The organism is Methylovulum sp., from assembly GCF_028687615.1.
Classification (GTDB): domain Bacteria; phylum Pseudomonadota; class Gammaproteobacteria; order Methylococcales; family Methylomonadaceae; genus Methylovulum.
In genome coordinates this window covers 1-115343 of sequence record NZ_JAQTZU010000002.1, presented here as the reverse complement: position 1 = coordinate 115343, position 115343 = coordinate 1, and the positions used below count along the sequence as shown (strand labels likewise).

Below are 115343 nucleotides of genomic sequence, written 5' to 3'. Positions count from 1 at the left end.
TGCCGGCCTTGTCCGATATATTTATCCCTTTGAACATCAGCATTATTACAGGCCGACAGGCCAGAAATTAAACAGATAATGGGTAAAAATCTTAAACTGCACGCTATGGGTATCATGGTTAAATCCAGTTGCTATAAGTCATTGGCAACATCATGAAGATTGGGTAAAAATAGAAACAAACGAGAATTGGCTGATATTTAAAAATTATGCCGTCTATCCATCCGCAGACAAAACTTTTGTGCAAAGCTTTTCGAAGGATTCAATCAGAAATCCCTTAACAGAAAGTTTCTAAAACGAATGATTGATTATGAAGTATGACCTTACTGTCCTGTAGAAACAGAAGCAATTCTACAGGACGAGTACATACAATCAATTGGCCAAATGGATGATTGCTCCGCTCAAATGGCTATTTTTTGACAGGATTTGCTGGTGCAGATGAAGTTGGTGCCGCCGGTTTAGCCGTTTGAGATGGAACAGGCTTGGGGGATTGGGTCACGGGACTCGCTACGGGAATTGCAGCGGCTTTAGTCTGATACTTTTGTTTTCTCAGTTTATCCTCGTAGCCTTGCATAATGGTTTCAAACTCAACATCCTTGATCTGAGAGAACGGTTCAGTTCCAATTATTGTGTCCATAATGCCGCGTTTTTGGCAATTTTGGTAACCTTCAATAACTTCTTTTGCACCTTCGTACATTTTTATGTTTTTGCTTTCACAAGCTTTTAATTCAGCCGAAGTTGCTTGTTGAGTATTTTGCAAATTGGCATAAGTGATAGCCAATTCGTTCTTGGCTTTATTTAGCGCATTGTATTTTTCAATAACTTCGCGTAATTTCGCTGTCGTGTTATCAAGGCGTTTTTGTACTTCGTCACTTGCCGCTTTCTGTGTACCCAGATCTGCCGTCAGTTTCTCTTGGGTAGCAGTAGCCGCTTCTTTATCCTGTTTCAGTTGGGTTTTTAACGCCTCTAATTCAGTGGTGACTTTAGCATTTTCAGTTTTAAGCAAATCACGTTCGCCAGTGATTTCTTTCACCATGGTCTGCAATTTATTGACAATCTTAGCACTTCCACTACCAGCTTCCCTTGGGGCGGCAGAAACAACGCCTCCAGAAATTCCAGCCAACAATATTATCCACAGCAATGATTTCATGATGTTGTTATCCGCAGTCATTAGAAGCTTGTGTTCAAATCTAATTGCAAAACGTCATTGCTATATTTTGGACCACTGATTACATCTGTGCTCAACCATCTGCCAGTAGCCCAGACATTTTTCATCAGACCATAATTGGCGCCCAAAACCCAGCCCTTGGCATTAGTCCCACCCAAATGGAAATCAGAGTCTGTATTGGCATCTAGCACTGCATCCCTTTCAACATATTTATAAAAGGTAAACACGCTCCATTCGCCCGCATGGGATACTTTGGGCCAGCCAAAATCCACCCTGACTTGCCAAGCTTGAGTTTCGTCGCTAATAGGTCTGGTACCAGGCGTTAAAAACCGTGTTTTTTCAGCATCATTAACGCTAAAACCTACGTTTTTGGCGTAATCAGCACCCAAAATTAAATGATGGGGGGCAAATATTGATAAGTCATAAGACCCAGAGACATTGACAATTTTATAATCCCCCGCTAGGCCATACTGACCTGGAGTAGTGGCATCCTCGTTACAAATTAACGCCAAGGTGTTGCCAAGCTGCATAAATTGGGGTACTGATAAACTGTTTTCCGCATTATTTGTACTACAAACAAACTGGCTAGCCGAACTGGTGTTAGGTTTAGCCTTAATATTTTCATAATCATAATAAGCTACGCCCATTTTTAACGCGTCGTGATTATCAAAGCCCCAATCCAAACCGATTTGCGAACCGAACAACCATTTGTCTTTAGAACTAAGAGCAGATTCCTGCAAAGGAAACGCACCCGCCGTAATAAAAACTGAATGAGGGGCAGATTTAGAAATATCACGGGTATTTTTATTGTAACTATCTAGTGAATGTCGGGCAGTTACAGCAAAACCTTCAAAGGATAAATCTGTATCCCAGACCAGCTCACTGCCACCTGTAAACTCACCACCACCGACATACCAAGGGTTGGCTATCCTACCACCACTAACAGTCAACCACTTGAATCCCTTATTATTTACTGCATCGTATTTAAGAAATGCCCTATCAATATTGAATTGATACTGACCACTTGAATTACCTAGGGTTTGATTGGTAGAAACCGGATCAATCAAGTTACTGGTGATAAGACGTACTCCTGCATTCAGGCCATCGGCAACCTTTGCATCTAACGAAATACGCAAACGCTCACGAAAACGATGCCTGTCATTTTCAGTATTGACACCACGATGTAATTCCCCCACTTTATTCAAGCCACCGGCTTGATTGATAGCCTGGATATTGGGATATTCAGAATACACGTTTGGCCCGCTAATATTATCATCAGCCATAAAATCATTTTGCGAACGCAAACGCAAATCTCCAGATAATTTAAAACGGCTAATCCATTCAGGCAAGGCATCTGGAACACCCCATTTTTGAGTTTTAGCCTCTTGCATAACATCTTTAACCACATCAGCACGTAATTCAGTACGCACTTGTTGCCGAATTTCATCTTTCACAAATTCAGGGACATAAGGGACGCGCACTTCACCGGGTTCAGGTGCTATTTCATTCTGACCGGCTTCGTTGGCTTGTTGGGCAACTTGTGCTTCAGCATCGGCTTCCGCTCTTTTGATCATGTCTTCGGCGGCTTTTTCGCTCAAAACACCTTGTTTTACCAATTCTTTGATTAAATTAGTTGTGGTATTGCGTAGCTTGAGCAATTCTTCCTTTTCACCTGCCTGAGCTATGCTTGCCATGCCACAAAGCACCATGACCATTAGCTGCTTTTTATTATCCATTCTATTACCTGTAAATTAATTTAGATTCTTGAAGTAATTCTTAGCTTAATCGGCTGTTCCATTCCAGGTGGAAGCGGTTCATTGACTTTTTTGTACCTATTCAGCAACTGGTTAATCAACTCATCTATGTCACTGTCATTACTGCCTTTCGCCAATTCGAAGCGTTTTACTGAACCGTCTATATCAACCCACAATTTGATGATTGCAGTATAGCCTTTACGTCGCAATTCTTCGTGCTCAGAAAGAATATCCAAAATATCGTTTTTAATAATTCCGCCATACCAAGCATATGGATCGTTACCGCCACCGCCTAGCAAGCCTTTCCCACCTTTACGTGCCGCCAACCCAAACCCATCTGAACCTGCTGAACCTTCAGCATCCAGACCTAAATCCCCTGGTGGCGGTTCATCAGCAACATCTGGCATTTCTTCGGGTTCAGGCTCGGGAGCTTGGTCTATTTTATTTTCAACCTCGGGTTCTGGCGGTTTCTCCACTTTGGGTGGTGGTGGAGGTGGGGGCGGGGGTTTTGTTAAGGTAATTTTTTGTACCTTACGCTCTTTTTTATCGGGTTTTTCTTCAATATTACTAATTGCATCGATAATTAATACCGTGACAGCCAGCAAAAAAATCCCACCTAAAATGGTAGGCAGATAAACCCGAAGGTGCTTTTTCTTAGTCATCGTTTCAGGTGTTATTTAACCAGGTTTTGAGTAACTAACCCGATTTGGGTAATGTCCAGTTTGCCCAGCAATGCCAGCACATCAACGATTTTGACATATTGCACGCTGGAATCTCCTTTTATTACAACCGGCAAGGCAGGGTTTACTGCTTTATATTGCTGTAACATTGATTCCAGTTGCTCCATTGTCACAGGATAAGTATCCAGAAAAATACTGCCATCTTCGGTTATAGTAATGGCCTTGGTTTGCGGCTTAGCCAAACTAGGAGTGTCACTCGCTTTAGGTAAATTGACAGTAATACCTTGCACGGATGCGGTAGTCATCAAAATAAACACCACTAATAATACATAGGCCAAATCTAACATCGGAGTGACGTTAATTTCGTCATAGGCAGCATTTTCTTCTTGTACTTTCATAACTTATTGCTCAGATAATCGATTAGGTATGTTCTTCAGCCAATTTAGCGATAAACTCGTCAACAAATACATGCATATCTGCAGTAATTGATTTGATTTGCCCGCCCAAGTAGTTGTAACCAAACAGACAAGGAATCGCAACCATTAAACCAGCAACAGTTGCAGTTAAAGCTGCGGCGATACCAGGCGCAATCGAATTGACATTGACTTCACCACTAACAGCAATCGCGGCGAAAGTGATCATCACCCCAACTACTGTACCCAGCAAGCCTAAAAAAGGGCCGCCACTAATTGCAATGGTCAGCAACACCATTTGCGAATTCAATTTTTGCAACTCTCTAACTAACACGGCATCCATTGAAGCTTTTACTGCATTCATGGCTTGAGGGCTTAAAGTCTCGTCAGTTCCTTTATTCTTAGCCAAACGATGGTTCATTTCTTCTACGCCAACATGATAAATACGATAGGTTGAAGAACCCTTAAAATTACCTTCATCTGATGTCAATGACAACAACATGGGCGATTCTTCGTAATCTTCATCATCCTCGTCATCTTCCCTATTCAATGATGTAATCTCTTTCATGCTAAGTTTGCCGAAGGCTTGTTCAAATTTTTTGTTTTGGCTGCCGGTACGGTTAAGGATAATTGCTTTGGATATCATCACCATCCAACTAATCACGAACATAATCCCCAAGATGCCGATAATGACCCAACCGTCTATGGTCACGCTATTTAGCGTACCCATAATGTAAGATTCGCCTTCTTCACTATCCGGTGTGGAATCTTCGCCATAGGCCAATACTGCCGAGCTTGCACCCTGCATTTGCATATCGAACTTTACCGCATTAGCGTTGCGGGCGATTTTGTAAATTGAAAATTGATCCACCGATCCTGAAAAGCCCTTTGCTCCATTGGCATCTGCACCGAGGGTCATTTCGCCGGACAATTCCGCCAAACTTACCTGAAATTCACCTGCCGCCGCTCCGTTCACATACAGCGTAATATTGCTTGATGTGGCGACAACCGCCAAATGTTGCCAAGTAGCAAGAGTCAACGGCGTCGTGGCGGCAAGCTCTTGTTTTTTTCCAGAAGCATCGGTGACTTGTAGATAAGGTGTTTGCTCTTTTAAAAGCAATGTAAAACCAGCCCTTTGCAAAACCACGGTGCTTTGTTGAGCCTGGTCAATCTTTACCCACGTTTCAACCGTCCAACCAGTAGCCGGCGACATGGCTAAGGAAGGTGCATCGGATATCCGAATAATTTGCTTGCCATCGAACACTGCCGCGCCACCGATCAAACCACCTTCACTATTAGTTGCCGTCGCTTCCGAAGTTTGTTGCGCGTATGCAGTCAAATCCTTAATTGCTGTTTGATCAAATTGAAAAGCAAGCACTTCACTGACATCAAATGAACCGGCTACGTCTTGACCATCAACGGCTTGCGCATTGCCATAATATAGCCAGAAGCTAGGTTCAGGGTTGGTGGCAATGTCCTTAGGCAATTTGACCCAAATAAACGCCATTTCATTGACGGGATCTAGCTTTTCAATATAAAACTTTAATGGTGTTGCCTCATCAGCGGCCAACACACGGATATCTTTTCCCTTCTCGGCAAGATCCATAAAGTAGGTAAAATTACCTGTATGCAACCTAATCAGGGCAAAAGCATCTTCAGGTATCGTTACGCCATCTTGTTGAAGTTTTTTTGTATCAAAACTTATTTTTTTCTTAAAACCCCATTCATCGCTCCACCATGCGGATGCCAATGACGGTAAAAGTGTAAAAAGAATCAGTAAAAGACCAAACCGTTTCATTGCTATTCTCAAATTCATAATTAATGCCAAAATTATTACAAAACATCGTTACAGTATTATTACTTTAACAAACTAATACCAAGCTACTAAAAAAGGGGGCTATTAAATCGCGAGGTGGCCTAAGCCAAGTAACAAACTTATGATAATGGTTTGCTCTGTTGTCACATAAGATAAACAAGGGAATAGCAACTTATGTTGTATTCCCTTGATATTAAATAACCATAAAGAGCTTGATGCTGTTTAAGATGCGGGACGGGATTTGTTTTTATTTTTGGTGTCGGTTGTTTCATCACCATAACCAATAAAATCAACGCTTAAAATACCCAATTTCGCGCTTTTATCTGATTTATCGGATTTGTCTTTTTCAGAGGTATCAGTTGCAGCCTGGGCAATTTGGCTGACACTGGCACTTAAGTTGCTTACACCAGATAAGCCAGCCGCAAGACTACCGACCGATGCCGTAGGCACCCCGGTGCTTACGCCACCTACCTGGATGTTATTGGCCCCCAATACGGCAGTTGCGGAAATGGTCACGTTACTGCCGCCGATACCGGCCTCACCGGCATTAACGATACCGCCAGGCGCAAATAGGAAGACATCCCCTTGCCCGGTAAGGCTATCCTGAGGGGCTGCGGCACGGACGCCACTACCGGAAACAGCCGGTCTGACAACCGATTTTTTCCCATAATTTGACGGAATCACCACCGTTTCAGGAACTGACAAGGCTGTTTTTGCACCACGCCCAGCATCAATATTCCCTTCAGTTGACCAAATAGTGATATTCCCACCCACTTGGGTGAACACACGCGACAAGTTGACTGTAAAATCATCCCGGACGACCGCATTAATATCCCCTTCTTTTTGGGCAATAATGCCTAGATCAGAAGGCTTCTTACCGTCTTCATTCGTTTTTTCATCAAACTCCAAGCCCGGGAAAGCAAATGATAATCCGGCACTGACTTTTCCACCGGGCACCAACAGGTTTATATCGCCGCCCTCAACTGTTTGTATCGTACTAAAAGTAAGGTTGACATTGCCTGCCCATGGAAACTTTTGATCGTCAGTTTTTAACTCGCTGCCAGGGAATAAGGTATTGATGGCAGCATACGCCCTATCATTTCCAGAAGCTTTGTCATTCGCCGAAGCGGCCCCTGATTCTTTTATCTCGTTGAAATATACAGGTAACACCGCGTTATTGAGTTGTTGCTGGATACTTAAATAGTCATCACTTTCAAGAACTTTGAACAAAGCCAGAGCCTGGGCATCGGTAAGATCCTTGCTACCCAATCGATCACGCATAAAACCAGTGATAACACCATAGGCACTATTAAACTGCTCCGCCACGGCAAAATGTTGCAAATATTTATCGATCAAGGTGTCATAGCTGACCTTACCATTGCCTTTAAGGGAGTCAATGATCTCTTGGTTGCTAATACCTTGATAGGAGAGCTGGCCGTTGTTTTGGTAAACAGGCAGGATAAGTGCGTTGAGTTTACCCTGTATACCGGCATACTCGGTTAGATCCAAGTTTTTGAATAATTTCAACGCTTCTGGCGTGGTAATGTTGTCATCACCCAAACGCTCGTGAATAAATGTCGTTATCAGCCCGCTTACCGCATCAAAATTGTTATCTAAAGGGTAGTCTTCTAAATACTTGCTGATAAATCCCGTGTAATTTAGGCCATATCCGTTTAAACCCGCCAAAACGCTGACATTTGCGCCTTTACTGTCTAAATTTGAGTTTAATTCCCCACCCACCGTGAGCAAACCTTTTGACACGCCTAAATCTAAGTTACGTCCGGTCTTGACCAAAACATCCCCAGGACCTGAAATTTGCAAGAATGGAGCGGTCGCGTTGTTCACAATCAAAAAACCGAAATCGTCATCTAGCGGGACATCATAGTTAATATCACGGCCTGCTGATAGGATGGTCACATCATCGCCTTGAATATTTTGAATGTCCAAGCTCAAGTTGCTTAAATCGCGTCCTGCTTGCACAACAGCGTGTTTTGCAAAAATTGCCTGAATATCTTGAATATCACCGTCTTGGGTAATCAACCGCACCGGCTCTTTATCATCACGATGCAATAAAGGTAATGATGAAGTAAAGAAGCGTCTAGTTTCCGTTAACGGGCCGACAAAGTGGTCAAAGCCCGAATCTACCGGGGACAAATAGTTAGGCAGCAAGCTTATATCTACATCACGCAGGAAAAAGCCCTTGGCAAGCGTACTCTCAGAAGCCGTGTTGGCTTTAATGCTCTCCTTAGCCAAAATGTTCAGTTTTGATGATATCGATGGAAACAAATTGATCTGATCAACATAGACACTACCACCGAAGGCGGTAGTTTCGACTGAACTCGGATAAATAATCGTTTCGGCTTCATCTTCACTTCCTAACAAGCCCAATTTATTTCTGACTACAGAGGTGTCCGCGCCGAGAATTACGTCTCCAGACAAAGACTTGACCGTTATGCCACTGGTCTGGGTATAGGAATAAAATTGATTTAAATTGGATAGCATCATCGCATCAGAAACCGCCGTCAGACTGACGCCCTGTTTTGCGCTTAGGGCAAGAGTAGCATCCCCCATAACTAATTGCGGCCCATTAATAAATTCTTTCCCGCCAGTCACTTGGCCATCTGCGGAAATATTGCCATCTCCTTTACCCAAGAAATAAGCACCCCCAGCAATATCCCCACCAGCTTTTACCAAGAGTTGTCCACCACCTTTCACGTCAACAACGTTATGTGAAAATTTTGGCGCACCAGATGAGTTATTACCGCCCGCCAATGTGCCTATCTGTTTGCCGGTAGTCGGCATCATCACAGATAAGTTATTGATGTTCCCACCCGCGTTGATATCAACCTTGCCGCCACCAAACAAACCTACATTTTGCCGGAAGGTATTTACATTGACTCCCCAGGCCGTTGCAATCCGGCTGTCGGTGGCATCGTTTAATGGACGGCTACTACCCCAATCGCCCACCCTCACTAGCCATTCACTAATAAATTGATCACTGACCGCACCTTGGATATTGTTGTCTGCCTTGAAGACCAGATCACCGCCGTCAACGGCATATTCAGCATCGACAAGTGAAGCATAATCCGTAGTGGTCAAATAATCACCCAAAACACCGTAACGTTGTGTTTCTGTTGGCTTACCTGCGCTGTACACGGTGGCATACTGATTTTTAAAAATAATATCGCCGCCAGCCGCCAATTTAATGTCGCCTACGCCGGTTCGTACCGTCACCGGAGCATTTTTTGCACCCTGAATTTCCAAATTATGCCCGGAATTATTGATCGTTGCGAAATTGTCCGCACTATGTAGATCTGCACCTGCGGTTAATTGGTAAGACCAGGAATTACCACCCTGTAATATATCAACCTGATTAAAAAAAGCATCAAAGCCACGTTTATAGGCATCAGAGATGGAATTGGCGATGGTCAGCTTACCAGTGGCGCTCATGACCAAGTTGCCGGCTATATCATCGCCATATCGCCATTCTTGAAAATCCCATTTGTCTTTGACGGTTAAATTACCTGTGTAGTCAATTTCCACACCCGCACGCAATTGGATTTTGCTATCAATTTGATCATTGACCTGCTGCATATTGGCAGCAGTCATATACGCATCAGTATCTGATTTAATCGTGGCAATGACTGTGCTATTTATTTCACCATTGGCTATATCAGCGTTACCATATTTTTGCACACCTTCAGCATAGTAATTGGCCGCCCCCTTAACAACATTTTCGGCAATCGGGCTTATGTTAATGACTTTGCCAGTACTGTCACGCAGAGCCCGCAAGACAACCTCCCCTCCCCGGACCGCACTGCCAGTAACATCAATTGATGCACCCGATTGGAGGGCAATACCACTGATTCCGTCTTTATCGGCATCAACAGATGACAGCAAAACCTTACCGCCTTTAACTCCTTTAGAGGTCAAAACACTACCGTTTTGCAAAGTAATTTTATCGCCTGCATATAACTCGATGGCACCGCCCTCTGCCCCGCCATCGGTATTAATCGTTCCTGATAAATTTATCGCACCTTGATCCGCCACCAAACTGACAGCTTTGGCTTTAATGGTATTATCGCCACCTTGGACAATATCACTTTCACGGGTACGGAAATAAAGGGATTCAGAAATTCCGGCCTTAGCCAAAATGCCCATCCAATCAACGAAACCCATTGATGGACTGAAATTCTTAATATCCACCACGGCACTGCCGGATGTTGCGGTGACCATCCCTGACCAATCTATCGTTTGTTTAGGTGCTTTTAAAATCAGACGTCCACCTTCAGCACCACCGCCACCGCTATTCAAGTTCACATTGGAATTGGCGGACAGCGTTATTTTGCCCTGATCCGCCTCGGCACTGAACACGCCTCCTGGGGTGTACTGTTTAACATCGGCAAACTTCACTTCTTTACCGGACAGATCAATTTTAGCTTGTTCCCCGACCACCACACCGCCCTGAGTGGCGTGTAATGCCAATTTGCCGGAATACAATAAAGCCGTGGTATTAAAATCAATATCATCAGCCAAGATACTGACTCCTGCACCAAATCCACTGGCCACCGTGTTATCAACATGCCCTGCATTGGTAAAATTAACCTTATGGCCCGCCGCATTGATGACCAAATCAGCACCACCTGTTCCGGCGAGATAATCAGTTTTGATATTCAAATCACCAGCAACAGTTACTACGCTTTCACCATCAATATGAAAGTGGCTTGCTTGTTCGCTTGATGATAATGGCTTGACATTGACAGTGTTAAAGCCATTGAAAGCAAACCGTCCTGCACCTTGGGTATAGTTATTGGTTAAAAAATCAAGCCGGCCGTTTCCTGTACCGGCAACGCTGGCCGCTCCGGTTGAATTTTGAAGAATCAGGCTATCGGCTTGCAATCTTACTGATTTTCCTTGGTTGTCAAAACCCGAAAAACCCGCCGCGTCGATTAACAAGCTACCAAAATGCAATGGCACGACTTCGCCACCTTCAGTCAGAAATTGCCCATCACCGCCAACTTGACCGACACTGCCATATAAATTAATGGCTTGGCGGCTATTGAGTTGTAATTCATCGACAGATAAATGCGATAATTTTTGATTTGATAAATTTAATGCCCCTGGCATGTCATTGCTCAATTCACCGAGATTGATGGCATTGGCGTACAGGCTAAGAGAACCTCCCGTCATCAAAATATCACCCGCAAGCCGGGTGTTTTTGCTGCCGTCCAATAAGACCGACTTTAATGTTGAAACATTTCCTTTGGTTATGCCATTTATCACCGCGCCTGCACCAATGGTCAATTCACCTTGAGAGCTATTGCGTGTAGATTCGTCACTCAAACTGATTTGTTTGTCGCCCGAAACCCTCAACAATGCACCGTAATTAGTGACTTTAAGTACGGTATCGCCAGTGTTGACTTCACCGCTAGCCGTCAACACTGCGTCACTATCGATAGACACTTTATTTTTGGCGGCGACAATCAAATCTTTAACTTTAATATTGACGCCGTTATCGACCTCTACATTTGCCGTTTTTACTAATAAATTCGTTTGCCCGGTCGCATTATCCCGACTACGGACACCGCCTAAGAACAAACTGTCGAGATTCAAGTTATTTAAACCATTCGCCAGAATTTCCAAGGTTCCTGGTTTATCTGTAACGCTTAAAGCATCAACAATTTTGATGTTGTTATTGGTAGTGATATCCAGTTTACCGCCACGCCCGACACCATTAACATCCGTCATAGGAGTGGAGTTAATCGAACCTTCGACAATCAATTTATTTGCCACATCTATAGCAATTTGACCGCTGTCTTTGGGGATCAACGGCACAGTAGTTTCTTTGAGAATAGCTTGTTTTACAAAAAATGAGTTGGCGGTTTCTTCTATATATTGAGAATGTTTACGGACTTCATCACCTGATTCAAGTAAAAAACCACTGGACCGCGCATCATGTGTTTTTGCGCCCGCATTAGCAAAATGACCGCTGACTATCGTCTGATCAGCGGCATTATAAGTTGTCAGCACTTGATCCTGTGTATTCGCTTGCGGGGTGACTAAAAAGGCGCCCGGTAACAAAGCATAACGCGCCGGCAATATTGTATAGTTCCCTGCCGGTAATTGACCTGAGCCACTCAAATAGACTTTATTACCCTCACCGTAAATGGCCTGTTGTTCAGCAGTCAATTTGGCAAAGTCCTGTTGTTGTAACGGATCATAAGGAGCCAGCGATGAACCAAACGAAGGAACTATAGCAAAACCACCTTGATAGGAAGGGCTAATGGAATCCAAATAATCATTAGTTCCGCCTCCTGAATTAGGAATAAACTCATAAGAAAGCAAATCACCGCCGCCAGAAACATCTATTTTGCTGCCTTTCGCCAACTCTATATCAGGTGCGGTCAAATTCACTTGCTTGGACTGAATCGGTCGATAATCCTGCGATTTAGCGTTAAAAACCAACCTTCTTTCATCAAATTTAGGATAAATCCAAAAAAGTCCGCCTAGCGTATTACCAAAAGGGATCAGTTTGCCGTCAGCAGAAACGGATGTCAGGCTCTTGCCACCTAAGGTTAAACGGGTACCCGCATTTAAATTGATCGCACCAAATGGTGCTTTTAACACGCCATTTTGATTAATGTTTGGGGCAACAAAATTTAAAACACCGTCAGCGGACAACGGGGTCTCATCGGTGTTTCTTCCAGTTATATTAATTCTGCCATTAGGACTGGCTTTTTGGTCAACGGTAAAAGTAAATTCAGTTAGTGTGCTGGGATAAATTTGGCTGGCGTTTAAGTTCAGATTTGCAGCCGTTTTTAAAGAACCGAGATATTTTTGTTGCGTGGTGTCATAAACCCCCCTAACCCGCAGCTCATGAGTGCTTTTAAAGTTAATCTGCTTGAAGCTGTCCCAACGGGTAGGGCCGACCAATTCAGTCCAAAGAGAATTTGTTGTTAATTTTCCCTCGCCTTTCTTTAGTGCGGCATTAAAACTTGTATTGGTAACGTTTACATCCAAACCCGCCTTAAAATAAGCAGTGTCCAACTTGACGGTATTCTCTTTGGAACCACTGGCTGCTTCCCAACCAATTTTTTGAGTATTCAATTCTATGCGGGCTTTAGTATTCAGATCGACACTGCCAACAAACCGAATCTCATCGGGATCCGTCAAACGCACATCACCGAAATTGCCATTCTCAATAAAATCGCTACTGACTGTTGCCACACCATTTAAACCCAGGTCATCCAATGAATCACCATAAGAAGCCTTGCCACTAAGAACATTTTCCTTATGCTGGGTAACCTTAATTACAGTTGGTCCGTTCGGAAAAGAGGTATTGTCATCGGTTACGCCGCGAATATCAGGATTTAATGTTAAATCAAAGCGACCATTATTGGTGGTTTTTGAACCCGCCTGTCCTTTAATGCTCCCTTCAAGGACAACACCTTCCCCAGATGCAATGGCAATTGAACCGGCATTGGAACCTATATTCTTAGGCTGATAACTGTTGACCGTGCTATTGCCATCAATAACCGGTAAATCCAACACGGCCTGCGTACCCGACACATCAATCAAAGAGCCTTCTTCTTGTACGACATATCCGCGGTTTGCCGTTAAACTGACTTTGCCACCATCCAACACGTCACCTAAACGCCTGTTCGAGGCATCAAGCGGCTGTCTAATGGTTGCCCCCGCAGCCAACAACTGTGAATGGCTGCCTAACCATATTGCTTGTGCCGGATTATATAAAGGTGAAGAGGCGTCATTGACATCAATACTTAAATTAATGGAACCCGCAGGAGCGGAAATTTTGCCATCGACAAAAATACCCGCATTGTGGGAGACCAAATCGATGGACGCACCTGTATCAGCAATAATCTCGCTACCCGTTGCCAATACCACATCATCCTGCGCGGTCAGGTTCAAATCCACAGGATTGCGCAAATGTTCAGGCAATGTTTCAACATGCGAAAATTTGAGCAACTGCTTACCACTGGCATGCTGGCTAAAATCACCATCCAACACACGGTTTTTTGCCAACAAGGTCAAATGGGTGTCGCCACTCACTTTTAGGTTGTCAAATTTGCTTTCAAGATTGATTTTGCTAAAACCGGAATTTGCCAATTTGTCAAAATTGCCGTTAGTAACACTCAAAACCAAGGGGGCAATACCATTGCTGTCAGGTGTTGTTGCAAATGAGCCGACTGCAATTTTGGCACTGGTTAGATTTAAACTGCCACCCTCCGACAATCCCCAAGCCGACAATTTTCCATTAAGATGGAGGACACTCGGGGCACCCAAATAACCAACCGCCGCTAGGCTAATATCTCCTCCCTTTCCTTCTGTCAATGTATTATTAATAGATAAATGCGCACCGCCATCGGCCTTAATGGAAGCGCCGGCATTTATTTTTAAATCACGGACAGCCGTCAAGTTGACAGAACCGCCATCAATCAACAATGGATCAACTGGAATGGCGGCAAACCCCAATTGGTAATCATTTATCCAACGGCCCGACACATCCAACATGGCCGCCCTCCCAAGGGTAATTTCACCGCTTTGACCGCGGTCAACACCATAGGTATTGGTGTTCAAGTTGATTTCACCACCTGCCGAGTAAATTTTACCGTACACATCGACACTGCCTCCATCCAATGAGATGTCCGCACCTAATTTATCAAGCGTAACCGTTTTGTTGATTTTGATATTGCCGCCCGTCCTGACGAGCACGTTTTGAATACCTGAGCCGTTAAACAGGGAGCTTGACAAAATCAAAGGAGTCGGAGTCGTCTCGTCTGGTTTGGTAGGAAATGGGGCGCTTATATTTTTTAATGCAAAATTATTTTCTTCGGACTGGATAATGACATCTTGCAAAGAAATAAGATCTTTTTCCAGGGTTCTATCTTGGTTTACGATAAACGAACCACCAAATGGCTGATTGGCCAAGTCGCGCTGATAAGCACCCGCGCTAGAACCTGCTATCAAATTCGCATTCCAGGATAATAGAGGGGCTTGGATATTGATCTTGCCGGCATCCTGGCCCTGTGTGTAACCTTTCTCAAATTGCCGCATTCCAAACAACGCAGAGTTATCCCATATCTTGGTGATACCCCATTTTTCATGCACCTCTTTGTAAACACCCAAAATTGATACATATTTCTCATTGGGATCAGCCTCGCTGATGTCAACAATCTTGCCGTAATCCGTCAACAATTTGGTTGTATTGATGTACCCATCCTGATAATCAATTGAACCTCCCGAAATATTGACCACCGCACCGCTATTAATGACCACGTCACCATTGGCAGAAAGATTGATATTGCCGCCTTTGGTCAGGCGCTCATCAATAGTCCTCTGAATACTGTTTACGGCACCAGTGGCATCAACAATTTTTGTATCTTTACGGGTGTCAATGCGGACTGTCTGCCCTTGTAAGACCCCACCTTTCTGAAATGGCGAGTCGCGTAAATCAAAGGTTTGTACTGATACTTCACCAACATTACGCTCCATTGCAACTTTGACGTTTTTATTGCCGGACACATCGATAACAGCACCTTCTTCGATAAAAATACGGCCTTGAGTTTGGCGGGTCGCATCTTTGTTTTTTAAAACGACATTAAATAAACGTTTGCCATTTTCTATTCTGGTGCGGTCAATAACAGTCAAATCATCGGTGGCCACCATATTTATATCAGCATTAGGGGCCGTTATCTGCGCCCCGCTTTTCATATGAATTTTATTGGCAACCACTTCTATATAGGATTGGGTCTGGGACTTGCTATCAATCGCCGTGTCTTTGGTTTCCGTGTCGCCGACAATTTCGGTCACGCTCTTGGCACCAAAAGTCACTGAGGAACTTCGATCCGAACCGGTATCACGGATAGTCTTGGTCGCCAGAAAATTACCACTTTCAATGCTGTGCTTTTCTTGTGCCAATAAGCGTATCGAACCGTTGACATTGACTGAAGTTGTTGCTGTCAAACGCCCTTCCTGATTAACGGCGAAGCCTTCCAAAGTAATATTACCCTGCCTAACCAATATGTCGCCGACATTGGATACATTGCCCCCCGTTTCAACTTCCACCAACAAACCGGAAAAAGGGCTTTGATTATCAGCAGCTTGTAAATAAACTTTATCTTTGCTACCTACGAGAATAACTTGGCCAAATTCATTCGTGGAAATAGAGCCTTTATTTTCGACCGTGGGAGCCGCCAGAATAACCAAGCCGTCATTGTTGGCATCGCCATTCGCTTGAATCTTGGCCCCTTGTTCAACCCTAACAAACGATTTTGCCATTGTTGGTCGATCACCATCGTTGTTTGCACCTAACGAGGCCCTATCTATGGCTTTACCGGCTTGCTGAACCAAGCCGTTATTTAATACCTCATCTGAAATATCCAGCGTTGAAGCCACTAAGGTATTGACATTCACCACTGAATCTTTACCAAACACAAAACCGTTTTGGTTATAAAGATATATCTGTCCATTGGCGGTAATTTTGCCAAGTATCTCACTTGGAGCACCTTGAAAAATACGGTTTAAAGCAATTGAACTGCTATTGGGTTGGTTGAACTCGACTTTGTTCTTGGCACCGACATTAAATTTATCCCAGTTTAAGACAGCATTTTGTACATGCTGGTCAATATGCAAAGTGCTGCCATTATCAATAATCTGTTGCGTGGCGATATCTTTTGCCGCCCAACTTGAAGCAGGTATCGGTAATTCGGCCTGGACCGGCGTCACTGAACCCATCAATACCCCGCCAGCAACCGCCAAGCGGATACATGCCGGCAACGGTCTTAACCTAAAGGTATCTAGGGATTTTTGTTGTGTTTCTTTCAGTCTTTTAGCCATGGTTTAGCCTACTTACCATAAAAATTGAATCTATTTATTCCAAAGAAAAACTCGAGCATGTCAAAGCCTAACGACAATAAACAAAAAATTAGAGTGCACTAGTTTTACGTCACAAAGTTGTATTTAAGATTGTCCTGATAAATCTGAGTAGGTTGCTACTACCCTCCCAATAAGCATCCTTAGATACCCACCACGCTAACCCCAAAAAAGAAGTTTCTGTCGGCGTAAACTGGCCAGGATCAGGAAAGCAAAAGTAACAATTCTCAGCTAATCAATTACAATTGCTCCAAGTCTTTAAAATTCTGTTGCAATATTGAAATGTACTTTCGGGTCGCCCTGTTTAACAGATTGCAGGTCAATCAATGGGAATCCTATATCCAATGCACCAACAAAATATTTCCATAATTGGAAGCGAGTCCCTATTCCTGTACTGGCCAGCTCGTTGGTCGGTGCTGTTCCTGACGGCGCGGCCTGGGTCCAGCCCTTACCTGCATCCAAGAACACAAGAGCCTGTAATTTATTGATATATTGAATCTTATTTGGCACCAAACGGGGAGAACGCCATTCAAACGAAGCAATGATACCGTCATCGGTTAAAGCCTGGGTTTCAAAATAACCACGTATGCTTTGCATACCGCCTAATGAAAATTGCTCATTACTGATTAATGGGGAGTTGGCGAGTTGTCCTGAAAAGCGGCTGAAAAATTCCATCCCGTAAGGTAACTCATGGGTGAAATTCAGGCCTCCCAGCAAAACGGCATAATTAGGTTTAGAATCAATACGTTTGTTTTCAAACTCTGCCTGGGTGTTGCCTAGGCCACGGACGGAAAAATTAAGACCCAAATTAAATGACGTGAAGGATTTTTCACCCCTAATTGAAGAATTGTACTGTAAAGAAAAAGGTAAATAGCTGATAGGGGTTCTTATCGTGTCTGAACTTAGCAACTTAACATCTTCCTTAAAATTTTTATAGTCTATGCCCGCAACTAATGAATGCGAATAATTTTTCAACGTCCGCAAAGGCTTGATCAATCTCGCCCCGTAAATTTCACCGATACCGACCACCGCCAAGGCCCCACCGCTAGCTATCTGGGCGTTTGAAGATGAACTAACCCCATAAAGGGCGAGTTTCGCAGCGTTGTCAAAGATTGGTAGGCTGTAGGTTCCCACGATCACATCCACTTCATCACTTTCCTCAGGGGACACTTGATAAGTGAAGGAGGCGCTGTGGAATTTTTGCCACAAGTTATCATAGTGCAACGTCGATACTAAGCGTAACAGGCTCGTCGATGAAGTGTTGCGTCCATTTAAGGCCACACTGCCATGTAAAGGCAAATCATCTTTGACTTTCAAATCCACATCCACGGTACCGGGGGCGTCACCAGGACGAAGCACCGGTGTAATTTTGCGGTCATTGCTTTGGCTGTCGAGCGCACCAAGCTGCTCCTGCATTTTGGGCATATTGGGCACATGGCCTTCTGCAAGCTCAGGAACACCTGCTTTAATGCTACCCAAAGAAAAATAACGTGAATCTTTCACACGAAGGCGGGATACTTTGCCTTCGACTACCTGCAAATAAACCACGCCGTTTTGCACGTTTTGCTCAGGAATATCGACTCCAACTGTTTGATAACCTTGGGCATGATAAAGTTTTTCCAAAGCTCCACGGGCTTTTTCCACCGTTTCTATGGATTTTTTAGGGCCTAAAAATGGATAAACAGCCCGCTCTAGCTGTGTGCGTGCCAACAAGGTGTTCCCTTTAACACGCAATTCAAATAAATCGAAACGGGCATCCTGCTCCTCCGCCGCCTTTTCAGTAGCAAAAGCATCAACAGGCATAAGGATTCCAAAAAAAACACTCAAAACTACTGATTTAACCAGTAGACCTTGCTTAAAGTCATATAAAGGCATGTGTATTTGTGATCTGATAAGGTTCAGTATGTGACGTGTTTTTGTCGATCAATAAAATCAACAACTTATTTACTAACAAGTGGATTAGATGGCGTAGTTAGTGACAGGCTTATGCTTCATTTTATGAAGCTTATATGAATTTTTGATGACAAACCAGCATTCTAACCCTTCTGGATAAACCTCGGCTTTGGCTAGTTGGTGTGAAATATTAATAATCTTATTGCAGGTATTAATTTCCTCATTAAGTTCTTGGCTAAGTTTTATAGGAGGCCGCACAAGAATTTATGGGGAAATTAATAACTACACTTGAAAACAAAAAAGCCAACCGCCAGAAGACGGTTGGCTTTCTATCATGCCATAGCTGGCATTAAACGATAAGCTTAATATCTATCGACATTAAAGTCTTATTTTATTTGCAAGCCCTGCAAGTTGTTGTTTGGGCTAGTAGAATAGATCAAAGGATTGCGGCAGTCGTTGGTGGCTTGGGCACCAGTGCCTGGGAAAATCGCATGGCTTAATGGGTTGACAGGGGCTGCCAAGTTCACAAGGCCATTGAGTGGTGCGGCATGGGCTGCATTAGGCACAGCCAAGAAGCCTGAAGTACCCCAAGTATGGGTTCCAGAACTTTTGTTTACAAAGCTAACCACTGAAGGAGTACCAAATGAACGGATCATTTCCAGCACCAAATCTTTCACACCGCTACTTGGTAAAGTTTTGACGTTATATTGGAAAGTACCTTCAACCCAATCAGGATAACGTCCGGCTGCCACTTTATCCAAAGAAGGGGACACGCCATCAATTTTGATGAAACGGAAGTTGCTGCTCAAACTGGCGTTTTTATCCAGTGAGTGGAAACCAATCGCCCAACGCACCGCTGTTGCGCCCGGAGCGCCATAAGCTTCGCCTGGAGCAAAAGAACCGGCAGTGTTGGCAGAACCATTATCCAATTCATTCAAACACTCCTCCAAACCACCACCTGAAGCCATGGCATGGACCATCGGTCTCAACAGGCTTTCTGGGTTGGCGATAGGGCCTGCTTTAAAGAATGACTGGCCTGGTTCCCCAATAGCAGTGTGGTCTGCATGGCTGACCACTTTTGAGCTATATAAGCTACAAGTATTATTCAGGAATTTGATACCAAATTGTGCTCTAGTGCCTGAACCAATGGTACGGCTACAGATATGGACTTTTGCATTGGCTGGTTTGTTGGCGGAAATGGTTTGGTCAAACAAGTTTGTTGCGGCACCTGTTTTGATTTGAGTCCATTGGTGGATTTTACCGGCTCCTAGAGCAGGCGCACTGACATTTGCCACTAATGGAGAGAAGGGAGCAGTATAAGCTGCAAAGATCGCCGCAATGGTGTCAGAATTCAGGTTAGGCATACAGAGTTCTGAATCGGCGGTGTCTTTCGCATTACCAGCCAAATCTTTGTAACCGGCGTTAGTTGGGTTACAAGTGCTGTTGGCGGCAAATTGCGCTTGTTGCAGAGCTTTACGCAATTTAGTGGTGACAGCCAAACCAAACACTGTGGCCGGACCAGAAACCACTTGATAAGTGCTAGGAGTTGGCCCTGGAGGAGCAGCTGGGACTGTGCCCGCTGGAGCGTTTTCGCCAGCCACTGTAAATGATTGCGGGTTTACGTCAGAAACACCAAAAGTAGGTGTCGCCAAAGTACGGTTGGTGTCTTTGCTGTATGCACAAGTTCTAGTAGAAGCGAACAAGCCAGGTGCTATAACTGTGCAGGGGCTAGTGTTGGTGGTGACGTTCAGGAAAGCAATTGCTGCAGGCGTAATGATTGGAGAAATACCAAAAACTGAACCACCTTCGTTGCGTTTAAATAACAATATGTTCGATTTGGTGATCGTGCTAGGGATTCTAGTGTTTGGCGTTGCACTGCCGTTAGCCGCAGTATTCAATGCACACAAATAAACAAGTTGGTTGCTGCCTGATGGAGGATCCATAAATTTATGGACAGTGCCTAATTTACAAATACTCTCGCTAGTACCCACTAACAATGATCTGTCAAATAATTCAGCCTGGGCAGATGAACCAGACAAGTATACAACTTGTGTATCAGCCAAAGTAGCCGCAGTAGGCATATTGGTTTTTGGGTCAAAAGTGATTGCCGCATTGGCAACACCACCAAATAAAGCAGCAGAAATTGCCGCCCCTAATAATATTTTTTTCATGTTATCCTCGTAGACTAAAAAATAAAAAAACCGCGTTACTGAAGCGGGCACACCAGGTATCTTGAACACTCAGGCTCACATCCTTCTGCTAAGAACTCAACAAATTTAAGCCCTTAATAAACGGCAAACTAGCCTTCCATGTTTAAGCAATACACACTAAGAACTCCACATTGTGGGCTTGCATTGGACAGAACCCGCAAAGCTCATAGCTTTACTTCAACTGGATGGTATTTTTTCATAGTTAATATGCCCAGATGGTTACAACTTTATTAAAATTACAAGTAATGTATTACATTTGTAGTTCAAATAACGCATTCTTAACCTTCGTAGTATTTCTGTAACATTAATCTTTTATCTTATCCTTGGTTGATGAACCACCCACACTCTCAGATCACCAACAGCTCCCAGGGAGTTGCATCTTGAACGAATTAAAACAAATCATTTCGCTACGGCTGGTCGATAGTGATAGGGCCGCAGTGCAAGCCATTGCTTCGCGCCTATTTGTCAGGGAATCCGATATTTATCGTTTTGCGATAAACTATCTACTCAATAGGTTCAGTTGCCTTTTTGATGACTCTTATACCGGCAGTGATTTATTGCCCGCCATGCTGGAAATCCGTGCGGAAATTAACCACACCTTAGGCCTTAAGCGGCACCAGCTTGAAAAAATCATTAACGGCAATAATCTCAATCCCGACAAGTACGTAGCGATGTGCGACATCGAGTTACTATTGATGCCCCAACATCTGCTAAGACAGCGGCTGATGAAACTGGATGATTCCTCAAAAAACCAATCTGACGTCGAAACTTGGCTCAAAGATTATTTGACGGAAAAATATCAATTGTTATCAGTTGAAAAAAAGACAGTGTTTGATGATTTTATCCTACCGAACAAAAAATCTGCCAAACTAGACAATTGAAATAAGCATGTAGCCAAAGCGCATCATTATCTTAGCAACAACTGACCGGGATTATTCACATCATTTCAATTATAACCGTATTTAACCGTCAATATTTTTTGCCATTGTTAGCGGCAACCTTCACCCTATTCATCTTGTCGGCAATGGTAATTAACGCGCTATTCTATTCAAGCACTGCAACCATTCCCTCCACGCTTAATTCAGAAAGTCCTGTCGCAAATCCAACTGGCCCGGTCGATTTCACACAACTTGGCAGTTGGCACTTACTCGGACTATCGCCGACAATAGTCGATACAAATGACGGAACCAGCACTTCCCCACCTACAGATATAAAGCTACGCGGCGTGTTTTTTCTGGGCTCCCAGCATCAGGCCCATGCTATTATTGAAACTTCGGACCAAACACAAAAGGCTTATCGGATTAACGATCAACTGCCCAATGGGGGTATTTTACAAGCCATTGATAATGAAAAGATCACCTTGCTTATCAACAATCAGCAAACCACCTTGCCGTTAAGCAAATACGAATTTTCACAAGAAGCTGCCGGACCCGCCCCCGCCCCGACTGAATGACCAAGCTGAATGGACTCTTTTCACAGCACCCATAATCCCTAATCCTCTTCCACTTATGCCGTTCCGTTTATTGATTGCCCTATTGTTCATACTGACTTGCAGTTTTGCCAAGGCGGAAAAAGATGAATTCACGTTGAACCTGAATGAAGTGGACATGCGCGTCATGATTGATACGGTGGCGGACATTACCGGCAAAAATTTTATCGTTGACCCGCATGTCGCCGGCAAAGTCACCGTCGTTACGGCTAAACCGATGCGGGCTTCGCAAATCTACGAAATTTTCCTGTCGATTTTAAAAGTGCATGGTTTTGCCGCCGTGGCGGACGGCAATATTGTCAAAATCGTCCAGAATGTCAATGCCAAACAGGAACTTAACCAGCCAAGCAAAATCGCAGGAGCTGATGATTTGCTGACCAAAGTCATCCAAGTCCATCATGTCGATGCCGTGCAATTGGAACAAATCCTGTTGCCGCTGATGCCGCAACATGCGTTCATGTCGGCGTTCCCTGACAGCAATGTCATTATCCTTTCAGACACCGCCGGGAATGTGAACCGCCTTGCACAGATGATCGAACAGATAGACCGGCAGGGCAATCTGAAAATTGATGTCATAAAACTCGACCAAGCCGATGCCGCCGATGCCGTAAAAACCCTGACGACACTGATCTCCAGCAAAAATGCGGGTAAAACTAGCGCATTCCTGCCCGCGCTAGTGGCAGATGAGCGCACCAACAGCGTGTTAATCAGCGGTGATCCGGCATCACGGGCGCAAGTGCGGGCTTTGTTGGATGACCTTGACCATCCGGTCGCCGACACCGGCGACACCGAAGTGATTTATCTACATTACGCGCTCGCGAAAGACTTGGTGGAAACCTTGACGGGAGCCAAACAAAAATCGACAGGCGACATCAATGCCGCAAAAACGGAAAGCTCCACCCAAAAAGATTTCGATGTCCGTGCCGACGAAGCAACGAATGCCTTGGTCATCACGGCGGATACGGAAAAAATGCGCTCATTGAAAGCCGTCATCCAACAACTGGATATACGCCGTGCCCAAGTCCATATCGAAGCGATCATCGCCGAAATTAATTACAACAAAGACCAAAGAATCGGGGTTGACTGGAATACAGGCAAACAGAACGGTGTCGTAGGCAATGTCAACACCTCCGGCAATACCACAACCACCCTCAGTGATTTTATTACCAACGCTGGCAAGGGCCTGAGTGTCGGTTATTTTGTTGGCGGCGAATTAAACGCCTTACTCTCGGCTTTTGCCGAAGACAACAATGTCAACATCCTGTCCACACCGTCTTTGGTCACGCTGGACAATGAAGAAGCCAATATCTTGGTCGGGCAAAACATCGGCATCAAAACCGGCAGTTTCACCACCAACACCAGCGGCTCCAGCAACCCGTTCACGACCCTGCAACGCCAAGATGTCGGTATCAAGCTCATTGTCACGCCGCAGATCAACGAAGGCAATGCGATTAAATTAAAAGTAAAACAGGAAGTGTCCAGCGTCGACACCACCACAGCCAATTCAGACAACGGGGTCACGATCAACAAACGTGAAATTGACACTTCCGTGTTGGTCGATGACAGCAAAATCCTCATCCTCGGCGGCTTGATGCAAGACGATGTCGAAGACACCATCACCAAAGTGCCGTTGTTGGGCGACATCCCTTATCTGGGACGTTTGTTCCAATACAACAACACTGCCGTCAAAAAGAAAAACCTGATGGTGTTCATCCGCACAAAAATATTGCGTGATCAAGATACCGCCCTACAATTATCGAGTGGCAAATACAACGATATTCGTATCCGTGAACAACAAGTCGGTAAAAACGGCGTATTCCTGATGCCCCAAGAACATGGCCCGGTTCTGCCCAAGCTCGCGCCAAACCAGGTAAGACCTTATATTGCACCGTCATTTAGAAAATGATTTCCGATACGCCAAGACAAGAATCTTTATCAGACAGCGGCATTTCCTCTTTTGAAGAAGGCTTGAAGCTCCCTGCGTACAGTTTCGCCAAACGGCACGGCATCCTCGTGCAACAAAACGCCGCTAATTTGAGTGTGCTGTATCTGGAAAAAACCCCCAGCCTCGCCTTGTTTGAAATCCGCCGATTCTTAAACCAGCCCGCAAGCTTTGCCAAAATCAGCGAAGCCGAGTTCGAGCAAAAACTGCAAACCGCTTACGAACAAAAAGCCGGGCACGCCCAGCAAATGGTCGAAAACTTAAGCGACAACCTCGACCTTGCCGACATGGCGCAACATTTGCCCACGCCCGAAGATTTGATGGAAAGCGAGGACGAAGCGCCGATCATCCGCCTGATCAACGCCCTGCTCACCGAAGCCATCAAAGAAAACGCCTCCGACATCCATATCGAGTCCTACGAAAAACGCATGGTCGTGCGTTTCCGTGTCGATGGTATCTTGCGCGAGATTATCGAGCCGCAACGGGAATTCGCGTCTATGGTGATTTCGCGTTTGAAAGTCATGGCAAAGCTGGACATCGCCGAAAAACGCTTGCCTCAGGATGGACGGATTTCCTTGATTGTCGGCGGACGCACGGTTGACGTGCGTGTCTCCACCCTGCCCTCCGGCTATGGCGAACGCGTGGTGTTACGTTTGCTGGACAAACAGGCCAACCAACTCAGCCTGAAACAATTGGGCATGAACCCGGACGAACTCGCCAGCATCCAGCAAATGATCAGCCGCCCGCACGGCATTATTTTAGTGACCGGCCCCACAGGTTCCGGTAAAACCACCAGCCTGTACGCGGTGCTCAACCAGCTCAACGAGCGCACCCGTAATATTCTAACCGTCGAAGACCCGATTGAATTTTATCTGGACGGCATCGGGCAAACCCAAGTCAACAACAAAGTCGAAATGACCTTCGCCAAAGGCTTACGCGCCATCTTGCGCCAAGACCCCGACATTGTGATGGTCGGCGAAATCCGCGACAAAGAAACCGCCGAAATTTCCGTGCAAGCCAGTTTGACCGGACATTTGGTGTTATCGACCTTGCACACCAACACCGCCGTCGGCGCAATCACCCGTTTGCGCGACATGGGCGTGGAACCGTTTTTATTGGCTTCCAGCTTGGTCGGCGTGATCGCCCAACGGCTATTACGCAAGCTTTGCCCGGCCTGCAAAAAAATCGAGCGTGTACCCGCACAAGATTTGTCCGGTTTGGGTTATCCGGCACAATCGGATAACCTCAGGGGTACAAGTGAATGGATTGAAATTTATCAACCCGTCGGTTGTGACAAATGCAAACACAGCGGCTTCAAAGGCCGAGCCGGGATATTTGAATTGATCGCCATTGATTCAACCATGCGGAATATGATTAACGAACATGTCGGCGAACAGGAATTGGAACAACACGCCAGATTGTCATCTCGAAGCATCCAGCAAAGCGCGTTTGCGAAAGTGTTGGCGGGTGAGACGAGCTTGGATGAGGCGATACGGATTACGCAGAAGGAATGATTTTAAAAATTGTCCACGAAAAACACGAAAAACGCGGTAAGGCGCAATCTGTAGGGTGCAATAGGCGATAGCCGTATTGCACCGCATGTTGGATTTCAATCATCCGGCGCATTACGCTATCGCTAATGCGCCCTACGCGCTGGAACAACACGCCAGATTAGCATCACGCAGCATCCAACAAAGCGCGTTGGCGAAAGTGTTGGCGGGTGAGACCAGCTTGGATGAGGCGATACGGATTACGCAGAAGGAATGATCTTTTATTGTCCACGAAAAACGCGGTAAGGCGCAATCCGTAGGGTGCAATAGGCGATAGCCGTATTGCACCGCATGTTGGATTTCAATCATCCGGCGCATTACGCTATCGCTAATGCGCCCTACGCGCTCTTTCGTGGACAAATCCCAACACCATTAAATAACATCTAACCATGCCAGCCTTCGAATACCAAGCCGTCAACGCCAAAGGCCAAACCCAGAAAGGCGTGTTCGAGAGCGACACGGTCAAACTAGCGCGGCAACAACTGCGTAGCCAAGGTTTGACCTTGCTGGAACTGCACGAGGTCCAGAAAAAAGAACATAAAACCCAGAGCAGTTTCTTCGCCCCACGCATCAGCTTGCGGCAAATGGCGCACATCACGCGGCAATTGTCGGCCTTGTTGCGCTCCGGTTTGGCGATAGACGAAGCTTTGGGCATTATCGCCAAACAATTGGAATCGGCAGGGACGCGGCGGATTTTGTTAGGGATTAGGACGCGAATCCTCGAAGGCCAAAGTTTCGCGCAAGCTTGCAACGCTTTCCCCAGCACCTTCTCGCCGCTGTACCGCGCCACCGTCGCGGCGGGCGAATCGTCCGGCAAACTCGACCAAGTGCTGGAACGGCTTGCCGATTACCTCAGCGACAAAGGCCAAATCCACAGCAAATTGCAAATGGCGATGATTTATCCGGTCATGCTCACGGGCGTGTCGATTTTGGTGGTGATCGGTTTGCTGACCTATGTCGTGCCGGAAATTACTAGCGTTTTCGACAAAATGGATCAAAAACTGCCCGCGCTGACCATGGGCTTGATTGCTTGCAGCGATTTTTTTAAGGCTTACGGTTTATATCTTTTAATTGGCATCGCCACAGCATCGGCCATCAGCAAAGCCATCCTGCGCAATCCCAAACCGCGCTTGGCTTTCCACCGCTTTCTGCTCACCGCGCCGGTGATTTCGCGCTTCACCAAAGGCATCAACACCGCCCGCTTCACCCGCACTTTGGCGATTTTGACCAATAGCGGCGTGGAATTGCTGGAAGCCTTGAAAATCTCCAGCCAAGTGCTGGCGAACAACGCAATGGAAAAAGCCGTTGAAAACACCGCCCTGCGTGTACGCGAAGGTCAAAGCCTGAATAAAGCCCTGGAAAAATGCGGCTTCTTCCCGCCCGTGACCATCCACTTGATCGCCAGCGGCGAAGCCAGTGGGCAATTGCCGCGCATGTTGGCGAACGCCGCCGACGACCAGGAACGGGAAATGGAAGCCCTGACCGAACTGACGATGGGCTTGTTTGAACCGGCGTTGATTTTGTTTATGGGCCTGGTGGTGCTGACGATAGTGCTGGCGATCTTGTTGCCGATTTTTGAGATGAATCAGTTGATTCGGTGACCAAATTATCATGTTTACGCTTGTGCCCAAGCTCTAGTTGGGCGTTAGTTGTTCCAAATGAACCTTTCGGAGTAAAGTTTGAATTTTAATGAATTGTCTTTTGATGAGCTTGATCAACATGCGATGGAACGTTTGGTTTTTGATCAAGATGAAATGTCACCTATTCTAAAAGGGCACATTTTTATTGAAAAAGTTCTAGAAACTTTGATCTCTAATAATTTAAAGAAACCTAATGCTTTTTTTCGTTCGAGAAGAACTTTTGAACTTAAGCTCGATTTAGCTTATGCAATGGCACTATTTGATGAAAAACATTATTCTGCATTCAAAGCCATCAATAAAATAAGGAACAACTATGCTCATATACATGACTACGAAGTATCAATCAAAGAGCTTAGTAGCTTGAAATTCGATCGGGAAGACATACAAAAAAAGGCTTTCGAAGCTTCTTGTACCAAAGGTGCTGGAGAAGCAGCTAGAATTTCAATCATTTTTCTAAGTTGGAAAGCCATTGCGCTACTCAAAAAAGCTGAGAAGGGATAATCCCGCATAATTTAGAATGGCATAGTTGAGTCGAATCTTTATGCAACCCAATTTGCGCTAGTTCCCAAGCTCCGGCTTTGGAATGCAGTTTAGGAAGCTCTAGCTTCCTATTATTCACGCAGCTAGAGCTTCTGACTTGGGTTACCAAGCCAGAGATTGGTAACCAGCAGAATAACTTATTGAAAATAAAAATAAATCCCTAACTTACTGGCAGTGACGCTCATAGTTGGAACGATGAATTCATTCACTAGGAAACCACCATGAACAGAAAAAACCTCTCCGGCTTCACCTTAATAGAAGTCATGATCGTCGTCGTCATCTTAGGCATTTTGGCCTCCATCATCGTGCCGAAAATTATGGGCCGACCTGATGAAGCCCGTGCCACCAAAGCCAAGCAGGACATCCGCGCCGTCACTGCCGCCTTGGATTTGTACCGCCTCGACAATTACAGCTACCCGACCACTGAACAAGGTCTGGAAGCGTTAGTGACCAAACCCAACGGCTTGGCGGCGGGCGCGAATTGGAAAAAAGGCGGTTATCTACAAAGCTTGCCGGTTGATCCGTGGAACAAGCCGTATCTGTATCTGCAACCCGGCGCGCACGGCGAGTTTGATCTGTACTCGCTGGGTGCGGACGGTGTTGAAGGCGGCACGGATGCGGGTGCGGACATCACCAATTGGGAACAAAAATAAACTTGCCAGCGCATCGGCAATTGGGCAGGACGGGGTTTGTAACCCATACGCATCATGCTAAGGAGAAAGCCATGATAGTTGTCCACGAAAATCACGAAAAAACACGAAAAAGACCAGATACATTTTCGTGTCTTTCGTGTCTTTCGTGTCTTTCGTGGAAAAATTCCTTAGCTTGATGCGTATGGATAACAAATCTGCTAAAGGCTTCACATTGCTGGAATTGCTGATCGTCATCGTCATCATCGGCATTATGGGCAGTTTGGTGACACTGTCTATGCGCTCCGGCACGCAGCGCGACCAGCAACGCCAAGAGGCCGAACGCATCGTAGCCTTATTTAATCTGGCAACCCAAGAAGCGATGGTACGCGGAATGCCTATGGCCTTGGAATGTAACCGTCATGGCTACCGTTTTTTAAACTTGGCCGATGGCGAATGGCGCACGGAAACTGAGGATGCGATTTTTCGGGAACGGACGTTGCCCGCGCAACTGGCCTTATCATTGATGCTCGACAAACAACCCTTGGCCTTGATTGAAACCACGGCAGGCACGAGCAAACCTGATCCGCAAATCGTTTTCACACCCGATGGCGACATGGGTTTGTTCCAAATCACGCTAAACCTACAAGACAGCGAAGAAACCTTTACCGTGAGCAACACCGCCAAAGACGGCCTGATCATGACCGCCCACAGCACGGCACAACCTTGATGGCAGCGTCTAAAGCCCAGGGCTTCACCCTGCTGGAAATCCTGATTGCCTTGGCGGTGCTGGCTATCATCATGATTAGCCTGATTAAAATCACCTCCGATAACAGCCGTAACCTGTGGCATGTGGAAAACAAGACCTTGGCGGGAATTATCGCCAGCAACCACATCACCCAACTGCGCTTGTCGGAAGAACTGCCGGAACAACAAGACGGCTGGGAGACGATGGCGGGACGTAAATGGTATTGGCAAGTGCAACGCCCAGTCACTAGCAACGCCTTGGGGCTGTGGCAATACACCGTCAACGTGTTTTTGGAAGGCGATAAAGAACCTTACATCACGATGACCAGCTTAATTGCCATTCCCGTCAAACCGAAAGTGGAGTAAAAAAACATGTTTTTTTACTCCAAACACAAAGGCTTCACCCTACTGGAATTGCTGATTGCAATGGCGGTGTTCGCGATCATGTCGGTGATGGCCTATTCAGGGCTGAAAATCCTGCTCGATGCCCGCGCCCAAACCAGCATTAAATCGGCGCAATTATCTGAATTGCAAATGGCCTTGTATTTGCTCAACGAAGATTTGGCCCGCAGCGTCGCCCGCCCGGTGCGCGACGATTACGGCACAGCAGAAATGGCGATGCACGGCGGCATGGATGGCGAAATAATGACACTGACCCGTAGCATCCCAGCCTGGTCTGAATATCAATCCGGCAGCCAATTGCAACGCATCAGCTACCGATTGGAACAAGGTGTGTTATACCGTTACGCATGGACAACACTTGACCGCACCCAGCAAAGCGAAGCTCGGCGGCGCAAATTGCTGGCGTTGGAAAATTTACAAATGCGATTTTTTAAAGATGACTGGACAACATTTTGGTCGGCGGATGAAACGCCTAAAGCAGTGGAAATGACATTTAGCGTGCAGGGATTGGGCGAAATTAAGCGTTTGTTTTTTATCCATAGCTAACAGCCGTGCCTATTTCATTTTATTCATCTATAAATGTAGGTCGGGTTAGCGATAGCGTAACCCGACAGCGTAGCGGTGTGCCGCTCAGATGCCGTCGGGTTACGCTATCGCCAACCCGACCTACAAAAAATACAAAAACCGCCAAACCCCAACGCGGCATGGCCTTACTAACAGTCCTGTTCATCCTCGCCATCGCCAGCATCGCGTTGGTGGCGATGTCGAGCAGCCGCCAATTGGATATACGCCGCACCGAAAACTTATTACGCTCGGCGCAAGGCATGGACACGGTTTATGGTTTGGAAAGCTGGGCGGGCAGCATCTTGAGCAAAGACAGGCGTGACAACAAAAGCGACAGCTACGAAGAAAGCTGGGCGCGGGTTTTGCCAGAAACCGCCATGCCAGGCGGCGGCATGACGGCGGCACTTGAGGATTTGCAAGGACGGTTCAACCTAAATAATTTGCTGGTCGATGGCGAACCCAGCGGCTTGGACGTTGACCGCCTGCGACGTTTGTACAGCTCGCTGAAAATCAATCCCGCCAGCATTGATGCGATCCTGGATTGGTTGGATACCGATAGCGAAATCCGTTACCCTAACGGTGCGGAAGATGAAACTTATCTGCGTACAGCCACGCCTTACCGCAGTGGCAACCGGCTGTTCGCCGATGCCAGCGAATTGTTATTGATAAAAGGCATCAGCCGCACCGATTATCAACGCCTAAAACCTTACATTTTTGTCGCCGACCAGTATACGCCAATCAACATCAACACCGCCGATCCGCTGGTTTTACGCAGTCTTGCGGAGGGCTTCCCTGACAAAGACGCCAGCAGTTTGGCACAGGCGATCAAACAAAGACCTTTTGCCAGCATCGAAGAATTTATCAATCACGAAACCGTCGCCCCGTTGGGCATAGGCACACAGGGACTCAACGTCGGCAGCCATTATTTTGCCTTGTCCAGCCGTGTCCAAATCGGCAAAATCCTGTTAATTTTTGACAGCCAACTTAAACGCACAGACAACGGTGAAGTCACCGTGATCAAGCGACAACGCAGGAGCCCCGAACATGGCTGAGACCTTACTCGCCAGATTGACCAACCACGAAACACAATATGAATGGACAAACTTGTCCACAATCGACATAGTGCAGCGCGGCAATTTGCACGATTTGGCAACCGCCGCAAGCAACACCAGCGTCATTTTGCTATTGCCCGCCACCGATGTGTTGCTGTTCACCGTGGAATTGCCCGTCGCCCACCGCCAAATCGCCAAAGCCCTGCCCTACGCGATTGAAGACTGGCTTGCCAATGAAGTGGAAACTTACCATCTGGTCTGGAACAAATTGCCGGATGGCCTAGTCGCCGTTGCCGCCATCGCCCACGAACGCCTGCAAAACCTGCTCCAACCCTGTTACGACGCAGACATCAAACTGGAAGCTGTTTATGCCGAAACACTGTTACTGCCTTATCAAGACGGCGAAATATCGGTATTGTTGACGGGCGAGCTAGCCACCGTGCGTTTTGGACAATGGCAAGGCGGAGGTAGCGACCGTGATTTTTTGCCGTTGTTTATAGAAAAAAGCATCGACAAAGATTTCATTAACAAGCAGTTACCACCGAAGTTAAAAATCTGGAGCGGCCAGCCTTTCACCTCACCCTGGCCTGACGGTGTGCAAACCACTATCGAACGGATTGACGAACCCTTGCTGATGTTGGCGGAAAACCTGCCAAACAAACCCGTGTTAAACCTGCTCACCGAGCACTACCGCGCCAGCAACGCCCACAATTTCCACTGGCAACACTGGCTGCCCGCCGCCGCGTTATTGTTGATCGCCATCGGTTTGCAATACGGCATCGTGCTGAATAAGTATTGGCAAAGTGAAGCAGAATTACAAACTCTGGAAACTGCGGACAAGGACTTGTTCAAACAAACCTTCCCCAACCTCAAACGCATCGTCAACATCAAAACCCAAGCCGAACAGGAACTGATTGCCTTGCGCAAACAAAACCACAACGGCGGCAGTGTGTTTTTGCGTTTGTTTTATCAGGCTGGCGAACTGCTCACGCAAAATCCTAGCCTGCAACTGCAAGCGGTGGAGTTTGCCAACAACACCCTCAACCTACAACTCACCGCCAGCGATGTCGCACAACTGGATCAATTCAAACAAAGCCTGCAAAACACATACGGGCTAGGCGTAAAAATGCTCTCGGCAGAACCCAATGAAACTGGCGTTAGCGCGCGTATCGAAATCAGCGGGGGCAAACCATGAACCATTGGCTAGAAAAACTCAATGTCCGTGAGCGTGTGCTATTGTTCGGCGGCAGCGCGGTGTTGTTAGTGAGCGGCCTTTATGCCTACACTTACCAGCCCCTACTCGAAGCCCAACAACAACTGGACACCGCCATCGACAACCAGCAACGCCTGCACAGCTTTTTGCAAAGCATCAGCGGTGAAGTGGTGCAACTTCGTGAAACCGCCACCAACGCGCCAGCCAGTCCTGACCAATCTTTGTTAGGCATCATCGACAGCGGCAGCGAACAAGCCGGCATCAAACCCGCGATCAAACGCTTGCAACCCGAAGGCCAGGACAGCGTGGCTTTATCGCTGGAACAATGTCCGTTTGACCCGTTAATAGATTGGCTGGTCGCGCTCAATAGCAGCCAAGGCATCAGCGTCAAGCAGATTAATCTTAGCCGTGAAGCGGGAAATGAGGGGAAGGTTAAAGGGAAGCTTTTGTTAGGCTTGTGATGTGGGGGAAAAACATTTTATCAAGCTATCGGGGTGTCCGTTTTTAGTAAACCATTACAGTTTTGACAAGGCTTTAAAAACCGATAACTTGATCAATGGATAACCCAAAATAATAACAACACGAGAGGCATGGATATGAAACAAAATTCTAAGGCGTGGTTTTTGATATTCATGTTACTGAGCAGCACCTGCTGGGCTTACGGTGGCGGCGGCGGTGGCGGCAAAGCCTGCGCAAAACCCAAATTTACTGATTTTATTCCGGCTGAACATACTGAAATCGCCGCCAATGCCGGTTTTTCTTTCACCGCATCGCCAAACACTTACCCGACCACCATCAAAGTCACCATCAAAGATTTGCCCGTGACCATCCAGGTAAATGCTGAAAACGAAGGTAGCTTTAAAGTCACCGGCACCTTACCGCCATCATTAAAAAACACATACGCCAGAATAGCCATCTCCGCCGATGGGCAAAGCAATTGCACAGGTACGGGCGGTTGGTTGGTGAAAATAGTTGGAGCCGGACAATAAGTAACGGATGTATGCCGCAAACCGCCGGCTCATTTGAAACAACTTCTGAAACAACTTCAATGTAGCGGAAAACCGGATGCATACTTTAAACGGTCGAGTTTTCGGCTTTTATCAAGGAAGAGGGAGAGCAAAAACCATCAAGTTTTCGACCAATCGGAGCGCGTACCCCCTAGGGCATAAAGGCATCCCGCCCGCTGTGCGGGGTCAATAGACCCAAGCTCCAAAAACCGAAAACCTGACCGTTCAGAGTATAGGCAATGTCATTGGCGATATTCCATATTGTTGCCATGCGGTTTATTTTGATTTGCCAGGAGGGATAGTCTCAACCGTTATACCAGTGCGCCGGACACATTTTGCATAAGCCGCATCAGGGGTTTCAGAAGCTGCCGCTTCCTTCATACAAGCACGCGAGACATTCAGATATTCATCTGCATTGACTTTAACGGCAGGATGTCCTGCATACTCCATACATTGGCTAAATAAATCCGCATCATTGCCAATTGGAATTTCGATAATCGTATTGGTCTTGGCAGTAGGGACTTTTATCTGCTCTTTACGTACCGAAGATCGAAAACAGTCCGACGAATCAGAAAAATATCCAATATCATCAGAATCTTGCTTTGTAACATTCCCTGAACAGCCAAGCAACAGCAGCGGGAATAAAATAACGGCCAGTTTAAACATTTTCGGACTCCTAAATACCTGATTGCTGAGGAACTGCTTAAGGGTGGACTTGACAATAAAACTGATATTAGAGACTAGCAACAAGGCGTGTTATAGTAAACAAGCCGCAATTGAGCGGGTATTATGCGCTTAAATCCCAATTGCGACTTATTGATATTTAATTAGTTTCCATCCACTTTCCTTGCAGATACCCATTATCGGCCGGGTAAAACACTTTTATGGAAGGCAAAAATGAAAATCGAACAAAATTCTGCAAATTTCACCCGGTTTTTTTGGGGCTTAGGCATATTCGCAATTTCGGCGAGCACTGTGGCACTGGTCACCGACCCCTATCTCATGGCGGATGCTGGACTGGTTATTTTAGGTATTTATTTGATGATTACCGGCCTAAAAGCCCGTAAGCATGAATAATCTTCTTTGGCGGCAGTGACAAGGCATGATGCTGAGCATGATGCTGATCAATCGCCGGCTATAAATGACCAAAGCGGGACGAGGGTGGCCCTGTCCGTAACGTTTCAAGCTATCCTGTAGATAGTTAAAACGTTACGGAACGGGTAAAAAACCGTTCCAACACGGGGATACCATATTATTCATGGCGTCCCCGCCCAAAATACCTTTATTTCACTGTCAGAGGATAGGTGGCGCAAAGCCGGAAGCCCGCGCAGCCGCGAAGTGGATCGTATGCAGGCCAGTAGGCGGCGGGTCAAGCATGACCCAATATCCGTCTGCAATCGATATTTTCCGTATTCCAGGTTCTAAACCAAAATCGGTGTCACCGACTGATCCCAGCGGAATATTGATCGGTAAAGCATCGGATTGCGCACGGTCGATCTGGGCGAACCAGACGCATGGAACATCATCGACGGTACAAGTCCAGCCGTAATGTCATTAAGGAATGTGCATGGAATAAATTCGCGGATAAAGACCTGTCAGGTTTTCAAAACCTGACAGGTCTGACGAGCCGGTGCGGAAATTATTTCATGCTCGTTCCTAACGTCTGCTTCCGCAGCGATGCGGCAATTTGCCTCATCCGTACAATCATCAGGTACTGAGGGATCAAGCGGTGTCCGCTTAATATCATTAAGCAAGGGGGAAAACAGCGCCCTGTTATGTCTGATGGTACAACTGTGGTTCGCAGCGCCGCCAAATGTTAGTGTCAATTACGATTTTGTAAATTGCCCAAGATAAGCGTCCAATTCCCGCAAGCGTTCCGGTGTGCCTATATCCATCCAGAATCCGCCATAGTGTTGCCCGCTGACATGCCGTCCTGCCATCGCCTGGCGTAACAATGGCGCAAGTTTGCTTTTGCCTGGAGGCTGCTTGCTGAACAGCTCGGGCCGGTACAAACCTATGCCGCTAAAAGTGAACTTTTCACCGCCGTTTTCTGATACATAAGCTTGTGCGTCCAAAACAAAATCACCTGTTGGATGTTGCGAAGGATTATTGATCAGCACCAAATGGGCGAGATCAACAGGCTGGTTTTTGAGTATGGTAAATGGAAAATCGGTGGCGATGTCGCCGTTGACGACCAAAAACACCTCATCGCCCAGCAAAGGCAAGGCGTTGACTATACCACCCGCGGTTTCCAAGGCTTCACCTTCCGGGGAGTACGCAATATTTGCCCCCCACGCTTGACCATTGCCAAAATAATCTTCAATTTGCTGGCCTAAATGGGCGTGGTTGATGACGATGTCAGTAAACCCGGCACTCACTAATTGCTTTAGCGTGCGCTCCAGCAAAGGCTTGCCGGCGGCTGTCAATAAAGGTTTGGGGGTGTGGTCGGTCAACGGGCGCATCCGTTCGCCGCGTCCGGCGGCGAGTATCATGGCTTTCATGGCTGTACCGCTACGGTTTGCAGGAAACGGTGGTAGGCAGGCTGTGCTTGTTGACGGATAAAACGGTCAAATTCCGCCAGTTCGGGATAGGTCGCGGTGATGGCTTGTACATAATCCAAGGTGCGCGGAATATCTTGAAGATAGCCGGATTTGCCGTCGCGCAAATGCAACCTGGAGAAAATGCCTATGGCTTTTAGATGGCGTTGCAAGCCCATCAAATCAAACCAGCGGCTAAATTGCCGCAAATCGCCGCTTACCAGTCCGGCGGCTTGCAAACGCTGGAAATACTGCGCCAGCCAGTGTTCGATTTGTGGCTGGGGCCAAGCGATGTAGCAATCGCGCAACAAGGACACCAGATCATAAGTGATGGGGCCGACCACTGCATCCTGAAAATCCAAAACCCCCAAGGTGTTATCGTCTACCAGCATGAGGTTTCGTGAGTGGTAATCCCTATGCACAAAAGTCACGGGTTGTGCCAAAGCGGAATTTATCAGCAAGGTTTCCACGCTATCAACTAACGCTTCGGAAAGCTCAAGGTCAAGCAGTTCACTAACAAACCAGTCGGAAAAAATCCCCAGCTCACGTTTCAGCAAGGCTTCATCGTAACGTGGCAATGCGCAGGTTTGGGTATCTGCACGGGATTGCAAGTTGAACAGGCTGTCCATAGCCAGTTGATACAAATAGTCGGCATTGCTATGGGCAACGGCGTCCAAAAACGGCTGGCTACCGAAATCTTCCAACAGCAGAAAGCCATCATCGAGATTTTGCTGAAAAATGCCGGGGGATTTCACGCCTGCACCCGCCAGTATGTTGGCGGCTTTGATAAACGCCGGAAGGTTTTCTTTGTCAGGCGGCGCGTCCATGACGATCATCGTAGCGTCAGGGGTCGCCACCCGGAAGTAACGGCGGAAACTGGCATCGCTGGATGCGGGTTGGAAACTTTCCACTGTCAGCAAGAGGTCATTTTCCAGCCAGTCCAGTAAAGCAAGGGTTCTAAAGTCTTCAGACATGGTGTTGTAGACGGGCAGATTAGTTATCTAGCGGTTATAAATTGAGGTAGAATGCGCGGTCAGCATTCTATTCGATTTACCAACTATCACGCTAATAAACTTGATACCGCCTATGCTTCGCCGCTTATTTCTGGTTTTTTTACCGTCCTTGACCGCCTCCAACAGTTTTGCAGACGCATCCGCGTGGTCATGCCAGCAGGACAAAAACAGCAATGAATGGGTTTGCTCAGGGGATCAAAATTCGCCAGACCAGACGGATTCCGTTGCCGTTCCGGTGCCGGACACAAGCAACGCACCCGCCCCGTTGATCGAGCCAGAAAAACCCGCGCCCGTTGTGGTTGAACGCCTTGTATCCGTACTGCCGCCGCCAGAGCCAGCGGCAATTGCAAGCCCCAAACCTGAACCCGCCATCCTAAAACCGCTGGCTGCCACATCTGAAAAAACACCAGAAGCATCCTCCAAACCCGCTATCACACCTTGTGCCAGCGATCCGAATTGTAGCGCGGGCGAAGAGGATTCAGAAAATAGCGGCATCAACCTGTTGGCCCCCGTTTTTGGCCACCAGGAGGAATTGATTTTCCGCTCCTTAGCCGGACAATTTGCCAAAGACCCTTGGGCCAACTGCATGGCAACCGTGGGGACGCAAAAAAACTACACGCCGGTCAACCGGCTAAGGGATCGTTTTCCCCTGGATGTCAAATCCAATTATTCAGAAATATTCGACAATGAAATCGGCAATTATTCAGGCAATGTGGAGCTGAACCGTGCCGACCAACATGCCCAATCCCATGCCGCGAATTATGACAGTGTTTCTGAGACCCTGGATTTGCAAGGCGATGTGTATTACAGCGACGATGAACTGGCTTTGCACAGCGAATCGGCAACCTTGAAACTGGCCTCAGACCAAGCCAAATTGCGTGACACCTTGTTTATTTTTCCGGCGACACCGCTACGTGGACGCGCCAAAGCGGTTTATCGTGACAACAAGGATTTGTCCCACTACCAGGACGTCACCTACACCAGTTGCCGTCCGGGCAATCAGGATTGGGCCTTGCATGCCTCCGAGTTGAAACTGAACAAACTCACCGGCAAAGGCTCGGCAAAAAACGCCTGGGTCGAATTCAAAGGCACACCGGTCTTTTATTCGCCTTATTTGGGCTTCCCTATTGATAACCGGCGCATGTCCGGTTTTCTTCCCCCGTCATTTGGCAACACCCAAACCGGCGGGTTTCTTTTGGCGACACCGTATTATTGGAATCTGGCCCCCAATTATGACGCCATCCTAAGACCCAAATATTTTTCCAAACGGGGCATATTATTAGGTAGTGATTTTCGCTATCTCAGTGAACAATCCAAAGGGAAAATCAGCCTGGAATACATGCCTGATGATGAAATCCTTAAAACATCACGCTACCAAGGTTCTTTGAAACATTCGACACAGTTCACGCCCAATATCAGTGCCAACCTGGACTTAAACTATGTGTCCGATAAAAACTATTTTGCTGAATTGGGCAATGCCCTGAGTTTTCCCAACTTCAGTTTCTTGAGAAGTTCGGCGGATGTGAATTATTTTGGCGAAGGCGTGGCGTTCACCACGCGGGTGGAAAACTACCAAACCATCGACCGTACTTTATCCGGCCTGCAAATCCCTTACCGACGCTTGCCGCAAATCAACTTGAATTTAAGCCATTCATTTGACCGCCTGCCTTTGGATGTACAACTGGAAAATGAATCGGTATTTTTTCAGCATAATGACCTGGTCAACGGTCAACGGCTTAATTTTAGGCCGTCGGTCAGTTTGCCATTACAAACTGATAGTGCCTATCTCACACCCAAGATAAGCCTGCAACACACGGAATATTTTTTGACCAACCAGATCGCGGGCTTGCCCGAGAACATCTCCAGAACCTTGCCGATATTTTCGACCGACACCGGCCTGTTTTTGGAACGCGATGTCAATATCGCCGATACCAACCTCGTGCATACCCTGGAACCGCGCTTATTTTACCTGTACATCCCGAAAACCGACCAAAGCAAAATCCCGCTGTTTGACAGTTCGATTTACGACTTCTGGTACAGCAGCATGTTCCGCGAAAACCGTTTCAGCGGCTCGGACAGGGTGCAAGATGCCAACCAAGTCACCACGGCCTTGACCTCGCGCCTGATTGATCCGGTCACCGGCTATGAACGGCTTAGGTTAAGCCTGGGTGAGATTTTCTATTTCCGTAACCGCGAAGTCACCTTGTGCGGCGATTATCCGTCCAACCTGTGCGCCATCAGCCCTGTTGAAAAATCCCCGACATCGCCGTTGGTGGCCGAACTGGGCAGCCAGTTTAACCGCCATGTGTCCATTGACTCGGGCATACAGTGGGATCCTGACACCAATAAAATCGTCCGGGGCAAGGCAACCTTACATCTGGTCAGGGAACCCGGCCAAGTGATCAACCTGGGTTACCTCTATCGGGTAAACCCGCTAGTCCCTAAGCACACCAATGATATTACCCAAAGCGACATGTCTTTCCACTGGCCGGTTTACAATAACTGGTCCGTGGTCGGACGCTGGCAGTATTCCTGGTTGTATAATACCACCCAGGATGGCTTCGTCGGACTCGAAAAAGAAAATTGTTGCTGGCGTTTCCGCATTATCGGACGGCAATTCCTCAACAGCATCAACAACATCAACAACAGTGACGTGCTCAGCAACAACACCGTCGAAGGCACGGCCTCGACCGGCATCTTCTTTCAAATAGAATTAAAAGGCTTGACCGGCGTCGGCGAGCAATTGGATGACTTCTTCGTAAAAAGTATTTATGGTTACCGGAAACCTGGCAAATGATTAAACACACACATAACATCGCGGCGTTACTGTCGATTTTGCTCATTAGCATCGTGTCCGGCAGTTTTGCCGCCCATGCAGAACCGCTGGACCGCATCATCGCCATCGTCGAAGAGGATGTGATCCTGGAGCGGGAGCTGCAAAAAGAAATGGCCGGCATCGTGCAACGCATGGTCGCCAACAAAGCGCAGATGCCGCCGGAACAAATCCTGCGCAGGCAAGTGTTGGAAAAAATGATCATGGACAAACTGCAACGGCAAATGGCGGAAAGGGCCGGGGTTAGCGTCAGTGAAGACATGCTCAATAGTTCGGCGGCCGATATTGCCCAACGCAACAACATGAATTTGGAACAATTCCGCGCCGAACTGGAAAAACAGGGCATACCCTATAAAACTTTCCTGGACAATATGCGTGATGAAATCGCCATCAACCAGTTGCGCGGACGGGAAATTGGCAGCCGCATAAAAGTCACCGACCAGGAAGTCGAACATTATATGGAGACCCAGGGCAAAGTCGGTGACGAAACAATCCAGTATCATTTGGGGCATATTTTGATCGCCGTCAAAGAAGGCGCGTCCTCGGATGAAATCCAAAAAGCCCAACGTGAAGCCGATGAGTTGGTAGCCAAATTACGCCAAGGCGCTGATTTTGCCCAAACCGCAATCAGCCACTCCGATGACGACAACGCGCTCAAAGGTGGCGATTTAGGTTGGCGCACCCAGAGCACCCTACCGACCATTTTTACCGAAAGCGTCAGCAAAATGAAAACTGGCGACATCGCCGACCCGATCCGTAGCGCCAGCGGCTTCCATATCATCAAAATGTTGGAGATTAAAGGGCTGGACAACCACATCATCACCAAGACCAAGGTCCGGCATATCCTGATAAAAACCAATGAGTTGGTAGATGACGCCGAAGCGAAAAAACGCTTGTTCGCCTTGAAGGCACGGATTCTTGACGGCGATGATTTTGCCGCCTTGGCCCGTTCGCATTCCGATGATAAAGGCTCGGCACTGAAAGGCGGCTCGCTCGATTGGGTATCCCCCGGCGACTTGGTGAAACCGTTTGAAGAAGCCATGTCCCACTTGAATATCAAAGAAATCAGCGATCCGGTACAAACCCAGTTTGGTTGGCATTTAATCCAGGTCATGGATAGGGAAAATAAGGACAATAGCGTCGAATACCGGAAAAACCTAGTCCGCGACGCCATCAGAAAACGTAAAATTGAAGAAGAAACCGAGTTGTGGATGCGCCGCCTACGCGATGAAGCTTATGTGGAAATCAGTCCGGGCAATCTGTAAGCCCCCATCCATCCCTATAACATCTGGCATACCAGTAAAAACTTGGCGGGCTTCGTCTGTTTTATGCTGGACGGCTACTGGGACAGAGAAATAATCCGTTTTTAAATCATATAGATAACACCACAAAAAACACGGGAAGCATCAAGTTTTAAGCACCTAGAAAATAAAAGGATTATTTTCGTCGTATTCTTCATGTCTTCTGTGGTGAAACAGTTTATCCTGAATTGGATAAACTGTTTCACAGCCTCCAGTACAACAACTTAATAAAAATAACAATTGTAAATCAGGATGAACAACAGCCATAAAGCCATCGAGCCTAGCCCCAAAACAGAGCTGTTGAAGGATCGCTTACAACCATTGCTTGCAAACTGCTTGGACAGCCAACGCACCCAAATCCAAACATTGGCCGCCGAATTAGGCACGGACGTGCTGTCTTGTGCCGCCGCGTTGTTGTATTTGGCCCAACCGCCAACCCCCGCAATTTCGCTAATGGAGCCAACCAGCACCATAAAAATGGTGCGTTACCGTCTGGATGTGGGCAGCCAGCACCAAATAACCGAGGAATCCCTAAAAAAAGTGTTGGTGGAAGAGTCAGGCGTTGATAAAAACAATATCAACAATATCAACATCCGGGGCTTATATACGCTAATCGATTTGCCCGATTCCATGCCGGCGGATATTTTCCAGCATCTAAAAACGGTGGAAATCAACCAACGTCCACTAGCGATAAAACGCGTAAAATCACGTTTTAAAAAACGTAGCAGCCTGCATCGCCGCCGCAGCAAACCGCGCAATACAAATTCCGGCATTAACGCGGGTGATCAGCACGCAGACTGATTATCAGAGCAAGCTGAATTTATCACTGAATTTATCCAAGCTACGGTTTCCTCAAAAGAATTTAATCACTATGAACACCATCAATTACATAAACACCCCCGAAAAACTCACCGCCCTCTGTGCGCTGATACGCGAAACAACCTGGCTGGCCCTGGACACCGAGTTTTTGCGCGAAAAAACGTATTACCCCCAATTTTGCCTGCTCCAAATCGCCACGCCAGACTGGGTCGCCTGTGTCGACCCGATTGCCCTACCGGATTTGACCGGGCTGTTCGAGGCTATCTATCATCCGGCTATCGTCAAAGTTTTCCACTCCTGCCGCCAAGATTTGGAAATTTTTTACCAAGTCACCGGCAAATTGCCCTCGCCTATTTTCGACACCCAAATTGCCGCGCCCCTGTTGGGTTTCCAGGACAATCCCGGTTATGCGATGCTGGTGTCAAGCTTCCTCAATATCAATCTAAGCAAAGCCCACACCCGCGCCGACTGGAGCAAACGCCCGTTGACCGACGCGCAAATTGAATACGCCGCCGATGATGTCATTTATTTATGCCAGATTTATCAGGTCATGCTCAAAAAACTTACCGAATTGGGACGTGCCGAGTGGTTGAAACAAGACTTTGCCGAACTGTCAAATCCTGATATTTATCACATTGACCCTGCCAAAGCCTGGCTGAGAATCAAGGGCAAAAACAAATTGACGGGGAAGCAGCTTTCCATCATCCAGTCTGTCACCGAATGGCGGGAAAAAAATGCCCAGCGCGAAGACCGTCCGAAAAGCTGGTTGTTGCGAGACGAGTTAGTGTTTGACATTGCCAAGCTCCAACCGGAAACGGTTGCCGATCTTGCCGCCGTGCGCGGCATCAACGAGCGCGTTGTCAACCGTTATGGCAAGGAATTGTGCGAAATTGTCAAAGTGGCTAAAAACCAGCCGCCGATTCCGCTGCACGAACTAGGACGGCCTGCCAAGAAAACCCAGCAACAAGAAGCCATACTCGACATACTCACGGCCTTGGTCAGGATACGGGCCGAAGAAAATTCGCTAAACCCCAGCATCCTGGCGACCCGCAAGGATTTGGAAGAGCTGATGTTTGATGGTGACGACGAATGCCCATTGCTGCATGGCTGGCGCTACACGATGGCGGGCAAAGAATTGGTCGGTTTGTTGAAAGGCGAACTATTGCTGGGTATCCAGGCGGACAAGCTGGCGATTATCAATGCCGCGAAGTAAATCTCCTGCCACCCTTTTTAAAGACTACATTGAAGCTTAACGTATAAAAATGAACTCAAACTGGAAAAATTTCCTGCTGTCAGCACAAGCCCACTTCCTGACACCGACAGATGTCGCCTTTCCGCTGGCCGGCACTTCCGCCCGGCAACGCATTTGCCCGCTCGTGTTTTTAGGCGTATTGAGCATCGGTGGCAAAGATGCGGCGGGCTTGTTGCAAGGCCAGACTACTTGCAATATCAATGACCTGAGCGAAACCCAAAGTAGCCTAGGGGCGTTATGCAATCCTAAAGGCCGCGCTATCGCTACTTTCTTACTGATCAAACAAGCCGATGTTTTTCATCTGATTGTTCCGGCTGAATTGCTGGACACGGTAAGAAAACGCTTGGGCTTGTTTATTTTGCGCTCAGACGCCACCATCACCGACACGACCAATGATTATTGCCTGTTAGGAGTATCACCTTCAACAGCCCCTACCGCTGCATGGTTAGCCACCACACCAATCCCCGTTGCCAGTGTAAATTTTGGTGACCGTTCGCTGGTTCTCGCCACGCCGGATGCAGCCGCCTCATTCTGGTCGGCAAAAATCCAGCAAGGTTTTCTGCCTGAAAATACTGACCAGTGGCGTTTGCGCGATATTGTTTCCGGTATTCCGTGGTTGACTGGCGCAACATCGGAAGCATTTGTCCCGCTCATGTTGAATCTGGACAAATTGGGCGGCATCAGCTTTAGCAAAGGCTGTTACACCGGCCAGGAAGTGATCGCCCGCACCTATTATCTGGGCAAAAGCAAACGCGGCCTGTTTCTGGCGGAATCGAGCGCAGATGCCCCCGAACACTACACGAATGTACTGGACGGGCGTGATAAACCGATGGGGCACGTGCTGGTTGCACAGGCGGATGGACAACGCTGCAAAATGCTGGTCGTCATCCAGATTGCCGAAGATAACAATGACCAACTTAAACTGGCTGATGGCAGGCCATTGGTTTTGCTAGAATTTTCTACCCCAACGATTGCCTAAATACTCTGGCCCACTTGGTTTGAATGATCAGGTGGGTCCCTTTTTAACAAACAACTTGCCGATTGTTATGTCATCATCCATAGATAATCAAGTAGATAACCAAGCAGATAATCAAGCCATCATCCGTTTCCGCCGCTTAGGCACCATCACCATTTTCGCGGTCTATCTCGTCATCCTCGCTGGCGGCATCGTCAGGGCGTCCGGTGCGGGTATGGGTTGTCCCGATTGGCCCACTTGCTTTGGGCAATGGATACCGCCGACTGATGAAACACAACTGCCCGCGAATTACCACGAAATCTACGCCCAACGCGGCTACGAAAACACCCAATTCAATCCGGTGAAAACCTGGACGGAATACACCAACCGTTTGGTCGGTGCAAGCATCGGGATATTGATTTTCCTGACGGCATGGTCATCGCGGATTTTTCTGAAAACAGACAAAACCATTTTTTATCTGGCAGTCAGCAGCTTTTTTCTGGTGGGGTTTCAAGGTTGGTTGGGTTCCAGCGTCGTCGCCAGCAACCTCAAACCGATTATGATCACCCTGCACATGCTCTTGGCCCTGGGCATCGTCGCCTTGCTCATCTACACCATCACCCGCTCGCAACGGGACTTTATCGGTCAATTTGATACCGGGCAATTGCCGCCAATCGTCCCGACCCTACTGAAAATCGCTATGGCGATGACTTTATTGCAAGTGGCGATGGGCACCCAAGTCAGGGAAGCGGTGGATTTCATCACCCACGAACACAGCTATATCGACCGTAAATTCTGGCGCGATGATTTTCCGATCATTTTCTATATACACCGCTCATTCTCATCCATCATCTTGTTCACCAATTTATGGATAGTTTGGAAACTACGCCAACACGTCGCCAAAGACAGCCTGTTGCTACGCACGGGCTATGCGTTGGCAGCTTTAGTCATCACGGCGATCCTGGCGGGCGTATCGCTGGACCGCCTGGGAATGCCGCCCGTCGCCCAACCCATCCATTTGTTAATGGCGAATATGATTTTTGGTGTGCAGTTTTTTCTGGCGATGTCTTTGAATTATTCGGGAAAGCATCGGGCTGCCATTTGACATGGAGCGATAACTTATACACTGATGTTACGCAGACATTTTCTACGATTTGAAAATAAATAATGAAGAGTCGCTATCGCGACGGTTTATTTAATCGGGTTCTCGCACCCGAAGGCGAGATACTTTCTTTTGCTCCGCCTCGGCAACTGCTCCTGCGTTGCTCTACCTCCTGCATCCATGCAGTCGAAAAGAAAGTATCCAAAGAAAAGGCGGCCCGTTGCCGCTAATGTCTTGCGCTCCTCGCATTTGTCGGGGGACGGCAAAAGGGGCTTCCTGCCCCTTTGCCGCCGTGCGGCATCCTTGCCGCACCCCTTCGGGCTATTCCCGACAAATGCTGCGGTGCTCGACGCGGCAAATGGGATATAAACTACGTCACTGCGTAACATCAGTTATACAGTGTAAAACATTATAAATGTTACGCAAACATCCACGCCCCCAGCGGGCAGAAACAACGCTTCAAGAATAAATATAATTGTCGGCTTTAAACCCTTGGCATTGATCCATTTTCCTGCTTCTTGGATCTCATCGACATTGACATAAGGTTTGATTTTGGCGTCCGGCATCTACAGGCAAACCAAGCAACGCATGGCTTTCCTCGAAACTGTCAGAACATGTTTTAGTTTTCATCGTCATTCTGGCAAGGGAAACCAAAAGATTTTTTAAACGGCAGATAGCTCGCCACTTCGTTTTTATAAAGTGCTACCGCGCTTTTTTCACGGTCTAAAAATTGCCCAATCGCTTCGGCAAATTGCGGGTCTTTTATCCAGTGCGCCGAATAAGTCGTCACCGGCTCAAAGCCACGGGCGATTTTATGCTCGCCTTGTGCCCCTGAATCAAATTTAGCCAGGCCTTTTTCAATGCAATAATCAATACCCTGGTAGTAACAGGCTTCAAAATGTAGGGAGTTGTATTCTTCATAACAGCCCCAATAGCGTCCGAAAAACGTGTCTTTGCCAATAAAGCTTAAGGCCGCACCGACTGGGGAGCCGTCTTTCATCGCCAACACCAGCAATAATTGTTCGGGCATGGTTTGGGCGATTTGCTGAAAAAACGCTAAGTTTAGATAGGGTTGCGAGGCTTTTTTCAGGTAGGTCAACACATAAAACTGGAAAAACACCCGCCAATCATCGTCGCTGATGTCCGCACCTTGAATTCTGTGCAAACACACACCTTGTTCGCCGATACGGCGGCGTTCGCGTTTGATCATTTTGCGTTTGCTGGCGCTTAAGGTTTGCAAAAAATCATCGAAATGGCGGTAATTTTTGTTGAACCATTGGAACTGCACACCTTCGCGGACGAGCAGTTGGGCGGATTTCAGGGCATCCAGTTGCGCAAGATTGGGAAACAGGCAATGCCAAGAGGAAATGTCGTATTGGACGGCAAGTTGTTGGATGGTTTTGAGAAACAGCCGCAGGATGTTTTCCGCATCCAAGCCCTCTTTGCTGGCAAAACGTAAGCCTTGGCAGGGCGTGAAGGGAATCGCGGTCAGTAGTTTAGGATAATACGCCAAACCCTGCTGATGATAGGCATTCGCCCATTGTTGGTCGAACACATATTCGCCGCGTGAATGGGTTTTGAGATATAGCGGCATCAAAGCGCAGAGTTCGCCGTCATTCAGAACCAACAAATGCCTGGGTATCCAGCCTGTTTTTTCAGAGACTGCGCTGGATTGCTCCAAGGCGAGCAAAAACTCATGGCGCAAAAACGGGTAAACATCCCCTGCTAGATTGTTCCAGGCGACGGCGTCAATTTGCGCCAAATTTTCAAGCAGTTGAACTTTCATTTCCAACCAGACGGTAGAAAACAGCCTGAAAGCCTAAACCCTGTCACTGATTATGAAGTTCCGCGTATAAGGCCCGAAATTCATCACTGAGTTTATGGCCGGGCGCGTAATGCACCAGAGGTTGTGAGACCGAATGGGATTCCCTGACTTTAACCGATGGCGAAATCATCGAGGCCAACACCGGCAAACCTTCGGCGAGCAATTCTTCAACCAATTGCCGTGGCAGATTGGCTTGTTTTTGGTATTGGTTGACAATGATGCCTTCAATTTCCAGATTTTGGTTATGGTCGGCCTTGACCTCGGCGACGGTGTGCATCAGCGTGTACAAGGCTTCCCTGGCAAACGTGTCACAATCAAAAGGAATCAGGCATTTTTCTGCGGCAATCAACGCGGATTGGCTGTAGAAGTTTAAAATCGGCGGGGTGTCGATGAAGATATTGTCAAAACCTTCGAGTTTTTCCAAGGCTTCTTTGAGCTTAAAAATTTTAAAACGGGCTTCCAAACGGCCTTGCAAGGGATCGAGTTCAGGGTGCGATGGAATGACAAACAGGTTTGGGAACGGTGTTTCATGGATAATGCCTTCCAATCCCGAAGCATTGCTATTGCCGCCAAACAACGACAGGCTCAGGCTGTTTTTGAAAAACAGCGCGACAGTTTTGTCGCTTTCACCAACTTTAGCACCTAGCAAGTATTGCGTAGAGTTACCTTGTACGTCCAAGTCAATCACTAAAGTCCGTTTGCCTTCAATGGCGCTGATCGCCGCCAGATTACAGGTGATGGTTGATTTGCCGACACCACCTTTTTGGTTAAAAATCACTCTACGCATGGTTGTTCCTGTTGGTTTTCTTGAAAGCTGATAAGTGGTTTAGATTGTCCACGAAAGGCACGAATACCCTCTGGGGTACAGAAACACAAAAACGAAGAAAATTCGATGGTGAAACACAACTGTGTCATTAGTGGCGTTGCTTTCAAGCTTCCAACAATAAGCGATATTGGATGGCTTTGAAAAATAACCAATAAGCTTTTTTTTCGTGTTTTTCGTGGACAATGGCTTTTATAAATTACATCCTGACAAAGACATTATGGTGGCAAGCCGGGCATTCAGGAATTTCACTCGGTGTTTTAAAAGCGATTTCTTTGCCGCAATCATCGCAAATAAATGTTCCCGGACTGGTGATGTCGCCACTATGGTAAACATGTTTGGTCGCCAATTGCTCCAGTTTTGCCAATTCGATACGGGTTTTGTCGGCCAGGCTTGCAAACGCATCCAAGGTGAAATTTTCCACCAAGTCGACATCGAATTTGAACCAATCTGACAATGAGTGGAAATCCGTATGGTCTGATAACCAATGTGCGGCATGTTCGACATCACGCTTAAGATAGCCCGCCACCTTATCCATTTCCTCGCTGGTCAAATCACTGACTTTGCTTAATTTTCCCTTGGCAACGTCCATTGCCTCGGCGGAAGAATGCAAAGTGTCATCCATCGCTTCATAAAGATGCCCCATTAATTCGAGATAGGCATTGATTAGTTTATTTTTATTCATAGTCCGACTCCTGGAAATTGACGCTTTAGATTTAAGCAAGTGTACGGTATTCTAACGCTTTTGATCGGTAAAAGACGAGAAGGATGCAAGAAAATTATCAACCGCTCATGATTGAGCAAGAAGCACAAAATGCCTGGGAACAATCCGGCGTATTTAAAGCTTCAGAATCTTCCGAAAAGACCAAATACTACTGCCTGTCCATGTTCCCGTATCCCAGCGGCAAGTTGCACATGGGCCATGTCCGCAATTACACGATAGGCGATGTGATCAGCCGCTACCAACGGATGCTCGGCAAAAACGTCCTGCAACCGATGGGCTGGGATGCGTTTGGCCTACCCGCCGAAAATGCCGCGATGCAAAACAATGTCCATCCTGCCGATTGGACCTACAGCAATATCGACTATATGCGCGACCAGCTCAAACGGCTGGGATTTGGTTATGATTGGGACAGGGAAATCGCCACTTGCGACCCTAGCTACTACCAATGGGAACAATGGTTTTTCCTGAAATTATTGGAAAAAGGCTTGGTTTACAAAAAAACCGCGCCCGTCAATTGGTGTCCGAACGATATGACCGTGTTGGCGAACGAACAAGTCATCGACGGCTGTTGCTGGCGTTGTGACACTAAAGTTGAGCGCAAGGAAATTGCACAATGGTTTTTGAAAATCACCGCTTACGGACAAGAATTGCTGGACGCGCTGGAGACTTTAGATGGCTGGCCTGAGCAGGTCAAAACCATGCAGACCAATTGGATAGGCCGCTCCGAAGGTGTGGAAATGGATTTTGCCGTGCCGGAGTTGGGCGAACCTGTGCGTATCTACACGACCCGTCCTGATACCTTGATGGGCGTAACCTATCTTGCGGTTGCCGCCGAACATCCGCTGGCCTTAAAAGCCGCTGAAACCAACCCGGACATTGCCGATTTCATCAACGAATGCAAAATGATGGAAACCTCCGAAGCGGCGATGGAAACGATGGAAAAACGCGGTATTGCGTCCGGCATTTCTGCCCTGCATCCGATCACCGGCGAGGCCGTGCCAGTGTGGATCGCCAATTTCGTCTTGATGGGTTACGGCACGGGCGCGGTGATGGCGGTTCCGGCGCATGACCAGCGTGATTATGAGTTTGCGAAAAAATACGGCATCGCCATCAAGCAAGTCATTTTTGGTAAAAACGGTGAAGCAGCCGATATTACCGAACAGGCGTACACCATCAAAGGCGTATTGCAAAATTCCGCCCAATTCGATGACCTGACTTCCGAGCAAGCTTTCGGCAAAATCGCCGGAACGCTTGAGCAACAAGGCAAAGGCGAGCGTAAAGTCAACTTCCGTCTGCGTGATTGGGGCGTATCCCGCCAACGTTATTGGGGCGCACCCATCCCGGTCATTTATTGCGATGACTGCGGCACTGTGCCTGTCCCTGAGCAAGATTTGCCCGTCACCTTGCCGCGTGATGTGGTGCTGGACGGTTCACAATCGCCCTTAGTCGCGCATCCGACTTTCTCCAAAACCACTTGCCCGACTTGCGGCAAACCCGCGCGGCGCGAAACCGACACCTTCGACACTTTCATGGAATCGTCCTGGTATTTCGCGCGGTTTGCCAGCCAACCCGATACGGCGATGCTGGATGCCAATGCCAACCATTGGTTGCCCGTCGATTATTACATCGGTGGTATCGAACATGCGATCTTGCACCTTTTATATTCACGCTTTTACACTAAGCTATTGCGTGACGAAGGCTTGATTACTTGCGGTGAGCCGTTCAAAAAATTGCTGACCCAAGGCATGGTCGTTGCCGAGACTTTTTATCAGCTTAACGACCACGGTCACAAACAATATTACAACCTGACCCAAGTTGATGTCGAATGCGATAAAAAAGGCAAAATCATCAGTGCCAAGTTGAAGACGGACGGCTCGGAAGTCACCGTGGGGCATATCGAAAAAATGTCCAAATCCAAAAACAACGGTGTCGACCCGCAAGTGCTGATCGACCAATACGGCGCGGACACGGTGCGCTTGTTCATCATGTTCGCCGCACCGCCTGAGCAATCCTTGGCATGGTCTGATAGCGGCGTGGAAGGCGCGTTCCGCTTCCTGAAACGGCTGTGGCGGCAAGTGCATTTGCATGTCAGTGCCGGATTGGCGACTACGCCAATCGACAAGGCGGCCTTGACGGCCGAACAACGCACTGTCCGCCGCCAATTGCACCAGACCATCCAAAAGGTCAGCCACGATGTCGGGGTGCGGACGATTTTCAATACCGCCATCGCCGCGAATATGGAATTGATCAATACCTTGTCCAAATTCAGCGACGAATCAGCGAATGGCAAGGCGATTAGCCAAGAAGTCCTGGAAGCGATAGTGCTGATGTTATCGCCGATAGTGCCGCATATCTGCCATAGTTTGTGGCAGGAATTGGGTCATGGCAAAGCCGTGATGAGCGAAGCGTGGCCTGAGGTTGACGGATCGGCTTTGATACAAGATGAACTGGAAATGATGGTGCAGGTCAATGGCAAACTACGCGGAAAAATTGCCGTGCCGGTTGGCGCATCCAACGATGACGTGCAAGCCGTCGTGCTCGCCGACGGGCATATCCAACACTTTATCGACGGTGCGGCTATCAAAAAAGTCATTGTTGTTCCTAATAAACTGGTTAATATCGTTATTTAACAGAGAACTGAGCCGAGATGCCACCCAAAATTTTTATCCTTGTTTTTGCTTTGCTGGTCAACGCCTGCGGTTACCATTTGCGTGGCGCGGTAGACTTACCTGAAGGCTTGAAAAAAGTCTATTTGGAAGGAGCGTCCATACCGTTACGGGAACAGTTCAGGAAAGTTTTGCGGACGGCATCCGGTGAACTCACAGCCACCCCGGAAGCTGCCGGCACCATCATCAAAATCGCCAATGAAAATAGCGACCAACGGGTCTTGTCGCTGAGTGCCAGAGGCCGTTCCAATGAACTGGAATTGTATTACCGGCTACAATATGGCTTGGTAAAATCCGACAACACCGTATTGATGGAAAACCAGCCAATTGAAATAAAAAGGGAATATTTTAATGACCAGCAGGACATGGTGGCTAAGGACAACGAACAACAGGTCATCCGCAATGAAATGGTGCATCAGGCCGTGCGGATGATGCTTGACCGTATCCGGGTCGTATTGGTAGCCAATAGCAAATAAATAATGCAGCTTAAACCAGGGCAACTGAACACCGCTTTGCAAAAAGGTCTGGCGGCGGTTTATTTTATCAGCGGCGATGAACCCTTGCAGATCGGCGAAGCGGCGGATGCCATCCGCGTGGCGGCACGGCAAGCCGGTTTCACCTCGCGGGAACTGTTTACCGTGGATACGGGTTTTGCCTGGAATCAATTAAGCCTGGCGGCGGACTCCATGTCCATTTTTGCCGATAAACAAATCATTGAATTACGGCTGTCTTCCAGCACCCCAGGAATGGAAGGCGCGAAAGCCTTGACGGCGTATTGCGCACACCTGCCCGAATCGACGCTATTACTGATGACTTCGGGGAAACTGGGCAAAGAATCGTTAAAAACAAAATGGTTTCAGGCGTTAGATAACGCCGGTGCCGTCATACAAGTTTGGCCCCTGGAAGGCCAGGACTTGTTGCGCTGGTTACAACAACGCCTATCCCAACGCGGCTTGCAAACCGGACAACCAGGTTTGCGCTTGTTGGCATCGCGGGTTGAAGGCAATTTGTTGGCGGCGGCCCAGGAAATCGAAAAATTGTATGTGCTATACGGCGACGGCACATTGACTGTACAGCAAATCGAAACCGCCGTTGCCGACAGTTCCCGTTATGATGTTTTTAAATTGATGGACAGCATCTTGGCTGGCAAAACCAACCGAATCTTAAAAATACTATCAGGACTACACGCCGAAGGAATTGCGCCGCCCGTGGTGTTGTGGGCGATCATGCGTGAAGCCAGGACGCTAATAAAAATCAGATGGGCGATGACGCAAGGGCATAGCCAGGACACTGCTTACCGGAACAATCAGATCTGGGACAAACGCAGGCAACTGGTGGGTGAAGCCTTGCAAAGACTAAGCGATAAAGATTTGAACCAGCTACTGGTGTTAAGTGCTAAAGCCGACCGGCAAAGCAAAGGCCAACAAGCCGGTGATGTTTGGGAAACACTGAGGACGCTGTGCTTAATGTTCGCTTCCGTACCCGTTATGGCAACTATAGGCTGACTATAACCCTATGAAATTACTAAGAACGTGTTTTAAAAGCTGCTACGCGGTTCGATTGCGGCGTTGGGTGCTCAAAATCCTCATGTACTCCAGTACACTCCGGTTTTTCCACTCCGTGCGCCTTGCAATCGAACCGCTCGCGACGCTTTTAAAACACGTTCTAAGCGACCTGTTGCAAAGCCAGTATCGCCTGTGCTATTGGGATATGGCTTTAGCTGTTGACGGAAATGCCGCGTGAAGCAGAATAGCGGATCATTGATTAAGCGGATTTTGACAATTTATATTGCGGTTGTCTTGAGCGCCGTAACGGGAATCATCGCCTGGCTGATCCACCTTGAAGTAAAAACGTCCAAATACCAGGCCCAATATCTTTCGCAAATCAGCAAACAACTCAGTTTCAAACTGGTTCCGGGAGCGAGTTCTTCCGTCCGTTATCCGCAATTTGGCCCCTATGACCAACGTTTGGGCTACATTTTATTGCCCGACGCCATTGAACGCCTGAAAAAAGCAGGCTATGGCATTTCCGCACAGGCGGATTTCTCACCGATGATGGCGGAATTGGTCGATTATGGCCTGTTTACTGTTTATCACGAAAAAACCCAGGCCGGTTTACGTATTCTTGACCGCAGGAACCAACTGGTTTTTAAGGCGGTTTATCCCGCGTATGGCTACCCCAATTTTGAAGCCGTCCCGCCAGTCATTCTCAACACACTGCTCTTTATCGAAAACCGTGAATTGCTGAACGAGCAAAATAACCAAGTCAATCCGGCTATCGAATGGGATCGTTTAGGTTTTGCGAGTTTGCAATTGATGGCGCATAAACTGGGCGCAACCAGTTCTGTCCCGGGTGGCAGCACCTTGGCGACGCAAATCGAAAAATACCGCCATTCCCCGAATGGCTACACCAACTCGATCAGCGACAAATTCCGGCAAATGGGTACCGCCTCGGTGCGGGCCTACTTGATGGGCCCGGACACCCGTGCCATGCGCCAAGAAATTGCCCTGTCTTATCTGAATTCCATGCCGCTTTCGGCGACACCCAAATCCGGTGAAATCCACGGCCTAGGTGATGGTTTAGCCGCGTGGTTTGGTGCTGATTTCAATGAAATCAACAAATTGTTAGATCCAAAAGCCCTGGCGACGACACGCGTCAGTAAGCAACAGGCACAAGCCTACCGGCAAGTTTTGGGGATTTTATTATCGCAAAGGCGGCCGACCTATTTGCTGGGGCGCGGATTTGACACGCTACAAAATCTGACCGATAGCCATTTACGGCTGCTGGCGGAAAAAGGCCTGATCTCCAACGCCCTTCGTGATGCCGCCTTGCGGGAGGCGACCCTGCGTCCATCCAAATCCGGCACCATTCCGGCCAAGTTTGCCGTTGAGAAAAAAACCCAGGCCGTGCTACGTAGCCGCCTTGGCAGGATACTCAATGTCAAATCCAATTATGACCTGGACAGGCTGGATTTGACGGTCAAAACCACGTTGGATTTCAATACCCAACAAGCCATCAACCAGGAATTGCGCCGCTTAGGGGAGCCTGAAAATGCCAAGGCGGCGGGCTTGCTGGGTAAACGGATGCTCAGTGAAAACAGCAAGCTGGCACCGATAATCTACAGTTTGATGCTGTTCGAACGCGGCAAAACCGGCAATTTGTTGCGGGTGCAAACCGACAATTACGACCAGGCATTGGACATCAACGAAGGCATACGCATAGATTTAGGCTCGACCGCCAAATTGCGGACAATGGTGCATTATCTGGAATTGATCACCGACATTTATGAACGTTATAAAAACAAACCAGCGGATGTTTTGAAACCCATACTACTGCATCCGCGTGATTATTTTTCGCAATGGGTCATTGAGCAATTGACGGCAAATCCGCAAATCAATCTCGAAACCCTGCTTAACAAAGCCTTAGACCGCCGCTATTCGGCCAGTCCAGGCGAAAGTTTCTTTACCGGCGGCGGCCTGCACACGTTCAGCAACTTCACCAAAGACGAAAACTACAGGATCATGTCTGTCCGTGAAGCCTTGCGTGATTCGGTCAATCTGGTTTTCGTCCGGCTGATGCGTGATATTGTCTACCACCACCTTTATAAACCTGACGGTTTGGCACGCTGGCTGGAAAGCCCCGATGACCCGCGCCGCAAAAAATATCTGCAACGCTTTGCCGACCGCGAGGGCAGCGTCTATTTGCAGCGGTTTTATGCCAAATACAAGGACAAAACCCCCGATGAGGCTTTTGCCATGTTGAGCGGGCGCGTGTTTGCCAAGCCGTCACGTTTGACTATGTTGTTCCGCGCGGTTTATCCCGATGCCGATGAACAGGCATTGAAAAAATTCTTGCAGGCGCGGCTACATGATAGCCAATTATCCGATGACGACATTTATGATTTTTACGACAAATACACGGTAGGGCATTTTGATTTGCAAGACCAAGGCTATATCACCAAAATCCATCCCCTGGAATTGTGGTTGGTCAATTATTTGGTGCAACATCCCAAAGCCGGGCGCGATGAAGTGATGGAAGCCAGTGCCAAACAGCGTCAGGATGTCTATCGTTGGTTATTCAAAAGCGGACGGAAAAATGCCCAGCAGCGGCGCATCATGACCTTGCTGGAAATTGAAGCCTTCCGTGCCATCCACAAGGCTTGGCAACAAGTCGGCTACCCTTTTGAAGAATTGACACCCTCTTACGCAACCTCTATTGGCGCATCAGGCGACCGCCCTGCCGCACTGGCGGAATTGATGGGCATTTTGCGCAATGACGGCAAGAAATTGCCGATGGTGAGGTTCGAAAGCCTGCACTTTGCCCAAGGCACGCCGTATGAAACTGTGTTGAACAAATCCCAAAATGAAGGCCAACAGCTTTTCGCATCAGAAATTGCCAAAGTGGCACGAGGGGCTTTAAGCGGGGTCGTCGAAGGCGGCACCGCTTCGCGTTTGAAAGGCGTCTACACCAACGCCGCCGGCAGCCCCCTGAGTGTTGGCGGAAAAACAGGAACAGGCGATCATCGCAAGGAAATCTGGGGACCGGGCGGGCGCTTGATCGAATCGAAATTCATCAGCCGCGCCGCCGTGTTCACATTTTTTATCGGGGAACGGTTTTTTGGCGTGATCACAGCCTATGTCACCGGAGAAGATGCCGGCAGTTACCATTTCACCAGCTCCTTGCCGGTACAAATCCTGCGCCATTTGAAACCGACTTTATCACCGTTGATCAACACCGCACCGGAAAATGAAGGGCTCAAACCTGCAAGTGAAGCGGTCGCCCCAACAATGGCCAAGCATGTAAAAACAAAAATGGCGGTTCCGGCTTCGCTATCAACAGAATCTGTCAAACCGATACGGAAAACCCCCAAACCCAAGTTGGTGAAAATTCCTGTGATTGTAGCCAACCCGAAACCTGTTACCGGAGCCTTTAAGCCCGCACCAAAGCCGCTTGCCAGCAAACCCAGGACTATCAAAACACCAACCCATACGCCCGTGTTGCCAGCAACCGGTTTAAGCACCAAACCGGCGATAGCGAACCCCAAAGCCATCAAAATACAGCCAACTATTCCGGCAACCAGCAAGCCAATAGTCAAACCGTTGCCGAAACCGACTCAAAGCCAGCCGATCAAGCTTCCTGCCATAGTCCCGAACCGCCAAACCGCCAACCCCTTGCCGAAACCCGTAAAACCACAAACAACAGCTCCGCCAATTATCAGGCCACTACCTAAACCGGCCAAACCACTGGTGAGCACGCCGGTTCCTGTCCAGTAAGCCTAAATATCTTTGTAAACCTGGCAATAAGGTAACCCGCAAAAAATAAACCGCCACAGATTCACAGCACAACGTCTTAAATCCGCTAAAAGACTTGTCCACGAAAAGCACGAAAAACACCACTCGATTGTTTTTTTCGTGATTTTCGTGGACTATTTTTTTCTTGTGTCATGGGGGGTATTTATTGCGAGTTGCCTAATAAGTAGCAAGCCAGTTTAGCTACATTTGCTCTCGCCACAATTCAGACAAGTCATGCAGCCATCCATCAGCACCACCGCCTTGGTTTGGCATTTGCCGCACAACAACGCTTTGGCAGGAAAACCGCTTTCACCATCAGTCTGCGCGGCATCTGCATGTAATGCATCAAACTCCCGACGTTTCTCCGCCAAAAATTGCTTCTGGTGATCGTTCAGCTCAGGGTCTTTCAGCATTCCAATGCTTTTTAAGTGCGATTCAATCGCACAACCAATTTCTGCGACCAATGACGGCATGAACACACCGCCTTTTTTAAAATAGCCACCGCGTGGATCGAACACCGCCTTCAATTCGTCGACCAAAAAACAAGCATCACCCCCTTTGCGGAACACCGCTGAAATAACCCTAGTCAATGCCAGAACCCATTGAAAATGCTCCATATTTTTTGAGTTAATAAAAACCTCATAAGGCCGCCGCTCTTCATGCTCACTGCCTTGATTCAAAATCATGTCATTAATCGTGATGTACAAGGCGTGTTCCGATTGCGGGGTTTTGATTTTGTAAGTCGAGCCATACAGAATCTCAGGGCGGGCGACATTTTCGTGCATACTCTCCAAGCTCAAGGCCACCTCTTGGACAGGGGCCTGAATTAAGTTCTGATCTTCATTGCTTGCCGGGGAATTAGGAGGCAGCACTTTATAACCGGTAATTTTCTTATTAATTTTCTGGATCATATAGGGTATGGAATGTTGTGATTTGTAATAGGCGGTGATATTTACTATTCGACAGGTTAAATATAGCAAAAAATACTGTATATAGTGAATAATTTAAATATTAACACAAAATATAGTTTTAATGACGCAAGTTTCTATTCTTAAGCAAAAATTATCCACCGAATTACCGGCAAGAGGAAACCGGTATTCCGCTATCGCTACATACGGGCCACTTGCCCGCCTTTCACATTCCCACCCCCCTTACTTGACTTATCTATCAAGCAAATAGTCTTCTGCGATTGCAATTTAAGCCTAGAACAATTGATCCAGACTTGCCATAATACCTCTTTAATCATTATCTGGGCATCACCATTAACAAGCGCATTTTATTAGGGATTAGCGGCGGGATTGCGGCTTATAAATCGGCGGAATTAGTGCGCTTGCTATGTAAACAAGGGGCTGAGGTCCAGGTTATCATGACCCAAGCGGCGACCGGGTTCATCACGCCATTAACCTTCCAAGCTTTGTCGGGAAATCCTGTCCATACGGCATTGCTGGATGCCAATGCAGAAAACGCCATGAGCCATATCAGCCTGGCACGCTGGGCGGATATGCTGGTAATTGCCCCTGCTACGGCTAATGTCCTTGCCAAATTGAGCCACGGCTTGGCGGATGATTTATTAACCACGCTTTACCTTGCAGCGAATTGTCCGGTCTATGTGGCTCCGGCGATGAACCAGGCGATGTGGCACAAGCCTGTCACCCAGGACAATGTCGCAAGGCTCAAAGCCCACGGTGTACAAATCATCGGCCCCGAAGCGGGCGACCAGGCATGTGGTGAAACGGGTTTCGGCAGGATGTCGGAGCCGGAACAGATTTGCCGTTGCTTATTTAAGACAGCAAGCTCTTCAATCCTTCAAGGCGTGAAGATATTAATCAGTGCCGGGCCTACCCGTGAACCCTTGGATCCGGTGCGTTACCTCACCAACCGCAGTTCAGGGAAAATGGGCTACGCGCTGGCAACAGCAGCGGCGGATGCCGGGGCGGTGGTGACCTTGGTCAGCGGCCCCGTACAACTGCCGGCACCTAAGCAGGTGACTGTCATCAACGTGGAAACCGCCGCCCAAATGTATGACGCGGTGCTGGAAGCCGCCGGACACCATGCGATTTACATCGGCACGGCGGCTGTGGCTGATTACCGCCCTGTTCCAGCAAACGATAAAATCAAAAAACAGGACGGGCAAACCATCCTGGTGTTACATAAGACCCAAGACATCCTCGCCGCCGTTTCCGCATTGGAGCGACGTCCGTTTACCGTCGGATTTGCGGCGGAAACCCAACATCTTGAACAATACGCGCTAAATAAGCTTGAACAAAAAAAACTGGATATGATCGCCGCCAATTGGGTCGGGCAAGATTCCGGCGGCTTTGACAGCAACCAAAATGCCTTGCAAGTGTATTGGGCCAATGGTCAACGGCACTTGGCAATGACCGATAAAAACCAGCTAGCCGAACAACTGCTTAAACTCATCGCCGAACGCTTCCAAACATCCACATCATGAAAACAATACAGATGAAAATCCTCGACGCCCGCTTAGGTGTTGAAATCCCCCTACCCCAGTACGCCACAGAAGGTTCGGCAGGCTTGGATTTACGCGCCTGCCTCGATGCAGCCACGGTGATTAATCCCGGTGAAACACTTTTGGTGCCCACTGGTTTGGCTATCCATATAGATGACCATCAATTGGCGGCGGTATTATTGCCCCGATCAGGCTTAGGCCATAAGCACGGGATTGTCTTGGGCAACCTGGTCGGGCTGATTGATTCAGATTACCAGGGCCAAGTGTTTGTTTCCTGCTGGAACCGTGGCGTCACGGCATTCACCATAAACGTTGGCGAACGCATCGCGCAAATGGTTTTTGTGCCGATAGTGCAAGTTGAATTTGCGCAAGTCGACGCATTCACTGTGAGCAACCGCAGCGATGGTGGCTTTGGCCATACCGGGCGACATTAAACAGACTTTTATATTTTTGGGGTTATAACATGAGAAAGCTATTCTCTTTGATTGCAGCAGCAACTATTTTGATGATACTCATTGTGGGTTCCGGTGTTTACTGGTTGACCAGTTCTGAAACCGTCAAAGCCAGAGAGGATTCCGCCGCTGCGGAGGCTAGGAATATCGCGCTAGGATTTTCAGCGCAAATTGACTTGTTAAATAAAACCCTAGATAAAATGGCGCAAGATCCTGAAGTAATCAATGCCATAACTATGGGTAATAGTGGTTTATTGAAGGTGGCCGCCGCCAAACTGGAACAATATATCCCGGACATTTTGAAAATCAGGCTGTTATTGCCGGATATCAATGCCATTGATGAACAATCCAAACCGCCCATGGGGTTTGCTGACCTCGACCTGGTCAGGGAAACCTTGACACACAACCAGTTTCCTAGCATCCAGGGCGAAAAGGGGGTGGACAGGCACTTTGCGCTAGCACGCGGCGTCATTCAAAATGGCAAGGTGGTCGGGGTCATTTTGGCAAGTTTTAATGAAAATGTGATTTTAAAAAACTTACATCTTGCGACTATAAAAAATGCTTATCTTGAGCTTAAACAAGGGCAGTTGGTCTTAGCCACCTTAGGAAAGAGGTCGGGGCTTGCAGATATCGAAGCCAAGCGTTTTAACATCCCCAATACCGATTGGACCATAAACTACCAATCTTCAGATGCCGTCGGTTTAGCCAACTTGAGCATGATATTCTGCATAGTCGTAGTGCCATCGTTGATCATCCTATTGGTTTTGTTTGTCGGCCAACGATGGCTGTCAAACATAGTAAGACAGGATCTGGAAAGCCTGATGAAAGCTTTTAAAGATATAATGACCCATACTTCCCACAGTAATTATCCGGTGGAATTGACCGAATTCACCGCAGCCATTTCCAATCTGATGCAGTTTAAACGGGTTTTGGATTATGGGGACAGGGAAACTACCGATGTGATTGATCACGAAGCCAATATCATCGTCAGCGATGACGATGATTTCGATCTGGATGGTTTGTTTGATGAAATCAGTGATTACAAATTATAGTTGATACCGCAACCTAGTTTTACCACTTTATTTGATGGAACAGCAAAAAAATGACGCAAAAAAAAGCCGCCCCCCTGATTGCCGAAGTCTTAATCGAAGCCCTGCCCTATATCCAACGTTTTAAAGGTAAAACCGTTGTCGTTAAATTTGGTGGCAATGCTATGGTTGACGTAGCCCTGAAAAACAGTTTCGCAAGGGATATTGTGCTAATGAAACTGGTTGGCATCAATCCGATAGTGGTGCACGGCGGCGGCCCACAAATTGGCCTGTTGCTGGAAAAGCTTGGCAAAACGACCGGTTTTGTTGACGGGATGCGCATTACTGACAGCGAAACGATGGATGTCGTTGAAATGGTGCTAGGAGGCTTGGTAAATAAAGAAATTGTCAATTTAATCAATATGAACGGCGGCAAAGCGGTCGGACTTACCGGAAAGGACGGGGATTTCATCCGTGCCAAAAAAATCACTCTCAAACGCTCGTCAATTGATGCTGAAGCGTCAGAAATTATTGACTTGGGTCATGTCGGGGAAGTCAGCAGCATTGACCCGGCGGTGGTGGATATGCTCGGACGCAGCGATTTCATTCCGGTTATCGCGCCAATAGGCGTCGGTGCCGACGGACGTTCTTACAATATCAACGCCGATTTAGTGGCGGGAAAAACTGCCGAAGTGCTGAAAGCCGAGAAATTAATTTTGTTGACCAATACGGCAGGAATTTTGGACAAGCAAGGCGGCTTACTAACAGGCTTGTCGGTCACTGATATTGACGAGTTGGTTGCCGATGGCACTATTTCAGGTGGAATGATCCCTAAAACCCGTTGTGCGACCGACGCCCTAAACGGCGGTGTCCACAGTGTGCACATTATTGACGGGCGGGTAGAACATGCGGTGTTGCTGGAATTATTCACCGACCAAGGGGTTGGCACCTTATTATTGAGTCGTCCGCGATAAGACGTTATTGACATAAGAACGGAAAGACTCGCGTAACTCCCGAATTTTTTGGCTCGCGCATAATTGTTCGCCCACTACAGAGTTATGGCAGTGGATATCCAAAAATAATTGGTAGTCATTTTCGGTGATGGCAATACGTGACAAGGTTAAGCTGATATCGGTGTCCACCGCAGGGGGGCGGTTCATAATCAGCTTTTCATTATAAACATCGGGCACGGTGGTTGAGTTGCGGTTTACAAACTGGCGGGCAATTTCCCAAGCCTTATTGCACTGATGGTCATTATCGCAATGGAACAACCCCAAGGCATTGGCTAGCTGGATACTCGGTATGGTATTTTTCGTGGGCCTACGTTTATTCAACGACTGGGTCAAAAATAGATAGCGGTCAATATTGGCGGTGTATTCGTTCCTCACTATGCTTTGCTTGTCGATATTGGCATTGATGGCCTTATTAATTTGTTCCATTTGCTGTTGTGTCGACTTGATGTCTTCAAGCAGTTTGGAGGTGACTTGCTGGGCGTTCCGCTCCATCGCCGCGGCCGCTTTTTGCTGATTGTTAAGCTGGTGGGCCATATTTTTTAAAGTCCCTTCAAGCACCCGCCGCTGGTTGTCAAATTCCTGCATTTTAGCGGCCATTGCCGCTTGTATTTCTTCTTCGGAATGGAAGGTGTTCAACAAAGCATGATCATTCACTTTTTGTTTGGCAATCAGTTTTTCTTCTTCCTTACGCAGCTCTGCAAACCTTGCGTCAATCTCAATTTGATCTTTGGTCTTCGCCCGCTCAGTAATTTCAAGCACCGTTGCCCGGGGACTAAGTAATTCGCGGCGGTTCTGTGATTGTTCCGGGGGCACCTGATCAGAAAACACCGTATTGCCATATTGATCTTCCAAACGGTATAAGCGTTTGGCGCAAGCCATCTCGCTACTGAGCAAGCAAATCAGAACAATCAAGGTTTGCAAAATTGATACTGGCATAGACTTTTGAATGACTTTATACAAGATTCTGAATTATAGGATAAAGGCAAGGCAAAAAGAAAATCTAATTGGCCTTAAACTACCTATCCGTACCACTAATGGAAGCGACCGGCATAATTTTAGGACAGACTTACGCGTATTGTTCGTTCCACTGGTTGGTTGTAAAACTTAACCGATCAAACTAGCCAACTGTTGCAAAGGCGGCAAGATGATCATCTTTGCCAATTGTAAAAACAGTAACACGGCTAATGGTGACAAATCTATACCGCCCAAATCCGGGATGGCTTTGCGGCTTAGATTGAGTAAAGGTTCGGTCAGGCTGGCTAAAATCGACGAGGCCGAATCATAAGCACCAGGATTTATCCAACTTAATATAGCCCTGGCAAAAACGGCAAAAATAAAAATGTTGATGAGCAGGGCGACCACATCAGCAATGGATAAAATCGTCAACGCGCCGATATTAACTGACACCCCTTTCAAAATCAGTATGGTGAAATTTGCCAACATCTGCAAAAAAAGCACCAACACCAACGATGAGGTGTCTATCCTACCAATCGGCGGGATGAACCGGCGCAGGACGCGTAGCGGCGGATGGGTGATTTTAAGCAATAATTGCGCGATGGGATTGTAAAACGAAGTGCCGCACCATTGCAGCAAAAAACGCAGTAAAACCGCCAAGATATAGAGCGATGACAAGGAATCGACAATAAGGATGATAGGGTCAGTCAGATAACTGGAATCCATCAGGAATTCTCCATTTGTTTGGACATTTCAATAGAACGGTTATAAGCCGCATGTAAGGCACTCGCAACCAAAGCGGCAAAACCGTTTTGTTCAAACGTTTGTATCGCCTGTTGGGTGGTCCCACCCGGCGAAGTCACCCGTTTGCGTAATTGTTCTGGCGATTCGGGCGATTCCAGGGCGATTTTCGCCGCACCCAAGGCGGTTTGTTGCACCAACAATCGTGCTGTCACAGCACTTAAACCAAGTTCTACTGCGGTGGCTTCCATCGCTTCCATCAATAAGAAGAAATACGCCGGGCCGCTACCAGAAACGGCAGTCACGGCATCCAATTCGCTTTCATGTCCAACCCAAAGCGAAATACCGACCGAGCGCATAATGTTTTCCGCCAGATCCCGCTGTTTGGCACTAACATAGTTGTTGGCATGTAAAGCCGTCGCACCGGTCAACACCAATGCCGGCGTGTTGGGCATACAACGCACAATCGGGGTTTCATCGCCCAGCCATGCCGCTAAACTGCATTGATTAATACCAGCGGCAATAGACACCACCAAACTCTGTTTTTGCCTGATCAAGTCCGCGACATTAAGGGCGACCTCTTTGAGTGATTGGGGTTTGACCGCCAAAACCACGACGTCAACCGCCTCAACCAGCCCATCATTGCTATTTACTGTATTTACCCCCAGTGTTGCCGCAAGCCTGACCAAGGCCTCGGCATTGATGTCAGAAACCCAAATGGCGGCAGGGGCGTGACCGCTGGCAATAAGGCCGCTCATCAAGCTGGTGGCCATGTTGCCACCACCAATAAAACCTATTTTGTTCGTTTTCATAATGTCCATGTTAGTACGGTTATTTAAAGTATTTTACCCTATATAGGGCTTGAGCAATAAATACCAAGCATTTTCCTATAAAATGCCCCCACCTTCATGGATTCTGAAGCTTTCCAAACAATGATAGACACCATTTATATAGAAGAAGCCATTCTTGAACATCCGCGCGTACAGGACATTCTGGCACGTTTTCCAAACGCCGCCCGTATCCACTGCCAACGTTACGGTGAAGTTTTTAATCCTAAATCGCAGAATTTCCGGCTCCAAAAGCGCAAGCCCGCGCTAATCCTTGCCCAAAAACATCAACACTTTGCCCTGCCGGCACCCGCTGGTTATGGTATTGGAGCAAGGCGCAACTATTATTTTTCACACGTTTTAAACTGCCTCTACGATTGCCGATACTGTTTTTTGCAAGGCATGTACCAATCGGCCCATTATGTCATGTTTGTCAATTACGAAGACTTTCAGGAAAATATCAAACAACTATGCGAAGCATCACCCGATGAACCGGTGCATTTTTTCTCCGGTTACGACTGTGACAGCCTTGCTTTGGAACCCGTCACCGGATTTGCCGGACACTTCCTGCCGTTTTTCGCCAAGCTACCCAACGCTTGGCTGGAATTACGCACCAAAAGCACCCAAGTACGCAGCCTGTTAAATCGCGGGCCATTACCGCGTTGCGTGGTCGCATTCAGCTTGTCTCCGCATGGCTTCGCCGAAAAAGTGGAAGCCAAAGCACCAAGCTTGCAACGCCGTTTGGACGCGCTGTGCAAATGCCAGCAACAGGGCTGGCTGATCGGACTGCGTTTTGACCCTTTGCTATACCAACAGGATTATCAGCAACACTATCAGGCTTTTTTTGCTCAAGTTTTCGCCAAAATCAACCCGGACCTGCTGCACTCGGTCAGCCTGGGCGTGTTCCGGTTGCCAGAAAATTTCTTCAAAAAAATGCACTCGCTCTACCCAGAAGAGAAACTCTTCTCCAGTCCCTTGGAACGCCAGCAAGGCATGGTGTCTTATCCCAAAGCCTTAGAGCAAGAGATGGTCGATTATTGCACAGCACAGATTTTGACTTATATTCCGGCAAGCAAATTCTTTCCATGCACACTGTAACACGCACCGTCCTGGTCACCGGGGCCAGCTCAGGCATAGGCCGCGCCATCGCCAGACGCTTATTGCAACAAGGCCACCGGGTGATCGGCATCTCCCGCGATAGCGGTAAATTCCGTAAAGACGTTGCCGGCTTCACCGCTTTACAACTTGATCTTGGCGACTTGGACGCATTGCCCCAACACCTACGTGAATTGGAAAAAAACTTTCCTGATATTGACGCCATTATATTTTGTGCGGGCAAAGGCCAATTCGGTTCGTTGGAAGAATTTTCCTATCGTCAAATCAATGACTTGATGACGATCAACTTCACCAGTCCGGTGTTTATGACCCGTGCCTTATTACCCGCATTGAAGCGCAAACAGCGTAGCGATTTGATTTATATCGGCTCGGAAGCCGCATTAAAAGGCAGCCGCAAAGGGTCTATTTACTGTGCCGGCAAATTCGCGCTGCGCGGTTTCACCCAGGCCCTGCGCGAAGAATGCGGCAAAAGCCGTGTGCGTGTCTGCTTGATCAATCCTGGCATGGTCAGGACGGAGTTTTTCGATGCCTTGTCTTTCAGCCCTGGAGACGAAGACAGCAACGCCTTATTGCCCGAAGATGTTGCCGAAGCCGTGGCTTATGTGCTTGAATCCAGAAGCGGCATGGCCGTCGATGAAATTAACCTCAATCCTTTGAACAAAGTCGTCAAATTCAAATAAAGCTATGCGCATCTTGTTTATCCACAATAATTTCCCGGCCCAATACCGCCACATCGCCGGGGCTTTAGCCAACAATCCTGACAACAAAATCGGCTTTATCACCCAAAACCAAACTAGCGGGGATATGCCGGGCGTCACCAAATTGGTTTTCGAACCGGCGCGTAAAGCCCACGCCAACACCCATTTGTATGTCAAACCGTTTGAAAATGCCGTGCTGGAAGCGCAAGCGGTGGTGCGGGTGCTGGACCAACTAAAAGCCAAGGGCTTTGTCCCTGATGTGATATGCGCCCACACCGGCTGGGGCAGTGCCATGTTCGTCAAGGACATCTTCCCCCAAACGCCTTTACTGCTTTATTGCGAGTGGTTTACGCGCTTTCAGGACAGCGATTTGGATTTCGACCCCGCCTCCCCCACCAGCCTGGATGACATCCTGCGTTTTCGCGCCAGCAATGCCGCCATGCTGGTCGATTTGGAAGCCTGTGACGGCGGCGTGACCCCGACCCACTGGCAACACTCGCGTTTCCCCCCTGCTTTCCAGCCGCGCATCCAAGTGCTGCATGACGGCGTCGATACCGAGTATTTCCAACCACAAGCGAATACAAAACTGCAACTGCCCGATGTGGATTTAAGTGGCATGCAAGAACTGGTCACTTATGTTTCGCGGGGCATGGACACTTATCGGGGCTTCCCGCAATTCATCGAAGCTATCGGGCACCTGCTGGACCGCCGCCCGCATTGCCACGCCGTCATCGTCGCCGCCGACCGCATCGCCTACGGCTCTAAACCGCCTGAAGGGGAAAGTTGGAAAGCCTGGATGCAGGCCAAAGTGGATTTGGACTGGTCGCGGGTGCATTTCACAGGTTCTTTGCCTTATAAAAATTACCGCCAAGTCTTACAAGCCTCGTCTGTGCATGTTTACTTGACCAAGCCGTTTGTATTGTCTTGGTCGCTGTTGGAAGCGTTGTCAACGGGCTGCTTGGTGGTTGCATCCGACACCGCACCCGTGCGGGAAGTGATCAAAGATAATGTCAACGGCTTGCTGGTGGATTTTTTCGACACCCGGGCGATTGCCAAACGTATCGAAGCCGCTTTGGATGATCGTGCCTTGGGGGGCGTGTTACGGCAAAACGCCCGCGAAACGGTTTTGGAACATTACGCACTGGCAAAATTGTTGCCACGGCAATTGCAGCTATTGGATGACTTGGTGCGGCAAGCTCCCTTTGCCTGACTGTTTAGGCTAAGCAGGACAGCTATAGCCGCCCCTCAATAAAATAGCTGATAGCTTCTGCGGGAATACAAAACAACATGCCCGCCTACCAATCCGTTAAAGGAAATAAGCCGCCTCTGACGGTCAAGTCCATTCGATAATGGTCATTTTCGTATACACCAACGGCACCTAGCCGGCCTAGCCAACTGCCCATAACCAAGTTCTCCGTAAGAACGAAGCCTCGTAATATCTCAATACCTTTTATGCTTGCGATTCGATCAAGCACTGCCAGTAGAATCGTTCCCACCCCCCGATGCTGATAACTGTCGATGACTACCATCCCAAATTCAGCCACTGTGGGCTGATTTTCAATACGGATGAACCGGGCGATGCCCACGCCCTGATGTCCAGGCCCATTGTCGGCAAGTGCAATCCATGCAACATGATGGTGTTGATCGATTTCTGTAAAATTATGCAATTGGGCGTCGGATAGTTTTAGAATGGGGGAAAAGAAGCGGAAGTAGCGTGATTCCGTGGACAAGGCCAACATGCCTTTTTGTATTATTTCTTTGTCGTCAGGCCGGACCGGTCTAAAATCGACCAACTCGCCATCCCGCAACGGGTAGGTAAATTCTTTGCTGTCGTCGATACGGCTAAAATAATCGCTTATCATCTTATTATATGAAAAGCAATGGCTAGACGAATAATAATTGTTTCATGAGTTCTTGCCTTAATTTTATACGAGACAGTGCAACAACTTATTAGGAAATTAATAGTATCCCTACCTAATCAACCACACCAACTTTCCGCAATTCGGCGCGTAAAGCTTCGATGCGTTTGCGGTTCACGCCAAAATCACTATGCCCCACCCGTGAAGCGGAACGGATATGGATCAATTCCGCATCCGCATCTAGCAGCACGTTAATATCATCGACAAAACGGAACACCAGGCTCGTCGCCTCGGCGTGCAGCGTAATGTGCGTCTCATGGGTGATCACCATGCGCGGCTGTTTAATCATCGCCTTTTTCAATTCCGCCCAAGCTTGCCGTGGATTGCCTTTAATTTCAAACGGCAAAACATAATGTTGTTTGTCGTGGATTTCCGCTTGGCTGGAGACACAATTCGGGCTGTTGCCACAAATCGGTAATTTGCCATTAATTGCTGATGCTTTCGTAGGTGTTGGGCTCATCATGGTCATGATCACGCTGAAAAGAATAATTTTGAATTTCATAAATTATGACGGTAGTGGTTATATTTCACAACAATAGCTGACAATTTGACATAAACACGCTTAGTGTCAAATTTAAGATTCACCAGGCATAGCAACAATCGAGCAGGGTAAAGCTTACTAAAAAACCAAGGCGATTGAAAAAGCCGCCAACTCTAACTATAATTCTCAGGTTTTAGCATTCACCACGCACCGTACAACTTTAGGAATTTTATGAAATTACGCAATTTTTTCGCTGTAGGCCTTGCCGTATCAGCCTTATCATCGGCATTGGCACCATCCCAAGCGGAAGCGGCGACTAGCCGTAAAACTTGGCTTGTCCAAAAAATCTACAACTACAACCATCCGTTTGCCGCCAATCTTTCCACTGAATTGGCGGTTAAAATGACCAAAATGGCGGTCAATGCTTTTGCGTTTTATCGGGGCACGGCGCATATTTTTTACGAAGACACCAAAAACACCGCGACCTGGCCTACCTCATGGTACACCAACACCATAACCAACGGTGTTTGGCTGGAAGGCGACATGCACATGCAGAACATGGGCGGATTCCGCGACGCCAACAGCAATGCCGTGTTCGACACCAATGATTTTGATGAAGGCTACTGGGGTTCTTACACCTGGGATTTGCGCCGCATGGCCGTTGCCATTTTGCTGGCTGGCGAAGAAAAAGGCATCAGCAGCACAAATCGCCAAACGTTGGTGAAGAATTTTGTCGGTAGCTACGCCACACAAATCGCCGCTTTCAAAGGCAACGACAACGAATTAAGCTACCGCCTGGGCGCCAGCAACACTAACGGTATTGTCAAAGACACGATCCAAGCCGCCGACGGCAAAACCCGTTCCAGTTTGTTGGCAAAATACACCGCCGTCAGTGGCGGCTCCCGCTATTTCCTGACCATCAGCGGTTCCTTACAACCCGTCAACAGCGCCACATTTACCGCGATCAACGCCGCAATGCTGGGCTACATCAGCTCCATTTCTGCTTCCAAACGTAAAAGCAATAGCTATTATGTCTTGAAAGCGGCGGCTTCACGCCTAGGTTCAGGCACGGGTAGCTTAGGCCGTTACCGTTATTATTTGCTGATCGACGGCCCATCAACGGCAACCAGCGATGATGTGATTTTGGAAATGAAACAAGAAACCGACAGTGCTGTCTCCATCGCCGCTCCCGGCAACATGCCCGCGTGGACTTATGATTACCACAACGGTGAGCGCGTCACCAAAAGCATAAAAGCCATGTTGACCAACACCGATGTTTTGGTAGGCTACACCAACTTGAACGCGCTACCGTTTTTCATCTCCGAACGCTTGCCTTACCAGGAAGATTTTGACTACACCTTGTTGACCACGTACACCAAATTTAACGATGCGGTGAATTACATGGGCAAAATCTTGGCGAAAAACCATGCCCTGGCGGATAAAGATTATGATGCGACCCTGATTCCTTACAGCATGGATAAAGAAATCACCGACGTGATTAACGGTGACGTATCAGGCTTGAAAACCGAAATCCTGAATTACGCGCTCAGCTATGCCGCGCAAGTAAAGCAAGATTATGCTGATTTCGTCAGTGCCAAAAACAGCGGTTCTGTACTTTATTGATTTGCAAGGCGGCGGTATTCGGATGTGCTTGCCACATCCGGTTTACCGCAACGCTTAAATTCGGGGGGTATTTTCAATCAAACCCTTTTAGGTAACCCGCAGAAAATAAACTGCCACAGATTCACAGAACAACGTCATTAAATCCACTAAAAGAGTTGTCCACGAAAACCAACAGTAGGCGCATTACGACTGCATGGATGCCCCACAAGAGGGTCTATGGACAGGGCAGCGTAGCGGTGTGCCGAGGCGGCACGAAAAGCACGAAAACTCTACAACACGATGCATTCGATTGTTTTTTGTTTTTTTTCGTGCCGCCTAATGCGCCTACTGTTGGTTTTCGTGGACAATGCGTAACATCAGGTTTTTAACCCCTCGGATTCTTGGGCAAACCCTCGCACATGCACTTCCCGTTGCGGCAACGGAATCTCGATATGATGCTCGCGTAGCACACGTTCCAGACGCAGGTGCAATTCATGGACGACTTGCAAACGGTGGGACATTTCGCTGACGAAGGCGTAGATGGTGAAATTCAGGGCATTGTCGCCAAAACTGCCCAACAACACTGTGGGATGGGGTTCGGCGAGCACCAGCGGGGTGGTTTGCACGGTTTCCAGCATGAGCTTATGGGCCTGTTCCAGATCCGTGCCATAAGCAATGCTGACCGGAATGACCACGCGGGTGATGGCATCGCTCAAGGTCCAATTGACCAACTGGTTCGTGATAAAAGTTTTGTTCGGCACGACCAGTTCTTTTTGATCCCAATCCATAATCGTCGTCGCCCGCATTTGGATACGGCTGACTTTGCCGGTGACTTCGCCAATGGTTACGGTATCGCCGACACGGATGGGCCGCTCGAACAGCAGGATAATCCCTGACACCAGGTTGGCGAAAATTTCCTGCAAACCAAAACCCAAACCGACACTGAGTGCCGCCACCAGCCACTGCACTTGTGACCAGCTTCCGCCCAACTCGTTGGCGACACAAAGAAAACCGATAGAAATCAGCAGATAACCCGCCAGTTTATTGATTGCATAACGGCTGCCCGCTTCTATGCTCAAATGGCGGAACACTAAAATCTCCATGAGACCGGAGAAATTCAATACCGAGACGATAGTGAGGAATACATACATTCCAGCCAGTAACAAATTGGTTAACGTGACCGGTTGCAAGACTTCCTGTTTATCCACCGTGACCAGATGCTCCCAAAGTTCAATGTCATCCAAAAAGGAAAACGCGGGTAAAATATTTTTCCAAATCAGCCAAATGCCGATGATCAGCGTCAAGCTGATGAACACGTTCAGCAGCTTGATGGTTTGTGCGTTGATTTTGGGTATGTCTATAAGCGGTTCTTCTATCGGTATGACCGGGTCTTCACCGCCTGCAACCTGCGGTTTTTCTGCATGGGCCGCCGCTTTACGTTTTTGCCGCACATTTTCTATCGCCAGTTGCCGATTGACCAAAGTCAGCCAACGAAACACGAGTTCATGGACGACGACCATCAGAAACACCAAGCGCAGGGTGATGATCAGTTGCTGTTGCAATTCCAGCGCGCTCAGGTAATAACCGGCAACGGCAAAACCGATAATGGCCAATGGCAGCGAAATCGCCGCCGGATACCAAATATAGCGGGATTGGTTCAACCAGCCCTGCGGATGCGCGGCTATCGTATATTGCAAAAGCCCGCGGTTGGGATGCAGGACTACGCGTAAAAACCAAGCCAGCGCCAACATGCTGATGACCAGGGCCAACCTGCCGATATTGTCGCTGTACAAAGCCACACCGGACGCGCCCGTGCTGGTGATCAGGAACACGCTGGGCACGGCAATAAAACGCAGCCAGGCAAGCTGCCGCCTGAATAGATTGGCGGTGTCTTGTTGCCATAGAAAATGTTTTCTGGCAATACCTAAGGGGGCAAATAAGCGGTAAAAAAATTGCAGGAAAAATAGCGGCATAGCGGCGGCTTGAAACCCCACACCAACGGCTTTGCTAAATTCGGCGACATGCAAGGTATGGCTTAAAAGCCAGCCCCAATAGTAAAACAGCAAGGGCAAGGGCAAGATCAGCAACAGCAAATGCGCCATTGCTTGGATCGTGTAGAAAAAATGGTCGTTATAAAATTCGCCGACTTGCCCGGCAATCCGTGCTAGCTGCAACTGGCTCCAGCGTCTTGATGACACCAACACAATTAAGCTTACTATCGCCAAAAATGCCCGAAATGGATTGTTGACCAGCGACTTGACCGTATCTTTGATGGCACTGATCCAATTAAATGGCGATAACAGCCATCTTGAGGCATGGTAAAGGCCGGAAACAAAATCGGCATTGAATGGTTCCGAACTCGGCACCCAAAGCAAGCGTTCATCAAGATAGGCGGCAAATTTTGTCGCCTGCGCAACCATTTGCTGGCGGGCAAAATCAAAGTCGCCGAGTGCACGCAAATAAGTGTCATCGGCCACCGACAATTTGTTCAGTAAATCTTTCTGGCTGTTCATCAACACGCGTAATTCCGCCTGGACCATCATGCGCTGTTCGTCCGGCAGATGGCTATCGACTTGGGTGGACATGATTTGCTGCAATTCATGATCCACGTCAGCGAGTTTTTTCAGCTTGTCTTCCATCTTAAACAACTCAAGACTGGTCAATGCGGTCTCGTTTTGCACGGCTTCCGACTGTAAATTGAGTTGGGTATCGGTCAATAAATTGCGCCGCTGTTCGCGCAGGATTTTGCCTAACGCCGGACTTAAGCCCGCCAGGCTGATTTTCTTTTCGGCGCTCTTAAAATCGCTGTCAATTTCGGCGACTTGCACGTCGAGCTTGGTTTTTTCTTCGTTATAACTGTCAATCTTGGCGGTGGTCGTTTGCAAGTCTTTGCTAAACTGGATATTTTCGCGGGTCAGGGTCTGGATCACCGGATGTTTGCCGGACAAGGCCTTTTCCGCTTGGTTGAGCGCGTCCTGCGCTTCTTTGGCGGCCTGTTGCCGACGTTCCGCCAGTACATTTTCGATTGCGGCAAGCACTGGCACTAACCCGCTTTTTTGCAAATCCAGTATTTGGTACTGGTTTTTCAATAAATCGACCCGCACGGGATTACTGATGGCTTCAATATCGAGCATTTTTAACTCGGCAGTACGCACCTCCATCAAGGTTTTTAGATACAAAAGCTCGGCTTCCGCTTCCATTTTTAATTCTGTTGATGACGGTGTTTCCAACTTTTTCTGACTGGCTTCGATATCTTGCTGGGCATTGACGGTTTCCTGACGAATCAATTGCGGCCGGTTGTTTTGCAAGGCCAGTTCGTTTTCCAGTTTTTTCAATTGTTCTTCAAGATTATCGAGCGCTTCTTTTTCGATGATCAGCCGTTGCTCCAATTCTTCGGTCACTATGCCGGAAAAATCTTCTATCTTTTGCTTGGCGAGCTTATGTTGGGTTTGTGCTATGTCTTTTTGCAGCTTTTTAACGGCCTCGGGCGCTTGCTTGACCGCCTGTTTAAACTCTTCCGTTTTGGCTTTAAACGCATCAAGGTTGGCAAGATTGTCTTGTGCCGAATGGTAAAATTTCAGCACGGAGGCCTTGGTTTTCTCATCAAAATCCTGGCGGGCGGTGATTGCATCAATTTTTGCCTGTAGCGTTTCCTTGGTTATATCCAGCAGTGCCACCTTCTGAGTGGTGACGCTAGCCCTAGTAACATTATCTGCATGGCTGGCACCAACAAACATCGCCAGCAAAAGGAATATCAGCAAAAACAGCGTTGGAGAAAAATTAAACACAGGATTTTCGATAAATTTCATTGGGCAGCAAGGGTATTTGATGGAAACAAAACATTGTGGGTTGGGATTGGCAAACCCTAAAACACGTTCTTAGCGGGGGTATTTTGGGGCCTGCTTGGATCAAATGACAGGCATTCGTGCAAATAAGCCAAACCAGGCATTTGGGTAAAGCAGGATAACATGCCTTATTAAACGCTTTCTTAACGGATATGCTTTCTTAGCGATTATAATAAGCCAACATCCATAATATGTAGCCACTAGGGCATTTTAATGAAAGCAAGCTTGTATTTTTTGATGATAGGCATAGTAACAACGTTAGCGGCTTGCTCCACCCAGGAAGTTAAACAAGAGACGGTCTCCACCCCACCTACCGAAAAAAAACCCCTACCATCCAATCAGGATAATGCGGCTTTTTCAGGCCAAAATCCAGCCATGACCATTGTCAAAAATGGCAAGACCTTGAATTTGGTCAGAATCATGGACGGTGCTGCGTGTAAAAATAAATTTGAAGGCGCGAAAGGCTCTTTTCTGCTCTATGCCGACCCGCAAGATATAGAACGTATCAAACATGACCGGGGAGCAAAAGTTTTTAGCGATTTTGAAAAAAAAATTGAGGCGTTCTCTGAAGACGCGCTCCAGGAAGCCGTCAACAACACTTACTTGGCAGAAGATCCGTTTGCTTTAGGCAAGGACGAGGCACGGGAAAAATTGGCGAAACAATTGGCGGTCAATTTCCAAAAGGCGGCAAGCACCGCGATAGCCAACTTTGGGAAAGAAACCACATTGACCGTCGAAGTCACTGCTTTTCCGCCATCGTTGGTGTTTTATCAACAAGCTTGTGAAGCGGTGCTGGATGATCCTGATGAACCTGTTGCTCCTGATGCTAGCCAGACACAGCCGTAGGTAGCCCAAGTGCCTTATCTCAAAATTAAGCTTCTTGGTGGTTTTATATGTCTGAGCTGAATGATCCGAGGGTGTTCTTTGCAGCTGAGCGAACGCTACTTGCCTGGAATCGCACCAGCCTGACATTAATGGCATTCGGTTTTGTCATCGAACGTTTTGGCCTGTTTGTCCATATACTCTCGCTCCATAAAAGCGAGCCGCTTCAAAGGGGCTTCTCATTTTGGGTTGGCCTCGCTTTTATTTTGTTGGGTGCGTTTGCATCTTTAGCCGCAATTACCCAGTACCGCAGGGTTCTGCGTACCCTTAAGCCCGTTGAAATTCCAGAAGGCTATCGGGTAAATCTAGGCGTATTCATAAATTGGGTTGTTGCCGTTCTGGGTATTGCTCTTTGCGTCTATCTGTTTGTTTACGGATCGGGTTTATAAGCCCCCAAAGCGGGACAGGGCTTCAAACTCCGTCCTTAACGTCTGTACTGAAAACATTACGGAACAGGCCGCCTGCCGACAATAGGCGCATTAGGCGATGCGCCTATTGTCGGTGCAAATCTGTTCCGGCTTTCGATTAACCACGAAGAGATAATTTTCGTTCCTTCGTCATTTTCTGCCTTAAACCACAACGCCATTGTTTTCTAAATAAACAAGGTTTACTTTAGATCTATACGCCCTACCGTAACAGGACAAGCACAAAACATGAAATCCCTGCCCCCTAAAGAAGAACAATCCCGTTTATTAAACCAAGCCGCGCTGGATTATCACGAGTTTCCCGCGCCTGGAAAAATCAGCGTCACGCCGACCAAGCAACTGACCTGCCAGCGTGACCTGTCCCTGGCCTATTCGCCAGGCGTGGCGGCGACTTGTGAAAAAATCGTCGAAGACCCGCACAATGTCGCCCGCTTCACTGCACGGGGCAATCTGGTCGCGGTCATCACCAACGGCTCGGCGGTCTTGGGATTGGGCAATATCGGCCCTTTAGCCGCCAAACCGGTGATGGAAGGCAAGGCGGTGTTGTTCAAAAAATTTGCCGCCATTGATGTTTTCGACATAGAAATCAACGAAACCGACCCCGACAAACTTTGCGACATCATCGCCGCGTTGGAACCGACTTTTGGCGGCATCAACCTCGAAGACATCAAAGCCCCCGAATGTTTTTACATCGAACGCAAACTGCGTGGCCGCATGAATATCCCGGTGTTCCATGACGACCAACATGGCACGGCGATCATCGTCAGCGCGGCGATACTCAATGGCCTGAAAGTCGTCGGCAAAGACCTCAAACACTGCAAACTGGTGGTGTCCGGTGCCGGTGCGGCGGCCTTGGCCTGCCTGGATTTGCTGGTCGATTTGGGTTTCCCCATCGAAAATATTTTTGTCACCGATTTGGCGGGTGTGGTTTACCAAGGCCGCACCGAACTGATGGACGAGGACAAAATCCGTTTTGCCCAAGACACGCCAGCGCGGACCCTGGCGGAAATTATTCCGGGCGCGGACGTGTTTTTGGGCTTGTCAGCCGGTGGCGTGTTGAAGCCGGACATGGTGAAAAGCATGGCGGACAAGCCCTTGATCATGGCTTTAGCCAATCCAACCCCGGAAATCCTGCCGGAAGAAATCCGTACCGTGCGGGATGATGCGATTATCGCCACGGGCCGTTCGGATTATCCGAACCAGGTCAATAATGTCCTGTGTTTCCCGTATATTTTTCGCGGGGCCTTGGATTGCGGCGCAACCACGATCACCCGTGAAATGGAAATCGCCACCGTCCACGCCCTCGCGCAACTGGCGCAGGCGGAACCTTCCGATGTCGTCGCCACCGCTTATGGCAGCCAAGATTTGTCATTCGGGGCGCATTACCTGATCCCCCTGCCCTTCGACCCGCGCCTGATGAGCCAAATCGCGCCCGCCGTCGCCAAAGCCGCCGCCGCATCCGGCGTCGCCACCCAGCCGATAGCGGATATTGAGGCTTACACCGAACGCCTGCGGCAATTTGCCTACCACAGCGGCTCGTTCATGCAGCCGGTTTTCCACAAAGCCAAAAAAGCCGAACTGTCGCTCAAACGCATTGCTTTTTCTGAAGGCGAAGACGAGCGCGTGTTACGGGCGGTGCAAATCGTCCTTGATGAAGAGCTCGCCACACCGACGTTGATAGGCCGCCCTGCCGTCATCCAGCAACACATCGACAAACTCGGTTTGCGCATGAAAAACGGTGTTGACTTTTCTATCGTCAATCCTGAGTTTGACGAGCGTTACCGCGATTTCTGGCAGACTTATCTGGCAATGACCCAGCGCAAAGGGGTCACCGAACAATACGCGAAACTGGAAATGCGCCGCCGCAACACCTTGATCGGCTCGATGCTCGTCCATAAAGGTGATGCGGACGGCCTGATATGCGGCACTTTCGGTACGCCCAGGCTACATTTGCACTACGTCGATCAAGTGCTGGGCAAACGCCCAGGTTGTGATGTGTATGCGGCAATGAATTACCTGGTCTTGGCTGACCGGCAAATCGTCTTGGTGGACACCCATATCAACGAAAACCCCACGGCGGAACAACTGGCGGAAATCACCTTATTGGCCGCCGGCCAAATGCGCCATTTTGGCCTCATACCCCGCGTCGCCTTGTTGTCGCATTCCAATTTCGGCACCGGCAACAGCGTCTCCGCACAAAAAATGCGCGACGCATTGGCGATCATCCAGCAACAAGCCCCTGATCTGGAAATTGACGGCGAAATGCACGGCGATGCGGCAATAGACTTTGATATGCTCAAATCCATCATGCCGGACACCCCCTTGAAAGGCAGTGCCAACTTACTGGTGTTGCCCACTATTGATGCCGCCAATATCGCTTACAACCTGCTCAAAGCCACCGCCGGCAACGGCGTCGCCATCGGCCCCGTGCTGCTAGGCTGCGCCAAACCGGTACATATTTTGACCGCTTCGGCAACGGTGCGGCGCATTGTCAATATGACGGCCTTGTGTGTCGTGGATAGTGTATGTATGGCGCAGGATAAAGCGTAAGATGGCAAAGTGTGCTGACAAGGCCAGTTGGAGCCGGGCTTCCCGTCCAGCCGCAAAATCGCCAATCAATATCTGCTAGAATGTCGTCAGGAGGAGATATTAATTGCCCCATAAGTTCGCGCACAGTAGGATGAGGTTACTGTGCGCGAACTTATGGGATACACATACATATAATCAATAAGTTATTAATTGTTTCATAAGTAATCGCCGGAACAATTTTGAAATTTAAGGTGCGATTACTTATGAAACAATTAATAACATCATGCTAAAAAAATGCTTACATTGGCTGTTGACACTGATTTACCAGGTTGAAGTGAAAGGGCTGGACAATTACCACCAGGCGGGCGGGCGGGTCTTGATCATCGCCAACCACACATCGTTTTTAGACCCGCTGTTATTAGGCGTGTTTTTGCCCGATGACATTACCTTTGCGATTAACACGCATATTTCCCAACGTTGGTGGTTAAAACCATTTCTAGGCTTGTCGCGGGTTTTTCCTATGGACCCGACCCACCCGATTTCGTTGAAAAACCTGATCCATCATCTACAAAAGGACGGCAAAACGGTGATTTTTCCTGAAGGGCGGATTACCGCGACCGGTTCGTTGATGAAAATCTATGACGGGCCGGGCATGGTGGCGGACAAATCCGGCGCGACGATTTTACCGGTGCGTATCGAAGGGGCGCAGTACACGCATTTTTCTAAAATGCGTAATATCTTCCGCCTACGCCTGTTGCCCAAAATCACCCTGCACATTTTGCCGCCGACACATATTGCCGCCCATCAGGAATTGAGCGGTAAAAACCGGCGCAAATACAGCGGTCATATCCTCGCCGACATCATGACCGAGATGATGTTTAAAACCAGTGACTACCGGCAAAACATTTTTTCCAGCCTGCTCGATGCACGGACTGTACACGGCGGCAAACATACCGTGGCGGAAGATTTGGAGCGTGTCCCGCTGTCTTACGACACCTTGATCACGCGCACGATTGCGATAGGCAATGCCTTACGCGGCTTGACTGAATCCGGCGAGTATGTCGGTGTGTTCCTGCCCAATACCACAAAAACCCTGGCTGTTGTCTTAGGCTTGCAATTGCATGGCCGCGTACCGGCGATGTTGAATTATTCCACGGGTTCGGCGGGAATGGTGTCGGCTTGCCAGGTCGCGCAAATTAAAACCGTGCTGACTTCGCGGCGGTTTATCGAGCTGGGCAAACTATCCGAAGAAGCCGAACAGCTCGCACCACGCGTCAAGCTAGTGTATCTGGAAGATTTGGCGGCGACGATTTCCAAATTCGACAAGCTCAAAGCCTTGCTGCAAAGCAAAACCACGGCTTATTGGTACCGATATGACCGCGACCAACCGGACAGCCCGGCAGTGGTGTTGTTTACATCCGGTTCGGAAGGCACACCGAAAGGCGTGGTGTTATCGCACAGCAATATTCTGGCAAATCATAAGCAGATTGCCGCACGCATCAGTTTCACCCCACAAGATGTGGTGTTGAATTTTTTACCGATGTTCCATTCCTTTGGTTTTACCGTCGGTACGCTGTTGCCGGTGCTCAGCGGCATGACGACATTCTTTTATCCTACGCCCCTGCATTTTAGCGTGATCCCTGAAATCGCTTATGAAATCAGCGCGACCATCATGTTCGGCACAAATACCTTCTTCGCGGCTTATGGCAAAAAAGCCCATGCCTATGATTTTTACAATCTGCGTTATGTGGTTGCGGGGGCGGAAAAACTGCAAGAAAGCACCCGTGACTTGTGGGCGGATAAATTTGGTATCCGTATTTTAGAAGGTTATGGCGCGACCGAAACCGCACCTGTGGCGGCGGTCAATACGCCGATGGATTTTAAGGCGGGGACAGTCGGGCGGCTGATGCCGGCTATGCGCTATCGACTGGAACCCGTCGAGGGCGTAGCCGATGCGGGCAAGCTGCATGTGCAGGGTCCTAATATCATGCTGGGTTATTTGTTGGCCGGGCAGCCAGGGACATTAATACCGACCGCTTCGGTTTACGGCCCAGGTTGGTACGACACGGGGGATATTGTCCATGTCGATGAAGACGGTTTTGTCGGTATCTACGGGCGTAGCAAACGTTTTGCAAAAATCGGCGGTGAAATGGTTTCGCTGACAGTTGTCGAGCAAATTGCCGCAAGCGCCTGGCCTGATGCGCAGCACGCCGCCATCAGTTTGCCGGATGCCAAAAAAGGCGAGCAGATAATTTTGCTGACCACCCAAAAGCAGGCCACGGCCATTGGGCTGGCGGCTTTATCCAGCGGCGTCGCCGCCATTTGTTTACCGAAACGGGTTATGGTTGTCGAAACTATTCCAGCACTGGCTACGGGCAAGATTAATTATCCGGCGGTCACGGAATTGGCGATGACGAGTTAATTGCCGTGCCGCAGGAGAGGCTTTGTCAGTTAGGGACACCAGGGATGCAGGCCATCGTCCCCCTGATTTTTTCACAAATACCCGCTAGTTTTCGGCGTGGCGTATTCGCCACGCATTCTTCGTGCAAGGCCTTGCCTTCACAGGCTTTTATCGCAAACAAAGAGGCAAACTTTGGTAGACCATCCGGGCTTGGACGCGCTAAACGCGGAAAAGCTTCCATTGTTGGCCGGGATGCAGGTGCATGGATGGGTGCAGGCTGTGCTTGTACACGCGGGGGATTGACGGGGTTGGCTAGGACGCCTAAGTCTGGTTCGGGAACATGTTCCTTGGCGGGTGCATCGGATGATCCTGCAACGTAGGGGAGCATCATGTTTTTAATGAAGGGTTCGGTCAAAATATCATGGGTGATAAAGTAATAAGCCAGCAACAGCATGGGTATGACCAGGCTTATCTTAAACAGGAGGGCTAACGAAAAAGGTTCTTTGACTTTTTCGCCAAGCGTTTTACGGCATTTAATGCACTTTGCGTCAGCTAAAAATTTGCCTTCACGGAGGACATTTTTGGTTTTACAATGCGGGCAAAAGTAAGTTTCATACTTTTTTTCCTGGGGAAAAGGATCTTCCATAGGCGCCAAGTCCAGCTTAACCGCTTTAGGTTCCGGTGCAACCGGAGGATTGATGTAACCCGGCTTATAAACGGATTTTTTAAACGTTTGGGTGCGGGCAGGCTGCTCGGTCAATTGCTGTTCGAATTCTTTTATAGATTGCGGCCTGTTTTCTGGATAGACGGCCAACGCCTTCATAATCGAATTGGAAAACTGCTGGCTTAAGCCAGTTTCCAAATTTGCCAAGTGGATAATCGGGTCTTTCTGTAAACGGGCAGTCGCTTCATTCGGTTTGATGCCGCTGACCATGTAGTAAATAGTCGCCGCCACTGAATAAATATCTGTTGACTGGGTAAAATTACTGCGTGACAAGTATTGTTCAAACGGCGCAAAACCGGGCGTCAATATTACCGAGACCGACACGCTTTTCTGGCTGATGGCACTACGGGCGGCCCCGAAATCGAGCAGCACCGGATGCTCTTTATCGACTAGATAAATATTGTCAGGTTTGATGTCCCTGTGTAAAAAACCTTTTTGATGGACTTGTGCCAAACCGTCCATCACTGGCAGCATAATCTTCAACGCTTCTTCTTCAGTGAGTTTTTGGTTCTTCAGTTGCAAAAACTGTTGCAGTGAAACGCCCTCATAGTAATCCATAACCAGATAAGCGGTTTTGTTGGCAGGGAAAAACTCCCGTACACGCACTACGTTGGCATGCCTGAATTGTGCCAGGGTGCGGGCCTCCTGCAAAAACTGTTTTAAACCGAATTCAAATTCAAGGCGGTTTTCATCAGAATGCGCCGCTACCATCGGGCGGTTGTTGTCGCGGGTAACCAGCGTGGCGGGCAAATATTCTTTAATGGCAACGGCTGTTTGCAAAACCAAATCCCAAGCCAGGTAAGTTATGCCAAACCCCCCTTTGCCCAATACCTTACCAATCAAAAATTTTTTGTTGAGGATGGTCCGATAGGGCAATACCAGCGAACTCTGTTGGGCATTGTTGTCAAAGCCGCATTTAGGACAAACAGAGCCGACTTTATTGATGGACATACAGCCCATACATAAATTATCAAGCTCTTGAATCGCCATGACTATTCTACTTTAATAGTTGTTCTGGACGGCCAGCACTATGACCGAAATATTGTCATTGCCGCCCCTGTCAATAGCTGCATCAACCAGTGCGGTGCAAGCCTCTTCAGGGGAATTATTGACAATAATATGGAGGATTTCGTCATCCGTTATTTTTTCAAAAAGACCATCGGAACATAGCAAATAGCTGTCGCCGATTTGGATGGGAAACAAAATATCCGAAACATCAACCAAAATATCAGGATTGGTGCCCAGGGCATTGGTCAGTATATTTTTTTGAGGATGGACTTTCGCCTGTTCTGCGGTGATCATGCCATACTCCAGCATTTGCGCCACCAGTGTATGATCCTGCGTCATTTGGGTAATATGCCGGTCACGGATGGAATAAAGCCTGGAATCACCAACATGGGCATAACAGCCCATGCCATTAGCAATCAAAAGGGCGGTTACCGTCGTCCCCATGCCCCGGCAATCATGATGATCGCTCGAATGGCGGTACACCCTCTGGTTGGCCGCCAAATACGCATTAACCAGTGTCTGCTGCGGGTCGGCAAAATGATGTGCCAAACACCATTCACCAATAACATCCACCGCTTCTTGACTGGCGACCTCCCCCGCCTTATGCCCGCCCATACCGTCAGCAACAATTGCCAATCCTGTTTGGACATTTCCTGATAGTGAAAAAAATTTGACAGTATCTTCGTTATTTTGTCGATGGCAGCCAATATCACTGGCTAAAGCGACCGAAATGACATAGTCTTCAGCAATTGCCATTGGTTTTCCTGTAGTTTTAAAGCGTTTTAGCAATCCCGCAAAAAGCTGGTTTAATTGCATGATAAAATAAAAAACTTAACGATCCGCCATACAGGCAAGCCACTGGGGAGTGCTTGAATCCGGGCCGTTTCCAATACGGATGCGTCTTTTTAAGCGCACTGGACTGCTCATTCCGAACAGCCGTCCTGCAAACCACACCCTTTTTCATAAAGTGTTTCAACGCGGTATTATGCTTGCCAGCCTAATATCCGCCAACCAAAAAACCGCGCTTAATTTAAAGCCTGCTGATGCTACTATTTGCCCTGATGAAAGTAAACGTTAAAATCCCAAGGAGTCGTCATCAATAAAATGGCAATCAACATAATTTAAGTCTACTGACCTACCAGTCAAGCATTAATTGTTTCATCAGTGCTTGCATTAAACAAGGAACGCCCCGCCCACGCTTTTTGGGCAAGCATCTTATGAAACAATTAGTAATCCAATTGAATGGGGAAAATTAATATTTGAGAAAAATCGACCACCTGTATTTTCTGGCATTTAATAAACCAGATTGTTTTTAATGCCTGAACCCTAACCCGCCCCATGACAATCATGACGTTTCTTACCCACTCATTGCCTACACTAGGCCACCAAGTATCATGAACAAACACCTATACCCCTTGTTAATCGCCCAGTTTTTATCGGCATTTGCAGATAATGCCGTATTGTTCACCGTCATTGCCATCGTCATGCAGTCCATGCACACGGAAAGCTGGTATATTCCCGCTGTACAAAGCGCTTTTACGGTTGCCTATGTCATGCTGGCGCCCTGGGTGGGTGAAATTGCCGACACCCATGCCAAGCCCAAAGTATTGTTGGTGGCAAATTTGATTAAAGCCGGCGGTGCCGCGCTATTGCTACTGAATGTCGAGCCTATCCTGGCTTATAGCGTCATCGGCATGGGGGCGGCAGTTTATAACCCGGTTAAATACGGCATATTACCTGAACTTGCTGATTATGATCACCTCATTAAAGCCAATAGCCTGATGGAAGGCTCAACCATACTGGCGATCCTGCTCGGTATGATGGCGGGTGCTAAAATCGCTGATTATTCCACACACTGGGCATTGGTTGCTTGCGTCAGCTTGTTTATCATTTCCGCATTAGTTACTTTGTTCCTACCGACCGGCGAAATCAAAAAAGCCGTTTCCGGTTCCAAAATCCTCGCTTTTGGCAGAGAAATCAGGCAATTTTTTACCTTATCCGGCTCTTCTTTCGCCATCATGGGCGGCGGCCTGTTTTGGCTGGCGGCGGCGACTTTACGCGTCATCCTGATCGCCTGGGCGCCTTTGGTGTTGATGACCCAAAATGCCACCGAAATTGCCGCGTTGACCCTATTTCTAGCCATTGGGATTATCATCGGCTCCGCGATTGTGCCACGCTTGATTCCTTTGGAACATATCCGCAGGGCGAGAATTCCGGCTTATCTGATGGCATTGAGTGTCGTAGCCTTGAGCTTTACCGACAGCTTGTGGTCAGCGCGAGCCGCCTTGCTGCTGATCGGTATGATGGGGGGGATGTTTATCGTGCCGGTTAATGCGATTTTGCAGGAGCTGGGAAAAGAAAGCATCGGTAGTGGCCGTGCGGTCGCTTTACAAGGTTTTTTCAACAATATTGCTATGTTGGTAGGGGTTGGCTGCTACACTTTTGCCGCTGCAAACAGTGCCGGCCCGGTCATAGCCATGATGGTGCTGGGCTTGTTGATATTTGTCGGGACTTTTCTGGTGTCATTGAGTTTACGCCACAGCCCTGCAAAGCCACATTCATGAAGTGGCTAACCGCCAGTTTTTACTGTGCCGCAAAATAGCGTGGTTAATAAGTGCATGCTGGCTTCGGCCGCTTTGACGCTGCCAGTGCCGCCATCCAGCATATTCGCGCACACCCCTTGCATTCCAGCCCACAGCGTCCGGGCCAATAAGCTTTTCTGCGTCGGGTCGTTTACATTTGGATTGCTTAAATTTGGATTGTTTGTACTGGCTAAGCTTGACTCGATCAAATTGATCAGTGCATCGGCACTCGCCTGATAGGCTTCGGACGCACAACCATTTTCCCTAAAACCCGTATCAGACAATAGCCGCCAACGATGGTGGTTTTGGTGGGCATAATCCAGATAAGCGCGGCCCAAGACATGCAAATCCTGTGGCTGCTGCTGTTTCAACATGGTGGCGATATGTTCCAACGTTTTCGCGTTCACATGGCAGATGACATCCGCCATATTGTCAAATACCATATAAATGCTGCCCACGGTATAACCTACCCGCATGGCAATCTTGCGCACGGTCAATGCGCCGCCACCTTCTTCAATGACAATAGCTTCCGCCGCCGACAAAACCATTGCCTTGATCTCATCCAGACTATGTTTGTTTCGTCTTGCCATATCGCGTGAACTTATTGGGTCAGGAAAGCGCTTTAAAATGATGGGGTGGGTGGCGATGAATGCCTAGGCATAAGCCCTACACCAAATATGCTGGCTAACAGGCTTATCAATACGGTTTATTAGTGCATGGGCACCAGATAAAAAATGGCGAAGCGGACGGGGCTCGAACCCGCGACCACCGGCGTGACAGGCCGGTATTCTAACCAACTGAACTACCGCTCCGTAGTTGAGCCGGAAATTATACATTGGTTTTCTATTGATACCCAATAAAACTTTAAATAAATTTTATTTTCTTGGTAAGGAATGGGCATGGAATAAATTCGCGGATCAAGACCTGTCAGGTTTTGAAAACCTGACAGGTCTGACGAGCCGGTGCGGAAATTATTCCATGCCCATTCCTAAGTTTGTTTATTTTCTTGGTAAGTTTGTTTATTTTCTTGATCAGTTTGAAACCATTCAGGCACTATTTATGCGATACTACGCAACTTTAAATTTTATTCGGACATTTTTAGTTCAAAAATGATTAACAAGGAATCAACATGACCGCACTGGTGGGCATCATCATGGGATCCACTTCGGACTGGGAAACCATGTGCTTTGCCGAGGAGACCTTAATCAAGCTGGGTATCCCTTATGAGGTCGAAGTCGTGTCAGCCCATCGAACCCCGGACAAATTGTTCAGTTACGCAGAAACAGCCGAAGCCAGGGGCCTGGAGACCATTATCGCCGGCGCGGGTGGCGCCGCACATTTGCCGGGCATGACGGCGGCGAAAACCCTGGTTCCGGTCTTGGGCGTACCCGTGCAATCCAAAACCTTAAATGGTATGGATTCTCTATTGTCGATAGTGCAAATGCCCGCCGGCATTCCGGTCGGCACCCTGGCAATCGGCAAGGCAGGCGCTATCAATGCGGCCTTGCTGGCGGCGGCTATTATCAGCAACAAACACAGCCAATACCGGGAAGCATTGGCTAGTTTCCGAAATGAGCAGACCGCAAACGTGTTGGCCCATGCCGACCCAAGAAATGAGGCTTGAGATTTTATGAAAGTGGGGATACTGGGTGCAGGGCAGCTTGCCCGAATGATAGCCCTGGCAGGTTTTCCGCTGGGCTTGGAGTTTATTTTTTTGGACCCCGCTGCTGATGCGTGCGCCAATCGCTTGGGCGAGCATCTACAAGGGGATTACAACGACGTCAGCTTACTCGCACAACTGGCGGAACGGGCTGATGTGGTGACTTACGAGTTTGAAAACGTCCCCTCAACAGTGGCGGAGTTTTTGTCCGCACACACGCAAGTGCATCCTTCACCGCAAGCATTGGCTGTCGCCCAAGACCGGTTAATCGAAAAAAACTTTTTTAATGGCATCGGCATCCCCACTCCGGCTTATGCCGCGGTAAACAGCCTGGAAGATTTGCAGGCGGTTATGGCGGACATCGGGTATCCGGCCGTCTTAAAAAGCCGCACCCAAGGTTACGACGGCAAAGGGCAATCGGTACTGAAAACGGTTGATGATTTGGCAGCGGCATGGCACAAACTGGAAGGTGTCCCCGCCATCATCGAAGCCTTTGTGCCATTTACCCGTGAAGTGTCGGTTATTGCCGCACGCAATATTGCAGGTGATATTGTTTATTATCCATTGTCCGAAAACCTGCATCGCGGTGGTATTTTACGGGTTTCTGAATGCAAGACCGACGATGCGATGCAAGAACAAGCGCAAACCTACATCACCCACTTGCTCGAAGCGTTGGATTATGTCGGGGTTTTGGCCTTGGAACTGTTCGAGTTCAATGGCAAACTGGTCGCCAATGAATTTGCCCCACGGGTCCATAATTCAGGCCACTGGACAATTGAAGGCGCGCAAACCAGTCAATTTGAAAACCATCTACGGGCAATATTAAATTTACCCTTAGGCGCAACCACGGCGATAAACAAAGCGGCTATGGTTAATTTTATCGGCGGCCTGCCGTCATCAGAAACGGTATTGACAATTCCGGGCGCACATTTACATTTATATGGTAAAGATCCACGCAAAGGCCGCAAAGTAGCCCACGCCACGATACGCACCGAAACGGATAAGTCATTAGCCGAATTGACCCAAAAGCTTACCCAGATCGCAGACCAAGTGGATGACAGCTAACATGAATAAAACCTGTTTTAAAAAAAACAGGCGAACTTGCAGCCTAAATAGAAAACCTTACAAGTGAATTTGATTCAATTCAGTTGTGAAACAATTCACTGTTAGCGAAGCATGATGTCCTAAATCGCCAGACAAATGTGATTTTTACACACAACACTCTTGTGCTATTCTAGGAGTTAAAAATTTATTACATGCAGCTATAAGGATAGATGTTGCTTTTAAGCAAGGATTCACAATCGTGAGAAAATTATGACAGACTCAAGCACTATGCTATCAACAGTGCAGGCAATTGCCGCCGCCCTCAAAGATAAACCCGGCGCACTCTTACCGATTCTTCATGGAGTGCAAGACGCGCTGGGCTATATTCCGTCTGATAGCGTCCCTGTAATCGCCAAAGCACTCAACCTCTCCCGTGCCGAAGTTCATGGCGTCATCAGTTTTTATCATTATTTCCGTGAAACACCTCCGGGCAAACAAACCATACACTTATGCCGGGCTGAATCTTGCCAATCTATGGGCAGCAAACAGTTGGAAGGGCATGTCAAAGCCAAGCTGGGCATTGATTACCATGAAACTACCGCCGATGGTGCATTTTCGCTGGAACCCGTTTATTGCTTGGGCAATTGCGCCTGCTCCCCTGCCCTGCAAATTGGCGCTGACATTTATGGACGCGTCTCTCCTGAATTATTTGATGAATTGATCGCCAACACGGAGGCTGCGGCATGAGCAAAACCATTTACGTCCCTTGCGACTCCAGTGCCGTTTCCTTAGGCGCAGACCGTGTCGCCAAAGCCATTCAAGCTGAAGCGGAAAAACGCGGTATTGACATTCAATTGATCCGTAATGGCTCGCGCGGCATGTTCTGGCTTGAACCCTTGGTTGAAGTCGCGACTGATAAAGGCCGTATCGCTTATGGCCCAGTCCAGACCGCCGATGTCGCCAGCCTGTTCGATGCCGATTTTACCAATGGCGGCGACCACGCCCTGTCTTTGGGTCTGACCGAAGAATTCGATTATCTGAAAAAACAACAACGTCTGACTTTCGCCCGTATCGGCATCACCGATCCCGTCAGTCTGGACGATTACCTTGCCAACGACGGTTACCGTGGCCTGGACAACGCCCTGGCAATGTCGCCAGCCGATGTCGTCAAACACGTCACTGATTCCGGTTTGCGTGGACGTGGTGGCGCGGCGTTCCCGACGGGCATCAAATGGAACACGGTGTTGAACACGCCATCTGAGCAAAAATACATTATCTGCAATGCTGACGAAGGCGATTCCGGCACGTTTTCCGACCGTATGGTCATGGAAGGCGACCCGTTTGTGTTAATCGAAGGCATGACGATTGCCGGGCTGGCAGTTGGCGCAACACAAGCTTATATCTATTTACGCGTAGAATATCCGCATGCGCTCGTTGCCTTAAATGCCGCCATTGACAAAGCCACTGCCGCCGGTTATCTGGGTGACAATATCTTAGGTAGCGGCAAAGCATTCCATCTCGAAGTCCGTTTAGGTGCGGGTGCTTACATTTGCGGCGAAGAAACTTCATTGATGGAAAGTCTGGAAGGCAAACGTGGCTTGGTAAGGTTTAAACCACCACTGCCGGCGATTAGCGGCCTGTTTGGGAAACCCACTGTGGTCAACAATGTCATTTCCTTGGCATCAGTCCCCATTATTCTCGATAAGGGCGGCGAGTATTACCGCGATTTTGGCATGGGACGCTCACGCGGCACGTTGCCCATTCAATTGGCAGGCAATATTAAACACGGTGGTTTGGTTGAATTGGCATTTGGCTTGACCTTGCGCGAATTGCTTTATGATTTCGGTGGCGGTTCCGCCACGGGTCGTCCCATCAAAGCCGTACAAGTGGGCGGGCCTTTAGGTGCGTACTTGCCAGAATCGCAATTCGACACACCACTGGATTACGAAGCTTTCGCCGCCAACTGGACTGTGTTAGGGCACGGCGGCGTGGTGGTGTTTGACGACACCGCCGACCTAGCGGCAATGGCACGTTACAGCATGGAATTTTGCGCCTTGGAATCCTGCGGCAAGTGTACGCCGTGCCGCATCGGTTCGACACGCGGCATGGAGTTGATGGACGACATCATCGAAGGCCGTGATTTGGATAAAAATGTGCCATTGTTACGCTCGCTGTGCGACACCTTGTTGAATGGATCTTTGTGTGCCTTGGGTGGCATGACCCCGTATCCGGTATTGAGTGCGTTAAACCATTTCCCGCAAGATTTTGGGATTGATCATCAAGCAGACATAGCCTAATAAAGGTAAAATCCAACATGATAATGACCCTTGACTTACCGGACGAACTTGTTGCAGAAGCCATGCAACTGACCGACATTAAGATAAAAAACCAGGTTATTATCTTAGCCTTGCAAGAGTACATTAAAAAAAATAAAGTTGCAGACCTTCGGTCATACAAGGGTAAAGTTGATCTCGATATAAATATTGATCTACTTAGAAATCGCGATGCCCATCTTAATTGACACCTCGATCTGGATTGATTACTTTAAAAATGGCGCAAACTCTGACGAATTGGACGGCTTGCTTGAAAACAACCAAATTGTCCTCAATGATATTATCCTTGCAGAATTATTACCTTTTTTAATAATAAAAAAGCAGTATAAAATCATTGAATTATTAAAAGAAATAAGTTTACTAGCCCTGCAAATAAATTGGCCGGAGATTATTCAATGGCAAACAACTTGTTTAACCGCAGGATTTAATGGCATAGGCATACCCGATTTACTGATTGCTCAAAATTCAAAACAAAATAACTGCAAGATTTATTCTCTGGATAAACATTTTCGCTTTCTAAATCAATGTGATGACACTATACGGTTATTTGCATGACAATCGTGTTCAAACAAATGTCCAATGCCGCTTAACAATAAACATGAGGTAACAACCATGTCCATCAATAAAGAAAAAGATTTCGGTACCCCCGCCAGCCCCGCCACCACAATGGTAAACTTGGAAATTGACGGTTTTAAAGTCACCGTCCCTGCCGGCACGTCCATCATGCGTGCCGCCTCCAGTATCGGTATAGACATTCCTAAACTGTGTGCAACCGACAGCATAGAACCCTTTGGTTCATGCCGTTTGTGCCTGGTGCAAATCGAAGGCGGGCGAGGGATGCCGGCTTCCTGCACCACACCAGTCGCCGAAGGCCAAAAAGTCATCACCCAAAATCCCCGCTTGGCGGAAGTGCGCCGTGGCGTGATGGAATTGTATATTTCTGACCACCCTTTAGATTGCTTGACCTGTTCCGCGAACGGCGACTGCGAACTGCAAGACATGGCGGGTGCGGTCGGTTTGCGCGAAGTGCGCTACAACCCAGTGGAAACCCATTTAAATGCGGTCAAAGACACCAGCAACCCTTATTTCACGTTCGATCCTAGCAAATGTATCGTCTGCTCACGTTGCGTCAGGGCCTGTGAAGAAACCCAAGGTACGTTTGCGTTGACCATTGATGGCCGTGGCTTTGACTCTAAAGTATCGCCTAGCCAAAACCAGCCGTTCATGGAGTCCGAGTGTGTCTCTTGCGGAGCTTGCGTCCAGGCCTGCCCAACCGCCACTTTGATGGAAAAATCGGTCATCGACAACGGCCAACCTGAACATGCAATCGTCACCACTTGCGCTTATTGCGGTGTAGGCTGTTCTTTCCGTGCAGAAATGAAAGGCGAACAAGTCATCCGTATGGTCCCGCACAAAGACGGCAAAGCCAACCACGGTCATTCTTGCGTCAAAGGCCGTTTTGCTTTTGGCTATGCCACCCATAAAGACCGCATCACGAAACCGATGATCCGCGCCAGCATCAAAGACGCATGGCAAGAAGTGACTTGGGAAGAAGCGATCAACCACGCCGCTTCCGAACTGAAACGTATCCAGGCCAAATACGGTAAAGATTCAATTGGCGGCATCACCTCGTCACGTTGCACCAATGAAGAGACGTATCTGGTACAAAAACTGATCCGGGCTGGATTCGGCAATAACAACGTCGACACTTGCGCCCGCGTCTGCCATTCGCCTACCGGTTATGGCTTAAAGCAAACTTTTGGCGAATCATCCGGTACGCAAAACTTTGACTCCGTCATGAAAGCCGATGTCATTATGGTAATCGGTGCCAACCCAACTGACGGGCATCCGGTATTCGGTTCGCAAATGAAAAAACGTTTGCGTCAAGGTGCGAAATTGATCGTTGTTGATCCCCGCGAAATTGACTTGGTCAAAACACCCCATGTACAAGCGCAACATCACCTAAAATTACGTCCCAGCACCAATGTTGCTTTAATCAACGCACTGGCCCATGTTGTCGTTACGGAAAATTTGACTGACGATGCTTTTGCTAACGAGCGTTGCGACGTGGCTTCTTATAACAAATGGAAAGCCTTCATTGCCGACCCTAGACACGCGCCGGAAGCGGCTGAATCTATCACCGGAGTGCCTGCTGCTGAAATCAGGGCCGCAGCAAGGCTTTACGCATCCGCCAATAATGGCGCGATTTATTACGGTTTGGGCGTGACCGAACACAGCCAAGGTTCGACGACAGTCATCGGCATTGCCAATCTGGCGATGGCGACCGGCAATCTGGGCCGTGATGGCGTGGGCGTCAACCCCTTACGCGGACAAAACAATGTGCAAGGTTCTTGTGACATGGGTTCATTCCCACATGAATTCCCTGGTTACCGCCATGTTTCCGACACCGAAACCCACGAACTGTTTACCAGTGCCTGGAATGCAAAACTGAGTTTGGAGCCAGGCCTGCGCATCCCTAATATGTTTGATTCTGCTATGGATAAAAGCTTTTTGGGCTTGTACGTTGAAGGCGAGGATATTGCCCAATCTGATCCAGACATCCAACATGTACATGCGGCCCTTCGGGCGATGGAATGTGTCATCGTGCAGGATCTGTTCCTGAACGAAACCGCGAAATTCGCCCATGTGTTCTTGCCAGGCGCATCATTCCTAGAAAAAGACGGCACTTTCACCAATGCCGAACGCCGTATTTCCCCCGTGCGTAAGGTCATGAGACCACTGGCTGGCTACCAAGACTGGGAAGTCACACAACTGCTGTCAAACGCAATGGGTTATCCGATGGATTACCAGCACCCATCGGAAATCATGGACGAAATCGCCAGCCTGACACCCACTTTTACCGGTGTCAGTTATAAAAAAATTGACGAACTCGGCAGCATCCAATGGCCTTGCAACGATGAGGCACCGGAAGGCACACCGATCATGCACGAACATGAATTCATGCGTGACAATGGCAAGGGGCTGTTTATGCTGACGGATTACGTCGCCACCCATGAACGTATCACGCAAATGTTCCCGTTAATCCTGACCACCGGGCGTATTCTGTCGCAATACAATGTGGGCGTGCAAACCCGCCGTACCGAAAACGTGGCGTGGCATAGTGAAGACCGTTTGGAAATCCATCCGCATGACGCCGAAGACCGTGGCATCAACAACGATGATTGGGTTGGCATCAAAAGCCGCGCCGGTGAAACCGTGTTACGCGCTTTAGTCAGCGGGCGCGTCCAACCTGGCGTGGTTTATACGACTTTCCATTTCCCTGAATCCGGCGCGAACGTCATCACCACTGACAACTCGGATTGGGCGACCAACTGTCCTGAGTACAAAGTCACCGCCGTGCAAGTCACTAAAGTCAGCCAACCTTCAAAATGGCAGGAAAGTTATCAGAACTTTTCTGAAACCCAACTGGACTTGCTGGCGCAAGGCATGAGCCATGGCTAACGGCCTGTCCTTAGATTTAGGATGGCCTAGTTACCAACAAAGCACCGTCGAACGCTGGCATAACAACCAGCGTTCACAAGAGCTGGACTATATTGCCGAAGAAGTGCCTATCTCTTTGGTTTATAACGGAGTGCCGCATGTAGTCATGCTGGCGACACCGACCAATCTCGAAGAATTCGCCTTGGGTTTTAGCATCACCGAAGGCATTATTTCCAATCCGCAAGAATTATTGTCAACACGGATTTATAACCGCTCCAACGGTATTGAAGTCCAGTTAAAAATTCCTGAACAGCATTTTCAATGCCTTGCCGATAAAGGCCGTAATCTGACCGGACGCACGGGTTGCGGTTTATGTGGCGCAAGCACGTTAAAACAAGCGATCCGCCAACCCGCGCCAGTACACGGCGATTTGACCGTCAAATCCGAAGAATTATTCTCCGCATTAGCTGAAGTCAAGCAACGGCAAAAATTGAATAAACTGACCGGTTCAGTCCATGCGGCGGCCTGGGCGGTTCCGGGTCAAGGCATCGTCGATTTGCGCGAAGATGTCGGGCGGCATAACGCGCTGGACAAACTCATCGGCCTATTATTAAAAACCAACAAAAATTTAAGCACCGGATTTGTCATTGTCACCAGCCGTGCCAGTTACGAAATGGTGCAAAAAACCGCTTTTGTCGGCATCACTTTGCTTGCCGCGATTTCCGCACCTACTGGTTTGGCGATCCGCTTGGCCAATGAAGCGGGGTTGACACTGATCGGTTTTGCCCGCGACACCCAGCATGTCGTTTACACCCATCCGCAACGTTTACTACATAACAATTAAATTAAAAAAATGACCATGAAAACAGACAGACTCATCAAAATGACCAATGACATCAGTGATTTTTTCAATGCCGAACCTGACAAGGAAATCGCCGCAGAAGGCGTTAAAAGCCATATCATGCGGGTGTGGGAGCCGAGGATGCGCCTGGCGATTATTGCTTATAGTCAAGAAAGCGGGGAAGGTTTAAGTGAATTGGCTAAGGTGGCCGTGGCTAGATTGAAATAACCAGGCTGCATGGCATCATAAGTAGATGTGCGTAATCTTTAACATTTTTAAGAAGAAGCCGTCATTCCGGCAGGGATTGCCGGAATGACGATGCTTCCTCAATGTTGCGGTGAAAATAGTGGACATTAGTTCTGTGAAAATCAATGTTAAAAAACTTTTGCACACCTAGTTAGATGATTTTTTGATTACTAAAATCCAGACACAAAGTAGATCTCAAGTTTTTTACTGCTTGTTTTTAACATCTTGCGCTAATTCAAAATACCTGATGATACGCACTACGTTTTGACAACTGACAAACTGAACTTGGCCAATAGCGGCACTGGCCTACATGGTATAAAATCATCTGCATTTAAATCCCCCGCTTATTCGCCTTGCAACGGGTCCAGCCGTAATGTGACAGGTAGCTTCACCATCGCCGGAACATTTCCGGCATGATTTGTCTGAATGAAACACTTAATCGAACAACTCAACTCCTTACTCCCCCAAACCCAATGTGGCCAATGCAGCTATAACGGCTGCCGTCCTTACGCAGAAGCTATTGCAACAAATAAAGCCGATATAAACCAATGCCCGCCGGGCGGTGATGAAGGCATAGCCGCTTTGGCTGAGTTTTTAGGCAGACCGCCTAAACCACTTAACCCTGAATTTGGCGTGCATAAACCCAGGCAAGTGGCGTTTATCATCGAGCAGGATTGCATAGGCTGCGTGAAGTGCATCGCGGCATGTCCGGTCGATGCAATTTTGGGGGCGGCTAAGTTCATGCACACGGTCATTGCGTCCGAATGCACAGGCTGTGAGTTGTGCATCGCACCATGCCCGGTGGATTGCATCGTCATGCAGCCTGTGGCGGCTGATATTGGCAGTCTAGGCAAGCGTGAAAACGCGGCGTTAGCAAAACGGCGTTATGAAGCCAGAAATTTGCGTAAAGAGCTGGAAGCGGCAGAAAAGGCGGAACGTGCCGGATTAAAAAAAGCGGCGATATTAAAAATGAAAGCCGGGTAATTTTATTGTCCACGAAAAACACGAAAGGCACGAAAAAACAATTAGCTATCGTTCAGTTAGGAATGTGCATGGAATAAATTCGCGGATCAAGACCTGTCAGGTTTTCAAAACCTGACAGGTCTGACGAGTTGGTGCGGAAATTATTTCATGCCCGTTCCTTAGCAATTCAATACAGACCTTTCCGGTTTTTAAAACCGGAAAGGTCTGTATTTTTCGGTGTGGGTATTTTCGTGCCTTTCGTGTTTTTCGTGGACAATAATCAAATCAAACACTAACGAGGAATAAAACGTGGCAAAGGCAAGCGATTTAAAACGGGGCATGGTGGTCGATATTAATGGCGTACCACATATCGTCAAAAACGTGGATGTGAAAAGCCCGTCATCACGCGGTGCGACGACCTTGTACAAAGTCCGTTTCACCAATATGAAAACCGGACTGAAACTCGATGAGTCGCTAAAAGGCGATGATATGTTCAAAGATGCGGAATTGGTTCGCGCCAAAGTTCAGTATTCGTACAAAGATGGCGATAACTATATTTTCATGGACGCGGAAGATTACACGCAGTACAGCTTGAGTCCCGACGATTTGGAAGGCCAAGCGGAGTATTTGTCAGAAAGCTTGGAAGGCATCGTCGCCTTGTTGATTGACGATGAGATACTCGGCATTGAATTGCCCGCCACGGTGGTGTTGGAAATTATCGAAACCCCACCGCCGATTAAAGGCTCTTCGGCTTCGGCACGGACGAAAACGGCGCGTTTAAGCACTGGTTTAGAAGTGCAAGTGCCGGAATATTTAGAAACGGGCGAGCTGATCAAGGTCAATACCGAAACCGGCAAATATTCATCGCGCGCTTGATTCCGTTTGACAATGCCGGAAACTGACCAATGCTTGAAGGTTGCCCAAGGCGAATTCACCTTGAACCGCTTGCCCAAACGCCCTAACGAATTATTGCGGGCGTTTGATGCGGCGGATGAATATTTGCTGGATTATGTCGCCGGGTTCGTGAATCCAGCCCAAGATGCCAAAATTTTACTGCTCAATGACAGCTTCGGCGCCCTGGCGGTGGCCTTACATGCGTGGAATCCCTGGGCTATGTCGGATTCCTATTTGTCGCAACAGGCGACACGGCTTAATCTGGCAATAAATGGCCTGCATGAGTCGGATGTGAATTTGCTCGGCAGTGTAGACGTACTGACGGATGTCTTTGACCTAGTGTTGATCAAGGTACCGAAAACCTTGGCGTTACTGGAAGACCAATTGATACGTCTGCACCCTCATTTGACGGCAACAACTCAAGTGATTGTTGCAGGCATGGTCAAAACTTTGCCAGCTAAGGTCTGGAAATTGTTGGAACAGTTGGTGGGTGCAACCACCACGTCATTGGCGAAAAAAAAAGCCCGGCTGATTTTTGTCCAACCCAACCCGAATCTGATTGTTCCCGTTAATCCTTATCCGGTTTATTACACACTGGAAAATACCGATTACCGCATTGCCAACCACGCCAATGTGTTTTCACGCGACAGCCTTGATATTGGCACACGGTTTTTTCTCCAACATTTACCAAAATCTACCGACGCGCTGGATATCATTGATTTAGGTTGTGGCAATGGTTTGCTGGGTTTAATTGCCGCTGAACGCAATCCTCAAGCCAGATTACTGTTTGTCGATGAATCCTTTATGGCTATCGCTTCCGCAGAAGAAAATTTTAGGCAGGCTTTGGGTGATTACAGAATTGCGGGATTTCGTGTTGGAGATGGATTGACGGCGGAGGAAACCGCTTCGGCTGATATTATTCTTTGTAACCCGCCTTTTCATCAGCAAAATACCATAGGCGACCAAATCGCTATTAGTCTGTTTAAAGAATCACGCAGGGTGTTACGAAAAAACGGGGAACTGTGGGTGATAGGTAATCGCCATTTGAATTACCACATCACGCTCAAACGATGGTTCGACAACGTGTCGGCAGTTGCCAGCAACACCAAGTTTGTGATTTTAAAAGCCAGTTATTGATCAGCTTTATTGCAGCAATAAAAAAGAACCCAAAAGCAAGTCACTTTTGGGTTCTTTTAAAGATATTACGCTGGGGTTACGTTCTCAGCTTGCGGGCCTTTTTGACCTTGAGTCACCTGCATGGTCACTTTTTGGCCTTCGCGCAAGGTTTTGCGGCCAGTGCCGTTAATTGCGCTGTGGTGGACGAAAACATCCTTGCCACCTTCTTGTTCAATAAATCCGAAACCTTTTTCATCATTGAACCACTTAACGGTACCTACAACTTGATCTGACATATGACACTCTTTACTTGAAAAATCGCCAAGGTAAATTGGCTTTATAAATCCCAGCCTTAGAAATAAAGCTGGCTCAAACTTAAACTGCATCCCATGTTAGCACTAAAAATGCAGGAAGAGCAAAAACATTTTGGTTAAAGTCCGATAATTTTTACCGAAATGCGTTATTTCCCACGTCTTTATTTGAACCTGTAAAAATTGATTAAAACCCATACCCAAGCCTATCAATACATCAAAAGCCAATCGTATTTCAAATACTTGTCTAGGATCATCGGAAACACCTGCCAAGGAAGCACCCTCTTCTTTCCCTGGTAGCCACATAATGGTCTGTCCAATTTGTGCGCCTATTCACAAAATCTTTATTGGTAATCCTTTGGCTGCAATTTAACAATGACAAACAGTAAACGCGGTCAAATGTGCTTCAATCCCAACACATCCTGCATATCGTACATGCCGTTGTTTTTATCCCGCAACCAAACCGCCGCCCGTACCGCACCGTTGGCAAAGGTCATGCGGCTGCTGGCTTTATGGGTGATTTCGACACGCTCGCCTTCATCGGCAAACATCACGGTGTGCTCGCCGACAATATCACCGGCCCGTATGGTTGAGAAACCGATGCTTTTGCGGTCACGTTCACCCGTGTTGCCTTCGCGCCCATAAACCGCACAATCTTTTAAATTCCTGCCCAGGGTATCGGCGATCACTTCACCCATACGCAGGGCAGTGCCGGACGGTGCGTCAATTTTATGGCGGTGATGGGCTTCTATCACTTCTATGTCAGTGTAATCACCCATAATTTTTGCGGTAATCTCCAGCAATTTCAACGATAGATTGACTCCGACGCTGAAATTGGGGGCAAGCACGATGGCGATGTCATCGGCGGCATCGGTAATCAGCGATTTTTGGGCATCGTTAAAACCCGTCGTTCCAATCACCAGTTTTTTCCCGGCATCCCGGCAAAAATTGAGCGTGTTTATCGTTGTTTCAGGGCGGGTAAAGTCTATCAACACATCAAAATCATCCATCACTGTCATGATATTATCGACGACTTTAATATCTGAGCCCCCCATACCAACCAGCATACAGGGATCATGTCCAACGGCATGGCTGCCAGGACGGGAAATAGCGGCGGTGAACCTAGCATCAACAAGACCGGCTTCCGCCATTTTTGCGGCTTTAATCAAGCACAAGCCCATACGTCCTGATGCACCGATAACAGCAATACGAGTCATGATTAACCTGTCAATTTATCGAAAAAATTCTTCACGCCATCCAAAAACGAATGTTCTTGAGGGCTATGATGTTTGCCACCGCCTGTCAACGATTCGCCCAGTTGCTCCACCAACGCCCGTTGCTCTTTGGTCAAATTGACAGGGGTTTCTATTTGCACTTTACATAACAAATCGCCAACTGGCCCGCCGCGGACTGGTTTTACACCTTTGCCGCGCAAGCGGAAGGATTTTCCTGTTTGGGTTTCGGGTGGAATTTTCAGCATGACCTTGCCATCCAGCGTAGGCACTTGAATTTCATCCCCCAAACAAGCGGTTACGAAACTGATCGGTACTTCACAATAAAGATTTGCCCCGTCACGCGTAAAAATCTCATGGTCTTTCACGCGGATTTCGATGTACAAATCCCCTGCCGGCCCGCCACGTTCCCCTGCTTCGCCTTCGCCACCCAAACGGATACGGTCGCCCGTATCGACACCCGCCGGAATTTTTGCCGACAAGGTTTTCGATTCCTGGACGCGGCCTTGCCCATAACATTTTCCGCACGGGTCTTTAATCTGCTTGCCCGTGCCGCGACAGGTCGGGCAAGTCTGCTGCACGGAAAAGAAACCTTGCTGCATACGGACTTGACCGTGACCGTGGCAAGTGGAACAAATAACCGGAGACGAACCTTTTTTCGCACCAGAACCATTACATTCGCTACAAGCCACCAACACCGGAATACGAATTTTTTGTTCCGTACCGGCAACCGCTTCTTCCAGCGTAATTTCCAAGTTATAGCGTAAATCCGAGCCGCGTTGCACACCGCCGCCACGCTGCCGTCCACCGCCAAAAATATCCCCGAAAACATCACCGAAAATGTCGCTAAAACCTTCCGCACCGCCAAAACCACCAGGCCGCCCACCCATCGACGGGTCGATACCGGCATGACCAAACTGATCATAAGCGGCGCGTTTTTTCGGGTCTGACAGCACTTCGTAAGCTTCTTTCACTTGTTTGAATTTAGCTTCCGCGGCTTCAGGATTGTCGGCATTTCTATCAGGATGGAATTTCATCGCCATGCTGCGGTACTTTTTCTTGATTTCGGCATCGCTGGCATTGCGATCAACACCCAGTACCTTATAAAAATCTTCTTTATCTGCCATGTGTATGTTCGACCTTTTTTCTGAAAGTTAAATAATTATTCGTGAAATCGCAACGCAGTGCCAGCGATAATCGCCAGCCAGTGAAAATTGGGTGGGCTTTCAAGATATTACAATCCCATTCAATAAGCTTACGTGTGTTTCATAAGTACTTGCCCACAAAAGCGGGAGCGGAACAATCCATGTCCTATGCAAGCACTTATGAAACAATTGATATTGAACGGCATTTTTTAAACAAGGGATGTGGGGGCGATTATTGAAAATTAAATCTCTGGATGAAAGTTTTTTTGGCGTTGCTTGAAAGGCCGGCTTGATAGCTTTAAGGCTTTGCGGCCCACAATGATTGGCTCCCACATTGAACAAGAGGGAGGCCATTGACCTCTTTATGAATTATGACTAGCAGGCTGTTGACCATGCCACGGGGCGACTTTAAGCAAAAGCAACATACCCGGTAGTGTGATGGCAAAACAAAACAGGAAAAAACCCTGCCATCCGAACCATTCTACCAAATAGCCCGTCGCGGCATTGGCAAAAGTACGCGGCACCGCCGCCAAACTGGTGAATAAGGCAAATTGTGTGGCAGTGTAAAGTGGATGCGTGGTATGGGCGATAAAAGCGACGAAAGCTGCGGTACCCAAGCCTACCCCCAAGGCTTCGATGCCAATCACGGCCGCCAGGCATAACAAGCTATGGCCCATTGTGGTCAACCAGGCAAAGCCCAAAATGGCGACCATCTGCACCAAACCAAAAATCCACAAGGCACGGTTAATGCCTAGTTTAATCATCCAGACACCACCGACCAAGCCGCCGAAAACACTAGGCCACAAACCAGCATTTTTGGCGACCAGGCCAATCTCGGTTTTACTAAAGCCCATATCCAGATAGAACGGTGTGGCAAGCGCGGTCGCCATGCTATCGCCCAGTTTATAAAAAAAGATGAATGCCAATACCCAAGCCGCTGATTTTAGGCCATTGCGGCTGATAAATTCTTGAAACGGTTCAATCACGGCGGCCCGCAGGGTTTTAGGCGGGGCATATTCAAGCATAGGTTCGGCGACAACCAGGGTCATGACAATACCCGGCAACATGAACAAAGCGGTGATGACAAACACCAGATTCCACGGCAAATGATCCGCCAGAATTAAAGACAGGGAACCTGGCACCAAACCGGCAATTTTATAGGCATTGACATGGATGGCGTTACCTATGCCCAGCTCCGTATCCGGCAATAATTCCCGCCGGTAAGCATCCAGCACAATATCCTGCGAGGCGCTGAAAAAGGCCACCACCACCGCCAGATAAGCAATGGTCCATAAATCTGGGGTTGGATGCAGCACTCCGAACACCGGAATGACCAGCAATAGCGCAATTTGGGAAATGAACAGCCAGCCGCGCCGCCGTCCTAATGGTGGGCTATAGCGGTCAAACAAAGGCGACCAAAGGAATTTCCACGTGAACGGCAATTGGATCAGCGCAAACAAACCTATCGCTTGCAAATCCACGCCTTCAGAACGCAACCAGGCAGGCACAAGGCTAATCAAAATATACAATGGCAAGCCAGAGCTAAAACCAGTGAATATGCAAATCAGCATGTGCTTGTTAAGCAGCTTCCGCCAAATGTTTGTTGTCTCTGTCATAGGTATAAAAATAGAAAAGGCCGACAGCCACTGAAAAAGCTGGCTACCGGCCTTGTTGAGGCTACAACGTTACACTAGAGTAAAGTGCAAATTTGGATGATCAACCATTAATCAGATAATGGGTGAAAATACTGGCGGCATAGCCTGCGGCAATCGCAGGGGTCCATTTCAGATGGCTGAAGAAGGTGTATTTATGGTCAGACTGGCCCATCAAGGCCACACCAGCGGCTGAACCGACTGAAAGCAACGAACCACCCACACCGGCGGTCAACGTGACCAACAACCATTGGTACAGATCCATATCAACGCCCATGTTCAATACCGCGAACATGACCGGGATGTTATCGACAATCGCCGAAATCAAACCGACCATGATGTTGGCTGTGGTTGCGCCCAAACCTTCGTACATCGCGCCGGACAACAATTCCAGATAACCGATGTAACCCAAACCACCTACCGCGAAAACCACGCCGAAGAAAAACAACAAAGTGTCCCATTCCGCATTTTTGACGCCTTCAAAAATATCAAAACCGTGTCCACCTTTTGGAGCATGGACTTTTTTCAAGTAGAAACCGTACAACATCAATGCAGACAAACCGACCATCATGCCCATGAAAGGTGGCAAATGCAGGACTTGTTTGAAACTGACCGCCGTGGCGATGGTAAACAGGAACATCACGCAGATTTGGATCGCGCCGGGTTTCAATTTAACTGCTTCTTCACTGGTTTCTTTCGGTTGCTCATCAGGCACGGCAAAATACATCACCGCCGCAGGAACTGCGTAATTGACCACGGAAGGGATGAACAATTTGAAGAAATCAAAGAATTCAGCATATTCCGCTTGCCAAACCATCAAGGTGGTGATGTCGCCAAACGGACAGAAAGCGCCACCCGCATTCGCGGCAATCACTAAGTTGACGAAACCGATGCTGACGAATTTGGGGTTGTCCGCACCAACCGCCAACACCACCGCGCCAACCAACAAGGCGGCGGTCAGGTTATCGGCAACAGAAGACAGGAAGAACGTAATCACACCCGTAATCAAAAACAATTTACGGTAGCCGAATTGTTTTCTGACCAGCCAGGAACGCAACGCTTCAAACACATTACGTTCTGACATGGAATTGATGTAAGTCATCGCCACCAACAAGAACAGCATCAGCTCGGCATATTCTTTCAAATCATGCTCAAAAGCCGCGTGCATATCTTCGGCAGGCACACCTTTTTGCTGCGCCAAAATAGACGCATGCGCCCAGATAATCCCCGCCGCCAAAATAACGGGTTTTGATTTACGCAAATGCGTAAATTCTTCGGTCATCACAAAAGCGTAGGCGATGATAAAAATCAAAACGGTAAAAATGCCCCGTTGTGTCCCGGTCATGTCGAGGTTCGCAAACCCCTCCGTTTCCGCCATCGCCAGTTGCGGCACTAGCATTGCCACCAGCATCACCAATAAAAAACGAACCACAATACCCCCTCTCTTTTAGTAGTTTAAATGAAACAAATACACAAAAATTAACAGTTAATGGTATCACCATCCAATAAATTTTGTCATTTTATGACGCAGAGTATATGATGATTAACCATGATTTTTCGCCGGAAAGGCACTTAAAACAGGCAACATGTATCAATATAACGAAATAGACCAAACCCTTGTCAATGAACGGGTCGCCCAGTTCAGACGGCAAACCGAAAAGTATTTGCAAGGTGAATTAGCAGATGAACAGTTTCGGGCCTTACGTCTAAGAAACGGCCTTTACATCCAAACCCACGCGCCCATGTTGCGCGTCGCCATCCCTTATGGCCTGCTCAGTTCCGCCCAGGTGCGCAAACTGGCGCATATCGCCCGCACTTACGATAAAAACTACTGCCATTTCACCACCCGCCAAAACGTCCAATACAACTGGCCTAAATTGGAACAAGTGCCGGATATTTTAGCCGAACTCGCCACGGTACAAATGCACGCCATCCAAACCAGCGGCAATTGTATGCGCAACACCACCTCCGACCACTTTGCCGGCATCGCCGTCGATGAACTGGAAGACCCACGCCCGTATTGCGAAATCATCCGCCAATGGACAACCTTGCATCCTGAATTCGATTATTTGCCCCGCAAATTCAAAATCGCCGTCAGCGGCGCATTGCATGACCGAGCCGCGACCCAATTCCATGACATTGGTGTGCATCTGGTCAAAAATGACGCTGGCGAAACCGGATTTAAGATACTCGTCGGTGGCGGTTTAGGCCGCACCCCGATCATCGGCCAAGTCATCCGTCCGTATCTTGAGAAAAAACATTTGCTGTCTTATCTGGAAGCCATCTTACGGATTTACAATCTGTTTGGCCGACGCGACAACAAATATAAGGCACGGATCAAAATCCTCGTTAAAGAAACCGGCATGAAAAAATTCACCGATATGGTCGAAGCCGAATGGCAACAAATCAAAGATGGCATGGAACTGGGCGACGGACGCATCGCAGCCATCAAAGGCCATTTCACCCTGCCGGATTATGCAGCCGACGCCGCTGACGATTTAAGCTTCGGGCAATATTTGCAAGACAATCCGGCATTTGCGACCTGGTACAAACAAAACACCGTCAGCCATAAAATCCCAGGCTACCGCGCCGTGGTCTTATCGCTCAAAGCCCCCGAAGTGGCGCCTGGAGACACTACGGACGCACAGCTAGACGCCGTTGCCGATTTGGCGGACCAATTCAGTTTTGGTGAAGTGCGGGTCACACACCGCCAAAACCTAGTCTTCGCCGATGTCAAACAAGCGAATTTGTTTGGTTTGTGGCAACAATTGGTAACGCTCAACTTGGCGACACCCAATATCGGCACAGTCACCGACATGATTTGCTGCCCAGGTCTAGATTTTTGCTCATTAGCCAACGCCAGTTCCATCGGCATCGCCAAAGAAATCAACGAAGCCCTGGATGACATGGATTATCTGCACGACATCGGTGATGTCAAAATCAACATGTCCGGCTGCATGAACGGCTGCGCCCACCAAAGCGTCGGCCACATCGGCATTTTGGGTGTCGATAAAAAAGGCGCCGAATGGTACCAGCTCACCTTGGGAGGTTCGTCCGAAAACGAAGCCGCGATTGGCGAACGCTTAGGCCCCGCCGTTGCCAAAAACGAAGTCACGCAAGCCATCACTACAATACTGGATGTCTACATCAAACAACGCCTAGAAGAAGAGAGCTTCCTGGACATGGTAAAACGGGTGGGAATCGACCCCTTCAAGGAGCAAGTCTATGCAAATCATTAAAGACCAACAAATTATCGACGACAACTGGCAATCACTGGCGGATGATGACGAACTGGCAACCGGGGACATCAGCGTGTCTTTAAACCGTTGGCAACAAGAAAAACCGAAATTGCTGGCACACGACGGCAGACTCGGCATCCGCATCAACCCTGCCGATACCGTCACCGATTTTGCAGATGATTTGGACAAAATCGCCTTAGTCGAGCTGGATTTCCCTGACTTCGCCGACGGACGCTTATTTACCCACGCATGGCTGTTGCGCAGCCGTTACGGTTACCAAGGCGAAATCCGCGCCACAGGCAACTACATGCCAGACCAAGTGTTTTACTTGTCGCGTGTCGGCGTAAACGCGTTTAAACCCGCTAAAACAGGACACCTCCCTGTTGAACTGGGTTATCTGAATGATTTTACAGTCAATTATCAGGCATCAGCAGTCAATTAACTCCCAAATCCCATGACCTGAAACCTAAAAACCCGCTAAACCGGTATGGCTTAGCGGGTTTTTTTGTTAGGTTTTCGAGTACCCTAAAAGCATTAAAGCAAACCATTTTTCTCTTTCGCTTCAGAAATTGATGAACAAAACGGCGTGTTTAACAATACCTGCAATTGGGTTTCCTTAAACGTTTCAACATCTCCAACAACCGCAAAAACGTTAAGATCGGGTTGAATAACCCGCCCTGCGTTAAGATGTAGACTTTGAAAAGCTGGATGGGCTGACGATAGGAAGCCCATCCATACCCACAGCTAATGATGCGTTTCCCTTCGTTCAGCACATCCTATGTCTACATCTCGTTATAAGTAGTCATAACTAGATGATTAGTCGCTATAAATTTACCCATCAATGAGCAACCACCTCCTAATCCTCGCCAACTCCGCCCGAATGTTGGCACAAGCCGCACACCAAGCTGGCTTTATTCCCATAGTAATTGATTTATACGCCGATAGGGACACGCGCGAATCAGCCCATGCTTGGCGGCAGGTGGATTCTTTGCGTGAGGATGATATAGCTCCCGCCGTAGCGTTTTTCTTAAACCATTACCCAGTCAAGCGAGCCGTTTATGGCAGTGGTTTTGAGGCTTTTCCTGAATCCCTCGCTTACTTGCAACAACGTCTGCAACTTTGCGGCAATTCGCCGGAAACCTTTGCCAACATCATCGACAAACACTATTTTTTTCAGGTATTGGCTAGCTTAAACATCCCTTATCCCATTAGCGTTTTTTCTGCACCTGATGATAAAAATGATTGGTTAAGCAAACCTTTGCGTGGGCAAGGTGGTGTCGGTATTAAAACCTGGCTGGCGGATAGCGTTGTGGCTGGTTGTTACTGGCAACGGCAACAATCCGGCATCCCCCATTCGGTATTGTTTTTGGCGGATGGACACCATGTGCAAGTCATTGGTTTTAATCGGCAATGGACGGTGGCAATCGGCACGGAAGCGTTTGTGTTTGCGGGGGTGATCAACCAAACCGGGTTAAGCGATCAGCAAAAAGCGTTAATCGGCGGTTGGTTAGGCAAATTAGTCCCGGCGTTCAATTTAACAGGGTTGAATTCTTTGGATTTTTTGCAAAACGGTGAGGATTTGTGGGTTTTGGAAATTAATCCGCGCCCTTCGGCGAGTATGCAATTGTATGCTGGCGATCTAATGACCCAACATATCAACGCCTGTGCAAGAAGATTGTCGCCTATTATGGATTTTCCGCCAGTTCAATCCTGCGCTTGCCAAATCATTTACGCGCCTTGCGACCTACCTATTCCCGACACGATGCAATGGCCTGAAAATTGTTTGGATATACCGCCATCGGGCGTTATCTGTCGCAAAGGCCAACCGATTTGCAGTATCATTGCCCACCATAAAACAGCACAAAGCGTGTGCGAACAGTTACAATATCGGCAACGCAACATTTTGTGGCAATTAGGTATTATTTCACACAAATTGCCGGATTAAGACTTTCAGGTTTTAACAACATGAAAAGTCTAAAAAACTCACATTTATTACCTCTTTCATAACAAAACAATCAGGTTTTCATCCTCATGGAATTCAAAGCTAGTGTAAACAAACTCGCCCAACCCTTAGTGCAAGAGCTGCTTAATAACGCCGACAAATATCGTCTGCACCTGCAAACGCTGGACAATGGTTGCACGATTATCGACGCAGGCATCAACGCCCCAGGTGGTTTGGAAGCGGGCCGCATTATCACGGAAATTTGTCTGGGCGGCATGGGCACGGTGAGTTTGTCACAAAGTGCTTACACCGAAAAATGGCCTTTGACTGTCAACGTGCACAGCACCCATCCGGTATTGGCGTGTCTGGGTAGCCAGTACGCAGGCTGGAGTTTGGCGCATGAAAAATATTACGCCTTAGGTTCCGGCCCGGCGCGGGCGATGGCGACTAAAACCAAAGACGGCGTGGCCATGCCCGTTGAAGAATTGTACAAAGAATTGGCCTATCAAGATGCCAACGACCAAACCGTGCTGGTGATCGAAAACGACAAAATCCCGCCTGTGGAAATTGTCGATAAAGTCGCCGCCGCCTGTGGCGTGTCGCCAGAAAATCTGACTATCATTGTCACGCCGACCAGCAGCCTCGCAGGTTGTGTGCAAGTCGTCGGCCGCGTCTTGGAAGTGGCGATGCACAAAGCCCACGCCCTGCACTTCCCTTTGGAAAATATCATCGACGGCAGCGGCAGTGCGCCTGTGTGCCCACCACACCCTGACTTCGTGCAAGCAATGGGCCGCACCAATGACGCGATTTTGTTCGCTGGTCTCGTGCATATTTTTGTTAAAGGCAGCGATGAAGCGGCGGAAAAATTGGCAAATGAATTGCCTAGTTCGACTTCCAAAGATTACGGCAAACCGTTCGCACAAGTTTTTAAGGAATACCAATACGATTTCTTCAAAATTGATGCGATGCTGTTCAGCCCTGCCAGCGTCATTGTGACCGCTGTGGAATCCGGCAAGACTTTCCGCGCCGGACGTTTGGATAACGAGTTGTTGAATTTGTCATTTGGTGCTTAATTAATCTACTTTTTTGGGGGCTTGCTATGGCTGCATTGGAAACGCCGGTTTGTGATTTTGATAAACCCGCACCGGATTTTGCCTTACCGGGTGTTGACGGACGTATTTGGACTTTAGCCGATTGCATGGGCGAGAAAGGCTTGCTGGTGATGTTTATTTGCCAACATTGCCCGTTTGTCAAAGCCATCCATGAGCGCATTCTGCGTGACACCCGCGAATTGCAAGTCTTTGGCATTGCCTCGGTCGCCATCATGTCCAACGACACGGAAGCATATCCAGAAGATTCGTTTGCCAATATGCAAAAAATAGCTCAGGAACATCATTATCCCTTCCCCTATTTGCTGGATGAAACCCAAGAAATTGCCAAGGCTTACGGCGCAGTTTGCACACCGGATTTTTTCGGCTACAACGCTGATTTTAAATTGCAATATCGCGGACGTTTGGATGCCAGTCGCCGCGAAACCGCCCCACCTGATACAATACGCGAATTATTTGAAGCACTGAAATTAGTGGCGGCTACAGGCCAAGGCCCTAGTGACCAAATCGCCAGCATCGGCTGTTCCATTAAATGGAAATCAACGAACCCCTAAACAAAAAGCGAGAGTGAACTATGTCAATTCAAAAAATGCTTGATCTGGATTTATCAGGTAAACGTGTATTAATCCGTCAAGATTTGAACGTACCCGTGAAAAATGGTCAAGTGACCAGCGACATCCGTATCCAAGCCAGTATGCCTACCATTGAAAAAGCCCTGGCAGCCGGTGCGGCGGTGATTGTCATGTCCCATTTGGGACGTCCGGTTGAAGGCCAATATGACGAAGAATCGTCACTGAAGCCCGTTGCTGAACGCATGGCGGAATTATTGGGCAAACCGGTACGTTTGGAAAAAGATTGGTTGGACGGCGTGACAATAGCACCTGGTGAAGTGGTCTTATGCGAAAACGTCCGTTTTAACGTCGGCGAAGAAAAAAATAGCGATGAATTAGGCCAGAAAATGGCGAAATTATGTGATGTGTTCGTCATGGACGCTTTCGGTACTGCCCACCGCGCCCAAGCATCGACGCACAGCGTCGCCAAATTCGCGCCTATCGTTTGCGCCGGGCCGCTATTGGCCAGCGAACTGGATGCACTGGGCAAAGCCCTGGAAACCCCAACTAAGCCTTTAGTCGCCATCGTCGGTGGTTCTAAAGTGTCTACTAAACTGACCGTTTTGAAGTCTTTGTCGGAAAAAGTTGACCAACTCATCGTCGGTGGCGGCATTGCCAACACCTTTATCGCGGCGGCAGGTTACCCGGTGGGTAAATCGCTGTATGAACCGGATTTGATCGAAGAAGCGCAACGCCTGATTGCGGCGGCAAAACAAGCGGGTTCAGATATTCCAATCCCTGTCGATGTCGTCTGCGCGAAAGAATTTTCAGAAACCGCCGTCGCCACCGTGAAAAAAGTGGCGGATATTGAAGATGATGATTTGGTATTGGATATTGGCCCTGAAACTGCCGCGCAATATGCCGGGTTGTTAAAATCCGCCGGCACTATCGTTTGGAACGGCCCGGTCGGTGTGTTTGAAATTGAACAATTCAGCCACGGCACCCAGACACTGGCGAAAGCGATTGCCGAAAGCCCTGCATTCTCACTGGCTGGCGGCGGCGATACGTTGGCGGCAATCGACCAGTTCGGCATTGAAAACGATGTCTCCTACACCTCAACAGGTGGCGGGGCATTCTTGGAATTTTTGGAAGGAAAAGAATTGCCCGCCGTGGCGATCTTAAAAACCCGACAATAGACTTGCCGCCATTATTTATAATGGCACACTAATATAAGTCCACCGCACTTTCTCCGTTCTGTTATAGTCATAACGGCGTAAGGTACGGTGGACTTTTATTTTTTTACGGTGTACTGCACACCGATTTTCATTTTTATTACAGGAAACATTAATGGCTAGAATCACTATCGAAGATTGTTTGGAACATGTGGAAAACCGCTTTAAACTGGTGCTGTTAGCCAGCACCCGTGCCCGTCAGCTCAGCCAGGGCGCGACTGAATTCCTCCCGCGTCAAAAAGATAAAGATACCGTCTTGGCGTTACGCGAAATTGCAGCGGGGCATGTCACCGACGAAAACATCAAACGCCTACACCGTACCGTTGAAGTCCAGGATTATCCACCCGCATTCTGATTGTCCCAGCTTCCATGAACGTGCTTGACCGCCCCCAGGATATACTCGTCCGCCGCTTGTGCGACACCTTGTCCGGCTATCTGGAACAAAGCCAGATAGCCGATTGTATCCGCGCCTATGAATTTGGTGCGCGGGTCCATGAAGGACAAGTCCGCAAAAGCGGTGAGGACTATATCTGCCATCCGATTTCCGTGGCGATCAGCCTGGCTGAAATGCACATGGACGCTAACGGCATTATGGCGGCGATCCTGCACGATGTCATAGAAGATTGTAAAATCAGCAAAAAACAACTTGCCAAAGAATTTGGCAGCGAAGTAGCCGATCTGGTTGATGGCGTCACCAAACTTGGCAAAATCGACGACAAATCCCGCGCCGAAGCCCAAGCCGAAAACGTCCGCAAAATGTTTTTGGCAATGGCGAAAGATTTGCGCGTGATCATCGTCAAATTGGCGGATCGTTTGCACAATATGCAGACCATCGGTGCAATGCCAGCAGACAAGCAACAACGCATTGCCCACGAAACGCTGGAGATTTACGCACCGCTTGCCAACCGTCTGGGCATGAACGATATCCGGCACAAACTGGAGGCGTTAAGCTTTGCGGCGATGTATCCCGAACGCTACGACGAATTAAAAAATGCCGTCAAAAAAGAACGGGGGACTCGCCGTAAAATCGTCGAAACCATCGAAAGCGCGATTAAAATCCGTTTAACGGAAGCAAATTTAGTTTGTGAAGTGGCGGGCCGGGAAAAAAACCTCTACAGCATTTATAAAAAAATGACCGATAAAAAAATTTTATTATCGGATGTCTTTGATATTTATGCGTTTAGAATTTATTGCGATAGCGTCGATACTTGCTATCGCGTGTTAGGCGTCATCCATAACTTGTACAAACCCATTCCAGGACGGTTCAAGGATTATATCGCCCTACCTAAGGAAAATGGCTACCAATCGCTGCACTCGGTGTTGATGGGCCCGTTTGGCGTGCCTATCGAAGTCCAGATCAGGACGCATGATATGCACCGCATGGCGGAATCCGGCATTGCCGCGCATTGGCTGTATAAATCCGATGATGATAAAACCGAAAAAGTCCAGGCCCTGGCAAATGAATGGTTGCGGGATTTACTGGAAATCCAAAAATCCGCCGGCGATTCATTGGAATTTATTGATAACCTGAAAATCGACCTTTTTCCTCAGGAAGTCTTTGTTTTTACGCCTAAAGGGGCCATTATTAAAATGCCGCGCGGTGCCACGGCGGTGGATTTTGCCTACGCGGTGCATACAGACATCGGCAATGCCTGCGTCTCCGCAAGAATCGACAAACAGCTCGTGCCTTTGCAGACTAAACTCGAAAATGGCATGACGGTGGAAATCATCACCGCAGTCTGGGCACGGCCCAATCCGTTGTGGCTGAATTATGTCATTACCGTCAAAGCCCGTTCCAGCATCCGCAATTACCTAAAAAACTTCAAACAGCAGGAAGCCATCAACCTAGGCCGCCGGTTATTGGAAAAAGAGCTGCAAATGATGAATTTGCAGCTCGATAACATCGAAGAATCCCGCCTCAAAGCTTTCCTCAAAGTGATTGATTTAAAAACCCTCGATGATTTGCTTGAAGACATAGGCTTGGGCAATAAAATGCCATTTTTAGTTGCCAAACAACTCACCCAGGATGACATCAACGCCAATATCAAACTAAATGGCAACGAGAAAATCCAGAAAACTCCGCTGATCATCAAAGGCACCGAGGGCATGGTCATCACCCTTGCCAAATGTTGCCGCCCGATTCCAGGGGATGCCATCATTGGCTTTTTTAACCCAGGCACTGGCATCGTCGTGCATCACCACGAATGCCGTAACCGTGTCGTATTGCGTAAAAAAGACACTAGCTGGTTGGATGTGGAATGGAGCCAAGATATTATCGGCGATTTTCCTGCCGAGTTACGCCTGGAAATCATAAACCAACGCGGAGCCTTGGCAACTATTGCATCGGCGATTTCTGAAATGGAATCGAATATTGAAAACGTCAATGTCGTTGACCAAGATGACCGGGTTTGTGTCGATTTGATTACTTTAACCGCCCGTGACCGCGTCCATTTGGCAAAAATCATGCGCCACTTGAAAGAACTGCCCATCGTCCTAAAAATCACCCGCGTCAAAGCTTAATGCCCTGGATTATTGGATTCGACAACCTAATACCTTCTTCAATTATAAATTTGTTTAGCTGACCATAAGGTAACTCGCAGAAAATAAACCGCCACAGATTCTCAGCACAAAGTATTAAATCCACTAAAAGAATCGTCCACGAAAAACACTACAACACGATGTTTTTTATTATTTTTTCGTGCCTTTCGTGATTTTCGTGGACTATGTTTTTTTCTTGTGTCAGGGGGTATTTATTGCGAGTTGCCTAAACCACAATACTGTTGACTTAACGCTCGTGCATAATGCAAGGGCAATATGAATTAGGATTCGGCCAATATTAACTTCCTGATTTAAGACCTGTCAGGTCTCTACGGTTTCGGCAATAAAAGTTCGGGAAGTTATTTTTAGCCAAATCCTTAGTGCCTGAACTTTTTAACGGAGCTTTGTCGTGATCAATAGTATTCGTATCTGGTTTCTGCTTGCTTTTTTGTTGAGCTTATGCTCAAACGCTGTTTGCAGCGAAGAAATCCGCTTATTGTCGTGCCAGTCCACACGGGGGGCGTTGAGCTATTTGCAACCGCCAAGGCGGGTACTGATTGTGCCTTTATTGAGCGGAGATTCCGACACCAAGGGAAGCAAGAGGTGGGCCGAGAAGCCTGCCGACAAAATAGAAGTCTTTTATCGCAAGCAGTTCAAGGCGGTTGTCAAGCAATTGCGTGATATTTGGAGTTGGGAAGATTATTACCAACAGGCCGGGCAAATATTACAAGAGACTCCCCCTTTTGACCGGGTTATTTTTATCGGTCATGGCGGCTTCGATGGCCCGATACTCAATGACAAGGTGTTTTGGAAAGACCTCACGATAAGTGGCACCAATGGGAAATTGTTGCAATTTACCGAAGCGCAGCCTGGGCTTAAGGATGTTTTGTCGATTGACTATAATATCAATAAAAATCATATATTTACCGACTATATCTCCGCACATTGGCTGGAACTGGTGCAGATGGATCCAATCGATATCCGGCATCAGTTAAAGGGGCTGGAAAAACAGTTGCAACCGCTAGACCAAGCTTGCTTCAAGCGTTATTGCGCTCCCGATAAGCTGGCAACGGCCCGTAAGGAGACATATAAATCCCGAATCAATCTCTGTGAAACTGTTTGCCGCGAACCGCTATTCGACCTAAAGTCATACGTTGAAATATCCCCGGAACGCTTATTACTGTTTACCAACTCCCTGAGTTCCTTGGTGACGGCGGACGGTTTGATTTTTTTCGGTGCCTGCAATCCTGGCAGCGAAGCTCCGAATGACATACCAAAGAGAGGTGATGCTAAGTTTTTAATCAACACAACGCTAGCTGGCGGCCCTTACCAAAGTTACGTCCATCTCATCAGCTCAGCCACGGGCCGCGTCACGGCCGGCCCAATTGGGGACAGCAGTGCAGAGGATGTTGTCAAGAGAATCATCCGCTTTGAGAGCAATAACCATCAACATTTTTTATGTGTCGTCGCTCCCGCACCACATTAATCACCCGTGTACCATATACTTCAAACGGTCAAGTTTTCGGTTTTTATTGGTTTTTATTGAGAGGAGCGCGTATCTATGGGGCATAAAGGCATCCTGCCAGCGGGTTGCGGTCAAGATGACCGCGCTCCAAAACCAGCCGGGCACCGCTAAAATCCAGCTTTCTCATTATGACACTCAGCAAAGTAGGCTGGGGTGTACCCGCAAAGGGCATAAAACGCAAAGAACCCCAGCAGAGTGGCTTGTGGTGCCAGGATTGCGCTATCGCTTCATCCCCAGCCAACGACACTATGCTTTTCGTCCGATTTTGTATGTTTTTGGCTTTCTCGGTCAGGCACGAACTAAGGAACGGGCATGAAATAATTTCCGCACCGGCTCGTCAGACCTGTCAGGTTTTCAAAACCTGACAGGTCTTGATCCGCGAATTTATTCCATGCACATTCCTAAATGAAAAACCATCACAATTCATCCAATAAATCCCGGATAGGTTCGGCATCATCTTGATTGTTCAAAATCCTGAACAACTCCATGCTGAGCAAATAATAACGTTTTGCTTCGGTTTTGTTGCCCTTGAGTTGATACGCCAATCCCAAATGGTTGTAGTCAATTGCCAGGCCATTTTTGTCGCCTAATTGCTGGTCAATTTGCGAAGCTTTTTGCAACATTTCAATCGCTTTGTCCAAATCCTTGCTGGTTTTGTAAACAATCCCTAAATTTCTGTAATTTATGGCAATTCCAGTTTTAACATGCAGTTTTTCATAGAGCTGTAAGGCTTTTTGATACATCACCAAAGTATTCGGCAAATCACCACGTTTTTGATAGGCATTGCCCAAATTATCGTACTGGCGGGCAATTTGTTGTTGATCACCGATGGCTTCATGCAATTGCAAGGCTTTCTGGTAGCAAGCAATCGCCTGCCCTGATAAATCAGTGGTATTAAAATAAGCATTGCCCAAGTCATTATAATTTTTCGCTATAACAGCCTGGTTGGCTAAGGCTTCATTAACTTGCAGGGCTTTTTGGTATAGTTTTATAGCGGTATTAAATTCACTTCGTGCCTGATAGACATCCGCTAAATTGCTATAGGACTCTGCTATATTGGTTTGATCCTGATTGGTTTCCGCCAACTCCAACTGTTTTTGAAAGGCTACTATGGCCTCGTCTGATTTACCGGTTTGGTTTAACAATCGCCCCAATTGCCGCCAGCCACCCGCATCGTTTGGTTCAAGTTCGGTGGCTCGGCGATATGCCGCCAAAGCGTCTTGGGTATTGTCTAAAGAAGCCAAAATCCCCAAATGCCGCAATGCACCAGCCTTTTGTTTGGCTTCGGTTTGCGAATTTTCCGCCAATTGTGCAAACAAGGCTTTTGCTCCAGTGGTTTTGCCCTGCGCCAGACCAGTTATTGCCGTGTTGACAAGCTCTTCTGTCCCCAACGTGTCTTGACCATTGCTTAATGCCGTAACTGCTTCGGTCAGAGCTTGAATTTGCTGGCCTTGAGCCTCTGTTTCCGGTTGCTGCCGGGCAATTAACGCCGCAGTGATTTTTTCAATTTGGGCGGCATCAATAATCCCCGGCTGAACTGTTTTAACGCCATAGTTTTGGCAGGCTTGCAGGCTGATGCCGCACACAAAAATCAAAAAAATTGTTTTAAACAGCGTTTCGCAAATTACCAAACGCCGCCTCACGCCATTTGTTAATTTATTGGAAAAATTAAAGCATCCCTGCCTAAAACCAATTGCCGTGTAATCCTTGTTCATACGATAAGCCTCAGTAAATTAAAAATGTAGTAAGCATAGTCCTGCACTGTAAAGTAATACCAATCCCAATAAGTTTCTATGACAACACCGCCCAGCTCCGAGAGCAAAGGGATCGAATGGCGTCCGGTTGCAAAGCAAATTTATTCCAAGCCTGACAGCAGACATCAAGAATGTCGT

At 48.1% G+C, this 115343-nt stretch carries 93 protein-coding genes and 1 tRNA gene (1 of these 94 running past the window's edge); 61 read left to right on the top strand and 33 right to left on the bottom strand.

The features are described from left to right. The 9 genes from PHH59_RS01830 to PHH59_RS01790 form a co-directional block, all read right to left on the bottom strand. Window positions 1–116, bottom strand: partial view of a tetratricopeptide repeat protein gene (locus PHH59_RS01830; RefSeq protein ID WP_300010311.1) — the 5' end (the start) only. The gene continues 2287 nt to the left of window position 1, outside the view; 116 of the gene's 2403 nt are visible here — the first part of the coding sequence; the start codon lies at window positions 114–116; its stop codon lies off the left edge, out of view. A gap of 290 nt (window positions 117–406) precedes the next feature. After that, a complete protein-coding gene (locus PHH59_RS01825) occupies window positions 407–1147 on the bottom strand; it encodes a hypothetical protein (protein ID WP_300010308.1) in 741 nt (246 codons plus the stop codon). Window positions 1148–1167: 20 nt separating this feature from the next. Continuing rightward, window positions 1168–2901 (bottom strand): putative porin, encoded by a 1734-nt coding sequence (locus tag PHH59_RS01820; RefSeq protein WP_300010302.1) that lies wholly within the window; start codon window positions 2899–2901, stop codon window positions 1168–1170. Between the two features lie 20 nt (window positions 2902–2921). Next, the gene (locus PHH59_RS01815) at window positions 2922–3581 is read right to left on the bottom strand and encodes a TonB C-terminal domain-containing protein (protein WP_300010299.1); all 660 of its coding nucleotides are present in this window, start codon (window positions 3579–3581) and stop codon (window positions 2922–2924) included. An 11-nt stretch (window positions 3582–3592) separates the two neighbouring features. After that, the gene (locus PHH59_RS01810) at window positions 3593–3997 is read right to left on the bottom strand and encodes a biopolymer transporter ExbD (protein WP_300010296.1); all 405 of its coding nucleotides are present in this window, start codon (window positions 3995–3997) and stop codon (window positions 3593–3595) included. A gap of 22 nt (window positions 3998–4019) precedes the next feature. Then, a complete protein-coding gene (locus PHH59_RS01805; protein ID WP_300010294.1) occupies window positions 4020–5828 on the bottom strand; it encodes a DUF2341 domain-containing protein in 1809 nt (602 codons plus the stop codon). 222 nt (window positions 5829–6050) lie between these two features. Beyond that, window positions 6051–16583, bottom strand: a complete 10533-nt coding sequence (locus PHH59_RS01800) for a filamentous haemagglutinin family protein (RefSeq protein ID WP_366904439.1) — start codon at window positions 16581–16583, stop codon at window positions 6051–6053. Between the two features lie 396 nt (window positions 16584–16979). Continuing rightward, entirely contained in the window at window positions 16980–18596 is a 1617-nt protein-coding gene (locus tag PHH59_RS01795) for a ShlB/FhaC/HecB family hemolysin secretion/activation protein (protein WP_300010288.1), read from the bottom strand. 404 nt (window positions 18597–19000) lie between these two features. Next, entirely contained in the window at window positions 19001–20785 is a 1785-nt protein-coding gene (locus tag PHH59_RS01790) for a hypothetical protein (RefSeq protein WP_300010285.1), read from the bottom strand. A 419-nt stretch (window positions 20786–21204) separates the two neighbouring features. Between PHH59_RS01790 and PHH59_RS01785 the strand changes: the two genes are divergently transcribed. From PHH59_RS01785 to PHH59_RS01715, 15 genes are all read left to right on the top strand, one after another. Further along, window positions 21205–21705, top strand: coding sequence for a hypothetical protein (locus PHH59_RS01785; RefSeq protein WP_300010282.1), 501 nt, complete (start codon window positions 21205–21207; stop codon window positions 21703–21705). Window positions 21706–21803: 98 nt separating this feature from the next. After that, window positions 21804–22277: a type II secretion system protein N gene (locus PHH59_RS01780; protein WP_300010279.1), complete on the top strand. Its 474-nt coding sequence runs from the start codon at window positions 21804–21806 to the stop codon at window positions 22275–22277. 55 nt (window positions 22278–22332) lie between these two features. Further along, window positions 22333–24219: a type II secretion system secretin GspD gene (gene gspD / locus PHH59_RS01775; RefSeq protein WP_300010276.1), complete on the top strand. Its 1887-nt coding sequence runs from the start codon at window positions 22333–22335 to the stop codon at window positions 24217–24219. After that, window positions 24216–25769 (top strand): type II secretion system ATPase GspE, encoded by a 1554-nt coding sequence (gene gspE / locus PHH59_RS01770; RefSeq protein WP_300010273.1) that lies wholly within the window; start codon window positions 24216–24218, stop codon window positions 25767–25769. The genes gspD and gspE overlap by 4 nt, the downstream gene beginning before the upstream one ends. 85 nt (window positions 25770–25854) lie before the next feature. After that, a complete protein-coding gene (locus PHH59_RS01765; RefSeq protein WP_300010270.1) occupies window positions 25855–26022 on the top strand; it encodes a hypothetical protein in 168 nt (55 codons plus the stop codon). 172 nt (window positions 26023–26194) lie between these two features. Beyond that, complete coding sequence (gspF, locus tag PHH59_RS01760; protein ID WP_300010267.1) at window positions 26195–27406, top strand: type II secretion system inner membrane protein GspF; 1212 nt, start codon at window positions 26195–26197, stop codon at window positions 27404–27406. 78 nt (window positions 27407–27484) lie between these two features. Then, window positions 27485–27946, top strand: a complete 462-nt coding sequence (locus PHH59_RS01755; RefSeq protein WP_300010264.1) for a hypothetical protein — start codon at window positions 27485–27487, stop codon at window positions 27944–27946. A 260-nt stretch (window positions 27947–28206) separates the two neighbouring features. Continuing rightward, window positions 28207–28638 (top strand): type II secretion system major pseudopilin GspG, encoded by a 432-nt coding sequence (gspG, locus tag PHH59_RS01750; RefSeq protein ID WP_300010261.1) that lies wholly within the window; start codon window positions 28207–28209, stop codon window positions 28636–28638. A gap of 181 nt (window positions 28639–28819) precedes the next feature. Then, window positions 28820–29344, top strand: a complete 525-nt coding sequence (gene gspH / locus PHH59_RS01745; RefSeq protein WP_300010258.1) for a type II secretion system minor pseudopilin GspH — start codon at window positions 28820–28822, stop codon at window positions 29342–29344. Further along, the gene (gene gspI / locus PHH59_RS01740) at window positions 29344–29727 is read left to right on the top strand and encodes a type II secretion system minor pseudopilin GspI (protein WP_300010255.1); all 384 of its coding nucleotides are present in this window, start codon (window positions 29344–29346) and stop codon (window positions 29725–29727) included. Before gspH ends, gspI begins: the two co-directional genes overlap by 1 nt. A gap of 6 nt (window positions 29728–29733) precedes the next feature. Next, window positions 29734–30309 (top strand): type II secretion system minor pseudopilin GspJ, encoded by a 576-nt coding sequence (gspJ, locus tag PHH59_RS01735; protein ID WP_300010252.1) that lies wholly within the window; start codon window positions 29734–29736, stop codon window positions 30307–30309. A gap of 5 nt (window positions 30310–30314) precedes the next feature. Then, on the top strand, window positions 30315–31379 hold the full coding sequence (gene gspK / locus PHH59_RS01730) for a type II secretion system minor pseudopilin GspK (protein WP_300010249.1): 1065 nt from the start codon (window positions 30315–30317) through the stop codon (window positions 31377–31379). Further along, window positions 31372–32574, top strand: a complete 1203-nt coding sequence (gspL, locus tag PHH59_RS01725; RefSeq protein WP_300010246.1) for a type II secretion system protein GspL — start codon at window positions 31372–31374, stop codon at window positions 32572–32574. Before gspK ends, gspL begins: the two co-directional genes overlap by 8 nt. Next, window positions 32571–33053 (top strand): type II secretion system protein M, encoded by a 483-nt coding sequence (locus PHH59_RS01720; RefSeq protein ID WP_300010243.1) that lies wholly within the window; start codon window positions 32571–32573, stop codon window positions 33051–33053. The genes gspL and PHH59_RS01720 overlap by 4 nt, the downstream gene beginning before the upstream one ends. A 135-nt stretch (window positions 33054–33188) precedes the next feature. Then, window positions 33189–33581: a hypothetical protein gene (locus tag PHH59_RS01715; protein ID WP_300010240.1), complete on the top strand. Its 393-nt coding sequence runs from the start codon at window positions 33189–33191 to the stop codon at window positions 33579–33581. Between the two features lie 294 nt (window positions 33582–33875). On the opposite strand, the gene PHH59_RS01710 is transcribed toward PHH59_RS01715, so the two are convergent. Beyond that, complete coding sequence (locus PHH59_RS01710; protein WP_300010237.1) at window positions 33876–34265, bottom strand: hypothetical protein; 390 nt, start codon at window positions 34263–34265, stop codon at window positions 33876–33878. A gap of 231 nt (window positions 34266–34496) precedes the next feature. Between PHH59_RS01710 and PHH59_RS01705 the strand changes: the two genes are divergently transcribed. Further along, complete coding sequence (locus tag PHH59_RS01705) at window positions 34497–34676, top strand: hypothetical protein (RefSeq protein ID WP_300010234.1); 180 nt, start codon at window positions 34497–34499, stop codon at window positions 34674–34676. 749 nt (window positions 34677–35425) lie between these two features. Here the strand turns inward: PHH59_RS01705 and murU are convergent. Together murU and PHH59_RS01695 are read right to left on the bottom strand one after the other, a co-directional pair. Then, entirely contained in the window at window positions 35426–36100 is a 675-nt protein-coding gene (murU, locus tag PHH59_RS01700; protein WP_300010232.1) for an N-acetylmuramate alpha-1-phosphate uridylyltransferase MurU, read from the bottom strand. Further along, window positions 36097–37110, bottom strand: a complete 1014-nt coding sequence (locus PHH59_RS01695) for a phosphotransferase (protein ID WP_300010229.1) — start codon at window positions 37108–37110, stop codon at window positions 36097–36099. Before PHH59_RS01695 ends, murU begins: the two co-directional genes overlap by 4 nt. Before the next feature lie 112 nt (window positions 37111–37222). Here PHH59_RS01695 and lptD point away from each other — a divergent pair, with 112 nt between their 5' ends. The 6 genes from lptD to PHH59_RS01665 all read left to right on the top strand — a co-directional run bounded on the left by lptD (window position 37223) and on the right by PHH59_RS01665 (window position 45414). Next, complete coding sequence (lptD, locus tag PHH59_RS01690) at window positions 37223–39946, top strand: LPS assembly protein LptD (RefSeq protein ID WP_300010227.1); 2724 nt, start codon at window positions 37223–37225, stop codon at window positions 39944–39946. Next, window positions 39943–41247: a peptidylprolyl isomerase gene (locus PHH59_RS01685; protein ID WP_300010224.1), complete on the top strand. Its 1305-nt coding sequence runs from the start codon at window positions 39943–39945 to the stop codon at window positions 41245–41247. Before lptD ends, PHH59_RS01685 begins: the two co-directional genes overlap by 4 nt. A 288-nt stretch (window positions 41248–41535) precedes the next feature. After that, window positions 41536–42084 (top strand): DbpA RNA binding domain-containing protein, encoded by a 549-nt coding sequence (locus PHH59_RS01680; protein ID WP_300010221.1) that lies wholly within the window; start codon window positions 41536–41538, stop codon window positions 42082–42084. A gap of 70 nt (window positions 42085–42154) precedes the next feature. Then, entirely contained in the window at window positions 42155–43315 is a 1161-nt protein-coding gene (gene rnd / locus PHH59_RS01675) for a ribonuclease D (RefSeq protein WP_300010218.1), read from the top strand. A gap of 49 nt (window positions 43316–43364) precedes the next feature. Beyond that, window positions 43365–44333 (top strand): folate-binding protein, encoded by a 969-nt coding sequence (locus tag PHH59_RS01670; RefSeq protein ID WP_300010215.1) that lies wholly within the window; start codon window positions 43365–43367, stop codon window positions 44331–44333. A gap of 67 nt (window positions 44334–44400) precedes the next feature. After that, entirely contained in the window at window positions 44401–45414 is a 1014-nt protein-coding gene (locus PHH59_RS01665) for a heme A synthase (RefSeq protein WP_300010213.1), read from the top strand. 616 nt (window positions 45415–46030) lie between these two features. Here the strand turns inward: PHH59_RS01665 and PHH59_RS01660 are convergent. The 3 genes from PHH59_RS01660 to PHH59_RS01650 form a co-directional block, all read right to left on the bottom strand. Next, a complete protein-coding gene (locus PHH59_RS01660; protein ID WP_300010211.1) occupies window positions 46031–47197 on the bottom strand; it encodes a GNAT family N-acetyltransferase in 1167 nt (388 codons plus the stop codon). A 43-nt stretch (window positions 47198–47240) separates the two neighbouring features. Next, complete coding sequence (locus tag PHH59_RS01655; protein WP_300010208.1) at window positions 47241–48023, bottom strand: ParA family protein; 783 nt, start codon at window positions 48021–48023, stop codon at window positions 47241–47243. Window positions 48024–48258: 235 nt separating this feature from the next. Next, the gene (locus PHH59_RS01650; RefSeq protein ID WP_300010205.1) at window positions 48259–48744 is read right to left on the bottom strand and encodes a zinc ribbon-containing protein; all 486 of its coding nucleotides are present in this window, start codon (window positions 48742–48744) and stop codon (window positions 48259–48261) included. Between the two features lie 83 nt (window positions 48745–48827). Between PHH59_RS01650 and leuS the strand changes: the two genes are divergently transcribed. The 4 genes from leuS (at window position 48828) to PHH59_RS01630 (ending at window position 56722) form a co-directional block, all read left to right on the top strand. After that, on the top strand, window positions 48828–51413 hold the full coding sequence (leuS, locus tag PHH59_RS01645) for a leucine--tRNA ligase (protein ID WP_300010202.1): 2586 nt from the start codon (window positions 48828–48830) through the stop codon (window positions 51411–51413). A 17-nt stretch (window positions 51414–51430) separates the two neighbouring features. Then, on the top strand, window positions 51431–51925 hold the full coding sequence (gene lptE / locus PHH59_RS01640) for an LPS assembly lipoprotein LptE (RefSeq protein ID WP_300010199.1): 495 nt from the start codon (window positions 51431–51433) through the stop codon (window positions 51923–51925). A 3-nt stretch (window positions 51926–51928) separates the two neighbouring features. Further along, window positions 51929–52954 carry a DNA polymerase III subunit delta gene (holA, locus tag PHH59_RS01635; protein ID WP_300010197.1) on the top strand — a complete coding sequence of 342 codons (1026 nt, stop codon included), beginning with the start codon at window positions 51929–51931 and terminating at the stop codon, window positions 52952–52954. Between the two features lie 234 nt (window positions 52955–53188). Then, window positions 53189–56722: a transglycosylase domain-containing protein gene (locus PHH59_RS01630; RefSeq protein WP_300010194.1), complete on the top strand. Its 3534-nt coding sequence runs from the start codon at window positions 53189–53191 to the stop codon at window positions 56720–56722. Between the two features lie 215 nt (window positions 56723–56937). On the opposite strand, the gene PHH59_RS01625 is transcribed toward PHH59_RS01630, so the two are convergent. Next, window positions 56938–57651, bottom strand: coding sequence for an NrdJb (locus PHH59_RS01625; RefSeq protein WP_300010191.1), 714 nt, complete (start codon window positions 57649–57651; stop codon window positions 56938–56940). A gap of 344 nt (window positions 57652–57995) precedes the next feature. Between PHH59_RS01625 and coaBC the strand changes: the two genes are divergently transcribed. The 4 genes from coaBC to argB are packed head-to-tail and all read left to right on the top strand — an operon-like array spanning window position 57996 to window position 61664. After that, on the top strand, window positions 57996–59192 hold the full coding sequence (gene coaBC, locus PHH59_RS01620; RefSeq protein ID WP_300010592.1) for a bifunctional phosphopantothenoylcysteine decarboxylase/phosphopantothenate--cysteine ligase CoaBC: 1197 nt from the start codon (window positions 57996–57998) through the stop codon (window positions 59190–59192). After that, window positions 59189–59644, top strand: a complete 456-nt coding sequence (gene dut, locus PHH59_RS01615; protein WP_366145468.1) for a dUTP diphosphatase — start codon at window positions 59189–59191, stop codon at window positions 59642–59644. Before coaBC ends, dut begins: the two co-directional genes overlap by 4 nt. A 29-nt stretch (window positions 59645–59673) precedes the next feature. Beyond that, window positions 59674–60714 carry a hypothetical protein gene (locus PHH59_RS01610; RefSeq protein ID WP_300010188.1) on the top strand — a complete coding sequence of 347 codons (1041 nt, stop codon included), beginning with the start codon at window positions 59674–59676 and terminating at the stop codon, window positions 60712–60714. A gap of 50 nt (window positions 60715–60764) precedes the next feature. Continuing rightward, window positions 60765–61664 carry an acetylglutamate kinase gene (argB, locus tag PHH59_RS01605; protein WP_300010185.1) on the top strand — a complete coding sequence of 300 codons (900 nt, stop codon included), beginning with the start codon at window positions 60765–60767 and terminating at the stop codon, window positions 61662–61664. On the opposite strand, the gene PHH59_RS01600 is transcribed toward argB, so the two are convergent. The 3 genes from PHH59_RS01600 to proC all read right to left on the bottom strand — a co-directional run bounded on the left by PHH59_RS01600 (window position 61644) and on the right by proC (window position 64210). Beyond that, the gene (locus tag PHH59_RS01600; RefSeq protein WP_300010182.1) at window positions 61644–62639 is read right to left on the bottom strand and encodes a hypothetical protein; all 996 of its coding nucleotides are present in this window, start codon (window positions 62637–62639) and stop codon (window positions 61644–61646) included. The two genes, argB and PHH59_RS01600, sit on opposite strands and share 21 nt — an antisense overlap. Window positions 62640–62807: 168 nt before the next feature. Beyond that, window positions 62808–63383 carry a YggT family protein gene (locus tag PHH59_RS01595; protein ID WP_300010179.1) on the bottom strand — a complete coding sequence of 192 codons (576 nt, stop codon included), beginning with the start codon at window positions 63381–63383 and terminating at the stop codon, window positions 62808–62810. Then, window positions 63383–64210, bottom strand: a complete 828-nt coding sequence (proC, locus tag PHH59_RS01590) for a pyrroline-5-carboxylate reductase (RefSeq protein WP_300010176.1) — start codon at window positions 64208–64210, stop codon at window positions 63383–63385. Before proC ends, PHH59_RS01595 begins: the two co-directional genes overlap by 1 nt. 120 nt (window positions 64211–64330) lie before the next feature. Between proC and PHH59_RS01585 the strand changes: the two genes are divergently transcribed. From PHH59_RS01585 to PHH59_RS01575, 3 genes are read left to right on the top strand one after another with little or no spacing between them, the layout of a single operon-like run. Beyond that, complete coding sequence (locus PHH59_RS01585; RefSeq protein WP_300010173.1) at window positions 64331–65323, top strand: spore photoproduct lyase family protein; 993 nt, start codon at window positions 64331–64333, stop codon at window positions 65321–65323. Continuing rightward, complete coding sequence (locus PHH59_RS01580) at window positions 65311–66021, top strand: SDR family oxidoreductase (RefSeq protein ID WP_300010170.1); 711 nt, start codon at window positions 65311–65313, stop codon at window positions 66019–66021. The genes PHH59_RS01585 and PHH59_RS01580 overlap by 13 nt, the downstream gene beginning before the upstream one ends. Before the next feature lie 4 nt (window positions 66022–66025). Then, the gene (locus PHH59_RS01575) at window positions 66026–67249 is read left to right on the top strand and encodes a glycosyltransferase family 4 protein (protein WP_300010167.1); all 1224 of its coding nucleotides are present in this window, start codon (window positions 66026–66028) and stop codon (window positions 67247–67249) included. Between the two features lie 85 nt (window positions 67250–67334). On the opposite strand, the gene PHH59_RS01570 is transcribed toward PHH59_RS01575, so the two are convergent. Further along, a complete protein-coding gene (locus PHH59_RS01570) occupies window positions 67335–67901 on the bottom strand; it encodes a GNAT family N-acetyltransferase (protein ID WP_300010164.1) in 567 nt (188 codons plus the stop codon). 112 nt (window positions 67902–68013) lie between these two features. Continuing rightward, on the bottom strand, window positions 68014–68427 hold the full coding sequence (locus tag PHH59_RS01565; protein ID WP_300010161.1) for a DUF1499 domain-containing protein: 414 nt from the start codon (window positions 68425–68427) through the stop codon (window positions 68014–68016). Window positions 68428–68670: 243 nt separating this feature from the next. Between PHH59_RS01565 and PHH59_RS01560 the strand changes: the two genes are divergently transcribed. Beyond that, the gene (locus tag PHH59_RS01560) at window positions 68671–70062 is read left to right on the top strand and encodes a DUF2252 family protein (protein WP_300010158.1); all 1392 of its coding nucleotides are present in this window, start codon (window positions 68671–68673) and stop codon (window positions 70060–70062) included. A 356-nt stretch (window positions 70063–70418) separates the two neighbouring features. On the opposite strand, the gene PHH59_RS01555 is transcribed toward PHH59_RS01560, so the two are convergent. Further along, on the bottom strand, window positions 70419–73850 hold the full coding sequence (locus PHH59_RS01555) for a mechanosensitive ion channel domain-containing protein (RefSeq protein WP_300010155.1): 3432 nt from the start codon (window positions 73848–73850) through the stop codon (window positions 70419–70421). Window positions 73851–74099: 249 nt separating this feature from the next. Here PHH59_RS01555 and PHH59_RS01550 point away from each other — a divergent pair, with 249 nt between their 5' ends. From PHH59_RS01550 to PHH59_RS01535, 4 genes are all read left to right on the top strand, one after another. Next, window positions 74100–74732, top strand: a complete 633-nt coding sequence (locus tag PHH59_RS01550; RefSeq protein ID WP_300010152.1) for a hypothetical protein — start codon at window positions 74100–74102, stop codon at window positions 74730–74732. A gap of 47 nt (window positions 74733–74779) precedes the next feature. Continuing rightward, entirely contained in the window at window positions 74780–75157 is a 378-nt protein-coding gene (locus PHH59_RS01545) for a DUF202 domain-containing protein (RefSeq protein ID WP_300010149.1), read from the top strand. A 264-nt stretch (window positions 75158–75421) separates the two neighbouring features. Continuing rightward, a complete protein-coding gene (locus tag PHH59_RS01540; protein WP_300010146.1) occupies window positions 75422–77743 on the top strand; it encodes an NADP-dependent malic enzyme in 2322 nt (773 codons plus the stop codon). A gap of 262 nt (window positions 77744–78005) precedes the next feature. Further along, window positions 78006–80144 (top strand): AMP-binding protein, encoded by a 2139-nt coding sequence (locus tag PHH59_RS01535; protein WP_300010143.1) that lies wholly within the window; start codon window positions 78006–78008, stop codon window positions 80142–80144. 25 nt (window positions 80145–80169) lie between these two features. Here the strand turns inward: PHH59_RS01535 and PHH59_RS01530 are convergent, their stop codons facing one another. Both PHH59_RS01530 and PHH59_RS01525 read right to left on the bottom strand, forming a co-directional pair. Then, window positions 80170–81837, bottom strand: a complete 1668-nt coding sequence (locus tag PHH59_RS01530) for a serine/threonine-protein kinase (protein ID WP_300010140.1) — start codon at window positions 81835–81837, stop codon at window positions 80170–80172. A 12-nt stretch (window positions 81838–81849) separates the two neighbouring features. Continuing rightward, window positions 81850–82611 carry a Stp1/IreP family PP2C-type Ser/Thr phosphatase gene (locus PHH59_RS01525; protein ID WP_300010137.1) on the bottom strand — a complete coding sequence of 254 codons (762 nt, stop codon included), beginning with the start codon at window positions 82609–82611 and terminating at the stop codon, window positions 81850–81852. A 638-nt stretch (window positions 82612–83249) separates the two neighbouring features. Between PHH59_RS01525 and lplT the strand changes: the two genes are divergently transcribed. Further along, a complete protein-coding gene (gene lplT / locus PHH59_RS01520) occupies window positions 83250–84419 on the top strand; it encodes a lysophospholipid transporter LplT (RefSeq protein ID WP_300010134.1) in 1170 nt (389 codons plus the stop codon). 5 nt (window positions 84420–84424) lie between these two features. Here the strand turns inward: lplT and PHH59_RS01515 are convergent, their stop codons facing one another. Then, entirely contained in the window at window positions 84425–85027 is a 603-nt protein-coding gene (locus PHH59_RS01515) for a TetR/AcrR family transcriptional regulator (protein ID WP_300010132.1), read from the bottom strand. A gap of 145 nt (window positions 85028–85172) precedes the next feature. Continuing rightward, a tRNA-Asp gene (locus PHH59_RS01510) sits at window positions 85173–85249 on the bottom strand. Window positions 85250–85283: 34 nt separating this feature from the next. Here PHH59_RS01510 and PHH59_RS01505 point away from each other — a divergent pair. The 13 genes from PHH59_RS01505 to PHH59_RS01445 all read left to right on the top strand — a co-directional run bounded on the left by PHH59_RS01505 (window position 85284) and on the right by PHH59_RS01445 (window position 96996). After that, entirely contained in the window at window positions 85284–85550 is a 267-nt protein-coding gene (locus PHH59_RS01505) for a hypothetical protein (RefSeq protein ID WP_300010129.1), read from the top strand. A gap of 16 nt (window positions 85551–85566) precedes the next feature. Continuing rightward, window positions 85567–86061 carry a 5-(carboxyamino)imidazole ribonucleotide mutase gene (purE, locus tag PHH59_RS01500; protein ID WP_300010126.1) on the top strand — a complete coding sequence of 165 codons (495 nt, stop codon included), beginning with the start codon at window positions 85567–85569 and terminating at the stop codon, window positions 86059–86061. A gap of 6 nt (window positions 86062–86067) precedes the next feature. Next, window positions 86068–87162, top strand: a complete 1095-nt coding sequence (locus tag PHH59_RS01495; RefSeq protein ID WP_300010123.1) for a 5-(carboxyamino)imidazole ribonucleotide synthase — start codon at window positions 86068–86070, stop codon at window positions 87160–87162. Window positions 87163–87411: 249 nt separating this feature from the next. After that, entirely contained in the window at window positions 87412–87888 is a 477-nt protein-coding gene (locus tag PHH59_RS01490) for a formate dehydrogenase subunit gamma (RefSeq protein WP_300010120.1), read from the top strand. Then, the gene (locus PHH59_RS01485) at window positions 87885–89438 is read left to right on the top strand and encodes an NADH-quinone oxidoreductase subunit NuoF (RefSeq protein ID WP_300010117.1); all 1554 of its coding nucleotides are present in this window, start codon (window positions 87885–87887) and stop codon (window positions 89436–89438) included. Before PHH59_RS01490 ends, PHH59_RS01485 begins: the two co-directional genes overlap by 4 nt. A 23-nt stretch (window positions 89439–89461) precedes the next feature. Next, window positions 89462–89662: a type II toxin-antitoxin system VapB family antitoxin gene (locus PHH59_RS01480; protein WP_300010114.1), complete on the top strand. Its 201-nt coding sequence runs from the start codon at window positions 89462–89464 to the stop codon at window positions 89660–89662. After that, entirely contained in the window at window positions 89646–90029 is a 384-nt protein-coding gene (locus PHH59_RS01475; protein WP_300010111.1) for a PIN domain-containing protein, read from the top strand. The genes PHH59_RS01480 and PHH59_RS01475 overlap by 17 nt, the downstream gene beginning before the upstream one ends. Before the next feature lie 57 nt (window positions 90030–90086). Beyond that, window positions 90087–92936 carry a formate dehydrogenase subunit alpha gene (fdhF, locus tag PHH59_RS01470; RefSeq protein ID WP_300010108.1) on the top strand — a complete coding sequence of 950 codons (2850 nt, stop codon included), beginning with the start codon at window positions 90087–90089 and terminating at the stop codon, window positions 92934–92936. Next, window positions 92929–93759: a formate dehydrogenase accessory sulfurtransferase FdhD gene (gene fdhD, locus PHH59_RS01465; RefSeq protein WP_300010105.1), complete on the top strand. Its 831-nt coding sequence runs from the start codon at window positions 92929–92931 to the stop codon at window positions 93757–93759. Before fdhF ends, fdhD begins: the two co-directional genes overlap by 8 nt. Window positions 93760–93774: 15 nt before the next feature. Then, window positions 93775–93984, top strand: coding sequence for a formate dehydrogenase subunit delta (locus tag PHH59_RS01460; protein WP_300010102.1), 210 nt, complete (start codon window positions 93775–93777; stop codon window positions 93982–93984). A 444-nt stretch (window positions 93985–94428) separates the two neighbouring features. After that, window positions 94429–94986, top strand: a complete 558-nt coding sequence (gene rsxB, locus PHH59_RS01455) for an electron transport complex subunit RsxB (RefSeq protein WP_300010097.1) — start codon at window positions 94429–94431, stop codon at window positions 94984–94986. 288 nt (window positions 94987–95274) lie between these two features. Continuing rightward, window positions 95275–95841, top strand: coding sequence for an elongation factor P-like protein YeiP (yeiP, locus tag PHH59_RS01450; RefSeq protein ID WP_300010094.1), 567 nt, complete (start codon window positions 95275–95277; stop codon window positions 95839–95841). A gap of 12 nt (window positions 95842–95853) precedes the next feature. After that, on the top strand, window positions 95854–96996 hold the full coding sequence (locus PHH59_RS01445; protein WP_300010091.1) for a methyltransferase: 1143 nt from the start codon (window positions 95854–95856) through the stop codon (window positions 96994–96996). A 65-nt stretch (window positions 96997–97061) separates the two neighbouring features. Here PHH59_RS01445 and PHH59_RS01440 read toward each other — a convergent pair whose 3' ends face one another. The 6 genes from PHH59_RS01440 to nhaD all read right to left on the bottom strand — a co-directional run bounded on the left by PHH59_RS01440 (window position 97062) and on the right by nhaD (window position 102714). Continuing rightward, window positions 97062–97271, bottom strand: coding sequence for a cold-shock protein (locus PHH59_RS01440; RefSeq protein WP_019867332.1), 210 nt, complete (start codon window positions 97269–97271; stop codon window positions 97062–97064). A gap of 102 nt (window positions 97272–97373) precedes the next feature. Beyond that, entirely contained in the window at window positions 97374–97592 is a 219-nt protein-coding gene (locus PHH59_RS01435; RefSeq protein WP_300010088.1) for a hypothetical protein, read from the bottom strand. 89 nt (window positions 97593–97681) lie between these two features. Further along, window positions 97682–98503 (bottom strand): 4-hydroxy-tetrahydrodipicolinate reductase, encoded by an 822-nt coding sequence (gene dapB, locus PHH59_RS01430; RefSeq protein WP_300010085.1) that lies wholly within the window; start codon window positions 98501–98503, stop codon window positions 97682–97684. 2 nt (window positions 98504–98505) lie between these two features. After that, window positions 98506–99645: a molecular chaperone DnaJ gene (dnaJ, locus tag PHH59_RS01425; RefSeq protein WP_300010082.1), complete on the bottom strand. Its 1140-nt coding sequence runs from the start codon at window positions 99643–99645 to the stop codon at window positions 98506–98508. A gap of 380 nt (window positions 99646–100025) precedes the next feature. Continuing rightward, window positions 100026–101234, bottom strand: a complete 1209-nt coding sequence (locus PHH59_RS01420; RefSeq protein ID WP_300010079.1) for an AmpG family muropeptide MFS transporter — start codon at window positions 101232–101234, stop codon at window positions 100026–100028. Between the two features lie 145 nt (window positions 101235–101379). Further along, window positions 101380–102714: a sodium:proton antiporter NhaD gene (gene nhaD / locus PHH59_RS01415; protein WP_300010580.1), complete on the bottom strand. Its 1335-nt coding sequence runs from the start codon at window positions 102712–102714 to the stop codon at window positions 101380–101382. A gap of 187 nt (window positions 102715–102901) precedes the next feature. Here nhaD and PHH59_RS01410 point away from each other — a divergent pair, with 187 nt between their 5' ends. From PHH59_RS01410 to PHH59_RS01370, 9 genes are all read left to right on the top strand, one after another. Then, window positions 102902–104554 carry a nitrite/sulfite reductase gene (locus tag PHH59_RS01410; protein WP_300010076.1) on the top strand — a complete coding sequence of 551 codons (1653 nt, stop codon included), beginning with the start codon at window positions 102902–102904 and terminating at the stop codon, window positions 104552–104554. After that, entirely contained in the window at window positions 104541–104996 is a 456-nt protein-coding gene (locus tag PHH59_RS01405) for a DUF934 domain-containing protein (protein ID WP_300010073.1), read from the top strand. The genes PHH59_RS01410 and PHH59_RS01405 overlap by 14 nt, the downstream gene beginning before the upstream one ends. A gap of 399 nt (window positions 104997–105395) precedes the next feature. Further along, window positions 105396–106499 carry an ATP-grasp domain-containing protein gene (locus PHH59_RS01400; protein ID WP_300010070.1) on the top strand — a complete coding sequence of 368 codons (1104 nt, stop codon included), beginning with the start codon at window positions 105396–105398 and terminating at the stop codon, window positions 106497–106499. 86 nt (window positions 106500–106585) lie between these two features. Further along, window positions 106586–107569 (top strand): methenyltetrahydromethanopterin cyclohydrolase, encoded by a 984-nt coding sequence (gene mch, locus PHH59_RS01395; protein WP_300010067.1) that lies wholly within the window; start codon window positions 106586–106588, stop codon window positions 107567–107569. A 26-nt stretch (window positions 107570–107595) separates the two neighbouring features. Beyond that, window positions 107596–108159: a thioredoxin family protein gene (locus PHH59_RS01390; protein WP_300010064.1), complete on the top strand. Its 564-nt coding sequence runs from the start codon at window positions 107596–107598 to the stop codon at window positions 108157–108159. 20 nt (window positions 108160–108179) lie between these two features. Further along, window positions 108180–109352 (top strand): phosphoglycerate kinase, encoded by a 1173-nt coding sequence (locus PHH59_RS01385; RefSeq protein WP_300010061.1) that lies wholly within the window; start codon window positions 108180–108182, stop codon window positions 109350–109352. Between the two features lie 151 nt (window positions 109353–109503). Next, window positions 109504–109743, top strand: a complete 240-nt coding sequence (rpoZ, locus tag PHH59_RS01380) for a DNA-directed RNA polymerase subunit omega (protein ID WP_300010058.1) — start codon at window positions 109504–109506, stop codon at window positions 109741–109743. A gap of 14 nt (window positions 109744–109757) precedes the next feature. Further along, window positions 109758–111908: a RelA/SpoT family protein gene (locus PHH59_RS01375; protein WP_300010055.1), complete on the top strand. Its 2151-nt coding sequence runs from the start codon at window positions 109758–109760 to the stop codon at window positions 111906–111908. Between the two features lie 577 nt (window positions 111909–112485). Continuing rightward, on the top strand, window positions 112486–113412 hold the full coding sequence (locus PHH59_RS01370) for a hypothetical protein (protein ID WP_300010052.1): 927 nt from the start codon (window positions 112486–112488) through the stop codon (window positions 113410–113412). A gap of 455 nt (window positions 113413–113867) precedes the next feature. Here the strand turns inward: PHH59_RS01370 and PHH59_RS01365 are convergent, their stop codons facing one another. After that, window positions 113868–115166: a tetratricopeptide repeat protein gene (locus tag PHH59_RS01365; protein WP_300010049.1), complete on the bottom strand. Its 1299-nt coding sequence runs from the start codon at window positions 115164–115166 to the stop codon at window positions 113868–113870. Window positions 115167–115343 lie beyond the last annotated feature (177 nt).

Excerpts from the sequence above, each read along its gene's own strand:
- PHH59_RS01815 (WP_300010299.1), bottom strand. The coding sequence starts at position 3,581 with ATGACTAAGAAAAAGCACCTTCGGGTTTATCTGCCTACCATTTTAGGT.
- gspL (WP_300010246.1), top strand. The coding sequence starts at position 31,372 with ATGGCTGAGACCTTACTCGCCAGATTGACCAACCACGAAACACAATAT.
- PHH59_RS01550 (WP_300010152.1), top strand. The coding sequence starts at position 74,100 with ATGAAAGCAAGCTTGTATTTTTTGATGATAGGCATAGTAACAACGTTA.
- PHH59_RS01480 (WP_300010114.1), top strand. The coding sequence starts at position 89,462 with ATGACCCTTGACTTACCGGACGAACTTGTTGCAGAAGCCATGCAACTG.
- PHH59_RS01790 (WP_300010285.1), bottom strand. The coding sequence starts at position 20,785 with ATGAAAAAAATATTATTAGGGGCGGCAATTTCTGCTGCTTTATTTGGT.
- PHH59_RS01680 (WP_300010221.1), top strand. The coding sequence starts at position 41,536 with ATGAACAACAGCCATAAAGCCATCGAGCCTAGCCCCAAAACAGAGCTG.
- PHH59_RS01585 (WP_300010173.1), top strand. The coding sequence starts at position 64,331 with ATGATAGACACCATTTATATAGAAGAAGCCATTCTTGAACATCCGCGC.
- PHH59_RS01710 (WP_300010237.1), bottom strand. The coding sequence starts at position 34,265 with ATGTTTAAACTGGCCGTTATTTTATTCCCGCTGCTGTTGCTTGGCTGT.
- dnaJ (WP_300010082.1), bottom strand. The coding sequence starts at position 99,645 with ATGGCAGATAAAGAAGATTTTTATAAGGTACTGGGTGTTGATCGCAAT.
- PHH59_RS01555 (WP_300010155.1), bottom strand. The coding sequence starts at position 73,850 with ATGAAATTTATCGAAAATCCTGTGTTTAATTTTTCTCCAACGCTGTTT.
- PHH59_RS01575 (WP_300010167.1), top strand. The coding sequence starts at position 66,026 with ATGCGCATCTTGTTTATCCACAATAATTTCCCGGCCCAATACCGCCAC.
- proC (WP_300010176.1), bottom strand. The coding sequence starts at position 64,210 with ATGAAAACGAACAAAATAGGTTTTATTGGTGGTGGCAACATGGCCACC.
- PHH59_RS01410 (WP_300010076.1), top strand. The coding sequence starts at position 102,902 with ATGTATCAATATAACGAAATAGACCAAACCCTTGTCAATGAACGGGTC.
- PHH59_RS01600 (WP_300010182.1), bottom strand. The coding sequence starts at position 62,639 with ATGCCAGTATCAATTTTGCAAACCTTGATTGTTCTGATTTGCTTGCTC.
- PHH59_RS01545 (WP_300010149.1), top strand. The coding sequence starts at position 74,780 with ATGTCTGAGCTGAATGATCCGAGGGTGTTCTTTGCAGCTGAGCGAACG.
- dapB (WP_300010085.1), bottom strand. The coding sequence starts at position 98,503 with ATGACTCGTATTGCTGTTATCGGTGCATCAGGACGTATGGGCTTGTGC.
- lptE (WP_300010199.1), top strand. The coding sequence starts at position 51,431 with ATGCCACCCAAAATTTTTATCCTTGTTTTTGCTTTGCTGGTCAACGCC.
- PHH59_RS01440 (WP_019867332.1), bottom strand. The coding sequence starts at position 97,271 with ATGTCAGATCAAGTTGTAGGTACCGTTAAGTGGTTCAATGATGAAAAA.
- gspJ (WP_300010252.1), top strand. The coding sequence starts at position 29,734 with ATGTTTTTTTACTCCAAACACAAAGGCTTCACCCTACTGGAATTGCTG.
- PHH59_RS01525 (WP_300010137.1), bottom strand. The coding sequence starts at position 82,611 with ATGGCAATTGCTGAAGACTATGTCATTTCGGTCGCTTTAGCCAGTGAT.
- lplT (WP_300010134.1), top strand. The coding sequence starts at position 83,250 with ATGAACAAACACCTATACCCCTTGTTAATCGCCCAGTTTTTATCGGCA.
- PHH59_RS01475 (WP_300010111.1), top strand. The coding sequence starts at position 89,646 with ATGCCCATCTTAATTGACACCTCGATCTGGATTGATTACTTTAAAAAT.
- PHH59_RS01625 (WP_300010191.1), bottom strand. The coding sequence starts at position 57,651 with ATGATCCAGAAAATTAATAAGAAAATTACCGGTTATAAAGTGCTGCCT.
- PHH59_RS01535 (WP_300010143.1), top strand. The coding sequence starts at position 78,006 with ATGCTAAAAAAATGCTTACATTGGCTGTTGACACTGATTTACCAGGTT.
- PHH59_RS01565 (WP_300010161.1), bottom strand. The coding sequence starts at position 68,427 with ATGACCATGATGAGCCCAACACCTACGAAAGCATCAGCAATTAATGGC.
- PHH59_RS01660 (WP_300010211.1), bottom strand. The coding sequence starts at position 47,197 with ATGAAAGTTCAACTGCTTGAAAATTTGGCGCAAATTGACGCCGTCGCC.
- PHH59_RS01580 (WP_300010170.1), top strand. The coding sequence starts at position 65,311 with ATGCACACTGTAACACGCACCGTCCTGGTCACCGGGGCCAGCTCAGGC.
- nhaD (WP_300010580.1), bottom strand. The coding sequence starts at position 102,714 with ATGCTAGTGCCGCAACTGGCGATGGCGGAAACGGAGGGGTTTGCGAAC.
- gspH (WP_300010258.1), top strand. The coding sequence starts at position 28,820 with ATGGATAACAAATCTGCTAAAGGCTTCACATTGCTGGAATTGCTGATC.
- PHH59_RS01530 (WP_300010140.1), bottom strand. The coding sequence starts at position 81,837 with ATGGCGATTCAAGAGCTTGATAATTTATGTATGGGCTGTATGTCCATC.
- leuS (WP_300010202.1), top strand. The coding sequence starts at position 48,828 with ATGCAAGAAAATTATCAACCGCTCATGATTGAGCAAGAAGCACAAAAT.
- mch (WP_300010067.1), top strand. The coding sequence starts at position 106,586 with ATGGAATTCAAAGCTAGTGTAAACAAACTCGCCCAACCCTTAGTGCAA.
- PHH59_RS01495 (WP_300010123.1), top strand. The coding sequence starts at position 86,068 with ATGAAAGTGGGGATACTGGGTGCAGGGCAGCTTGCCCGAATGATAGCC.
- PHH59_RS01540 (WP_300010146.1), top strand. The coding sequence starts at position 75,422 with ATGAAATCCCTGCCCCCTAAAGAAGAACAATCCCGTTTATTAAACCAA.
- PHH59_RS01765 (WP_300010270.1), top strand. The coding sequence starts at position 25,855 with ATGTTGGATTTCAATCATCCGGCGCATTACGCTATCGCTAATGCGCCC.
- PHH59_RS01695 (WP_300010229.1), bottom strand. The coding sequence starts at position 37,110 with ATGTCTGAAGACTTTAGAACCCTTGCTTTACTGGACTGGCTGGAAAAT.
- PHH59_RS01570 (WP_300010164.1), bottom strand. The coding sequence starts at position 67,901 with ATGATAAGCGATTATTTTAGCCGTATCGACGACAGCAAAGAATTTACC.
- PHH59_RS01515 (WP_300010132.1), bottom strand. The coding sequence starts at position 85,027 with ATGGCAAGACGAAACAAACATAGTCTGGATGAGATCAAGGCAATGGTT.
- PHH59_RS01825 (WP_300010308.1), bottom strand. The coding sequence starts at position 1,147 with ATGAAATCATTGCTGTGGATAATATTGTTGGCTGGAATTTCTGGAGGC.
- PHH59_RS01670 (WP_300010215.1), top strand. The coding sequence starts at position 43,365 with ATGAACTCAAACTGGAAAAATTTCCTGCTGTCAGCACAAGCCCACTTC.
- PHH59_RS01805 (WP_300010294.1), bottom strand. The coding sequence starts at position 5,828 with ATGAATTTGAGAATAGCAATGAAACGGTTTGGTCTTTTACTGATTCTT.
- PHH59_RS01715 (WP_300010240.1), top strand. The coding sequence starts at position 33,189 with ATGAAACAAAATTCTAAGGCGTGGTTTTTGATATTCATGTTACTGAGC.
- murU (WP_300010232.1), bottom strand. The coding sequence starts at position 36,100 with ATGAAAGCCATGATACTCGCCGCCGGACGCGGCGAACGGATGCGCCCG.
- PHH59_RS01705 (WP_300010234.1), top strand. The coding sequence starts at position 34,497 with ATGAAAATCGAACAAAATTCTGCAAATTTCACCCGGTTTTTTTGGGGC.
- PHH59_RS01685 (WP_300010224.1), top strand. The coding sequence starts at position 39,943 with ATGATTAAACACACACATAACATCGCGGCGTTACTGTCGATTTTGCTC.
- gspE (WP_300010273.1), top strand. The coding sequence starts at position 24,216 with ATGATTTCCGATACGCCAAGACAAGAATCTTTATCAGACAGCGGCATT.
- gspG (WP_300010261.1), top strand. The coding sequence starts at position 28,207 with ATGAACAGAAAAAACCTCTCCGGCTTCACCTTAATAGAAGTCATGATC.
- PHH59_RS01435 (WP_300010088.1), bottom strand. The coding sequence starts at position 97,592 with ATGTGGCTACCAGGGAAAGAAGAGGGTGCTTCCTTGGCAGGTGTTTCC.
- PHH59_RS01650 (WP_300010205.1), bottom strand. The coding sequence starts at position 48,744 with ATGAATAAAAATAAACTAATCAATGCCTATCTCGAATTAATGGGGCAT.
- gspD (WP_300010276.1), top strand. The coding sequence starts at position 22,333 with ATGCCGTTCCGTTTATTGATTGCCCTATTGTTCATACTGACTTGCAGT.
- purE (WP_300010126.1), top strand. The coding sequence starts at position 85,567 with ATGACCGCACTGGTGGGCATCATCATGGGATCCACTTCGGACTGGGAA.
- PHH59_RS01445 (WP_300010091.1), top strand. The coding sequence starts at position 95,854 with ATGCCGGAAACTGACCAATGCTTGAAGGTTGCCCAAGGCGAATTCACC.
- PHH59_RS01405 (WP_300010073.1), top strand. The coding sequence starts at position 104,541 with ATGCAAATCATTAAAGACCAACAAATTATCGACGACAACTGGCAATCA.
- PHH59_RS01655 (WP_300010208.1), bottom strand. The coding sequence starts at position 48,023 with ATGCGTAGAGTGATTTTTAACCAAAAAGGTGGTGTCGGCAAATCAACC.
- PHH59_RS01665 (WP_300010213.1), top strand. The coding sequence starts at position 44,401 with ATGTCATCATCCATAGATAATCAAGTAGATAACCAAGCAGATAATCAA.
- PHH59_RS01810 (WP_300010296.1), bottom strand. The coding sequence starts at position 3,997 with ATGAAAGTACAAGAAGAAAATGCTGCCTATGACGAAATTAACGTCACT.
- gspF (WP_300010267.1), top strand. The coding sequence starts at position 26,195 with ATGCCAGCCTTCGAATACCAAGCCGTCAACGCCAAAGGCCAAACCCAG.
- PHH59_RS01385 (WP_300010061.1), top strand. The coding sequence starts at position 108,180 with ATGTCAATTCAAAAAATGCTTGATCTGGATTTATCAGGTAAACGTGTA.
- fdhF (WP_300010108.1), top strand. The coding sequence starts at position 90,087 with ATGTCCATCAATAAAGAAAAAGATTTCGGTACCCCCGCCAGCCCCGCC.
- rpoZ (WP_300010058.1), top strand. The coding sequence starts at position 109,504 with ATGGCTAGAATCACTATCGAAGATTGTTTGGAACATGTGGAAAACCGC.
- PHH59_RS01560 (WP_300010158.1), top strand. The coding sequence starts at position 68,671 with ATGAAATTACGCAATTTTTTCGCTGTAGGCCTTGCCGTATCAGCCTTA.
- PHH59_RS01460 (WP_300010102.1), top strand. The coding sequence starts at position 93,775 with ATGAAAACAGACAGACTCATCAAAATGACCAATGACATCAGTGATTTT.
- gspI (WP_300010255.1), top strand. The coding sequence starts at position 29,344 with ATGGCAGCGTCTAAAGCCCAGGGCTTCACCCTGCTGGAAATCCTGATT.
- PHH59_RS01365 (WP_300010049.1), bottom strand. The coding sequence starts at position 115,166 with ATGAACAAGGATTACACGGCAATTGGTTTTAGGCAGGGATGCTTTAAT.
- PHH59_RS01595 (WP_300010179.1), bottom strand. The coding sequence starts at position 63,383 with ATGGATTCCAGTTATCTGACTGACCCTATCATCCTTATTGTCGATTCC.
- dut (WP_366145468.1), top strand. The coding sequence starts at position 59,189 with ATGAAAACAATACAGATGAAAATCCTCGACGCCCGCTTAGGTGTTGAA.
- fdhD (WP_300010105.1), top strand. The coding sequence starts at position 92,929 with ATGGCTAACGGCCTGTCCTTAGATTTAGGATGGCCTAGTTACCAACAA.
- PHH59_RS01795 (WP_300010288.1), bottom strand. The coding sequence starts at position 18,596 with ATGCCTTTATATGACTTTAAGCAAGGTCTACTGGTTAAATCAGTAGTT.
- argB (WP_300010185.1), top strand. The coding sequence starts at position 60,765 with ATGACGCAAAAAAAAGCCGCCCCCCTGATTGCCGAAGTCTTAATCGAA.
- PHH59_RS01485 (WP_300010117.1), top strand. The coding sequence starts at position 87,885 with ATGAGCAAAACCATTTACGTCCCTTGCGACTCCAGTGCCGTTTCCTTA.
- PHH59_RS01390 (WP_300010064.1), top strand. The coding sequence starts at position 107,596 with ATGGCTGCATTGGAAACGCCGGTTTGTGATTTTGATAAACCCGCACCG.
- PHH59_RS01720 (WP_300010243.1), top strand. The coding sequence starts at position 32,571 with ATGAACCATTGGCTAGAAAAACTCAATGTCCGTGAGCGTGTGCTATTG.
- PHH59_RS01400 (WP_300010070.1), top strand. The coding sequence starts at position 105,396 with ATGAGCAACCACCTCCTAATCCTCGCCAACTCCGCCCGAATGTTGGCA.
- PHH59_RS01800 (WP_366904439.1), bottom strand. The coding sequence starts at position 16,583 with ATGGGTTCAGTGACGCCGGTCCAGGCCGAATTACCGATACCTGCTTCA.
- PHH59_RS01375 (WP_300010055.1), top strand. The coding sequence starts at position 109,758 with ATGAACGTGCTTGACCGCCCCCAGGATATACTCGTCCGCCGCTTGTGC.
- rsxB (WP_300010097.1), top strand. The coding sequence starts at position 94,429 with ATGAAACACTTAATCGAACAACTCAACTCCTTACTCCCCCAAACCCAA.
- PHH59_RS01420 (WP_300010079.1), bottom strand. The coding sequence starts at position 101,234 with ATGCTGATTTGCATATTCACTGGTTTTAGCTCTGGCTTGCCATTGTAT.
- lptD (WP_300010227.1), top strand. The coding sequence starts at position 37,223 with ATGCTTCGCCGCTTATTTCTGGTTTTTTTACCGTCCTTGACCGCCTCC.
- holA (WP_300010197.1), top strand. The coding sequence starts at position 51,929 with ATGCAGCTTAAACCAGGGCAACTGAACACCGCTTTGCAAAAAGGTCTG.
- PHH59_RS01610 (WP_300010188.1), top strand. The coding sequence starts at position 59,674 with ATGAGAAAGCTATTCTCTTTGATTGCAGCAGCAACTATTTTGATGATA.
- PHH59_RS01820 (WP_300010302.1), bottom strand. The coding sequence starts at position 2,901 with ATGGATAATAAAAAGCAGCTAATGGTCATGGTGCTTTGTGGCATGGCA.
- PHH59_RS01490 (WP_300010120.1), top strand. The coding sequence starts at position 87,412 with ATGACAGACTCAAGCACTATGCTATCAACAGTGCAGGCAATTGCCGCC.
- rnd (WP_300010218.1), top strand. The coding sequence starts at position 42,155 with ATGAACACCATCAATTACATAAACACCCCCGAAAAACTCACCGCCCTC.